Raw genomic sequence first — 115343 nt, 5'->3', positions numbered from 1 at the left:
CCTGACAGTATCTTAATCACCTTATTGGGAGATTAGAGGACGTCTAAATAAAACTGGATAATAAATTAACATCATACCTACAAATGAGCAAACTAAATAAAAAATTGCCTCGTATTTTATTAATAGAGAAGAGTTATTATTAAGCTTTTTTTCATCTTTTATATATAGTATTTTAAATAAAGCTCTATATAATAAATACCCAATAATTGCTCCCAAGGTGTTCATAGATAAATCATCAATATCTGTAATTCTATTATCTAGCAATTGACCTAACTCAATAGCCAATGAAAAACCGAATCCAGCATAGGCAGTATTTTTTATTGTTCTAAACTGCGGCCAAATAGTCGGCAATAAAAAACCTAATGGCATAAACAGTAAAATATTTAAGACATAAGTAGCCATACCTTCAGAAGCAAATGGAATCAAGTTAATTTGATTTGCGCGAATTAATGTTTCGTATCTCCCTATGTCCCATATAGTCCCTATCTGCGTCACCTTATACACTAGTGAAAGGTAGAATAGAAAAACATACACCCATAGAAAATGCTGAATAGATATTTTTTTTTTCGTTTTAAAATAAAATCCAATTTGAAACACTATACAAAAAATAATAGTAAAAAAATAAGTATATAAATAATTAATCAAAACTCCTGAATGCATATAGAAACTCCTAACTTTACATTTTAATCTATAAATGTGTCATTTTAGAATATAATTCAAGAACGGGTGGTCACAATCACCCCATCTATATTATTTCTAGATATTTCATAAAATTCATTTGCTGGTATTTCAACGTCAATTGTCTTGTTTTGAAAAAAGGGATATTATGAAATCGTATATTTTTCCCCATCAATACTTGCTGAAATGCTCTCTTCTTCTTTTAAATAATCCAGGTATTCTTCCTTCTTGCATAATCGCACTGTGAGGCAAACCGACATAGCGAATATGCCAAGGTTCATATTGAACTCCTGTAACATCCGTTTTATCCGAGGGATAGCGTAAGATAAAGCCGTATCTCCAAGCATTTTTTTCTATCCACTTTGCTCATCAAAGTCACGATATCCACTATTAATACAAAATTGACTAACCCCTTCCTTTAAAGCATCATTGACCATCTCTGAAAATTTTTGTGCTATTCCTTTTGACAGATAAATATCCGTATTAAGCACCCCGTATCCATTTATCAATTCAATATGGTTAGATAAATTTACAATATCCGATTTTACACTCTCTTGGCGAATAGGGTATGTACTGTTGATTAAGAGCAGATTGCCTTGATAGATCTGCTCTTTTGCAATCTCTTTCTTTTGGATATTTAAGGTGGTCCCTATATTATCTTTGTGATTTTGATCATATTTTTGAATCTCTATTTTATCCTGAAAAAAATAGTTCTTTATTAATGAAGGTAAAACCTAAGCACAATAAACCTAACAATAAGAAACCCCACTTCTTCATTTTCAGTTTCCTCCTTAAGTGAGCTGCTTGATGATAATCCCGCACTGGGTCAGCGCGGGAGATTTCGGGTATGTAGCTCTTAACGATTGCTTTCTGAAGGGCGATGCTAAACGTTGCTGCCCCACTCAGTGTGTGTGCAGGAACATTCAAAACAGCAGATTGCTCATTTGACACAAGTCGCAGCCCGACGCGGTAGTGAGTTTGCCATTTGTCACCGTAAGACCCATCTTCTTTTTAGGGAATATGCTTGTCCGCACGGTGTACAAGTCGCCAAAAGGAATATTTGTATCTCTCTTTTTCTAAACATGTGAGCTATTTTAATCCATGTATAACTTATCATATCCTTCTTTGACGAAACAAAAAAAGCTCGTTCTTACGCTTTAAGTCTACCGCATAAGAACGAGCCATTTTTTAATATTAAATTGTTAATTTCTTAAGAAAAAGTAGAGATGACCTTAAGATTTTCTTAAGAAACAAGGTTTATTTCTTAGGAACACCCTTTATCAACCAAGTCTGGGAAGACCGGAAGCTCTACCGTGAACATCGTGAAATTATCATTACTTTCCGCGTAAATCTGTCCGCCATGTTGAACAATGATTTCTTTTGCAATCGCCAATCCAAGTCCCGCGCCGCCCGTATTAGAAGAACGGGCATCATCCAACCTGTAAAATTTTTCAAATATGGTAGCGAGCTTATCTTTGGGGATGTTTCCGGCGTTCTTGAAAACGATGGATACCACATCCCTGGAAAGGCCCGCCGTAATTTCAATGACGCTGTTGTCCTTGCTGTATGCAGCGGCGTTTTTTAAAATGTTGTTAAAAACCCTCGCCAACTTATCAGGGTCACCGAATACGGTCAAATCCTCGGAAGCATGGATGACCACCTGTTTTCCATTCGCGGCAAGCAGTGGATAAAATTCATCAGTCATCTGCACCAGCATATAGTATAGGTCTATATGTTTTTTCATGAGCGTAATCGTTTGGAGGTTATATCGCGTAATCTCAAAAAACTCGTCGATTAATTGTTCGAGGCGATACGCTTTGTCTAACGTGATATGTACATACTTTGCTTTTTGCTCTCTCGGCATGTCTGGTGCCTCATCAAGCAGGATTAGATAACCGATAACGGATGTAAGGGGCGTTTTAATATCGTGCGCCAAGTACATAACAACTTCATTTTTTCTTTGTTCGGCCATCTTTGCATCATGCTCTCGTTTCTCAAGAGTCCGCTTTAATGTGTTGAGCTTCTGTTCCATGAACTCCATTTCCGCAGAAAGCTCAATTTGTTTATCTTCGTTCTGAATAAGTATATCGATACCGGTATTTATCTCGTCAAAGTATTTTGCAAATTTTAAAAGCATGACGCGACATAGAATAAGAATACTAATGGCAACTGCCACATAAATAAAGATTTCTATATTGTTCCGTATAGTATACTGATAAATTATCATCGCGTCCCAGCGCTCTAAGTGATAACTGTTTTCCAAAAAACTTACGATCCACTCCCCAAGTGTCCCCTGGATAAATAGACGCAAAAACAACACGAACACAACTGCTGCCATAACAATCCCAAAGATATACAGATAGAGTTTTCGTTTTAGTTTGGAATAATCGATTTTTATATTCTTATTTTTATGTTTCAATTTTATAGCCAATCCCCCATACCGTTTTTATATACTTTGGATTATCAATGGTGTCGTTCATTTTTTCACGCAGATGTCGGATATGCACGGTGATGGTGTTATTGCTCTTGCTGAAATATTCGTCACCCCATATCTCATGAAATAGCTGCTCAGAGCTAACCACATTCCCCTTGTTTTCACAGAGGATGCGTAGGATTGAAAACTCGGTGGGAGTGAGGGATAACGGCTTCTCGTTCAGAGAACACTCATGCGTGCTTATATTAATGACAAGGCCAGAGTGGACGATAACATTTTTGTTCTGTGTCGTTACTCCATTGTATTTTTTGTATCGGCGTAACTGCGCCTTGACTCGCGCAATTAACTCTAGTGGTCGAAAGGGCTTCGTAATATAATCGTCCGCGCCGATTGTTAGCCCTGTGATTTTATCTATCTCCGTATTTTTCGCCGTCAACATGATAATTGGATAGGTGTGCTTGTCCCTTATTTTTTGACAGATAGTGAGACCGCTTGCATCGGGGAGCATGATGTCCAATATAGCAATGTCAAGCTCAGTCTTATCTATACATTCCAACGCTTCTTTGGCGGTATAGTATTTGAAAACCGTATAATTCTCGTTTTTCAAGTATAGCTCAACCAAATCGGCGATTTCGCGTTCATCTTCTACGACAAGTATTTTATCGCTCATAAATATCAATCCTCCTTTATAAATTTGCTTTTCTCAATCGGAATCTTTTCCAAATAACGAGCCTATCATACCTACCACTTCAAGTAAAGTCCTATCTGAGTACATAGACACAGCCGGTTACACAGAATAGATTTTCGGATTTAACTTTAATCCAAGGATAATAGATCTATCGAACTCAAAATTTAAAGCCCTATCCCTATCAACATAACAAAACAAAGTGTCCTTCTAAAATGAAAAAACATGCTAATCTTTCTGTAGAATCATAGGAAAGGTTAACGTCTTTTTTGCTTTATGGATAGTGTAAAACCTTGGATTGATAGTGATGTGATGCTACCCCATTGCTATCAATCTAACAAAATAAAATGCCCCCTAAAATGAAAAAAACCACTAATCTTTCTGTAGAATCATAAGAAGGGATGGCGTTTTTATGTCTGTGTCTGACGAATTACAACTATTTGCTCAAGAGATTCAAAGTTTTTCACCTCCAAATACCTTACGGAATCTTGCTAGAGATATTGGGTTTATACGACGAACCAGTAAGTACCAAGCAAAAGATTTAACAGCTTTATGTGTATGAGTGAGCCAAAATGTAGCTATGACTTCTTTAACTCAGTTATCTAGCTATTTAGAAGCATCAACAGAAGTACCCATCTGCCCTGAGGGACTGAATCAATGGTTTAATAAAACGGCCGTCCAACTTTTACAACACCTACTAGCCGAACAACTAAGCAAAAAATGACCTCATCTATGCCGATTTCTTCTCCATACACTTCTGTTTTCAAGCGGATTCGTATTTTAGATTCAACTACATGCTCCTAATTAATTTAATGTATTGGATAATAATACCGATATCTACCTAATTGGCTAGATTATAATGGGACCGTACGCCTAATTATTATAAACAGGCTTTCTATATGCTAACCTTTTCTACCACTTTTATTTGACGATACTAAGGCTTCCACATTACTTCTTTTACTGCAATCTTGATATCGTTATCCCTTAAGTTTTCTCTAGCAATACCTTCTGCAACTGCTTCAGTAGCTGCTGCGAACATTCCATCTATCATAACGCTTGCACGTACAACAATTGTTCCAAGTCCTAGCTCTGGGAAAAAGAAAGCACCCACATTATCCTTCCATTTTATATGCTTTTCTAAACTTTATGGAAATAAAAAGAATAAACTAACTGTTAAATTGGATGCTGGATATAAGGGATATTCCAAGGGTACTCCATTTTAGTTTCCAAGGAAACCAAAATGGAGTATAATTATATACGTACAATAAATATCGTTTACAAATTTATTATTGTACACATTTTTGCATTAGCTCTTAATTACGAAAATAAATGGAGGGCATGAAATGGAAAATTATTATGATGTAGCGGTAATTGGTGGTGGTCCAGTTGGACTTATGACAGCATGTGAATTAGCTATTCAAGGCGTAAAAGTTGTCGTTTTAGAGAGAAGGTTAACTCGGATACGAAATTCTAGAGCACTCACACTTCACCCCCGCTCCTTAGAATTAATGGCTATGAGAGGTATTGAAAATCGATTTTTATCTAGAGGGAAGAAATCAGATACAAGCCATTTTGCTGCCCTAGATACAAGATTAAACTTTAAAAATTTAGATACTGATTTTCCATATACGCTTTTTATTCCCCAATCTATTACAGAAGAAATATTAGAAGAGCGTGCATTGGAATTAGGTGTAGACATTAAACGTGGTCATACTTTAAAAAATTTAAAACAGTATGATACATTCGTACAACTAGAAATAGAGCAAAGAGAAACAATATATAAAATAGAAGTTCCTTATGTAGTAGGCGCTGATGGCGCAAGAAGCGTAGTTCGTGAGTTATCACATATATCGTTTAATGGAACAGATACAACAACAACTGCTATATTGGGTGATGTCATTTTAGAAAATGTACCAGATAATCCATTTTTATCTACATCTAATATAAATGGGATAATAATGATGGTACCTATTGCACGTGATGTATTTCGTTTTGCAATTGTAGATCCTAAGAATCAGACAAAACCTGTTCATGTTGCTGTCACAGAAAAAGAGCTTATAGATAGTATTTATAACATTACAGGTGAACATATTCGAATTAAGAGCTCAATATGGCTTTCTCGTTTTGGAAATGCAACCAAACTAGCGAATACTTATCAATATAAGCGTGTATTCTTGGCAGGTGATGCGGCGCATATTCATTTCCCTGCAGGAGGACAAGGCTTAAATGTAGGTTTACAAGACGCTTTTAATTTAGGATGGAAATTGGGACTCGCTATAAAACAAAAAAAATATGAAAGCCTATTAGAAAGTTATCATATTGAACGACATGCTGTGGGAAGACAATTTTTCAAGGAAGTACAAGCGCAAGAACAATTAATGATAAACTTCTCAAATGCAGGTATAGAGTTAAGAGAGTTATTCTCGCATTTACTCACATACCCAGAGGTGAATCAAGATTTAGCTGAAAGAGTAAGTGGCTTAGGGGTTATATATTCCTCTATGCATACGAAAGAAAGGCACCCATTTACAGGGGAAAGATGTATAAATCTTACTATTTCTTCTCAAAATAAGAAAACTTATAAACTCTTTGAATTGATGCAAGATGGTAAATATATTTTATTAATACATCCGTCTTATAAAGAAGAAATAGATAAAATGAACATTAATTCGCACATAAAGGTGATTGTAGGAGAAACACAGGATTCTCAGTTAAAAAATATGGATGTCATTTTAATTCGCCCCGATGGTCACATAGCTTACATTGAGTATGACAAAAGAGATTACTGTAAAGATTTGAAAATAAAATTAGATAATTTTTAAAAAATCCTATTTATTAGTATAGATGGTTTTATACTAAACTATTTATAGCATGAATCAAGAAAATTTTTAGTATAAACATTAAAACATTAGGATTTTATATGGCCCCCACAACTATCAGCGGGGGTCATTTTATATGAAATAAAGTGCTCTAAATCACGTTCTAATAAAGCTCTCCTAATTAATTACCTATTTCAGATAATAATAAAGCTATTTATCACAAATACTATATTCATATTTTTTCAACTCTAAGGTCATTGCGGATACCAAACATTATTGGAATTCTTCACATATTCCAATAATGTTTGGTATTGTTGATCAAGGGCATACTCCCCTGTTCCAATTGGTGATTTAAAAAAGAGTGAAAGATGTTCCATTATTCCTACCTTTCCTTCTCTAAGTGCATGATCCATAAAACGGGACAGATCAATTATTAGAGGAGCAGCTAAAATCGAATCAATACCTAACCAATTAATTTTCATTGTCATTCGTTCTCCTAACCAACCTTCAAAGTCAATGGTATCCCAGGCCTCTTTCCTATCTCCTCGGACAGGAAAGTAATGAATTCTTACTTTATGATCAAAGTGACTGTAGCCCAATAAAACTTCAGAAGAAAAGTAAGCCCGCTCCTTACCTATTTTTGTATAAGGAGTAGACTTACTTTGGTTACTGATAATAATAAGGTAGGTTAATTTTACATGTATATGAGATTTATCAATATCATCATGAATTTTTATTGATGGTATTTATATATATATTTACTCATAAGAATAGAACTAGCTTAGTATTTAGTGGGGGATTAAGAATAAATAGGGATGAAACCTCATTACACCCTGATACGGGTGTTACGTCTGTAAAGTTTGTTGAACGATCATTAAATGAAATTCGTTTTTGGTCTAGAATCATGAAGGAGCATTCTAAAGAAAAACACTTATAAATAAAATTCAAATAATTGGTATATACTTCTTGAAACCCTTACTTATGGTTCCATTGTATCCATTTTTAGTGAAGAATTTATGTGCTTTTATTCTAGTTGCACTACTTAATAAGATAATTCTTGTGGATCCCCTTGCAATTGATATCTCTTCTACATGTTTCAATAACTTTTCCCCTATCCCATTACCTCGAAAATCTTCATTTACAATCACATACTCTAAAACAGTATACGGTCTAAATTGATATCCAGGATCAAGGCAAAACGTCATAAATATACTTCCTTTGACGTTACCACTTTCCTCATAGACAAATAAAAAATTATTAGAATCATTCCTTATCTGCTCAATTCTTTCTGGTAAAACCTTAATATTTTTGCTATGTGGTGCTAATTTTTTATATAGATTTTCAATTACATTGCTGTCCTTTGGTTGAGCTTCACGAATCATATAACTACCTACCTTTTGTATTTAATATATCCATGGTAAAGACTGAGATCGATTATTGCTATAATTCTATATAGGCCTTTTCCCCACCCGGAATCTTAAATTTTTTTACATCATATTCTTTAATTATATATACCTTTATCGCTTCAAAATCTTTATCCAAAGTAAGAATTAGATTTTTTAAGAAATATATTACTTCTTCCCCATCATAAATTCGAGCTTTTATTGTTTCTTTGTCGGAGTGAAACGATAAATTGACTCCTTTGTAAAAATATTCGTAGTATCCCTCTTCGTCCTGCTCACTCTTATCTTCAAAAGGAATACATTCAATATGATATATATTCCCATTTACATTTATCGATTTCATACAACATTACCCCACTTCCAATAATATCTATAAAAATTAGCATCAATATTTAGCAAAGTAATTTTTGAAATTATGACATTTTCCAATGTTCTATGAATTTTATTTGCTAATAAATTCATAGAACATTATTTATTCATTTTCAAATTTCTCTTATTAATTTCACGATAAAACGCTGAACGACTCACTTGGTAATATTGCAAATTTGATTTATTGTACGTTTATCTTCTTTATATAAATGGATAGCATGTTCCATCCCTTCATGTTTCTTCCCGCACTTACGAGGACGACCCAGCTGTCCCCCTTTTTTAACAATGCCTAATCCGACTCTTTGCTTTTCTTTCAATAACTCTCGTTCCTACTCAGCAACACCTTCAATAATATGAATGAGCATTTTTCCAGTTGCTATTCTTGTATCAAAATTATAATCCAGATTAACTATATGAACATTTCGCTTTGCCAAGTTTTCAACGAGTTCTAACATGTGTTTTAAATTTTTGGCTAATCGATTCATCCGAGCTTCAACAACTATATCTCCTTCTTTGGGTCCACCACATACCTATCAGGCTAAGAAAATATAATTACTCCCAGAACTAGATTTTGTCCTAATATGTAATAAAAATTTCTTTTTTCATCTGGTGATGTCAATTTTCTCGTTTTGGGGTATTTGCTTTTCTTAGGTTGATGGGCATGTGGCGGGACCCCTATAAGAAATCACAATGTGCGATCCAATCATTTGTTTTACTATTTTTAGCAAAATAAATTCCGCCGCCATGAATAATCTTTAAATGTGCTTTTGGATCGTCTGTTATTTGAAAAACAAATTCATAATCCTCGGGCCATTGGATGCCTGATTGGGCAAAACAAGCATAGCCACCTAATTTATGTATGTAATGATTTTCTTCAAAAATATCCTCGTAGTAGTCAATATCAATTGTGTTTTCAAGTTCTAAAATTCTATCTTGCATGTTGTTTGGAAAATCTTCCGTATCCCATTGTGGAAACTCATCAGTTACTAATCTAGGTATTAAGGGAAAAGGTTTTAGATTTGGAAACGTAAGTGACATCTCATTTGGTACTAGTTCCTCTAAAGAATCATATTCTCTAATACAAAAATTTCCTGATAAGTTGGACAAGTCTTTAGCAAAGTTTGGAGAAAGAAATACTGCGATGGCTTTCATATCTTTTACTGCTTCTGGAACAAAGGGTATTTGAGTTAAATTAATCATCATGGTTGCATACATTTTGTCTTGATAGCGGTCGATTGGGTAAGTTTCATCCGGTAATGAATAGGTAATCTTTCCAATCCAACTTTCATTTATAGATAAATCGGGTCTTTTTCCTCCTGTATGAAAGATAGTTGCTCTTTTTCTTAGGACATTCTTTATTTGATCTATTTCCAAAGTTTTTCTCCCCCTAAATTTATATTTTTTTTATTTCAATGAATAATTATATTGTATCAATAATGTGTGTGTTGTTATAACAATTCTTTTGAAGGGTGCTGTTAGCAGTAACTTCACGTATCTTTTTTTGTTTTACTGTCAATTTAAAACAATTTTGTACTATACAGTAATAAAACCGAATTCACTTTTATTTAATCAAGAGATTTCGGTTTATTAATGGGGTAGCACCACATATCTATCAACCTAAGATTTTAAAATATCCTCTAATTAAGGAATTTGTAAGTATCAAGTAAGAAAAACGAGAGCTTTGTTTCCTATAATCAAAATATAAAATGAAGGAAGAAAGATCATTTCTGAAGTTTATATGCATGTGGAAAAAGTAGAAATCTACGGTTTTTTAGAGTAATAATATCAGTATGTCAAAGTTTTGGAGATTACTTGCAAATATTTTGAAGTTTTTGCACCAGAATCCTAATTACCATACCTGTTTTTTACCATCACATATTGGAGGTTAAAACATGAATAAAAAAAAGAAAATACAAAAATCAGTACTTACCTTTACCCTACTCTTTTCTTTAGGTGTTTCATCTTTCCCGCTTACAACAGCTATTCACGCAGATACACGTGAGGAGCAATCTGCAGAAAAGAAACAAATCTCTTTAACGGAGCGTACATCATTATTTTTTGAATATCTCCAGCAAGGTAAGTATGCAGAGGCACTTCAGTTGACGTCTGCTGCTTTTCAATCCAAGTTTACAGCAAACACATTACAAAACTGGTGGACACAAAGTGGGATGAAAATCATGGGAACACCTGTAATAAAAGAACGAAACTTGGTCCATCAGACGGTGGAAATTCCAGGAGCTATTGAAGGAACTACCATACCGCTACTCATTAAATTCACACCTGGCGGGAAAGTAGATGAAGTTGGAGAAAGGCCGCCCCAGGAATCTTACATTCCGCATCCTAGATATGACCAACCTGCTTCCTATCAAGAACGTGAAATCGTCATTGGAAATTCTACTTATCCATTACCAGCCACATTAACAGTTCCGAAACATAAGCCTGGTGAAAAGGTACCCGTTGTTGTTCTTGTTCATGGTGCTGGCATCCATGATCGCGATGCTACCTATTTGGGAACAAAAATCTTACGAGACCTTGCGGTGGGCCTTTCATCCAACGGAATTGCAGTGTTACGCTATGAAAAACGTACCTTAGAACATGCATTAAAGATGAGTGCAGAACCTGTTACGTTGGACCGTGATACTACAGATGATGCCGTATATGCAGCAAAGTCAGCAGCGCAGCAGGAAGGCATTGATCCAAATAATATTTTCATTCTCGGACATAGCCAAGGAGCTGGCACAATGCCGCGAATACTGAGCAAAGCGCCTTCCTCACTTGTTCGAGGAAGTATCTTACTCGCACCACCTGCACGCCCTTTGACTGACACTGCCATTGATGTGAGTCAATACCTTGGGGCGCCAAAGGAAGTAATCGATGAACTAAAAAGACAGTTCGCTTTTATCCTGGATCCTACTTTCGATCCTGACCATCCGCCAGCTGGCTACAATTTTCCGTTTCCGTCTCCTCATTTTATGTATGATGTTACTAGGTGGCGTCCAGTTGAGGAGGCAAAATCACGAAAAGAGCCTTTGCTGATTCTGCAAGGGGCACGCGATTATCAAGTAACAGTAAAAGAAGATTATACAAAATGGCAGGAAGGACTTTCAAACCGCGGGAATGTTCAGTTCAAAGAATATCCGAAATTGAATCATTTCTTCACGGAGGGTGACGGGGAATTGAGTCTTCCAAGTGAGTACGAAATCCCTGCAAATGTTCCCGAGTACGTCATCCAGGACATTATTACATGGGTCAATGAGACAAAAAAATAAGAAAACATCAAAAGCCTTCATGGAATCATCATTGCGTGAAGGCTTTTTTGAAACTAGTGATTCAGACATATCTATTATTTTCAACATCATTTAATATAATATTTGCCCCAAAATGAAAAATTAGAGTCTTTTATAGCAATGAAGTTCATTTTTATCATTTTGGGGGCAACCTGTTCTGTTAGCTTGATGGGCATGTGGTGCTACCCCATTGCTATCAAGCTAAGCTTACGCAAAGTAAATTTTAGGAGATATTGTTTCTTTTTTCTAAAGGGCTAGTGTAGGCGATTGAAAGATTTGCATACGAAATATAAGTTAAGTAAATTTCGACATAAAAAAGCCGATTATTCCCATGTTAAAAAACTATCGGTTTTAATTTATTTAAAATTATAAGTTTCTGTATATTCAGGAGTAAGTAAATGGTTATCAATTATTAAGATTGATAGTAAGGTAATAAATACAGAAGTAAGATCCTTGCCACTAAACCAAAGCAAAAATCCCATATCCTCATCAAAGTTGTTCCCTGTTTATTCATGATTAAACTTTTTATTAACAATCCAATAATTCGTTACGAAGAGTGTCAATAAAATCCATACAATTGTTAGTAACACACTATCTATTACATTTGAATTTACTAATCCCGTAACTAACGTTTCCATTGCATGCTTACTCATACTGGCTGGATTAAGCTGATCCATTATTGGATTCAAACCGACGATTATTCTACAGGCTAAAAGGAAGACAATTGAAATTAACGCAATAATACCTTGACTGTGAAAAATAGCACTTATCATTGTTGTGAAAGATACGATAAAAAGAATCCATATTAGATAAAATAGTAATCCAGTAATCATATGTGAAAATGGAACAGCAGTAAAAAGATAATTTACATATAGATAAGAAGTAACGTATCCAATTGTTACACTACAAGCTACCATTAAATAATTCGACACTATTTTCCCACCTAAATATGAAGTAACAGTAACGGGCCTTGTTAAAATAAAGGCCAACATACCATTGGCTTTATCTGTTTGAATAGTACCCATCATAGAAATCACTAGAATCATAAGTCCAAGCTGATCAAACTGGGATCCCAAAGTACTCGCTAATACTGCGCCTCCTTTTTGTGTTGCCATACTCGGATCAATGGTAATTCCCTGTCCTCCACCTAATGCTTCCAGAATTGATGGTAAATAATGAGTTACTACTGGCTGTGTTGCGCCTAAAAATATAAAAACAATTGGTAGCCAAAGGATCTTAAAATCACGTAACATTTGAACACATTCTTTTTTTATCAATACAAGTAAGTTATTCATTTTTGCACCACCAACTTTAAGAAAATTTCTTCTAAAGTATCGTTGCTTATTTCAAACTTAACGATGTCCACTTTATGTTCAAGTGCATTTTGTAGCAATAAATTCTTGTTTATTTCGATACTTTCAACCTTCACTTTGATTTTAAGCCCAATCACTTCTACGTCTTTCACATAAGATAATTTTTGCACAACTTCAATCCACTTTTTATCTTTAGCTGTTATTTCAATAATTAATTTATTTTCATTATTACGGTGTAAAAGCTCAGTAATCGTTGTATCTTCTATTTTTGTTCCATCTTTTATAATGACAAATCGTTCACAGATTTCTTCTGCATCACTTAATATATGGGTTGATAATAAAATGGTTGTATCTTTTTTTATTTCTTCAATTAGATTCAATACCTCTCGTCGACCGATTGGATCTAATGCGGATACCGGTTCATCCATGACAATAAGCGAAGGTTTATGCAGTAATGCTTGTGCAATACCAAGTCGTTGTTTCATTCCACCAGAAAACGTACCAACCTTTGAGTTTTCTTCGCCCCTTAGTCCAACTTTCTCCAAAATTTTTGGAATTGACTTTGATAATTCTTCTTTTTTCAATCCCGAAAGTTGGCCCATAAACGTAAGCGTTTCTCTCGCTGTCATCCAATGGAAAAAATTAGGGTATTGTGGTAAATAACCAATTTCTCTTTTCATTTTTGATATTTTTATCCCATTCAATAAGACTTCACCAGCAACTGAATTAATAATATCTGAAATTACTTTTATTAATGTGGATTTCCCTGCTCCGTTTGGTCCAATTAATCCGACGCATTCCCCCGATTGCAGTTCCATCGAGAAATTATTGACAGCAATTTTTCCTTTAAATACTTTTGTCACATTTCTAATTTCTAATTTCATAATTTCTCACTGTCCTTTCTCCCTATAACAAAGTACAGAATAGGTCCCAATATATTAATGAAAAGAATAATTAGCGTCCATACAAGTACATTTTTTCTTATTTTTCTATGCCGATATAAATCAATGAATGCAATTAATACTAAAAGTGCCCCCACCGCAATAACCGGCAATATGATGGGTAGAATAGACATAAGATCAATGTTTTTAAGGTCATTTAATCCGTAATGTAATTGCATTATTATCAATCCTTTCTAAATTCATTATCATTATTGATAATAATAATGATAAAACAAGAACGGATGAATTGCAAATATTATTCTCATTATTTATAATGAGAATAAAAATAAATGATAAATAAGGTGAGTTAATGAGTAATAAAGTTGAAATTTTAATGCATCCTGTAAGAATGAAAATTTGCCAAGTGTTAATGAGAAATAAGGAAGATGGGCTAACACCATTAGAAATGGTAAAAATCATTAAAAATGTACCACAAGCAACTTTATATAGACAGCTACAAACTATGGTTGATTCTGGTATCGTCCATGTAATTAAAGAAAAAAAGGTAAAATCTGTTTCTGAAAAATATTACGCAATAAATGAAGAAGATGCAAAAATTGAAGGAAGTGAATGGAAAGGATTATCTGATGATGAAAAGTTAAACTATATTTCCTATTACCAGTTATCACTTATGACACAATATCAAAGTTACCTTAAGAAATTAGGTGAACACAACAGTCAAGAAGATAATGCTACTTTTTCTGTAGTGGAATTAAAGCTAGATGAGGAACACTTTATAAAATTTCAAAACGAACTTAACGAATTAATGACTAAATACTACCATACCCAAAGTAGGGGCAACGAAATAGAGGCTCCAGTTCGGACCATCGCTATTACAATTATTCCAGAAACTTAAATTAATCCGATATAAAAAATACTGGCTGATGATTCTTTAGCTTAGAAAAAAGAAAACAACCTCTACTATAATTGATGTTGTATGAGCTTAGCTTGATAGCAATGTGGTGCTACCCCATGCCCATCAAGCTAAAGTTTTATTACACCCCCAAAACGAAATTTTTAGGCTTTCTTGTAACGAAAAAGCTTATTTATCGTTTTTGGGGGAACCTGTTTTCTTAGGTTGATGGCAATGTGACGGTACCTCTATAATAAGTTTACTCGATGATTGTTATATTTTTTTATGGTTTTTAAGCAATTTCATACTTTCTTAACACTAAGTGTACAAGTAAAAGAAGACATCTTAATAGATGTCTTCTTTTCAAAAACACCATCCTTTCCTATACTCTATCGAAAGAATAGTGTTTTTTCGTGTTATGACTACAAAATTATAATTTTTATAAACTAAAATAAATGCCCATAAGAGAATATATAATTACGGTCGAAAACAAGATAGTCATATGAAGAAGCGAATAAACAAACATTGATTTTGCCCATTTCTCTGAATCCATTTTTTTATAGCCGAAGATACTTAAAACGAGCCATAAAATACTTAAAAGAAGTGCTACTAACATAAGGCCGAGGCTTAAAGATTTAAAAAGGAAACTCATTGCAATCAAAATGATTAAATAAATATTAGTTTGCATATATGTTCTTTTAACACCCTTGACTACTGGAAGCATAGGAACTTTAGCAGCCTTATACTCATCGTGCCTGCGAATAGCTATTGCATAGAAATGAGGCATTTGCCAAATGACTGTAATCAAAAAAAGACCAAGAATAGCCGGATGTGTAATGTCTGGATAAATAGCAGCCCATCCAATGAGAGGAGGCATTGCTCCAGAAATACTTCCAACCTCTGTATTATAAATTGTTCTTCTTTTACTCCACATTGTATATGGGACTACATAAAAAAATAAGCCTAAAAATCCTAAGAATGCTGCTAGAAGAGTTGTTAGTGCAAGAGAAAATAATCCCAAGATGGCCATTAAAGTTCCTAGCCATAATACAGTTTTCGGTTTTATTTCTCCTGTCACAGTGGGTCTATTTTTTGTTCTCTCCATAATAGAATCAATATCACGATCATACAAGTTATTAAAAGCTCCTGCTGCACCCATCACTAAAATAGAGCCAATCAAAGTAAATATAATTTCAGGAAGTTTCCCAAGCAAGCTAATCTGATATGTATATAATGCCAATGTCAATCCAGCAAACATTGGAATCAGGTTTGATTTAATAATCCCGGTTTTAACTGTTTGCGCTAAAATTTTTGCCGGAGTCTGTTTTGGTATTTTAGGGGTCTCTATTTTTTGCATTATTTCTCGTCTCTCCTTTTACTAGATTATCTACAATTCTCATACTCTAATCTAAAATGACATTATTACTGATTAATTAATACATAGATCCCTTCCGTAATTTAAATACCATATAGATTTTATATACTATATGGTATATTAGTTCTATAAAGTATAATTGTCAAGATACGGAGGAGGAGAAATGATCAGACGAAGATTAACTCAAGAGGAAAGAAAAAAGGAAACACGGCAATTACTTCTAGAATCAGCTGTTGAGGTTTTTGCTCAATTAGGCTTTCACGGAGCTTCTGTTGATAAAATTGCAGAGTATGCCGGGTTTAGTAAGGGAGCTGTTTATGCTCATTTTAATTCCAAAGAAGAACTCTTTCTAGCCATCTTGGAAAAACAAATGCATTTACACGTGCATAACATTCATCAAATAATAGACCAACAGCATTCATTATCACAATTCATCGGAATTTTGGATCAACATTCCCATTCAAGTAGACAAAAAAATCGAACATGGAGCATGCTTAACATGGAGTTTCTCCTTTATGCGATGCGTGAAGAATCGGTGCGCCATAAATGGTCGAATATGATAACAGAATCGGTAGAACAAATTTCCAAAGCGATTGAGAAATTAATGTCAAAAGAGAATGAGAATGAATCTGCTCTATCTGCTAACGAAATGGCATGGACTATTCTTTCATTAGAAAATGGTATGGCCCTATGTTATTATATTAGCGAAGAACATATGCCCTTAAATTTATTTGGAAAAGCATTACAAAATCTGCTCCTGTCTCCTCGTCAAGAAGATTAGAAAATTCTCTTGTCTAAACAGAGTTTAAATATACAAAGCTAAAAATAGAGTACAATTGTGGACATCAAATATCGAATAAGATAAATGGCTTTAGTATACAAGTGATGTGTAACCTTTTTAAAACTATTAAGTATAAGTTATCTAATAAAAGTAAAAAATCACCTTAATATATATAAACTATACAATTATTATTAGAGAGTATATTGATTATGCTTCTTATCATTAATCTATCAAGTTCTTTAATTTGATAAAAGGAGAGTACATATCGCTCGTGTCTAATATGTACTTTTCTATACTTCGTAAGGATATTTATACTTTAGATCTTGATAATACACAATATCAACGTTTTGTCAGTAGTACATATGCTATTCAAGTTAATATTTTAAAAATTCCTAAAACATCGCCTTATCTCTAAATAGCTATTTAAGAGCCTTCAGCTCATTTTTCTCGTTTTGGAGGTATTTTTTATTTCTTAGCTTGATAGCGATGTGGTGCTACCCCATATAGCAAAAATACGTTTTCCCTACCTATAATTCTACAGAAAGAATAATGTAATTTATTCATTTTGAGGACCACATAATGAGTATAGGATATCAGAAAAAACTTGTTAAGGTTAGTAATTCCATACTATTTCATTTCATACAAAGGGAATTTGCTCATTATTAACGAAAGTGTATGTTAACTTGATGAATTCATTCATATACCGTATTACAAAAAAACATGAGAACAATCTTATCCTACGATACATAATTATGATCCGTTTTAAAAATTATTAAAATTAAGGAGCAGCATTGTATGGGGAAAAAAGTACTGTTTTTTGGGGATTTCGGAATTGACGATACGATAGCTATCATATACGCGCATTTGACAGATAAAATTGATGTTATAGGAATTGTTGCAGACTATGGGAACGTACCTAAAGCTGAAGTTGTTAGAAATGTTCGCTTTTTACTTAAAAGTGTAGGAAAAGAATATGTAAAAGTTTTTGGTAGGGCGGAGCATTCCATGTCTTCAGAAGCTGAAACTTTTTATCCAGAAGTTCACGGTAAATTTGGGATAGGGCCCATTTATCCAGGACTAGAGATTCAGACATTTGAGAATTTTTTTGAGGTTCTCACACTTATTAAGCAGCATAAAAATGAACTTATTATCGTGAATACCGGACGGCTAACTTCACTTGCAACTTTATTTCTCCTTTATGGTGATGTGATGGAATATGTACATTCTTATTATATTATGGGAGGAGCTTTTCTATATCCAGGAAATGTTACTCCCATTGCTGAAGCTAACTTTTATGGCGATCCTGGATCAGCCAATATTGTAATGAGATACGCAAAGAATCTATCAATTTATCCTTTGAATGTTACACAATCGGCTATTGTAACACCGGAAATGGTCAATTATATCCACTCTAAAGGGAAAACTAAATTTTTAAAGCCTCTTTTAGACTATTACTATTATCAATTTTATCAAAAAAAAGTCCCTGGAATACAAGGTAGCCCGGTTCATGATGCACTTACTTTACTTGCGATTAATCGTGATGATATTTTTACGTACCATCAATCAGCAGTGACAGTTAATGTACTTGATACTGTAAGAGGACAAAGTATAGGAGATTTTAGATCTACCTTTGAACCAGAAACATTCGGTAATCGTCCAAAACATAGGATTGCAGTACAGATGAATTATGAACAGTTTTTTAAGGAGTTTATGACTGTAATGACTGGCGACCTATTTTAGTTAAAAACATTATATATATATGGAGATGTTTTGCTATCAAGATAAGATTTTAAAGTACCCTCTAAATGGAAATTTTATATTTTTATAGATCTGAAATTTATTTTAATCGTTTTTGGGGTGACTTATTTTCTTAGGTTGATGGTAACGGGGTATCGTCTATTATAAAAAAGCAAACTTAATTAAGTTTGCTTTTTTAAATACTCTTCTAAATCTAATTAGTTTTCATAAAATATCTTCTGCTTCCTGTGGAAGGGATATGTTTTTATTTCTTCTGTATCTAAATTTTCATGAAATAAATGAATAGCTATAATTTGTCTACAATCATAGGTATGGTAATAATATGTACCGGATTCCATACACATTGCACTTGTATAGATGGTATTGTCTAATGTACCTTCGTCCGTTATCACTCCACCTTTTGGAACCTCGCAAGTTGATAAGATATGAAATATGGCCGATACCCCCTCTTCTTCGTTATCTATACCTTGAATATTTTGTTTCCCAAATGCTGCCCGCACAAACCTTGATGGTGGGGTGAAATCCCCAGGTAGTCCCATCGAACCCGATCCTTGTCCAAAAGCACTTAACGGCAAATCACTCCAATGTGTTGGTGCATATGGATGCGATTTAAGACCAATAAATTGTCTTAAATTTTGTAAATGCCAGTTAAACTCAGGACTATTGGTCATTACCCCAAGAGGATTATCATATATTTTTAGTCCTTCAGTTGTCGGCTCTAGCACAATACAATCTCCCCATTTATCCGCTAAAATCCAATGTAGCGGTGGAGTAACTCCTAAAACAGGTAATGGTACATCCAAAAAGGAAATACTATCTACAGATTTCTTTAACTCTTCGACAGAATTGAATTGTGTGAGACTCCATGCCACAAAATCAAATGGAGCTAGATTCGTTTTATTATCATCTATACTGTTACTATAAGTAGCGAATCCTGGAAAATAGAGTGTTGCACATGTCATACCTGATTCATTTACTCCGTCCGCCAGTATTATCCTTCCTTGATGGTTAATCCCCATCCCGACAACAGCTTGTTTCGCCTCGATGGTTTCACCAGTTATATTGTTCCATTGATAACTTCGAGGAACTATTATTACTTCTTGATTGAAATCTAATGTAAAATCCATCGTTCTTGCAAAAAGATGCTGACCGCTTTTTGTCTGTAATGTCAAACTAGTACACATAAAGAACACCCCTTTATTTAGTTTATTTGAACAAAAACATATTTAATTTCCATCCTTAAGTTGGTAAGCATGTATCTTGACCTCTATTAAAAAATATGGTTTCAAATTTTATTTCAATCTTCCTTGCACCCAAGCAGCAATATCATTTATAACATACTCAGGGATTTTAGCAGGACTATACTATTCATCCGGTTTACTTAATTCCCCATCTCCTTCTGTAAAGAAGTGATTTAACTTTGGATATAGTCGATAATCAACGTGACCTCGTTCTTTTAATTGTTCTTTCCATAGAGGAATTTCGATTTTTGATTGAACTTGATAATCTCTTTCTCCCTTCAAAATTTGAATTTTTTAATACAATATGCCAAATACTATAAGGAAAATAAAAATTATCAAAGAGATCACTAATCTCCTTTACGATTCCCCCTAACAAATTAAAAAACTATTATAAACAAACTTCAATAAAAGATGCCTTCTCCCTCTTTTTTTTATGACTGGATTTTTTGAGTGGTTGGGTGTTATCTAAAACAGAATTATTTATTGTATATGCTTCTTGCTGATTAAACATAAACTGCTAGTGAATAGAAATTTATGTTTTCTGGGAATTTTCAGAAGGGTTGTATAAATATAAGAAGTCATAATTGTAATTACGAGTCTATCATTCAAACATGTTGTTACTGTACTGTTTTCGATTTCACTAGTCGAGTTGCAACAAATTTCACAAAAAACAAACCACTTAGACAAGTGTCCAAGTGGTTTGGTAGTACGAGTAAAAGTATATAAATATGTATTATTCCTCTTCTAAATCAGCAAGTTGTTTCATTCGTAACTTATAAACATACAATATTGGAATGAGTCCGCAAATAAATAAGATAATGCCTAACAGTAGCCCATCTCTTGTACTAGATTCTGGGCTGATCGATGTAAGGTAAGATGTGCCAAGTACAATCACTACCAATACGAGTAAACTTGTAAGGAGTGATTTTTTAGGATTCTTTTTCGTATGTTCTTGCTGCACATTGATGCTCATGGATAAATAACCTGACACGACCGAAGTGATAATAAATAGCATCCATAGCGGATTATCACGCATATGTTCAAAACCGTCATGTATCAAATCATATCCAAGAATGCAGAGTATACCCATAGTTTGTACAAAGAATAGAATACGGATATTTTGTAGATTCCTTAGTACAAGTCTTTCATCTGTAATTTTCTTCATTCATAATCCCCCTGTTCTATCCAAAAGATTTCGTCTAATGTTGCATCTGTCGCATAACAAATTTGTAAACATAACTTTAATGAAGGATTGTACTTCCCTTTTTCAATAAGGCTAACAGTTTGTCTGGTAATCCCAACTGCCTCAGCTAATTGCTGCTGGGTCATATCTGCTTTTACTCGAGCAAGCTTCACGTGATTTTCCATATGCAACCTCCTATATAAATGTAACTTATATATTACTTAATGTAAAGTATATATTCCTTTAATCTTGTGCCAATTTGTACTTTGTACATATATTTCTCTAGTAGAAAAGAAAAACAAGTGTCCACAACGAGACACTTGTTCCTTTTTAAGTAATGAAGAATCCGCTCCTTCTTCGTTTGTTTTTCGTGTAAACTTACTCGCTTGTATTTCTATTAAAAATACAGGCATTATGCAATGTAAATTTACATTTGGGAAGGCAAGAACTGCTACGTGTGAAATAACTTTATTTTTATCAGTTGAGATATACTCCTCATAGCCATGTCTCGTTACAGTCTCTTTTCCATCTATTCCTTTATCACGAAAATTTAGATAGACGTGTATATTAGATGAAAGATATTGATTGGAATTATGTATCACCAAACCCGCAAGCGAAAGGTTTATCAAATTTAGAACTAGCAAAAAAAGAGAGGAATCCTTTTTACAAGGATGATACACAAATTCAACTGCACCATACGACTCAGCGAGAACCAGGAAGCATGGTTGAATTACCGGCTAGTAAACATCGGAAATACTCAAAGCAGCTTCATGGTAAAATTGAGGATGGAGATAGTTTTAGAAATGATCCAGTTTTAACAGCTCAGTATGAGAGATTTCGTGAGTATTACTGGAAACAAAGAGCACAAGATTATCAAAAATAAAATAAAAGAAGGAGTAATATAAATGAAGGAATGGATTGCTAACATTTTTTCCGAACGGGAGGAAAAAGGAGATTTTTTTGGAGGAGTTGAAGATGAATTTATTAACCAACTTGAAAAAAGATTAGATTGTAAATTTCCAGATAACTATCGCTGGTTTTTAAAGCATTACGGTGGCGGAGGTATACTCGGAATAGATTTAACATGTGCAGGTTACATAGATAATTCACCAATACTTTCAGAAACTGGAGTGCATCGTAAAATGGGACTTCCTAACAGTTATGTTGTGATATGGGATGTAGGTGAATACGTATATTGCCTAGATACATCAAGTCTTGTAAATAGTGAATGCCCAGTGGTAACGTGGGATTTTGTAAGTAAGAAGACAGTACTCGAAGCTAAAGATTTCTATGAGTTCTTATCTAGGAAATTGAAAAGTGCAATTGAAGATTATGAGGATTAATAGGTCATAGCTATTAAAAAAATTATCGTAGCATTAAAGATATTGATTATCAAAGTATAAAGTACATTTTTAAAATGAAATAAAATACAAATTACCAAAAAGAGATTGGAGTAGAAAATTTTTTCTACTCCTTTTATATTTTAATAAGATTCAAGGCTTTTCTTCATTACCCAATTTACTTAGAGTGGATTCCCTTAAAGATTATTGACCAAATTAATATGAGCGGATTTAAATTATCTGGATATGTTTTCTACCTACAACACTGTATAATTCTTACCCATCTAGAAAATCGAATTTTTCTTTATGAAATTTTGCTTAGCGTACGAAATTCGTGTTTTTGGTACTACCCCATCGCTATCAATCTAAGAAAATACAACTCTCCCAGAACGCGATTTTGTCCTAACTTGTAATAAAAAAGCTCTTTTTTCGTTTTGGGGTGGATTTGTTTTCTTAAGTTGATGGGCATGTGTCGTACCCTATAAAGGGAAAAAGAATTAATTGTCAAATATTTAACTATAAAATACTAAATTTAGGAGGAGCTTATGAAAAGGAACTTATTGAAAAAAGCATTTTCCGCGTTATTATTGACCACAGTTTTAACATTCTCATTTTCTACTGCTGCATTTGGAGAATCCGGAACTACCCAATCACTTAAAATGAACAATGTTCTTGAAAGGGTTGTGTCGGTTGAAGCAAAGGGTGAATTTGATCGTAAAGAGACCCGAAATATGGTTGATCGTCTCTGGAGCATCCCAACTAATATATTGATCACCATGCATAAACAGGGAGTTCAAGTTAAACTGATTAATTTCCCTCTTACTGATTTGCCGGAGTATGAATATTTAAGGGGAACCGTTCCTAGGGGATGGGAACATACTCCATATACGTGGGATGATGTGCCAGGTGCAGGTGGGCAGACGGTTGTTGCTCGAATCGGTTACAGCTATAAAAAGATGCATAGTTCTGTAAGCCTTGAGCTGCATGAAACAGCCCATTCCATTGATTGTTATGTATTTGACAATATTAGTTATTCAAATAAGTTTACTGAAATTCACGCTTTGGAGCATGATGATTTTAATGACAATCCATATTTCGATTACAAGGAAGAATATTTCGCCGAAGCCTTTGCCTATTTTTATGCTGGTCCAGACACGAAGGCTGAGTTAGAAGAAAAAGCTCCATTAACTTATAAATTTATTAATGAGTTGCAGCGGAACATCCCACCGGAAAAGCATTCAAATAAGTAGGATTATAGAATTTTTCCATAATCATGGGATTCCCAAGTTATAGAAACGGAATTCAAAAAGGGGTACGGCAAGAATTCCTTCTTTTTTGAGCTACTTAAAGAAAAGCCTTTTTATCCATTTAACGCTTGCTAGGTGTCAATATTGGTACGAAAAAAGCTGTGATCACGGATTTTCACTTGATAAAATAATTTATTTATGCCATTATCTATTATAATTTTAAGGTATATAATAGGATTCTCCTGGCCAGGGGAATCCTATTTTTTGTTCTAAAAGGGGACACGCTCCATCGCTATCAAGCTAAGAAATACAAATACCCCCAAAATGTAAAAAATGGGCTCAATTCTTATGGACACCTATGAAAAGATGAAATTTTCACTTTGGGGGCACTTCAAAATGTTAGCTTGATGAGCATGTGGTGCTACCCCTAAAATGATAAATAATTAAAGTTAATTTCACCATTGATAATATTTTTGTTATGATCAATGTATAATAAAATTATAACTCATGTAATAGATTATGCGGTAAACTTAACCAACGACCGCTTAGGTAATGAGTTATACCCCTTGGAAAAGGTACCTTGCAGCAGGGGTACCTTTTCTTTTGTTTTTATTTATAAAATATTTTAAATAGAAGCTATGTAGTTAAAAAGTATACTAATTAAATTGTAATTGAAGTGAAGTAAATATCCCATATGGATATTTTTAAATACTAGAAAGAAAATCATTTGAGCGATAACTGGTATACCGATGATGGTTAAACATTGCATCCGGTTATAATTATATATAGAAAGGTGGAGTAGTCCAAATGAGCTTCCAGACAATATTAAAGAGGTTGTAATTGAAGTAATGGGACTTATTATGAAGGTTAGTGTAATCTTGTGCCAAAAGAATAATAGCGATACAAAATAAGATTAGTATTAGGAGCTGCAGATACGTTTTAGTTTGCAATAAGCTATCTCAATATGTATTGGCAGCTCCTATCACGTTTAACGACCGTTTACACTCTTTAAAAAATGCGTTCATAACACTCCTCCTTTTGTATAATAGTAAATACTTTTAATTAATACTCTAACATGCTATTCGTCCCTATTTTTATTACAGGTAAACTCATAGCTATCCGCTCTATAAAATTTCATGCACCGTAATTATTAATTATATATAAAATATAGTTAACACGCGGATTTCTATTCCAAAAGAAAAAAGCACCCATCAGGATGCTCCATTTCTAATGATTTAAACACAATTTGCTTAGGGTCGCGATATCAATCAAAGCTGGTAAAAATTCTATGTATCGATTTTTTCTTTGCCCTTGCAAATAAACCACCATATCAAAGCTACAAGTAGTATAAGGATAAGTAGTTTTAAGCATCAGGTAATACAAATTCCATTTGCTTACTCTGTGTTTTAAACCCAAGTTTTTCGTAGAATCGTATAGCTTTCTTGTTAAATTCTAAAACATTTAATTCTACGCTTGTTGCTTGTATTTCTTTAGCATACTCAAATGCTTTTTGTACTAATATTTTTCCGATTCCAGTTCCTTGACATATTTCGCTTACACCAATATTGCGGATAAAGAGTACTTTTCGCTCAACTAACTTTGGATTTTCGGATGGTTCTTTAATATCTAAGATTATGTAAGCAAGAATCTCTTTATTATTGTCCTCTACTACAAATATCTCTATGGTTGTATCAATAAGCCATTCTTCGTATGCATCGTGATCCAAAGAAGCTGAAGTATCAGAATAAATATCTGGTCTTCCCTCTATATGTAACTGTTGAACTTGCTTGTTTATATTTGATATATCCCAAAAATCTTCTGAAGTAGCTATTCTTACAGTAAAAGGCAAAATTTCATTAGACATAAGTACGTCCCTCCTAATGTTTTACTTAAAATATACTTTTTTCAGTGGGTTTAACATAACGCATCATTATCGATAGCAAGGATAAGGAAGTCCCCTACTCTCACAAGGGAACCTCCTTGCTCTCACCAAAACTTCCACCATGGCTTCTTCTCTTTCACAGCAGCAACCTCATCCCGAAATTCTTGCAAAGAAAAAAGCCCCATTTAGAGACTCTTTTTCTATATTAAGATTATTATTCACATCACAAATATTTCCTGTTATTTAATTAAATAAGAATTCGCTTATCCATTCAGGATCTTTTCTATCCTCTTTATTATAATCAAGAAGACACTCTTTCATTATTTTTGTATCTCTCGGTAACCTTTTATCTAACTTTGACCATCCGTCAAAAATCATTTTGTTTGGCAAAGGGAACACAAATCCTGTAATACAATCCCAAAAGGCATCCCAATTTTCCCCGTAAAAATCAGGAAACTAGAGCTTCTCTTGAAGAAGTAAATGCAATTCTTTTGCATTATAAATGTTGCTTACATCTATGACCATAATTGATTCATGTTCATTACTCAATTTATACACCCCATTAACATATTAGGCTTATATTTTATCATTATTTTACAAGATATCACTTATTCCTAGTCGTTTGTATACTTCACTAGCAGAATATACAATCTCGTCCGCCATAATGTCACGACACCTCCTAGTGACAGTATTCCATGATGTTTAGAAAATTCCTGCATATAAAAAAAGCCCGATCAGGGCTTTTTGCAAGACGACTGTCATGTAATTGTTAATTGAAGAAGGATGTAATTAGATTGATGCGTCTTTCTTGGATGTCTTTTTTGTGAAATCATACAAAGCGATTGCACCTAAAAGAACAAGTATACCTTGAGGAACATCTATTAAAATAGTTTTCCAAATTTCTGGCATTACCCATTTAATATCTGCTGCCGATTCAAGATAAGCTTGAAAATAACCGATTGTAAAACTAATTATACTTAAAAATACAAATAACGTTAGGCCCATTCGAATTAATTTCTTATTTGTAAACATATAACACCTCGCAAAATTCATTGAATATTCCTGCTCATTATATACAAAAATTCCTATATTTAATTTTAACATACAAAAATCCAAATAAAAACAATATCCATATTTGCATACTGTATTAACAGTATTCCATGATGGTTAAGGAATTCCTATAAAGAAAATAGCCCTGATATATATAGGGCTTGGTTTTTAGCACGTTATAATTAAGGCCATATAAGTATAATAAAAGCAATTAGTAATATCCCGCACCTCATCGTCGGTTGACCCATTTGAGATCCGTACTTATTAGAAGATTGAACCTGCAATTATAAGAAATACACCAGCTAATATAAGAAATAACATGGTGAAAATTATCAAATTCATCCCCCTTAACTTTTAATACACCCATTATAATTAATACAATAGCTGTTAATTAACAAAAACAACATCCATAATTAAGGTGCACAGTAAATTGACCTCAAAAAAATTCTTAAGTGACATATCTTTAAATCCATTTAAATATTAAGTATACTTTGTGCACTACTTTTTATAAATTGATATAGATATCCCTCTTAATTTCTCACTTTATTTTTAATTAAGAATCAAATTATTTATGAATGAAATTGTATTATATTGGCTTAAATATTATGGAATTAAAATTACGAATAATAACAAAACGGTTTTAAACAACCTTACACTAATCATATTGAATTTATTTTATACTGATACCTATGATATTAACGCATCCACAAAAGGTTGTTACAAAGTAATCTGAGGGTCTGTTTTTCAACTTAAAAATTTATTTTTTTAAGTTTTTGTAAATAAAAGGAAGAAGAATCCATTTGCACATGAATTCTTCTTATTTACTGCTTTAACTTAGTGTAATCTGTATTGACCTGTTAATTGTTCTTCAGCCATTCGAACTAAACGTTTTGTAATTTCTCCACCGACAGAGCCATTTGCACGTGATGATGTATCAGGTCCTAATGTGACTCCTAATTCACGAGCAATTTCATACTTCATTTGCTCAATAGCACTTGCAGCAGCTGAAACAAGAATTTCATTTGTATTACTTTCGTGTCTTTGAATATTCATAATTGCACCTCCATTATATTTGTATATAACTTGTGCCTAATTATGATATTTATGCATGAGTAACCTAGTTTCTTCTAGTATTTTTAGGGGAACCCTTTTTCTTTCTCTCTTTCCTATATTCCACTAATTGAATTTGAAACACATCTGAATCCTTAATTCCTAAAACATTCGCTTCTTCTATAAATGAACGCCAGGACTCTACTTTTCTTGACTTTTCTTGACTATTTCTTAATGTGTAGATCTTTGAGTACTCTATAATTAACCCTCCTCAAAAGTTAAATAATGTACATTGCATTTCAGTATAAAAATAAAACCGCCTGTAAGAACGGTTTCTCTTTTCGTTATTTTTTTATGGCTCTACGCTTTTTTATTTTTTCTTTAATATATTTTATGTTACTTATGCCTAGACGAATTGAATTGAAGCGAAGATAAGGTAAATCATTATAATGACGTAGACTACTAACCAACTCGTTTGAACTACCCCGACTTTCACTTCGTTTAAAAGTGAGGAATTCCTAAGTAAAGAGTTCTAACGAACTCTAATTTATTAGGCTAACCCGGCAGTCCTTGCGGTTAGAAGCCTTATCGCTTCATTCTTTAAATTGATACTTGCGTTAATATCCCTATCATGGTGTGTACGGCAAGAAGGGCAATCCCATTTACGTAGGTTCAGATTTTTAACGTCTTTGTTTTGATATCCACAACAAGAACATAATTGGCTTGAAGCAAATGTTTTCGATACGACAATGACTTGTTTACCGTACCATTTTGCCTTATATTCCAACATAGTTCGAAACTGTGACCATGATACCTCACTAATTGCTTTTGCTAACTTATGATTCTTTAACATATTCGATACTTGCAAATCCTCTATACCGATAACATCGTGGTTTTTGATGATTTCAGTTGAGATTTTGTCCAAGTAATCTTTTCTAGCATTTGCCATATATTCATGAATTCTAGCTACCTGTACTCGCTGTTTATTCCAGCGAGAAGATCCTTTCATTCTTTTAGAAAGAACACGCTGTGCTTTCGCCAACTTCTCTTCTAATGACCGAAAAAACTTCGGATTTTTATAGGTTGTTCCATCTGACAAAATGGCGAAATCTTTTAGTCCCACATCCATTCCAATGTAAGATTGTGTTTTCGGAAGTTCTTGCACTTCTGTTTCAGCTAACAATGACACAAAGTATCTGCCAGAAGGGTTCCTTCTAACCGTAGCATTTAAAATACGTCCCTTTACTTCGCGACTCTTGGCAAATCGAACAAGACCTAGTTTCGGCAACTTTATCTTTTTTCCTACAATAGAAATGTTTTCATTTGTTTGTTTTGTGGTGTAAGATTGTACGTTGTTTTTCTTAGATTTGAAACGTGGGGCACTAGTTTGTTTTTTGAAAAAACGTGTATACGCATCCGCAAGGTTGCGAACAGACGACTGAATCGCAATACTATCCACTTCTTTGAGCCAGACAAACTCTTTCTTCATGGCAGGAAGTTTGGCAGAGCATGTACCATATGTCAAACCTTTCCCCGTCTCTTTGTATGCGTTATCCCATAGAGATAGGAAATGATTGAATACAAAACGAGAACAGCCAATTGTTTTATTAATTAGGGTCGCTTGTGCTTGATTTGGATAGATACGAAATTTATATGCTTTATTAATCATCATTCCTTTCACCTCCATTTCGGCATGTATCTATCATACAACAAACATACATTCTATAGATAGCGAAGTAACAGTTTATGTATGTGGAACAATTAAGATGGCTTCCTGCCATCTCTTGTTCGAAGCCAATTCATCTCCCACCTACTCACTTCGCGTTCCTTGAGGAAGGAGTCTTCTTGGCTAAAATGATAAATATATGTACCCTGAAATCCATTTTCAGTAATCCAGTTAGTGATCCACATTCCACCAAAATAAACTGGGATTGTTAGCAAGCTTACGTCTTTAGGATCTGTTGCAAGATAAATCATTAGAAATAGAAAAGCAAGTGCCCCTATCGTACTAACATTTTCAAAAACCATTATCGGAAATCACCTACTTTATGATTAATAATATCACAAGTGTTAATTTCTTACCCCTTCCGTGGATAACTCGTTTCGCGGTTTTCATAACTACCATTCCTTGGGGTAAGTATATCAAATACCAAGGTAAATTTCCCTAATAAGTATGATGTCTACTTAACAGCCTCTTCTTCGGCCAGTAATAGAATACTAATTTTTATTGCAACATATCCGCAAATGAAGTACCTACATTATTCTTTCGCTTCATATGCTTCTCTAAATAGATTTTTGTTGTTTGAATATTTTCATGCCCAAGCGTTTGCATTAAATGATATAAATCCGCATTTCCTTGTTCAACTGCCATGATTGCAAAAGCATGACGGAATGTATGCGCCGTTACAGGATTTTCACGATAATGCAGAAACTCTAAATTGGTCTTTTTTATCATATCTGTTACCTGGTTCGATAACGTTTTTGAATTATAAAAGTTCCCTCTTTGATTTACAAATAAAGGACTTTCATCTCCTCGGTCCAATACAGTTTGGAACCCTCTTCTTCTTCTCATTTCACAAATACACTCATATAAATGTTCAGAAATGAAAAGTTCACGTACTTTACTTCCTTTACCTATAACTTTTAACCAGTGCTTTCCGTCATAATGTAAGTCTTTAACCCTTGTTGTACATAATTCTTGAATTCTTACACCGGTACTTGCCAGAGCTAGTAAAATTGTATAGTTTACTAAATGGCCTTTTTCTTTATAAAACCCTAAAATTTTCATAACTTCCTCATAGGATAGGTCCCGATTCGGCCGATCCTGTTCATTTACATTTGCGCGCTGCAGTTCTTCATGAAGAGGTCTTTCAATATAAGCAAATACATGAAGGTGTTTAAAAAAAGAACGAATCAATACAGATTTTTTTGCAAGTGTTGCGACCGCATACGTATCCCCATTCCTACCGTTCTCTACCTGCTTCAACCAAGCATTATATTTGCGAATATGCCAAGGTTGTAATGTTTTTAATAAAGAATCCTTTTTCTGTACCTCTTCCCCATCTAATTCAAATTCTTCTGCATGCTGCACCATGCACTGACAAAATGATAAGATTTCAGAAACATAACTCTTTTTCGTATCTTCTTTTCTATTTTTCTTCTCATCCATATCTTTTTGTAAATGTACGAAATGATAAATGACTTCTAGGTCACTTAAATACGTATATTTACTCTTCCCCTCTTTCTCTGCAACCTCCATCTTCTCTTCCACCTTATCTACATAAACATTGTTATGCAGAAATGGAACGATATCATTTATATTCTCTACATATGTATCTATATACTCGCTTCGATTGTTTATAATAGATAAATTATCTTTTGTATTGTTATTATCCATATTTCGAATTCACCTCTCCTATTGAAGATTATGAATATAGTTCTCTTCATTACTTATACTTAATATTTTATTTTACTTCTACCAATTATACAAATGATAATTCATTTTCTTTCTGTAAGAATCTTATATTCTTCTCTATTTACTTATACTTATATTTTTTTATAATTTATTAGTAAATAGATATTGTTTAATCATTTACTATTTAATATCAAAATTGAATTTATAATAAAATCAAATATAAAAAACTATTAAAATATATAACAAAATACAGATATTTTTAGATTATAATACTGTATAAGAACTTTAATAAATTCTATTTCTTATTTTAAATATAAATCATATTCTGATATGATATATACATATCTAAAATACTAGTAAACAATAGTTAAGGAGGTATCCTTTCATGACACAGGATTTATTATTTATTACAAAACCTACTGTAACGACAAAAGAGGCAGCAGACTTATTAGGAGTAACCGTACAGACAATATTAAAGAAAGAAAAAGATGGATTAATAGAATGTGTATATAAAAATAACTGGAAACAATTTGGCAGTAAGATTTTCTATTTGGAGGATATTGAACGCTTAAAAAATAAAGATGTAGTTAAAGGCCTTAGCACAAAAGAAGTGGCTGAAATTCTTAATGTAGCACCATCTACTATCTTTACATACATCAAATCTGGAAAATTACCTGCGACAATGGTAGAAAGACGAGGAAAACAAGTATATCTTATCGATGAAGAAGAGCTAGAGATTTTTATGCTTGATTATGAAAAAGCTAAAACAAAGGAGCGAAAAACATTCATCACTAAGATTCAAGATGAAGATATATATCTATATCAATTATTAAGACATCTACATACCGGAAAAACAGCTAGGGTAATAGAGATCAATGGAGCAGATGGAAAAATTCTTACAGAGGATGAAGAAATTTTCCCACTATCCACTTATAAGGAACATGATTATTCCTTTGAACCTCTTCAGAAACAAGCGGTAATTACAAAACGTGGGTATTTATCTTTTTCATTTAAAAAGCCTCAATTATATAATTCCATTACTTATAATCTAATTAACTTATTTTATAAAGAACTTGGTGTCACAAATATGCGATTGACTATTACATCAGATACTATCAAATTAGAAATTAAACCTTTCGTATTACAAGTAGAGCCATTACAATTTCAAGAAGAGATTAAATACTTACATTCTCATATGATATCCGGCACGATACTTCCACATGTAGAAGGGATTTACTTTAAAAGTAATGTAGAGCCATTAACTTTTCATGCTAATCATGAATTTAAACAAAAAATAGTTCAAATGGCCGCGGATGCTGGTATGGGACAGGAAGAATTCTTATTGCAAGCTGTAAAATCTTATATAAGAGATTTAGAACAACGATAAATATTTATTAAATAGAAAAAGCGTAGGAATTGAATCTTTCTATGCTTTTTAAAGTATTCAATTTAAATACTCATTTCCAATTAATGAGTACCTAAAAACTATATACGGAATTGGATACCGCTGGGCACATGAAGATAAAGATGTAAAATATCACCAAACAAACAACAAGGGTAGTAGGTTCTTATGAAGCGTATTTCAGTTAAATTTTGATTTTATTTTTTTATCTGCACCTTTCTAATTGAAAGCATATTATTTCTTTTATTGCATTACTGCTTAGTCGATACAAGAGTTCAAGAAGAATTGAAATCGCTCCTTGCCAGAGAAAATAGTCACCGTGATGTTTTATAATCCAACGATATCCCATGTAGCTCACATGGAATCTGAAGCTGAAACAAGAGTTGTAATCACTTCTAAAACTGGTGAAATACTTGCAAAATCAAGTGATGTAGATGCTTCCATGGAAAAACATCTATATACAAAAACGTCTGATGTTAATACAAACGGGAGTGTTGTAGAGGACCGTTGGAAAACATCTAATTCTATTTATACCATTAGTCCCATTCAAATCGGAAATGAAATTAAAGGCTATGTATATATGTTTTTAGGTACAGATTCCATTAAGCAAATGATTCAATACTTAACTTACCAATTTATATTTGTTGGATCTATTACTTTCATTCATTTTATCGTTATAAAACGTTATATATTTTTTAAAGAAAAGACACCCTAAGGTGCCTTTCTCCGACTTAAACCACTTAATAACTACCAAGTGTTAACTGATAACAAGATCGAATTAGTATGTACTTCAAAAAACTGCATGTAAATTGTTGATAATTCCTTACAATTTACATGCAGCTCATTAATTAATAAATCTTAAAGCTCATTCCCTAACCCGGACGATATAATGCTTCTTCTTGATAACATATTAAGGAAATAACGTTACATACATTATTACTTTCACTATTTTAAAACGGTTAATCAAAAGTTCTCTTAAGTAATTTACTAATATCATTAGCCACTTGCAGCAGCATCTTTTATTGCTATACTAGACCAATCTAGTTTCAAATACCTATAACCAAAAGCAACAAATAGTCCCGCAATATAAATATAAAACCCTACCCAAGGACCGTAAATCCCAAAATCTAATAAAAAGGTAAATATAAAAGATAATGGTATAAACACGAACCACCCTAAAATCAAAGCGACTTTCATTGTATAATAATTATCTCCAATTCCTCTTAGTCCCCCAGCCAAAATTAACTGAAGTCCGTCAAAAATTACAAACAATGAAGCAAACCGTAATATCTCAACAGTTAAGGACAGTACCATTTCTTCTGTAGTAAATAATTTTGCGATATATTCCGCACCTAAAAAATAAATAATTGTAAAAGGAACTATAAAATATGTCCCTATTTTTACAACATCAATACCGATTTTTTTTGCAATCAATGGACTTCCTTTTCCAATCTGTTGACCTATCAATATAGTTGCTGTTACTCCAAATCCTATTCCAGGTAAGTATGCAAGTGATATTACATTCAACACAATCTCCGTGGCAGCCAATTCAATATCACCAACTCTAGAAATGAACACAGTAAAGAGAAGCATCGCCCCACTCATTCCAAGTTCTTCTAGACCGATTTTTAAACCTTCGAAATTTACTAATTTGAATTTCGTCTCTTTAAAACTTATTAATTTCTTTGTAGCATACCAATTATTTTCTTTTAAATAACATACTAGTAAACAAGTAACCTGAACAATTTCTGAAACAATGAATGCCCAACCTGCCCCTAGCACACCTAATTTAGGGAAAAATAAATAGCCATTTACTAGTAACAATGCTATTAAAACATTTAAAGTATTACCCAGCATAGAAAAATACATTGGAGTTTTTGTATTTCCAATACCTCTAAAAAATCCATTTAATACTACACGAAACATATTTATAGAAAATGCGATTATTCTTAATCCTAAATATCCTATCCCTATCATTGCAATACTAGATGAAACTCCCATCACTTCAAAGATCCATTTAGGCGCAAAAAATGCAAATAGTATAAAGAATGGAAGCAGAGCAATAACAGAATAGATTCCAGTATAAGTATATATACTACATTTTTTAAATTCTCTAGCTCCATAAGATTGGGATACTAAGAAATTTACAGCAAAACCAATACCACTAAATAGAGCAAACAAATTTAATATAATTACATTTGTAATGCCTACTGCAGCAATAGCTTCATAGCCTAAATGACCAATAATTATAAGGTTTATTACCCCCATAAAGTTAGTTGAACTCATTTCGATTATGGTAGGAATTGTCATCTTTAAAATTTTCTTATTTTTACTCATTTTCAACTCCTATAAAAAAGACATGTCACTGCTGCACCATTTCCCAAATTTACTACATCGCTTTGTTCACATGGTAAACCTCTTAACATTGCTCCTGCAAATTCTCCATTGATAACATAAAGCCCCCAACATAAAATAGCTTTCTTTAATTCGATTGATTTATTTATCAAAAAAGGAATCTCCTCTTCAATTGGATATACTCTCTCTTGAACAATATATACGGCATCAGTTTTTAATAAATTCGAAATTTTGTTTTCCCAATCATTTTCATTAAACTTCCACCCTAATAGTACCTCATTTCCCCCATATCCAATTGTAGGTTTAATAACAAGGTTATCTTTGTTTTTTATGATATAATCAAATCCATTAGTATCCAAATTATTATCTGGAATTATAATGTCTTTTAAAAATCGCGTCCATGGGATACACCTTTCTATTAAATTCAACTCTTTTTTTGTAAATAAATGTTTATACTTTGGATCTGAAAGAAATGCAAAATTCCCTTTATTACTATAAAGCTCTGTATGAAATCCTGTTAATAGTTCCAAATTCCCTGCCTGATAAGCTTGAACGATTGGTTTTACTTCTTCAGGATTATGAAGAGCATCATCACACAAAAATACTCGATATACAATATCAACTGTATGATTTCCTACTACTAGCATATCATTATTACATTCTACATCTTTTTGAGAACATATCACTGCCTTATATCCAGCTTCTATTAACCTTAATTTAATATAATTTAAAGTCCCATAATAACTATCCAAATATTCATCCCAATCCATAACAGCAATTGTTATTTCACTATTTTCTTTTCCAATTTTTATAGCTAAATTCTGGATACTCTTTATTAGTTTATCCATCGGATCAATATAATTCCATCTTTCAGATCCTGTTAATGATTTGTAAAACCCATAAGATGTCATCATTTTATTTAAATGACCTATATCTATTCCCCCGACACTACTATCCACATTTAATTCTAAAAATTTATGTCCAATTTTAGTGAAATATAAATCACTACGGGCTATTAAATTATCATTCTGATATGTCGACATCATTAATTCATATTGTTTCTCTGAAAACCCTAAAGCTGTGCACATATTTAAAATATTCCCCTTAAATATACGTTCGGGTAAAGATACAATAATATCTAACAATGATTTAGTATCTTCACCAATAAGGTTTAATTGTAATTCATCTAAAATTCCCGGTTTTGGAATGATTTCTGTTTCCTTATCCAAATAATACTGGAGGATTCGGTCTTCAACCATTTTATTTTGTAACTTATTAAATGAATCAACTGCCAGTTGAGGCATATCTAACACCTTTAAGTTGAAATCATCAATAAGTGCCCTCATATACTCGCTACCTCTTCTTTTATAGCTTTTAATGCTATTACAGGCTGCTCGTATCCACCTTGTCCCAAATTTATAACAGCTTTATCTGAAATACGCGATACAATCCCAGCATATTTACCTCCAAACATAAATATATCAATGCCAAACTTTTTATTTTCTTTTATAATATTTTCGCCTTTACATTCCAATATCTGCACACTTGGAATTTCATTATACTCTTGGACTATCCAGTTTTCATTTTTATTATCATTTATAATTTTGGACCATGTCTCATGATTTGTATATTTACCTAAAAATACGTTTTCTCCACGTGTAGAATTGTCTACTTTTAAAACAAAAAGATCTTTATTTTCAATAATATATTGAATTAAATTTACTTCTTCTCCTTTGAAACTGGTAATAGTTTCTTCTAATTTCCTTGTCCATAAAATATGCTTATTAACCATTTCAATTTGTTCTTTAGATAGATATTTTTCTTGGAATTTTGAATCTGTAAGTAACGCTAAAGTCATTTTACTCTCTCCAATAAACATAGAAGAATACGAGTTAACGTTACAGACTAATCCTCGTTCACATGCTTCAATTACATCCTTCATATCTTCATTTCCCAACTCTAATTGGTCAACTTTATTATAAATAATATCAATTGGTTGTTGATTAAATATTAATTGTTTTCCTTGTGAGTCTAATTTTAAATCTCTCAAATCACAAATAATAATTTTGTAACCCATTTCACACCCATATTTTTGAATGTGCTCTAATTCATATGAGTATTTTTCAGCATAATTCACAAGCGCAATTTGAGGATTTTCCTCATTACCTCCCATTTCTCTATAAGCACTGACTAGTTCATTAAGGAATCCATTAGGTGTATCACACAGAAATTGCTTCTTTTCATAAGAATTAGTGATTTCTTTAATTATAGGTAAATCAAGCCATTTCTCTTTCAATTTTCCCAATACAACAACGCCTCCAGGACAACAAGCATTCGGTTCCACTACTTTAAATTCATATCCACCATTCCATATGCAGTCAAACCTTGAAATGCGTATCTTTCTCTCATAACCTGGATTGATATTAATTAGCTTTTCATATTTACTATAATATGAAAAGTATTCCCTAATCTCTGTATCTTTCTCGTAAGCATCTAATACTATTTCTAGAGAATCAGATAATATTTCAGAAGCCCTCTTAAAATAATCGTTTTCTTCATCTGTAATTGCTAAAGGTTGCACAGAAAAAGGGAGTGCCTTTCCTTTAAAAACCAAACCCTCATTCTGAATTATTTGATCTACTTTCCTTAATGTTTCTTTTAAACCCACTTCATTTTTTGTTGCTAAAGAATGAAATTCTGATTCAAGTTTTTTAAATAACATATAAAACTCCTCCTTTTATTTTCTTTTATCAATTACACGAACGACTTTTCCTGAACTTTCTGAAATTTTCATTTTTTCTCGTCCTACTAAGCTAACTTCCAATGGCTCAATAACTTGTAATTGAATCATTTGTTTTAATTTAGGTGTAAAGTTTAATATTCGATTTTTAATTATACTTATCAAATGTTCTTCAATTTTCTCATCCAGATTTTTCCCTGAAACTTCAAAGGACACTTGAATCTTATCTCTATTTTGATGTTTAGTTATTAACAATTGAAATTCCCCAGTTAACTCTTCTAAATGACTACATGCTTGGGCGAATATTTGTGGAAATATTTGTTCCCCACCTAATTTAATTATCTCTCCTTTTCTCCCCACTAATTTAATTTTAGGATTTGTTCTACCACATGGACATAAAGTATCTATTTTCATTGCTAAATCGTTAGTTTGGTATCTAATAATTGGCATTAATTTTCTTTTTAAATTCGTAATAACAAGTTCACCAATATTACCATCTTGTGTAGGTTGACCTTTTTCATTTAAAACTTCAGTATATTGTAGCTGATCATGTATATGATACATACCTGGCTCACAGTAATCACACTGAAAACCTATAGTACCAACATCCATGCTTTGAAATACAGATTTAAAACTTTTTACTCCTAATATGGACTCTAAATAATTCTTTGTAGAAGAATACATTTTTTCGCCACCATAAACAATCTGATTTATTGAAAGAGTTTTGTTTGACTTCTCTATATATTGCGCTAACGGTATTACATCAGATGGCATAACTAATAGCGTTGTAACATTAAACATTTTTATATAATTAAACAGTCTTTCGAGGTCTGAGCTAATACCAATGGGAACAATTTTACATCCTGTTCTTTCAAGTCCTAGGTAAACAGTAAATTCAGATGTTAAAAATCCAGGCACTCCAAATGTAGCAACTGCATCATTTTCATTAATCCCAGCCATTGCATAACCTTTTCCATGAAAGAAAATATTCTCTTTCAATTCATCTGAGGTCAAATAAATAATTTTAGGTTCTCCAGTTGTCCCTCCACTTGTAAATACATACGAATTCCGGGGTGAACCTGTCAGCATATGTATGGGAGGTGTCGTTTTAATAATATCCTTAGAACTTATCATAGGAATTTTTTGGAACTCCTCCAAACTATTAAGATTGACTTTCACTTCTTTATAAAATGTTTTATAAAATGATGAATATTCCTTAGCTAAAGATAAAACTTCATTAATTCTTTCTAGTTGCCATTTTTGTTTTTCTAAAATTGGGATAAAATCAGTCGTTTCCTCTAACTTTGAAAATATTAAAGTATTAATTAAAGATCCTCTCCTTTTTATTTAATTAAACTTTGCAATACATATAGTATTTTTTATCACATCCAACTCCATAATTACTAAATTATGTAATAAATGTTACAACCCAAAGTTTATACACAGGAATTATTTTTTGGAATGCAAAAAATACTACAAATTATTACATTTTTCGATAATTGTGTATTTTTTAGCATTTTTTTATTTATTTATTAGTAAATCCAAGCTATTTTTCATATTTCTTCAAATTCTATTTTGAAATAAATGTATATTTTATACATAACTGAAAAATCGGAATTTTATTGATAAATCCAACTCTAATTTAATATTATTTATAAATATATATAGATTTTAAGTTATTATATTTGTTATTTTAATCATTTTTATACACCAAGGAACAATCTACATTTCATAAAGCCCTCACCCTCTTTAACATGCAATCCAGTGAAATAACTCGTTTTAGATACGTAGAATTATGGTTTAACCAGTAATCAATGATCAGGTGTACTTACCCTAGGTATACCTGAGTCTATTTGTTCCCCAACTCGAAAGAGATAAATAGTTTTGTTCAATAGTACGATGAATGCTATTATTTCATAAATTGTCAACAAGCGTTATGTATGTACGAGAAAAAGGAAGGAGCCAAATAAGCACCTTCCTTTTTCAATCAATTAACTAAATTACTCTCCGGTAAAAATTTAAATAGTGATGCTGATTTATAGGCGTCTGATTACGCATTAAACATGCTAGCTGTGTAAACGAAAGATATTAGTAGACGGGTTTACCGTATGAAAAATATTGACTGGAATTTTGTTACTCCCCATCCGTTAATACAAGTAGAAAATCGAACCATCAACTAGCTTTCGAAGGTGACGTTCCTTTAATAAAGGATAATCATAAAATAGAGTTACATCATTTAACGCAAAAAAACTGGTTCAATGGTCGAAATACTAGCTAATAAAAATGATGAATTTAATAAAGCACTGCATTATTAAGTGAAATCAGGGAAAAGTTTTAGAAATAACAAAGATATATATATACAGTATAAAAATTTTAGGAATAACTATTGGAAAATGAAAGCGCAAGAACATTTAGAAGGAAAATAAAAAGATGAAAAAAGTGATGCACTCATAATGCATCACTTTTTTAGATAAATACGGGAAGTAGCTCTTACGATTCAAAGATTCATTTTCCTGCCTTCTACCCTTCCCACTTCAAACAATCTGTAAGGGCGTTAAGTGGTGAGTAGTTCAAACCTAAACTAATCATTATGAATGATAGATTCTTCTTCCTGATTACTGGTAATGCAGACGCGATAGATAAAACCAATGCAGTACCCAGTATAAGAAACAGTGCTCCAAAATAAAATACAAAGTATAAAATAACATCGATTAAAGGTTCCATAATAGCCCTGCCCTCCGAGGGATTCATTCTACAGAATACACTTATGTTATATAGAAAGTCAGGATACTGAACTTAGTTATCCACATCTTCAACCTCATTTATATCTCTTTAGGAGATTTTCAATCCCCTCTACTACTGATTTCATATTAGTGTAATGAACTTCATTATTTTATTTTTTTACATACTCTTTTTATACGAAATTACTTATGTTTCTTCGCTTTTTCAACGCTATCTCTTTCATCGGCTATTCGTAAAGAATCACCTGTGAAAGACTTTACTGTGAAGGGTAGATTCTTTTCATAATCGTTCTCTTCGTTTTTCTTACCGTTTTCAATAAACTCTTTTAATGATAAGGTAATTTGTTTTTTGTCTCCATCGTATGACCAATTTCCTGTTGCATAGTTTTTCTTTTGTTGTTCTTTGTCTTGACTTTCATACATGGTCATCGTTCCGTCTTTTTTGAAGTCTATACTAAAAGTTACCTTTTCAAATTTATAAAAGTCCCATACTCCTACTAACTCCTTGCCGCTTGAAGAAAGTTCAATTATTCCATCTTTAGGATCAGGCACAGAATCATCATCAATATAGGTTTTATTGACAGAATCCTTCATATCCTTCTTCATCTTATCAAGTGCTTTTTGCCTTGCATCAGGGTATTTCTCGTCTATCTCCTCAAACAGCCCTAACCACATATAAATCCCTTCTTCTATACTTTTCGTACCATTTTCTACGATTTCTTTCATTTTAGATGTACTGTACGTACCGTCTTCATACTTTTTAACCGCATCTTCTACTTTCTGTAAGTTTCCTTTAATATCCTTTGTCCCTCTTAGGATCGCATGCTCATAGTAGTCTTTAAAATGGGAAGGTGGAGTTAGGCTTGCAAATTTGTTTACATCATTCTTTGTTGTATCTATTTGGTCTAATACACGAGTTATATGAACTTTATCACCTGTAAATAATAAATTGTTTCTCTTCTCTAGTTCCTTCGCTTCATATTGAATGTTTACAAATTGTTCGTATAAACGATACGGATACTCTTTTTCTGAAACTTTTACCATCTTTATATCTGCATTATCTACTTCGTCTGAAGGAAACCCCTCTACATCGTTATCGTATCCTGACTTGTTTGTTTCTGGTTTACTTTCTCTACTATATGACTCAGTTTTCACTTCAGCCTTCTTTTCAGATTTATTCTTCTCATCTTTTTCAGTTTTAATTGTAGCTAATGCACCTCTTAATTGTCTTTCAATCTCTTCATCACTATAGTGCAAACGCTTCATGTCTTCTACCATTTTATCTGCTTTAAATTCTTTATCTACCAGTTTGTACTCTGACTGTGTAAGTCCATATGTTTCTGTTGTGCAACCCGCTAGCAAGAAACTTACACTGAGCCCTGTTAATGCGATACCTTTGAGTGATCTGTTCATATTCTTTTGCCCCTTATCTTTTCGTACTTCTTCTCTCCATCCATAGATAGTCCATTATTAATGTTTTCACGATATGTATTGTCTGCTATTACTGTTTTGCTTTCCTTACTACCTATTTCAGCCTGATTTATCTCATTTACCGTATCAGTATTAGGCATTAATTCGTAATATCATTACAAAAAAGGACATACCTATGCATATAACCGTTAACCAGATATATCTTTTTATTATTTTATAGTGAAATAAATAATGGGTCAAAGAAATTTTGCGAAAATTATACAAAAAAAGGAATAATTTGTTGCTTACCAGCAATAAATTATCTGGGTAAAGAAGAAATATTAGAGAATATCACATTGTTGTAGTCTGTAGTATTTTTGAATAGTATTTTAATGACTATGCAGTACGGAGTGATTCAAAAAGGACCTCTTACGGAAAGATAAGAGGTTATCAAGAAGATAAAAAGGTTATCAAAGGCTGCACGAAACTCTCAGCGGATGATAACCTTTTGAAATATTGTATCAATGATTTAGATAGCTACTTACAAATATATCATTGAGCCACTCCAAATACATTGATTTCAGCCGCACTTGTCCATGGATTATTGTTTACCTCGCTTAATGCTCGTAGTCTAATATAACGACCTGTCTTGTTTGCAAAGCTGACTTCTTTCAAATTAGTATTATTTGCAAAAGCACCTATGGACACAGCTGTTCCCCAATTCACTCCATCACCACTGACGTAAAACTCATAGTCCTTAATCGTCCCATTTATTTGGCCGTCTTGCCTTGGCAGGTAGCTAAATTTGGAGAGGTTATAGCTCGCACCCAAATCAATTTGAATCTCGTGTGGCATTGGAGCTACAGGGCTCCAGTTTGTATGCCAAAATGTGTCTTTGTTTCCATCAAAGGCATACGTACCTAAATTGTACCAATTATAGCTATCTACATATTTTAGTGACCAGTTTGTTTGCGGAATTAAACTAGCTTCTTTTGTTGTGACTGCTACATTCATAGCAGAATTACTTGTACTTGTAGTCGTAATCGTTACTCCTGATTTTTCTCCCGTGTAGGTATTACTATTCGGATTGGTGTCTGGACCAAAGGAAGCAGCATGATTTTGATTCGTGTAATAGAACGGGTCTTGGTATTCACTGATGGATTGCTCTATATCAATGAAAGGATGAGGATCACTGGAATTATTATTCATGGATTCATCAATATGCCAAACCGCAATACCACCAGAATTTGTTGGTAAGCTCGCATCATATCCAACCTTTGCGCGATTCTCAACTAAAAAATACGTATTATCCTTTAAAGGAATCTTTAACACATTATAGTTATTTGGGATCGCATTTAGAGTAAAATTGTTAGTAGTATTTACTACATTTGGTGTTACAAATCCTAATTTTACTTTTGACCAAGCATCCATATGACCGGGTGTAGCTCCATAATCTTCTCCTTGAAGACTATTCCAAGATCCGTTACCCATTATACTTAGACTACCCACATGATTATTATTACCATATAGATCTGGCAGGCCAAAGGAATGACCTAATTCATGAGCAGGTATACCAATCGTTGCCATATGACCATATTGTTTTTCACCCTGCGCCGTATACATTCCTGATACAGTAACACCATCGTGATTTGTATCGGGAGCATACGACTGATGTGCCCAAATATAAGGAAGTGGAGCACCAGGAGCAGCCTGTTCATTTCCAGCAAGAAAACTTACAATGTAGAAGCCATCTTTAGAGTCAATGACTTGATCATTATTAGTATCAAAACTAGCAAAATTCACTTGAGAATCAGCTTTAGCCAATGCATCTGTTATAACCGTACTCATGCTTTTTCCCGATGTACTCGGATGAGCATAGTCTAATTTTATTTTAACTACCCCATCATTTTGCGTACCATACGCTTCGGAAGCTGGAGTGATCTGTACTTTTCCATTACTTACTTCATTATAGTAATTCTTTACTGACTTTTGATTTGTAGAAAAGAATTTGTTACTCCAATCGTTATCGCTATATGCAATATCAACATCTGTAAACCCAATCAACAAAACAAGTAATTTTTTGGTCCCTATAACTGGAGTGACAGTTCCATCAATATTTTTTGGTGATTCTTTTTGTAATTTATTCATGTGCTCCTGTTTTTTCTTTGCTTGAGGGTTGTATTTCTTTATCCATTTGTTCAAATTGTCCTCATTTACCGCCATTGAAGGCTTCTTATCAATTTTATATTTTTTCCCCGTCGATTGTAGTTCATCTGATGTAAGCTCAGCGTAATTCCAATACCCCTTCTGATCTTGTAAAATCACTTCGCCATCCTTTGTACTTACCCAATGGAACCATTCATCTCCATGTAACGTGCCCTCAAAAGATTCGCCTGAAGGCTGCTTCATTTTGACAATTCCATCGTGTGCTGGTGCGGCAAAAGCATTCGTTTGAACATACAAAACACAAATTAAAGAAAAAACGGACATGAACAGGAATTTAAAAATTCTTTGCATAAACTTTCCCCCTTTTTCAATGGTATGTGCCATATTCTGTTGATAGCCAGACTAGATTCATACATGGAATAAATCGAGAGATACATCTGAATAAGACTAACAGAATACCTTTAATTATAATTACAATAAATTGAAAAAATGTTATTTTTTAATTTAATTAATACTTTCTCAATATTAGTCAATGAAAGTTACGTGTGGAGTTCCGGAAAAAATTATACTTTTTTAGAATGTATATAATGCCACATGTTGAATAAGCCAAATTACATAAAACAGCCCGCTCTTGTGTACCATGCTTATTTTTAGATTTTATAAATCCCGGCTCTTTTGCAAGTTGTAGAAGAATATGTAGAGATTCACCGAAGAAGTGAAATTCATCTCGAATCGATAAATACATAGAAAAACGCCATCCTTTCCTATAATTCTGTAGAAAGAATAGCGTATTTTTCATATAAAAGGTACTATATAAAGAGATTTCACCCTTTCAACTTACAATGTACTTCAACGACTACTAGCTACTTCCTAAACGTTGTTCCTCATTTACTAATCTGTTTATGCTTTTTTTAAATTTGCAAAAGGACCAACAATATCTTCATATTACTTATTAACCATTATTGGCTGGATTCTCTCCTGAATTCCCATCATTACTTGGTTGCATTGGCGTTCCATGGCCATCCCCATTGTTTGGCAGTGTTGTATTTCCTTGATCACTACCATTGTTTGGTGGCTTTGTATTTCCTTCGCCACTACCATTGTTTGGTGGCCTTGTATTTCCTTCGCTACTACCATTGTTTGGTGGCCTTGTATTTCCTTCGCTACTACCATTGTTTGGTGGCCTTGTATTTCCTTCGCTACTACCATTGTTTGGTGGCCTTGTATTTCCTTCGCTACTACCATTGTTTGGTGGCCTTGTATTTCCTTCGCTACTACCATTGTTTGGTGGCCTTGTATTTCCTTCGCTACTACCATTGTTTGGTGGCCTTGTATTTCCTTCGCTACTACCACTGTTTGGCTCACTTTGCTTTTGCTCTTCTTGTTTCTTTAATTCTTCTTGTTTCTTTTGCTTTTCTTTTTGCTTATTTTCATTCGGCTGTTCAGTCGTATTGGCTATTTTCGCATTTGGAGAAGAATCACGCTTCTCACCTTTAATACGTAATTCGCTACCTTCTTGAACTACACTGTTCGGCATTTTAAATTGCGACTTATCTGTAGCAAAATTAGTCATCATTTCTTTAAAAATCAACTGAGCAATCTTCGTATTTTTACTACTAATATAATTTTCTTTACTATCTTTTATATATCCAGTCCATACTGCCATCGTATATTGTGGTGTATAACCAGCAAACCAACTATCACGGGTTGCACTTTCTGGTAGATTATATTTTGCTATTTGTTCTAAAGAATAGTTTGTTGTACCTGTTTTACCTGCTATATCTAAAGAACCTATATTAGCTGTCGTACCCAATCCAGATGAAACAAAAGTACGAAGCATATCAGTAATCATATATGCTGTAAAATCCTTCATAACTCGTTTTGGCTTTTGCTCAAAGCTTTTTGATTTACCATCTGTATAAACGACTTTCTTAACAAAATGCGGTTTCGTATACTTACCATCATTACCAAATGCCGCATAAGCACCTGCAATTTCAGTTGGTGACGCTTCATTTGTACCAATCGCTGTTGATTCGGTCGGTGCTACATTAAATGTAATACCTAGCTTTTCAGAGAAAGCTTTTGATTTATTAATTCCTACTTCTTTTGCAGTTTTAATTGCCGGTATATTTCGGGACGTTTTCAATGCATCACGCATTGTAATTGGTCCTAAATGCTTTCTATCTGCATTTCTAACTTCTTGTCCTGTTGAATACTTAAATGGAGAATCATCAATTTGATGGTAAGTAGCCCATTTTAAATATTCAATTGCAGGAGCGTAATCAAAAATTGGTTTCATCGTTGAACCTGCTGAGCGATTTAATTCAATCGCCATATTATGCCCTTTAAATACAGTTTTATTTTCACCACGTCCGCCACCAATTGCACGAACTTCTCCAGTTTTCGTATCCATAAATGTGAACGCCCCTTGGAATCTCTCATTTGGATAATTAATAATATTTTCATTTAAAATCTTGTCCGCAAAATCCTGTGCCTTTGGATCTAATGTTGTATAAATTTCTAAACCGTCAGATCCAATATTAGCATCTGGCAACTCTTTTTCAACTTCTTTCACAACCGCATCCATAAAAGCAGGATATGGCATTTCTTTTTGTTCAGTTGCTTTCTTAAGTCCTTCTGTTACTGGAACTTTTGATGCTTCTTCCATTTCTTTTTTTGTAATATAACCATGTCGATTCATTAATTCAAGTACAACATTTCTTCTTTCTGTTGCTTTTTTGATATTTTGTTCTTTCGTTGGATCATAGCTATTAGGCGCTTTCATTAAACCAGCAAGCATCGCAACTTCTGGTAGTGTTAAATCTTTCAATTCCTTACCATAGTAATTTTGTACCGCTGTTGCGATTCCATATGAACGGTTGCCTAAGTAAACTTTATTTAAGTACATTTCTAAAATTTCATGTTTTGAATACTGTTGTTCTAACTTGTACGCTAAATATATTTCTTGCACCTTTCTCTTTGACGTTTTTTCCATTGATAAGAAGTAATTTTTAATAACTTGCTGTGTAATCGTACTTCCACCTTGAGAGCCGTAATCCCCTTTTAGGCTGACTAAAACTGCACGTGTAGTACCTTTAAAGTCTACACCTCTATGCTCATAAAAACGTGCATCTTCTGCTGCTAAAAACGCATTTTCTACTAATTTAGGAATTTGACCATACATAATATTTGTTCGTTTTTCTTTCCCATATTCATATATCAATTTCCCATCTTTATTATAAATTTTTGAGGATAACGGATTAACAAGTTTTGTTTTCTCAAGTTTTGGCGCATCCTTGATCATAACGAAAAAAGTAGCAACCCCTGCGACTAACCCTACAATACCAAGTAATAAACAACTAATTAAAAACTTACGAAAAAATGATGTTTTACCTTTTGGTTTTTGTTTTTTAGCAGCTGGTTGTTTTTTCTTTTTAACTTGTCGTCGCTCCTCTCGAGAACGATAATTTTCTGACATGCTACTTTCTCCTGCCTTTCAATTCTCCTGTTGATTTACTTAAAATTATTGAGGTTACCTTCAGAAATATACTTATATTTAAAAAGTGTGCTAAGCAGAAACAGTACATAGTTTTATAATCTATAGATTATAAAACGTAGATTAACTCTTGAACTAACTATTCCATCTCTATTCTGTATAATAATGCTGCCCCTTAAAGCAAGAAAATTGTGAGCTGTTCCTCATCTCTTTGCACTTTATCTAATATTTGTAATAGCGAGTTCTTACATTACTCGTCTAATATAATGGTTCTTGTTAGCATAATCGTAATGAAAAGAATGTAAAAAACGATTCTTTTGATGTAAAAAAGAATCGACTTCTAATTTTTCGAATAAAATGTTCCCCACTGTGTTATCACTATAATGAATATCCGTCTCCGCAATTTCCCCCAAGAGTCATACCGGTATCCACTTGATTCTCTGTAATTGGTGAATACTTGACTAAATCATATTTTGTATAAGTGAAAATATCACCTAATTTGTCAATTGGCTATTGTAGTAAAAATGCCCCTGCACCTTAAAGGTAGATGCGTAAACAAACCATTCGTAAGGTAATCGATAGGTAACTGCCCATTTTGTATCAGCGTCGATTGGATAGTAACCCAGTCAAGCGTCAAACTTTTCTCAAGTTGCGTGGGTGCTCAATGAGGCGTATGATTTTCATATTTAGTTTTCTCTACTTTTTCTTTAGCTTCCATCTAAAATGGTTCACCTGTAAAAGTTTTACACTTGCAAGACTTAAACTTAATACTCCAACACACATCCCTATTTTTAACATCCTTGTACTTTTCAAGATAATCAGTCCTTTCGTGTTTAGCAGTATTTAAAATAGATGTCAAACCAGACTCAATGTATCATGTTTGGGTACTAAGTTTTTAGGATTACATTTAATAGACAATTTAAGTAATAAATTTGTTCCACTTTAATATGAGGAAGAAATTTGAGTTTGTATAGTAACGGAACCGAAACGCTAATAGGGGGACAACAACGAGGAATAGAATTTCATAGAAAATCCAATCTTAGCTTGATAGACATGTAATACCATCAGCGTTTTGGAACATTATCACGCTAAGCAAAAAACCTCACTTTTCATCTTTTTTCAGATAAGAAGTGAGATTTTTCGTTTTGGTGTATTTATTTTTCTTAACTTGATGGTGACCAGTTTTTACCCATATAGACGTAATTTTTTACTTTTCTGTAATATTTACAAATTCAACGGCTCCCTTACCCTCAGTACCTAAAGCCGTATTCAATTTATTTATTTCCTTTGTTAATTCTGGTTCTTTCCCCTGATTGACTAAATTAAGATTCCCAAAAGATTTATTAAAAGATAGAAATTGTCTTGTTTTTTCTTTCCCATTTATTTCTTTAAATAAAGTATCATCTACAATTAAAAGGATTTCGTTGGATCCACCACGATATGGCGCTAGCCATACATCACCTTCATACTTAGTACTCATTTTTTTACCGTCATATGTTATTTCTTTTAAGTCCTTATATTCTTTATTTGCAAATATGATAGTTTCATATTTTCCTATTTTCGGTAACGAATCAAAAGGGACTGAAGATTGAAGCCCCTCGTTATTATCCCTTTCACGTATGAGCCCTTTTTTATTCATTTTTTCAGCGGTTGTTCTACTAATAAATTGTAAATTACTAGGCGTATCTGCCCCAGCATCCCCAAACTGTGTCGGGAGCTTTATGTTGAGCTTGTTATTATCTATAGTCCCTTCTTTTAATTGATATAAGTCTTGCGAGGTTGTTATATCTTTGTATGAGTCAATTATAGAGTTTCTTGTTTGTTCGTTTATCTTTCCTACTTCTATTGAAATTCCATTTGCTGGAGAGTCTTTTGTACCAAATAATGAATATGCTCCTAACGCGGTAATTGAAATACCAGCTACTATTAATAACCCAAGTCTTTTTTTCAATCTATATTCTCCTTCCTTTAATTATATTTGAATTAAAAAATCGTTTTATACATTTTTTTCAAGTATTGAGATCGAACAAAGTAAAAGTATATAATTTGTAAAACTAAGAAACAAACCAATACTATAACGGAACTACCCAAGACTGAAAAATTAGCTAACTTTTGCAAGGCCATAAAAGCTACGGCACTATGTGTAATTGCTATTACAATGGGCAAAAAGAATAGTAATGCAAGTTGACGTGTCACAATTTTCTTTAATTCAGGTTTACTTAAACCAACTTTTGCTATCATTTTATATTGCTGCTGATTTCGTTCTAAGTCTGTGTATAATCGGAAATATAAAAAGCTTGCAGCAAACGTAAAGAAAACAATGCCTATTAATACACTCATGATAGATGCAAGTCCAAAACCTTGTTTCATCACTATCCATGTAGATATTAAAGAAGAAAATTTATATTGTTTGTTGTATAATTCAGGCTCATGTATACCTTCATTATCTTTCTGAAGAGTAGTCACGATTTTTTCAGCAACCATTTTTGTTTGATCCCAATTTTTCACAATAAAACCATTGATAGTTGATTGTCCATATTGTTTCTCTGGGTCTACAATCATTTGATTATATAAAACGTCTGGTACAATAATTATCGTGACGGTTGTATCTTGTAGTTCTTTCGGAGCTAGTATTTTATCTACATGCATATCTTTTTTTATAGTTTCGTGCAACAATTGAAATTCATTTTGATTAGATTTTGTATTAGCGACTTTTTTTGAAGGAATGACAAAACTACTATTTTGATTTTTTAAGCTTTCTTTTTCAAAATCAAATGATTCTGCTAACCTATTGTAATCACTTATTTTTATAACGCTTAATAATACATTGCTGTTATAAAGGGTATCTGGAATTTGTTTTATGGAATAAGCTACTTGTTTGAATTTAAACCCACCATTATTGAGTTCGCTTTCTATTCTTTTTAGATGCTCTTTTTCTAAAGGATTATTATTATAAGACTGATAAGAAAATGCGAAGGGACTATTTGATTCAGCCATGGCTGTGTTACCTAATCCCATACAAGTTCCCACTGCAGTGAAGGCAACAGCAGATATAATAGTGACCATAAAAAACATTTTTGCATTATCTTTTAATTGATACACTAAATCTGAGATGGTGAGTATGTTTGTTTTCTTAAAGAAAATATTTTCCCTTTTCTTTAATACACGTAACACATACACACTGAGCTGTGTAAATAAGAAGTACGTTCCAAGTACAACAAAGCTCACCCCTATCGCCATCATGAATAATACATATTTCACATCCTTGTAATGAATTGCGTTAACACTATGGAAAACAGCTGTATATCCTAATCCAATACAAATTAGTGCGAACAAAGATAGCCACAGGGATGCTTTGGGTTCAGGCTTTGGCTTTTCTTCTGATTTTATCAATTCTACTAATTGCTCTACATTTACTAGTCGAGAAGTGAAAAGTGAAATAAATAAAAATAGTGATAAGAATGCTCCAAATGTTATCCCAATTGCTTTAAATGGCATGTAAAATGAGAGTCCTTTATCAATCATTAGCAGATTGTTGCTCATAATTAAGATAAACTTAGAAAACGCCATTCCAATTGTAATTCCTGTTAAAATAGAAGCGATTCCAATTATTATATTTTCAATAAATACTAATTTATTCAACTGTGAACGTGACATCCCATGTAGCATCAGAATTCCAAAATCTTTTTTTCTTGTTTTTAAAAATGCACTTACAGAATATAGGATAAAGAAGAATGAGAAGAAAAATATTAACCCCTGCGATATCTGTAATCCTGACTTTGCAAATGTATTGATTGTTACACTGGCAGCAAGATCGCCTTGTAAATTAGGATGAAATGCAAGTAATGCATAAGTAAAGAAAATCATAATAGCAAACGTACTACTTAAAAAATGAGCCAAATATGTTCTTTTACTACGAATAACGTTATTAAATGCGAACTGTCGAAAAGTCATTTGCATTTCCTCCTAATAATGCTAAAACCTCTAGAATTTTTTGATAGAATACTTTGCGTTTATCTCCACAATAAATCTCATTGTATAACTGTCCATCTTTGATAAACACAATTCGATCACAATAACTTGCAGCCATTGCATCATGTGTCACTAACATCATCGTTGTGCTGTTTTCTTTATTAAGCTTTGTCAATAATTCCATCACATCACTAGCAGATTTTGAATCCAGATTTCCTGTAGGTTCATCCGCAAGTAATAATTTCGGATTATGAATAGTAGCACGTGCGATTGCAGTTCTTTGTGCCTGCCCACCAGAAATTTCATACGTACGTTTATCTAATATTTCAGTTATCCCTAGTTTTTTAGCAATAGCTTCTACTTTCCCTTCCATTTCTCTAGGACTGACACCATCAAGCGTAAGTGGAAGAACAATATTTTCTTTCACTGTCAATGTATTAAGGAGATTAAATGATTGAAAAACAAACCCTAATTCACGTCTTCGAAATAAAGACAGCTGATTTGGAGATAACAGATATGGATTTTCTCCATGAATTAATACTTCTCCTGATGTTGGAGCATCTATAGTAGACACCATATTTAATAGCGTTGTTTTACCGCTCCCCGATGGTCCCATAATTCCTACAAATTCACCTTTGTTTATTTTTAAATCAATATGGGATAATGCTGTATAAGAGATTTTCCCAGGATAAACCTTCCCTAAATCTGAAACATGTAGTATCTCCACAAGTATTTCACCTTCCATTTCTCTTTTCGATACATGAAGTGTAACCTATATATAGTCTGTCTCATATCGATTTCCCTAACAGTTACCTAACAAGTTTGTAAGATTCAAAAGAAAAACCGATGAAAAGTATACCTTTCATCGGTTAACGAGATGCATACGGGAATATGATTCTGACTTTTGTTCCCTTACCTACCTCAGATTCTAGCTCAATCTTATGATTTAATTTTTCACATACTTCTTTAACAAGATATAATCCCATTCCTGTAGACTCTTTGAATTTTCTACCATTTTCTCCAGTGTAAAACAGATTAAAAACACGTGGTAAATCAACAGTAGGAATACCCACTCCATAATCTCTTACTTCCAAAATAATTGCTCGTCCTTTTGAATACGCCGATACTATTACTTTCCCTTTCTTACTTGATGAATATTTAATTGCATTTGACAGTACTTGATTGAGTATGAATCGAAACCATTTCTTATCTGTTTCTACAATAAGACTCGGGTCTACTTTTACTTCTGGATACACATAACTACGTATAAACAGACGTTTATTTTCATGAATAACAGAATCAAGCATTCCCAATAATTGCAATCGTTCTACATGAAAATCCTGTTCAAATGTTTCTAAACGAGCAACATATAAGACCATTTCTAATCCTTTTTTGATTCTTTCCGTTTCTTCATTAATACTGTCAAATTGAGAGTCATCTGCATCTTGTGTAATTAACTCAATAACAGAAAGAGGTGTTTTCATTTGATGAACCCATTGATTCATAAAAGTCATTTGTTCTTGTTGTTTTCGTTCCCATTTTTTTAATTGGTTTTGATAATATTGATATTGAGTTTGTAGTAATGTTTCTAAGGCCATTGATAACGGAGTCAAATCACTATCTTTTATTGATTCATTTAACGTTTCCATTGGTGTTGATAGACGCTTGTAGAATGAACGATGACTATAATAACGATATATTAAATAACCCATTAATAAAAAAACACCCAAAAATACAGAATATAATGCTGTCAAAATATGTGGATAACCATCAAACCAATATATAAAAAGAATGATAAGCAATTGGGCAAATGTATAACAAATGAGTGGAATATGTTCTTGTAAAAATAATTTCATTATTCCTTTCCTTCCCTCTCCCAAGTAGCATGCAAACGATATCCAGCACCACGAACTGTCTCCAGTGCGTTTTCAATACCTAAATCTTGCAATTTCCTTCTAATTCTCCCTATATTTACACTCAATGTATTCTCGTCTATATATGAACTATCCCATAGTTGCTCTAAAATCACTTCACGTTTTACAAGGAGTGGAGACTTTGTTATCAATATTTCCAATAAAGTTGTTTCTTTTCTAGTAAGTATAATTGTCTTATCTTCTAGTTGAAGTTCCATTCTTTCTGGGAACAGGAATAATCCTGATTGCTCAACTATTCGTTCTTTTACTTTAGGAGCATATTCACCGTATGCTCTCCTGAGTTGACTACGGATTTTAGACATTACAACTTCATAATAAAAAGGTTTCGTAATGTAGTCATCACCACCATTTTCTAAAGCCATAACTTGATCCATCTCTCCACTCCTTGCAGATAAAAATATAATTGGACAAGTAGAAATAGCTCGTATTTGGCGACACCAATAATAACCGTCAAAATTAGGTAAATTTACATCTAATAGCACTAAATCTGGTTTTATCTCTTGAAATATTTCTAAGATATTTTCAAAATCCTCTATAATAACACTTTGGTATCCATATTTTTTTATATGAGTTCCCAGTAATTCAGCGATTTTCATATCATCTTCTACAATCATGATTGTATTCATTTCGTAATCTCCTTTAATTTAGGTGTAATTTTTAAAGTTCGTTTAGTGTTTTATATTTTATTTATTTAAAAAAGATGATATCTTATATCCCCCCTTAAATGCAATAAGTATCCATTAAAGTGTATATTTATTGTTTCTAAATTAATAAACATAATAGAGATGGTATTCATCTTTTTTTCTTTACTTAAAATAGTATGTTGACACTTCAATTGGATGAGTAGGATATAATTGAAAAAGCACCCTGTTTACAGGGCGCTTCATTTTACCAATTTATTCCCCCATTTTTCTGTACATTAAAGGAAATATTGAGACCTGATTAAAATAAATGAAAAAAGGTGTTGAACAAAAGTTCTACACCTTTTTTTCTAAATAGAAATAAAACAACACACCATCAACTGTATTATATACCCCATACTCTGCTCCATGAAGTTCTAAGATGTTTTTTGAAATGGCAAGTCCAAGTCCTGTTCCACCTTGCGACCGTTGTCGTGCTGTATCAACCCGGTAAAAACGATCCCAAATTTTATCTAATTGATCTTTTTCGATATGGGCACCTTTATTTTCGATGCAGATTTTTATTCGACTTGGCTCATCTATTGTAGAAACAATAATGTCTTCTTTTTCTGGAGTGTAACGAATAGCATTCGTGATAAAGTTTGTGATTACTTGTTCCATAAGACGATGATTTGCAATGACTTCAATCGCAGAAAGATGTGTGTAAATATGTAATTGTTTTTTTGTTATCTCCAAAGATAACTGTTCACATATATGCTGAATGGCAATGTCAATATAAAAAACATCCATCTGCATTTTATACGTACCGGATTCAAATTTTGCTAACTCAAGCATATCTACAATCATCATATCCATCTTATCTACTTCTTTTTCCATAGCCTTAAAGTAATACTCTCTCTTATGATCTGCAACACCATCTTTTAAAATAGAAATACAACTTTTCATAATACTTAGAGGTGTCTTTAACTCATGCGATACCCCGGAAATAAATTCTTTTCTTGTATTTTCTAATTTTTTTTCTTTCTCTATATCTCGTTGTAACTGTTCAATATGTGAGTGTAATGTATTTGAAAGTAAATTAATATTTTGAGATAAATCACCAATTTCATCTCTCGATTCGACTGAAACCCTTTCTGAGAAATCTAGGTTTGCAATTCGTTTAGTTGTCTTGTTTATTTGTAATAAGGGTTTGGCTATCTTTTTTGAATAGTAAAAAGAAGATAGAAAAATAAGAACCAACACAAGCAAAACAATATAGACATAGTACTCTTTTATCATTTGTACAGCTTCATCAACCGGCTGCAAGGAAGCCATTGAAAAAATGTATGTTACTTCACCATTCTTGTCCTTTATCGGTTTTATTATTATCTTATATTTAATATCATTCTGTTCATAATCTATTTCTTGTAACGAATTGTAGTTAGCATTCTTTTTATTAAGCAATAAATTTGCCTGAAACTCCTGTATCCTTTCCATAAATAAATTATTTGTATAAGCAAAATTAGATTGTTCATTCCCACCCGAAAGTTGAACATTTGTAATATTCCCTTCTAGGTATGTTATAGGTAGTTGTTCTTCGGATGCTCTTTTATATTCTTTAGTATCTATTTTAGGGACTTCTATAGAATTATATTTATTTTTTTGCTGTATTAAAATATCAGTTATTCTTTTTTCTAATATCGGATTTATCAAATTTAGATTTTTTGTGTTAGAGAATAAAAGATATGGAATAAATGTAGAATTATTTTTTATCCCCTGCAACATAACTGTTTTTCCTAAAGGGAATATTTCATTTAACATATCTCTCGTATAATCGCCTTCAAACTTGAAATTATACAGTGGTATAGAAATTGTAGAGTCCGCGAATTGCTTTTCTTTATTTTTAGACGGATTTAATTTTACTTCTATATAAAAATCATTTACATTCTTTAAATACCCCTTACCATCTAATGTGGTAATCCATGTATTATGTTCTCGATAGAAATCTTGCTCTAGTTTTTGATTAACTTGTGAATTGCCTTCACTTTTCAAATAATCCTTTTCAAAAGAATTCACGTTTATTTTGACATCATTTACTTTTTTATTCGTATAAAATTGTTTAAAGAATATTGTTTGTCCAACAATAATGGTTGCCAAAATGAACATACACAACACTGTTGTTATCATAAATAATTTTAATACAATTCCTCTTTTCAATATTTGACCTCCAGTTAACAAGCTGCTCGACAATGATCATAACACTCTTAAATTTACCTTCCCATTCATTCCATGTTTCACCAACATTTCTATTCACTATACAATCACACCAATTAATAACAGCTAAGATACATGTTTTATAAAAAACTCCCTTGATCAACTTGTTTTTGCTTTATATATTTACAACTAACCATCTACATATTTTGTCATAGCTTTTAGTTACGATTATATGATACATGTTTTATGTAAAGATAAAATGCATTTTATCTTTACATCTGCAAAAAAAAAGGCCCTACCCACGTGTCAACATAAAATATATGTATAAAAAAAAGAGAGGTAAATTTTTCTATGTGATTATTGATATGGAAATCCGGAAGAAAAATAGATTTTATTGCAAGATATGTATAAGATTTGAAATTTATAATGCAAAGCTTCTTTACACATAGAACGCTTGGAATGAATATGGCTAAACACTATATATAGCCATTGTTATTTTTTGTGATTATTTGTACGAGCTCACTGTATTAAAAAAAGAAATTATATGTTTAGACATAATTCGAAATCATTTCAATCGATTTCCTGTACGTTAGAACACTCGTTTTAAAACTTAACAGATTATGTGGACCTAACTATCTATTGAATTAAGATATTATAAGGGCCTTTGGCGCAAATCTTCTCAATATTTTTATCAATCCCTATTTGAGTTGTAGAGGCACAAATTAATCCTACAATTTCTCCAGAAATGAGCAACACAATAAAAAAGTTGAGGATTCCCCCAACTTTTTTATACATTTATTGTCTTATTAATCCTGTAGATGTAACCTGATATGTTCTTTTCTTTCCTATATATTCCTGTTTTCCATACTCAAGGTTAGTTAAAGTCGCTCGTGTTTTTTCCTTTGCTGCTTCCCCTTCTATATGAGTTAATTCTATATAATCCCCTACTTTTATAGGTACTGTTTGGGTTTCAGCATTTTGTTGTCTATTTCCCACGATTTCCTTATCATAAAGAAAATCAGCTAAATACGTAGTTATTGATTTAGAGGTTGATTACTTTAAAATTTTATCAAATGTTTTTTCAATTTTATCAGCATCCTTTGATATTGCTAAAAGGATATAGTTATCTTTTGTTTTTAAGACATGTTTTTCTATTAAAAAATATTCGTCCGGAAGATAGTCTTTAAAGCTTTTGGATTTTTTTTCAATCCTACTTAAAATTTTCTCTTTAATGTTTTTTACATTTTTCATATCTTTTACTTTAATCGCAGCAATTTCATCAGCTTTAATATTTGTAGGAGCAGTATATAGCACAAAACTTTCGATCTCATCAGTATTTATGTTATATAGCTTTTGAAGCTTTTTACTATCTCCTTCCTTCATTTCTTCTAAGTTCGCAACCTGTTTAATCTTCTCCCCTATTTCTGTAGCTGAAAGGTTATTAACATTTTCTTTTTTTTCAAAGCAACCGCTTAAAGCTCCTAAAGTAATCATACAAACAATAATAGTAATAACGAATTTTATATTAAAAATTTTCAACAATTTTATCATTAGTTTAACTTCTCCTTTTCATTTAGTTGTTTCAAGCATTTAATTTAAACAAGGATTCTAACGATTCATATTTAATGAATATCGCCATAAACATAAATTAATTAAAGACGAGGATAACGCTCTTGATAGCTAGGACATATATTAAATACAATTGATTCTCTTATTCAGATAAATTACTTATAGATGAATCTTCAAAGAAGTTATTTACATTATAAAGCACTAATACATCATTAATTTTATTTTTCTGTACCAACATATTTAGACTATCTGTATAGTATCTAAGATCGACTATATGAATTTCACTAAAATGTGGTAGTAAAAAAGGCAGTAAAGAATTTGCATAAGAATCTTTGAAAACTAATAATTTTCCCCCACTCTTATTATCAGTTTTTATTTTTATTAATGGATGATTCCCATTGAAAAATACAGTATATTTATCTTTTTTCTTGATGTTCTCCATTTCATAAAGAGAAGTTGACGTTTTCCTTTCATCACCATACTCTAATTTATATTTATTAGCTTTCTTTTGTTCATATAATTCAATACTATCAGGATCTATATTTCTAAAGCCTGCTTTTGAATATAGGGATCCATAAAAGCTATTTGTAATCTCTTTAATGTTGAATGAATCACTTTTATTAGGAGTGAATTTCATGTTTTTTCCCAGCTCTTGATAGGCATAATATGCGCCTTTAGTGGTCCAATGATGATCGGTTTTGTAATATATATATTCATCTTTTTTAGAACTCAATACAGGATATACATCAATAAAGTTTATATCCTTATCTAAAGATTTTTTTACTTTATTAATATACGTAAGCTCATCACTATGAGAAACATAGTTTGGGAGCTTATTTTCTAAAATACTAATTGCTGTAGGTACTAACATGACTTGCATTTTCACGTTAGGATTAGCAATATGAAAATCATTTATTGCTTCTATTTTGTTTTTTACATCTTGTTCTTCAGGCTTACTAAACTTTTGAAGTAAAAATCCATCTTTACCTATATACACACCATTATTTTCTTTCTTTCCTATTGTTCGTTCCATATCAGATTTCACACTTATCCAAAAGTCCCTGAATGCAAACTGATCAGAAATATATTTTTCGTAATTAGAAGTGAATTTTTTTCCTATTAGATTTTGGAAAGAAAACTCTGGCAACTGTTCTAGTTTTCTATTTTCTGTATCTGAAAATATTTTATTAGGAGTTAGTAAATTTACGCTGAACATTCCTCCTATAAAGAGTGACAATAATCCTGCCATCGTACATTTGTATATTTTTTCATACCGATTCAAGTAACTCACCTCTTTCAAACAAGTACGATATCATTAAAACCTAAAATATAAGAATGGATTATATGTGTCATTTACTAAATACCCAGTTGAAAGAACTGCTAGTATGACATAAAAAACTGGAATACCAATAGCGCCCGGTAACTTTAGCTTTTCTCTAATATATACAAACGCTCTTTTTGGGAATGGTGTTGAACAAATTGCTAGGACAATAAATAGCATAAAATTGGTTGTTATATAGTATAGAGTTTTATTATCCAAGAAAACAGATTGATTAAAGCCAAACATTGTTCCTAAGAAATTCATTGCTACTGATAAGTTTTCAAATTCAAAAAACACCCATCCAATTAGAACAATGATAAGTGTATACACATGTGCGATAAAGCTCATCCTATTTTTAAGCCATTTTAAAAGAAATAGCTTTTCTAGTGTTACAAATAATCCAAAATACAATCCCCAAACAATAAAATTCCAGTTCGCTCCATGCCACAATCCTGTTAAGAACCAAACTATAAATAAATTTCTAAGTTGCTTAATTAATCCAGTCCGATTTCCGCCGAGAGGAATGTATACATACTCTCTAAACCACGAACCTAATGATATGTGCCATCTACGCCAAAATTCGGTTACACTTTTTGAGATATAGGGATAGTTGAAGTTTTCTGGAAAATCAAACCCAAACATTTTACCTAGTCCTTGAGCCATAGCTGAATATCCTCTAAAGTCAAAATAAATTTGGAAAGCAAAAGCAATAATCCCCATCCATGCTGTAATGATTGTAAGTTCTGATATAGAAGTTTCTTTTACACTTGTCCAAAGAAGTCCTATATTATTAGCTAAAAGTACTTTTAACGCCAGTCCTCTAACAAATAATTCCATACCTTCACCAAAACGATCTAATGTTACTTTTCTTTCTTGTAATTGTTTATCGATATCACTGTATTTTATAATAGGACCTGCAACAAGTTGAGGAAACATCGTAACATAAGTACCAAAAGAAATAATGTTTTTTTGCGCTTGTACTTTTCCTAGATAAACATCAATTACATAAGACATCGTTTGAAAAGTATAAAAAGAGATCCCTACTGGAAGAGGAAGAGTCTCGACCGGAAGATTTAAGTTAAAAATCGTATTGATGTTATCCACCACGAAACCATAATATTTGAAGAAACCAAGTATTCCTAAATTTATTATTATGGAATTAATAAATATCGCTTTTGTAATACCCTTTCTATCTCTATATTTATCTATAAGCACCCCATTAATATAGTCAAATATGGTAGAGAATATCATAATGACTATATACACTGGCTCACCCCATGCATAAAAAATGAGACTGACGATAAATAATATACAATTTCGAAGAACTTTAGGTGATACGTAATAAATAATAAGAGCTAATGGTAAGAACATGAAAAGAAAAATTAAACTACTGAACACCATTGTTCTTTCACCTCCTACAATTATTTTTTCTTGAAAATTTACAGTCCTTACATAAGAACTGTAAATTTCAAGTATAGGTACTACTTAACAGCACCTTTTAATTGTTCAAGTAGTTGCTTGTAATAATTAGCTTTAAAATGTACACCATCTTGATCATGTAAATCTTTGTTTTTTTCAAATATTGGAGATAAATCAATGTACTCTGCTTTCTCAGCTTTTGCTAATTCTTTAAGTTTCACGTTATATTCATCAATATGTTTATATTGTGGGTATTCTTGTAATACCTTATCTGCAACTGGTGTAACAGATAAAAGGTGTATGCTTACATTTGGAAGTTTTTCTTTTATTTTTTGTATTAATTTGGAATAGTTATCTATTGAAAACTTAACTGGATTTTCGATAGGTTTTCCTTCGAGATCCATAGGCATCAGTAAATCATTCGTTCCAAAACTCATAAAAATATGTTCAGGTTTTTTTTCTATTACTTTGTTAACATCTTCCTCTATAGCGATTGCTGTAACTTTCCCCTTGTCAGCAATAATATTTTTATCTTCTATTAATTCTTGATCAATCATTCCTTCAGTAATGGAATCTCCAAAGAATAAACTATTTTTAAAAATAGGTTTATACGCACTATCTTTTGATGTTTTTTCATGCGTAGCATTTTGAGTAACCTTATTTGATGGTTTTTCAGTCCCGTTATTTACACAAGCTGCGGAGGACAATACAACAGCCCCCGTAAGTAGACAAACGCATACTTTCTTTAACATTTCTATCTTCCTCTCAAATCATTATTTCGTAAGCGCTGGTGTATATAGCACTGCTATTTTGTTTTCAATATGGACCTTCCGTTTACAAAATATAGATTAAGCGTTATAGGTAAAGATTAGATGCAGATTATATAGATATAATTTAAAGAATCCACAGTTTGAAAATTAGTTATTAAATAACTTAACAGATGAATAATTTTATGCTTATATTTCTGAAATTGAATATGAAATTTGTTTGAAGAAAATGTGTTTAATAACCCATGAAATGGTTTGTTAATTGTCGATTTCAAGGTAGGGAATATGTGTTAGTTTAAACAAAAAAGGAAGTGAATTATTGTAGCTAGCAATAATTCACTTCCTTTTTATATTTGCTTTATATACATTAAACAAATTAAAAGAAATAAATAAAAACACGTTTTTGTTTATTTTAATTGATTTTTTAAATATTCTAACCAAATCGAGTAAAATTCAGGTTTAAAATGGATGCCATCATTAACATAGAGATCTGGATTATCTTTAAATATCGGGGACAAGTCGATAAAATTCACCTGTTCTTTCTTTGCTAACAATTTAAATCCTTCGTTAAAATCATTAATGTTATTATAACGCCCTTCTTTTTGTATACGCTCTGGTGTAACTGGTGTAATTGATAGGATATTTATTTTTGTATGAGGTAATTTTTCTTTTATTTTTTGAATCAGTTGGGAATATTGGGTTATTGCAGATTCTTTTGTTTCACTAAGATTACATAACCCAAGTAAAATAAATATATTTTTCGGTTTTTGATTAACTACTTGCTCAATATTTTTTTGAGCATCTCCAATTGATTTCCCTATACCACTTACAATGTTTTTTTCGTCTAATATATCAATATCATGAAGTCCATCTGTAATGGAATCCCCTAAAAATACACTTGATTTAAAAATAGATTTAAATGTCGAAGTATCTATATTAGACGAAGAGATGTGCTCTTTTTCAAAAGTGGTAGAAGAAGAGTCTGTTTTAGGGACTGGACTAGTAATAACTGTCTTACTATCTGGATTTCCGCAAGCTGATAAAGCGATGATACTTATCAATGGGATTGTAATTATTTTTTTAATCATATACAATTTCATTCCTTACAGTGCTTTTATTAGTAAAATTAGATAACATTTTTACTGATAAAAACCAAATTTTAAAGATAACCATTTATATACTATAGACGTTGATCTTTCTGGAAATTTAGTTGAAAATGATCCGATTCATTGTATACTCCAAATTCATATCCTTTTTCCTTATAAAATTTAATGATTTCTGGAAGTGCTTGTAATGTCTGTGGTTTTTCATGCATTAACACCACTTCTACATCCTCTGTTGTTGTACGTTTTACATCCTCTATAATTTGCTGGGGATTATCTTTTAATTTCCAATCATTTGAATCAATTGTCCAATCCCAAACTTTCATTCCAGCTTCTACAATTCGATTACGAATTTCCTCACCCTTTAATCCTGGTGCAGATCCATATGGTGGACGGACTAGTTTAGGAGTTGTACCCGTAATATTATGGATAAGATCTAACGTTTCTTTCATCTCTGGTACAAATTGTCCTTTTTTGTATAACTTATCACTATTATGTGTCATACTATGTGCACCAATATAATGCCCTTCTTTTACTGCTCGTTTTACATTTTCCTGAAAACCTGTATTTTGTAAATTGCTACCTTGCATAAAAAATGTCGAAGCAACATTTTGCTCTTTTAGTACATCTAAAAATTTCCCAGTTAATTCGCTAGGACCGTCATCAAATGTTAAATAAACAACTTTTCCTACTGGCTTTCCATCAGGTCTTTTTTGTTTTGCCGGTGATGTTTCCTTTTTCTTTTCTTGTTGTTGCGTATTAACATATTTCATACTTTCCTTAGCCACTCCCTTCGCTGGGGTAGAGTTCCATTCCCCAATTAAAAAGAATGTGAAAAAGGTCGTTGCTAATACAACTCCTAGAGATATTATTGCCTTAGTTAATACACTTTTTTTTTTCTTTTTTTGTGATTCTTTCATTATTTTTCAATCCTTTCCCTATTAATTTTCATATTCATTATTTATAAGGCTGAGCCTTTACTCGACTGAATCATTAGTTTCAACCAGTATTTACAATAAATAGATTAATAGAGACGGATAAAGATAAGATGCAGATAATGTCGATTTTGTTTAAAAATGATAAAAACGTGTAGAATTTTCGTTCTACACGTCTTTATTTAAATAGAAGAAAAATAACACTCCATCTTTTGTATTCAATACACCATATTCCACGCCATGCAGGTCTAGTATATTCTTTGAAATCGCAAGGCCTAATCCTGTTCCACCTTTAGAACGTTGACGAGACGTATCTCCTCGATAAAAACGATCCCATATTTTTTCTAAGTGTTCTGGCGCGATATGAGCCCCTTTATTTTCTATACATACTTTTACACGTTCGTTCTCTTCTATTGTAGAAATAATAATATTCTCATGTTCTGGTGTGTAACGAATCGCATTCGTAAAAAAGTTAGTTATAACCTGTTCTATTCGATGAGGATTTGCAACTACCCCAATTTTAGAAAGTTGTTTATGGACATGTAATTGCTTAGCTGTTATATCCGAGGTTAATTGCTCGCATATGTAATCAATCATCTCATCAATATGGAAAACATTCATTTTCATTTTATACGTACCAGACTCGAATTTTGCTAACTCCAGCATATCAATAATGAGCATATCCATTTTATCTACTTCTTTTGACATTGCTTTAAAGTAATAATCCTTTTTATTACTAGCAACACCATCCTCCAAAATTGAAATACAGCTCTTCATAATACTTAAAGGTGTTTTTAACTCATGTGAAACACCCGCGATAAATTCTTTACGTGTATTTTCTAATTGCTTTTCTTTCTCTATATCTTGCTGTAATTGATTAATATACGAATGCAAAGCTTTAGAAAGTGTATTAATATTTTGTGATAAATCACCTATTTCATCTTTTGTGGTAATAGGTATCGTCTCTGAGAAATCTAGACCAGCGATTTTTTTTGTAGTATCATTTATTTGTAACAGTGGTTTGGCAACTTTCTTTGAGTAATAGAACGATATCAAAACGATTAAAATCAATACAAAGATAATTAAATATATATAATAATCCTTTATCATTTGCACAGCTTCATCAACTGGTTGCAATGATGTCATAGCAAATATATAATTTTCCTTACCATCTACATCTATTGTCGGTTTGATTAATAGTTTATATTTAATATCATTTTCTTCATAATCCACTATTTCTGTAGAAGTAATATTACTTGGGTTTTGATTTAATATTAAATCAACCTGAAATTGTTTTATTCTATCTATAAATACACGATTTCGATAAATAGAGTTAGTTCCTACAGTCCCCTCCGGTAATTGTACTTTCTTAATGCTCCCTGCTAAATATAACTGTGCCCTTTCTTTTGAATATGCAGCTTTTGGGCCATATAACCTTTCTGACAATTGCTTGTTCTCCAGCCCAAAATTCTTCTCTTTTATTGTTAACATCGCAGGGACTACTGCATCCCCTTCCTGTACTCCATCGATAATAATATGACTATCCTGTTCTAAACTATATTTTACCCTTTGTATATCTTCTAAATCGATAAAACTATACAATGGAATCTGAATTAAACGTTGAGAAAAGGTCTTATTTTGATTAGGGTTTAACTGAATTTCTAAAGAAAAATCATTTGCATATTTTATATTCCCTACTTTGTCTAGCGTTGTAACCCATGTCGTATTTTCTTGATAAAAATTTTGTTCCAACTCTTGAATTGCATCTACGTCATCTCCAGCTTTTACATATGCTTTTTCAAACGATTGAATATTCTTCTTAATATCATTAACTTTTCGATTTGCGTAGTATTGCTTAAAAAATATGGTTTGCCCAATAAAAATAGTTACTAAAATAAGTGTGCATAATGCTGTAGTTAATATAAACAATTTTAGTACAATTCCTTTTTTCATACCTGCCTCCCAAATTTATAGCCAATTCTAACAACGGTTACAATACAAGTTGCTTTCCCCCTTAATTTCTGACGCAGATTACGGATATGACTATTGACAGTCCGATCATCCTCAACAAATTCATAACCCCAAATTTTAGTGATAAGTTGTTCTCTTGTAATCACAATCCCTTGATTTTGCATTAAATTCATTAGCTGCATCATGAACAGAAGAATCTCGGCTTTCAATTAATCGTTTTGCTCTTGCCAATAAAATAGGAGGACTATATGGTTTTGTAACATAATCATCCGCTCCCAGTTCAAATCCCAGTAAAGTATCATCCTCATCCACCCGAGCTGTTAGCATAATAATAGATACATTAGAGTTCTTACGAATTCGCCGACAGACCACCCAACCATCTAATTCCAGTAACATAATGTCTAAAATAATTAAATACACCTCATGTTCTTCAAATATAGATAATGCTTCTTTCCCATCAATCACCTCTAAGACGTTATCCCCTTGGTTTAGTAAATAATCCTTCATAATTTCACTTGAAATATCTTCATCTTCTACAATTAATATTGTTCTTTGCATCTTTTATCTTCTCCACGATTAATTTTATTTTTATGAAGAAATAGTTCATTTTATATTTTAACCAATTAAAAACCTTTCACTATTTCCATCACTACTACCTGTAACATAGCTATATCAAGATAATAGCCTACTGGTATAAAGATAAAATGCAGGGATAACCCTAAAATTGAAAATTTATTATAATTGTATATTTGTAGGTAATGGGATTACATAAAACAAAACATAATTTTGTACTAGAAACTTTTCGTTCCAAAATGACCATTTTTGGTTAAAAAGAATTCTTTTTTTTATTGACTATGAAGTAACCACATAGTTTATAGTATGAATATTATTCCTTATAGGAGGCAATATAATTAGATGGATAGCTATAAGTTAACTAAAAGTGAAGTAATTAAGATTTTTAATACAACGAAAGAAACACTTCGATTCTATGAAGAAAAAGGATTAGTTCAGCCAAAGGTGGGTAAAAATAACTATAGACTTTATGGAAATGAAGACCTACAGAGAATTAGCCAGATCTTCTTTTGTAAAGATATAGGCTTTTCAATTGAAGAAATTGATTTAGTAATAAATAAGAGAAATATAATAAACAATATAAATATCTTACAGAACAAAAAAAATGATATTGAAACTGAAATTTATCGATTTATTGAAATGCAAAAGAAAATTACTAGGCTCCTCGATCTCCTTCAAAATAGAAGTAGAAGCTTCAATAAGATTCAAAGTGTCTATTTTGAGGAAAGAAAATATTATCACATCAAAGGAGAAAACTTTAATAGTGTAAAATCCTTTTTTGAGAAATTCCGTTCTATTTTTAAGCAAGGTGAATTTTTTCAAGAACAATTTATAACAATGTGTTCTATTAAGAATTTATTCAATGATGATCTGGGACTTTCAGTTTATTATCCTGTTTTGAACGATACAGAGATAGAGCATGTTGAAATTCTTAGTATACCTGCAGGTAATTATCTTTGCGTTGATTACGTATGTACAGAAGAGCATATGGATGAAATACGACGTCAAATATATACAAATATTACAGACTATATAGAGAGAAATGGTTTACAGTTTAGATCATGTAATGTAATTGAAACAGATTTACATGAATTGAATCTGTTTTATCCAGAAGGACAGATAATTATGAATATGCAAATTCCTGTTGAAGAAAAATCGAAACACCAAAAGAAATAAGCATTTTATGCTGCCCCTTATCCCCTGGGCATTCACTATACAAACAAAGGCGAAGTCTTTAAACGGACTCCGCCTTTTGGATGTATCATGAATTACAGCAAGTACTCCTCCTCATAATATTTCCTCATACATTCATGTCTCTGTTTATTTCTTTACAAATTTTGCAAAAGAACCAAATTTACGCTATTTCCTTGCAGAAATAGGTTGAAACCAAATATCTTCGTCATTATCATTTAAATGTACTTCAAAAACATATATAGGTTGAGAAAAACCTTTTGTATCAGTGTAGTATTCTATATTATATTTTGTAATGAATAATGTATCACCTGCTTTGAAAGATCCTATAGGATCAAATTCTCCTTGTTTCAGTTTTTGAAATGCTTCCTTTGGAGAAAGAATTTCAACATCTCGAACATGTGATTTTTTTGTAACGTAATCTTTATAAACAGGCATTTTTTTCCCCTTCGTCTTTTAATTCTATCGATGTTTTTATAGTAACTTGAGACATATCAGTTTTTGTAATGGGATCAATAGGCATATTTCCAAATTACTGCAAATGCTTTAAAGTATGTAAATGATGGTGGAGAGATTTTTTTCCGTTTTGAGGAGGATCATAAAGAAAATCGATTGCTTATTCAAGATACAGGCATTGGGATAAAGCAAGAAGATATACATCGTGTATTCGAAAGAGGATTTACAGGTTCTACTGGAAGAACACATACAAAATCTACTGGAATGGGCCTGTATCTTGCGAAACAAATGGCTTTAAAATTAGGGCATGATATTTCTATTCAATCACCAGAAGGAAAATATACAAGGGTTACCATCCATTTCCCCAAAATAAGAAATTACCATCAATTCCTGTGAAGAGTAGATTAAGGATACCTTTAGAATATTTTTAAAAACATTAAAGTTCTTAATGCATATGTGTTCAAAATGATTTTTAAACCAGAACCTTATTAGACAGTGCTTTTTAATGAAATTTATATTTTGAAAATTTTATATGTGATAGCCTATTTTTTAAAACTTCATATGTATAGAGATTTCGCCTATATTTTGCATAACAGCTAAATCTCTTTTTGTGTACAGAAAATTGTATAGTTCTGTACACAATAATATTGAACAAAAGGAGATAAAAAAAGATTATAATAAATAGAGTTACATCATTTAACGCAAAAAGAACCTGGTTCAATGGTCGAAATATTAGCTAATAAAAATGAGGAATTTACTAAAGCACTGCATTGTTATGTGGAATCAGGGGAAAGTTTTAGAAATAACAAAGATATATATAAACAGTATAATAATTTTAGAAATAACTATTGTAAAATGAGGGCGCAAGAACCTTTAGAAAGAAAATAAAAAGATGAAAAAAGTGATGCAAGTAAGTTGCATCACTTTTTTACATAAATACGGGAAGTAGCTCTTAAGATTCAATGAGTCTTTTTTCCCGCCTTTGAACAGTTCGTTTAGGCTTCAATGCCTTTATTCAATGATATTTCAGCAGTACCTTTATTTTTCACATTTAATATTTTTGTTCCTTAGCCATGAATATACTTAGAAAACCTCTAAAAACTATTTGATAATCTTTTAGAATCTAACTTTCTTATAATACTCTTTGCTATTTCTTCAATATTTTCATTTAAAAAGAAATGATTACCTTCAAAAGAATGGAGAGTACACGTTTTACTTGTATATTGCTCCCATTTTATTACTTGATCATATGTAGTAAATTCATCATTTTCCCCATTAAATATAAGAAAATCAATATCACATGGTTGTATATTATTGTCATGAATATATGTCTCGACAATTTTAAAATCTGCTCTTAGAATTGGGAGAAAAATCTCCATTAATTCTTCTGATTGAAGTACCCCGGATGGTGTACCTCCCATTGCAATAACTTCTCTTTTAAATTGCTCATTAGAAAGATTATATCGGATATTTTTTATTTTACTATTTGGATGGTTTCTACCGGATAAAACAAGAAATTCAGGCGATACTTTTTTAGAGTCCTTTATTTTTCTGGCTACTTCATAGGCAATCAAACTTCCCATGCTATGCCCGAATAGAATGTAGGGCGAATCATCTATCTGCATAACTATATTATTGTAGACATCATTTACGGCCTCTTCCATACTTTGGTACAGGTTTTCTTCAATTCTATATCCTCTACCAGCTAACTCTATCGGGACTACCTCAATATATGGATTAAAGTGATTTTTCCATTTTTCGTAACTAAACGCAGATCCCCCAGCATGTGGAAAGCAAAAAAGTTTAGTCTTCTGCATTGATTTTCTCCTTACTTTCAAATTTGTATATATTTTGGCAAATTGAATAAATGTCTTTAATTATTATCTCTTGCGGAAATTCATCCCTTGTTGCACAAGCAGATATCTTATAATTTGGCTCAATGTTATATTGTCTAAAGTAAAAGTTTTGAGGTATATACTTATATGAAATTAAAGTTCGTGACTCTTTTTTTATAGAGAATGAATTTAACGGGATATAAAGCCCTTTTCCAATCGTTTTTATATAACTTTCTTTTAATGTCCATAAATCATAAAAATAATTAATTTGTTCATCAGAATTCATTTTAGATATATCATAAAATTCTTCCTCTGAAAAAAATTCATTTGCTAATTTAAGAGCCTCTATTTCTGAAACCTTTTCTATATCAATACCCACATTAAAATTAGCAGTAGTACAAACCACCCATTCTTCTGAATGTGACAGATTAAAATGAAAGTCAGAAAAATTTTCAACAAAAGGTTTTCCATACTCATTATATAAATCTAATTTCTTCATTATTAATTTTATATTTTTGGCAGATTAGAGATCGGATTAGTAAATCCCCTATCAGGGTCCTATTAATGTCGCATGAGTTTAATAAACGCTTCATTCGTTCTTTCTTCTCATTTGAAACCAAGTTACTAAGTTGCTTAAACAAATGACTTTCAATATTCTTTGGTATTTTCACAGCTTGAATGTGTATGATATATCACTTCCTTTTTTAAAGGATGGCTTCACATATGTGCGTTACATAAATTCAAATTAACCTTATTAAATTGCAAATACAATAGAAAAGGTGCATATTTACATATCAATGAAAATATACAACTTTCCTCAGTAATATCATCAAAGCATTAGCTTCTATTACAAAAAATGGAGAGCATTTACATCATTCTATGAGCAACTAATATAGGTTTCTATGTCTCTACCAAGTAATTTTTGCATTACCCTCTTAAAAAGTAATACTCTTGATATATTCATTATTGCCTACACTTTATTTGCAGTTATTGGGCTGCCCTTTTCTTTCATAGCGTTGCATCTTTTGCACTCTCTACTTTTCAGTTAATGAAAGGGATGTTTCTTTTATTCCTTCAAATTCATTTAATAGATACTTAGCTATCTTTTCAACTGCGGGGAAGTCTACTATTTCTTCATGTGATCCAGGGACAGAATACTTATTTACTCTTCCTTTTAATAAAGGTCCCCAATCTGTAAACAACTCTTTTCCTTCCTCAGCACTAAAGTAGATAACTTCTCCAAAGAATGGTATCAAATCATTCTCTGCCATTAAGTTCAGGCATTTCCTATGAGCATTGATAACTTGCTTCAAATTCATAAGATTTGCATCAGGCGGGAGTACTCCTTCCATAATAAATCGTTCCACAAGCATATCTTGCTTATGGACGAGGCCTTCTTCCTGCTCAGTAAGACCTCTAGGAATGAAATGTTCATATATATATGAGAGCATATCCTCCCTTGTTTTATGATCCTGCTCTGAAGGTACTTTAGTATCCATAAGTACCAACAATTCAACTTCCTCTCCTTGATTTCTTAGTACAGTTGCGATTTTATAAGCAATTGCACCGCCTAAAGACCATCCTCCAAGACGATATGGGCCTTCTGGCTGAACACTTTTTATTTCTTTAATGTAAAGTTGAATTAGTTCCGGCAAGGTCGAGTCGTCAATCTCTCTCTTTTCTATGAGAGGATTCTGTAAACCATAAAATGAACAGTGATTCTTAAGCAATCTTGCTAGTTGAATGTAACAAAATACATTCCCCATAAACGGATGAACGCAGAAGAAAGGTCTTTTCTCTGATTCTTGTAGTGGTACCAGCGCTGATACAGATTTTGTCATATCATGCTTATCACGAATAAGGCATGCGATTCCTTCCAATGTTGGATTCTTAATCAATGTAGACACCTTAATCTCTTTTCCAAACTTTTCCCTAATTTTTGAAACTAATTTGATTACAAGGAGAGAGTGTCCCCCTCTATTAAAGAAATCATCATTTACATAGACATCTTCTATCTGTAACACATCCTGCCAGATTTTAACCAACTGATATTCAATTTCATCCCTTGGAATGATTGGTGTAGAGAAGTTATTTTCTCTTTGAATAGTTAAACTGTACAATGCCTTTCGATCAACTTTCCCATTCATTGTAAGAGGAATCTCGTCTACCTCAATAAAGTGTGCGGGAACCATATAATTCGGTACTTGTGTCTTGAGATATTCACGCCATTCATGCATGCTTCCAGCTCCAACTACATAAGCAACCAATCTCTGCTCTCCTAATTTATCCTCTGTTACCAAAACTACTGCTTCTTTTACCAATGGATGACTCTCTAGATTCGCTTCGACCTCTTCAAGTTCAATACGGAAGCCCCGAATTTTCACTTGATTATCAATTCTTCTCAAGTAATCTAAATTACCATCAGGTAAATAACGAACCAAATCTCCTGTACGATATAAACACTCTTCTTCATTAAATGGATGACGAATGAATCGCTCTGCTGTTAATTCTGGACGATTCAAGTATCCTCTCGCTATACCTGCACCACCAATATATAGCTCACCTGTTACACCAACTGGAACAGGTAACAGATTTTTATCCAATACATAAGTTTGAACGTTCGGCAATGGACGTCCAATTGTAACTCGCTTACTATCTGTTTGGATATGATAACACGTTGTATCAACCGTACATTCTGTAGGACCGTATACGTTATAAAAATCAATTTTTTCAGTCTCTACTAGCTGTTCCCATAATGACGGCATAATTGCTTCACCACCGACCAATATCTTACTTGGTACATGAACATCAGCACTTGTTTCTAGCAATCCTCCATCTATAAGTAATTGAAGTAATGAAGGTGTCATATCAAACATTTCCAATTTATTCTCCCTAATATAGGAAACAAATTGTTCCGGATTAGTGCGAACCTCACCTGGGATAATATATAAACTTGAACCATGAAGCAGCATTTGTAATTGCTGAATAGATACATCAAAGGCAATTGACGCATTTAAACCGACGCGCATATTACTAGGTATCTCATGTGAGAAAATTTCTTTTTGTAAACCATATGATAGGTTTATTACAGAATGGTGCTGTACTAAAGCACCCTTTGGATTCCCTGTCGAACCGGAAGTGTAGATAACATACGCTAAGTTTTCCCCTGTTACCTCACATATCGGCGAAAGTTTGATTTCTCGAGAAATCATTGCTTGGTCCCTATCTAAGCAAACTGTCTTGATTTCTTTAGGTATCCAGCCTACTAATACCTCATTTGTAACCAATACTTGAATTCCTGTGTCTTCTAAAATATATCGCAGGCGGCTTTCCGGATTCGATGGATCCAATGGAACATAGGCTGCTCCAGCCTTCCAAATTCCCATGAGGCCAACAACCATCTCAACTGAACGCTCAAAGCAGAGGCCAATCAATGACTCTGTCCCAATTCCACATTTCTGTAGATAATGGGCCAATTGATTAGCTCTTTCATTCAGCTCTCGATATGTTAGTTGCTGTTTTTCATCTACCACTGCCACCGCGTCAGGCGTACGATTTACTTGCTCTTCGAATAGTTGATGAATCACATTCTCACGTGGATAGGATATAGCATTATCATTCCATTCTTTTAATAGTTGTCTTTGTTCAGCTTCCGTAATATATACCAGCTCTGATAGAGTTTGATCAATGTTTTTGAGCATTTGCATCAACACTTGGTGTAAATGACCCAACACTCGTTCAATAGTTATTCTATTAAACTTACTACAGTCATACATTAACTTTAACGATAACTGGGTTCCTGGAACTACAGCCAGCCCTAATGAGTAGTGGGTTTGCTCTACTCCTTCCAATTCACCAATTTCTAGATTTTCTGAAGACTCCTCTTTCACTGGATAATTTTCAAACACATATAAACTATTAAACAACGGTGTTCCTCTAGGAACTTCACTCCATCCCTGAATTTCTGTTAAAGAAGCATACTCATATTGTCTTCTTTCTATCTCTTCCTCTTGTATCTTCTGCAACCAATCCATTACTTTTATATCATCAATCAATTGAATTCGCGTCGGTGACGTTGTAATGAAAGGACCTACGATGTTTTCAACATCAATAATCTCCGTAGAACGCCCTGAGCTTGTTACACCAAAGACAATGTCATTTTCTCCACTATACCGGCTCATGAGATATGCCCATGCACCTTGAATTACTGTACTCAAAGTAAGTTTATTGCGTTTCGCCCATCCCTGTAACGCTTGGGTCTGCTCTTCTGATAAATACATAACCTTCTCTGTGTAACCTTTTTCTTCCTCTTTACTTTCTAAGCCCAGCAAAGTTGGTGCAGTGAAACCTTTAAGCTTTTCTCTCCAAAATTGTTCCGCCTGCTCCTTATCTTGTTCTCTGAGCCATTGGATATATTTCTTATACGGTGAGGGCTTAGGTAACTTCACGGCTTCTCCATTCATTTTCTTCTGATAGACTGTAAGTAATTCATTAAAGACCAATGGTAAACTCCATCCATCCAGTAAAATATGGTGATGTGTCCAAACAATTCGATATTCTTCCTCACCTTCTTGAATGACCGTTACTCGCATCAATGGCGCTTCATCAAATTGGAAGGCTTGTTTTCGATCTAATGCCAAAAAGACTTTTCTTTTTTCCTCTATCTCTTTAGTTGTCATTGTACGCCAGTCTTCTTTGTTCACTTTAAATGGGATATTTTCATACACCACTTGTAATGGTTCTTCAATTTCGTCCCAAACAAATGCTGTACGAAAAATTTCATGCCGCTGAATTACAGATTTCCACGCCTGCTCAAAAGTAGGAATATCCATTTTCCCTTTAATCATAAAACTTAATTGCACTATATACGGTGCAACATGTTCATTCCCTTGGTCATGCAATGTGTGGAAAATCATACCTTCTTGCAAAGGTGATAGTGGATATAAATCAGTAATCTGATTGTTCTTTCCACGATTCATTTTGTTTAGTACATTTGTCAAACCTACTTGGTTAAGATTAGCCATTGCAAAATCCGAAATGGTCAGTGCAGATTCTCTATCTGAAGGTTGAATCAATCTGCTCAGTTGATATAGCATATTCTGTGCAATATTTTGAATCGTTGATTTGGCGAATTGTCCAACATTGTATACCCAAGTGAACTGAAGTTTTCCATTCGTTACAACCCCAATTACATCAATTACATGCGATCGCTTGGAACCGGCAGCATGATCTAAACGCTTAAATTCGTTCTCCGGCATAAACATTGCATCTCTAGAAAACATTTGATCAAATTGTCCAAGATAGTTAAAACTAATAGACGGTGTATGTTGAGAGCTCAATTGCTCACACATTGTTGCGTTCATGTAACGCAACACTCCATAATCAACACCCTTATTAGGAATTTTGCGAACTTGTTCTTTAACTGCTTTTAATGCTGCAATTGGCGTATTAGCACTAGTAATATTTAAGTGAACAGGGTAAATACTTGTAAACCATCCCACGGTTCTCGATAAGTCAACATCTTCAATAATTTCTTCTCTACCATGCCCCTCTAAATCCACGCTCAATATCTTCTGCCCTGTACATGCTGCTGTAGCTTGTACCAATGCTGCTAATAATACTTCATTGATTTGGACACGGTGAGTGCTTAAAGTCTCTTGCAATAACATACGGGTCTCATTCTCATTTAACACCACAGTAATTTCCTCAGTTACTGCGCTTACTGAATTACTTATAGTACCATCTATCGGCAGTTTAACTACGTCTTGTTCAGACTGCTGCTCCCAGTAATGCAGCACTTCTTGTGATATTCCAGTTTCAGCGTAATGATGTAATTTTTCCGACCACTCTTTAAAGGATGTACTCTTCATAGGTAATTGAATTTTCTGCCCTTGAATCGCTTGAGTATACGCTGTTTGCAAATCTTCCAATAAAATTCGCCAAGAAACACCATCCACGGCTAAGTGATGAATTGTCCAAAATAATCGGCCAGTCTTCTCACCTTCATCAAAATACACCATTCTCATTAACGGACCATCATGTAAATTCAAACTTTCTTGTGCAATATTAATCTCTTTTTGAATAACTTCATGCCAATCGGCTTCCGGCACTTCGTCTAATGAAATGACAGTAAGTATCAATTGTTCTTCTATTCCTTCATTCCACTGTTTCCAAGCCCCATCAGTTAAACGTTCATATCTTAAACGCAGGGCATCATGATGAAGTAGAAGATTACGCACTGACTTCTCCAGTGATACTATATCCAGTTTCTCTTTCGTTCTAAAGAACATGGATTGATTCCAATGATGTGGATTAGGATGATTTTGTGCAAAAAAACCTTGCTGAATAGGTGTAAGTATCGTATCTCCAGTTATAATTCCTTGTTCGGCTTGTACACCTTGTTCTTCTTTGACTACCTGTGCCAACTCAGCAATCGTTTGGTGTTCAAATATTTGTTTTGGTGTCAATTGTAAACCAGTTTGCTTCGCACGAGAGACAATCTGAATGCTAAGAATTGAATCTCCACCAATTTCAAAAAAGTTATCATAAATACCAATACGTTTTGAACCCAGCACACGTTCCCAAATGATAGAAAGCTTGTGTTCACGTTCATTTCTTGGGGCTACGTAGCCTTCTTGTGTTCCTTGATAATCTGGTATAGGCAATGATTTCCGATCAATCTTTCCATTTATGGTTAGCGGTAACTCTTCCATTTCGACAAAGTAGGAAGGTATCATATGGATTGGCAGTTTTATTTTAAGATACTCGCGCCATTCTTCTAAACTGCCTTCGCCCACTATATAAGCTACCAACCTCTTATCTCCCGACTGATTTTCCCTAACTATTACAACTGCCTCTTTTATCAAGTCATGCTCCTGTAAAGTCGACTCAATCTCCCCAAGTTCGATTCGAAATCCTCTAATCTTCACTTGATTATCAATTCTTCCTAAATAGTCTATATTACCATCAGGAAGATATCTCACGAGATCGCCTGTTCTATATAATCTCTCGCCTTCTTTGAATGGATGAGAAATAAATCGTTCGGATGTTAACTCTGGACGATTTAAGTATCCCCTCGCTAGACCCGCTCCTCCGATATAAAGTTCACCCATCACACCAACTGGAACTGGCAACCCATTTCTATCCAATACATAAGTTTGAACGTTAGGCAACGGACGCCCAATCGTTACTCTCTCACTATCTTTTTTGATATGATAGCATGTTGCATCAACCGTACATTCTGTAGGACCATATACATTATAAAACTCAATTTTATCAGTCTCTACTAGCTGTTCCCATAATGACGGCATAATCGCTTCGCCGCCAACCAATACCTTACTTGGAACATGAACGCCATCGTACGTTTCTAACAATCCGGCATCTATAAGTAATTGAAGCAATGAAGGTGTTATATCAAAGATTGCTAACTTGTTCTCCCTAATATAAGCTACAAACTGTTCCGGATCACTTCGTACTTCATTCGGAATAATATACAAACTTGAACCATACAACAGCATTTGTAATTGTTGAATAGATGCATCAAAGGCAATTGACGCATTTAAACCGACATGCATGTTAGATGGTATCTCATGTTCGAAAACCTCTTTTTGTAAACCATGCGACAAGTTTATTACAGAATGATGCTGTATCAAGACACCCTTTGGATTCCCCGTCGATCCCGAAGTATAGATAACATACGCTAGGTTTTCTCCTGTTACTTCACATTTTGGTGAAAGAATGCTTTCTTTTGAAATCATTGCTTGATCCCTATCTAGACAAACTGCCTTGACTTCTTTGGGTATCCAATCTTCTAATGACTCATTCGTAACTAATACTTGAATTCCAGTGTCCTCCAAAATATATCGTAGACGACTTTCTGGATAGGATGGGTCCAATGGAACATATGCTGCTCCAGCCTTCCAGATCCCCATAATACCAACAATCATCTCAACTGAACGCTCAAAGCAAAGTCCAACTAATGATTCAGTCCCAATCCCACATTGCTGAAGATAGTGGGCCAATTGATTAGCTTTTTCATTAAGCTCTCGATATGTTAACTGCTGTTTTTCATCTACCACTGCCACCGCGTCAGGTGTACGATTTACCTGCTCTTCAAACAGCTGATGAATCGCACTTTCCCGTGGATATACTACAGCATTATTATTCCACTCTTCCAACTCTTTTTGCTGTAATCCTGATAATATAGGCAACTTAGCTAATGATTTATCAGGATTCTCCACGATTACATTCAACCAGTTTCCAAAATGTTCAGCCATGGATTCAATAGTTAAGCTGTCAAATAAATCCGTCCTATAAACAAAAGTAAGCAATAAACCCTCTTCCACTTCTGCAGCAGTTAAACTTAAATCAAACTTAGCGATTGGAGCATTACTTTCCATTACTTCTATATTTCTTCCATGTAGTTCTGGTAGCTCCTGTCCCGTATTTTGCAAAGTAAACATGGTTTGGAAAATCGGGGAATGGCTTGTATTTCGTTCAGGTTGGATAACCTCTACAATTTTCTCAAACGGAACATCTTGATACTCATACGCCTTCAATGCTTTTATCCGCACTTGAGACAACAACTCTTGAAATACCGGTGCATTACTTAAATCAGCCCGATAAACCAATGTGTTGACAAAGAAACCAATCAGCCCCTCAATTTCTCGATAATTTCGATTTGCAATTGGGCTGCCAACAATAATATCCGATTGTCCCGTATAACGGGCAAGGAAACTTTGATACGATGCCAATAAGGTCATGAAAAGCGTGGCCCCTTCTTGACGACTTATTTCGTTTAATTTATCCAGTAATGAACGTGACAACAGCACATTATGAGTTAATCCATGGTGGGTTTGCACTGGCGGACGCGGACGATCCATTGGCAACATTAAGACTGGTAACTCACCAGATAATTCTTCCTTCCAATATGCAAGTTGTTGATTTAGTACCTCATCTTTCAACCATCCTCTTTGCCACTGAGCAAAATCGGCATATTGAACTGGTAGTGGTTCCAGCTCTGCTTGTTTTTCACCAATCGCATTCTCATAAAATGTCATCCATTCTTGAAGCAAGATTTCCATCGACCATCCATCTGAGATAATGTGATGCATATTACACAGAAGAACCCATTCTTCTTCTGAAATTCTTATGATTTGTCCACGGAACAATGGTCCTTGTTCTAAATCAAATGGAGATTCAACTTCAGTTTGAATCCATTGCTGCAACTTTCTTTCTCTCTCCTCTAATGAAAGCTTAGTTAGGTCCATTTGCGGAAGAGGACGGAAAATATAAGGTTGAATCTGTTGCACAGGATGACCTTCCTCTTCATGAAATACCGTCCGCAAAGATTCATGACGCTCTATTAACTGATTCCATCCCAACTCCAATGCTTCAGGTAACCAATTCCCTGTAAGGCGGCATACCATTGGCATATTATAAAGTGCACTATTAGGTTCAAACTGATCAATAAACCATAAGCGCTGTTGGGCATATGACAGCGGAATATTATTTCCTCGTTCCATCGGCATCAATGGGGGAATTTCTCGTTTTTCACTCCCCTTACGCAACTGATCTATTCGTTTCGATAGTGCCTCGACCGTTGGATATTCGAACAGTTCACGTACCGGTAATTTGATTTGAAAGACTTCTTGTAAGCGCGAGACCACTTGTGTAGCAAGTAGAGAGTGACCACCAAGCTCAAAGAAAGAATCCTGAACACCAATTTCTTTTATTCCTAGCACTTGACTCCACACTGAAGCGATAAGTTCTTCCAGCGGAGTTCGTGGGTATACAGTATTTTCGGCGGATTGTTCACTAAGTATAGGCAATGCCTTCAAATCAAGTTTTCCATTCGGTGTAAGTGGTAAAAATTCCATCTCAATAAAGTTTGTTGGAACCATGTAATTTGGTAAATGTGTTTGTAGATGTTCTCGCCATTCATGTACACTTCCTTCACCAACTACATAAGCTACTAATCTCTTGTCATCTTGATTATCCTCTCGTACCAATACAACTGCTTCTTTCACAGAAGAATGCGCCTGCAAAACAGCTTCTATTTCTCCCAATTCAATCCGGAAACCACGAATTTTTACTTGGTCATCTATACGACCATGGAACTGGAGATTACCATCAGAAAGATAACTTGCTTTGTCTCCTGTGTAATAAAGACGTTCTCCTGACTTGAAAGGATGTGGAATAAATTTTTCCTTTGTGAGATGCGGGCGATTAGCATATCCACGTGCAAGACTCTTCCCTCCAATATAGAGATCTCCAATTATACCAATTGGTACTAGCTGAAGATGAGAATCTAATACATAAACTTCTGTATTCGCAATCGGCCGACCAATCGATGGCGTACCGGTTGTCACTCCTACAGGCACATAACAATCTGTAGTAACAACGGTATTTTCCGATGGACCATACTGATTAATTACCGCAAAAGGAATATCTTTAGATGGATACTGCGTTAATTGATCCCCACCTGTAAGGATAAAACGAAGATCTGTTTTATCTGGCCAAGATAATTTCAAGAGTCTTTCCAGAATAGGTGTAGGTGCAAAACTAGCTGTTATTCGTGAATCAATGAGCCAGTCCCTTAGTGCTTCTGGATTAATTCTCAGTTCCTCTGTTGACAAGTAGAGTGCTGCACCAGCAGTTAAATACGGCCAAATTTCCTGGACAGCCGAATCAAAAGCAATCCCTGCAATCTGGGTCGCACGATCCTCTGCTGTAATACGATAAACTTCTTGATGCCAAGAAACCATATTCATTAATGAGCGATATTCAACCATGACACCCTTTGGCTTTCCTGTAGAACCAGAGGTATAGACAATATAAGCTAAGTTCTCTGGATTTAACTGACGTGTAGGTGCGATTACGCTTTCCACTGTTAATTCTTCTAACCTCACCGTTTCGACGTGTGCGAAATGGCCTTCTTGTCCTTCCGCCGTCACTACAAATTGAATTCCTGCATCTTCAATCATGTATTCTAACCTTGATTTTGGATACAACGGATCTAAAACAACATAAGCTCCACCAGCTTTTAAAATGCCTAGTAAACTTGCCATGAGCTCAGCTGACCTCGGAAGATAAACTCCCACCACTGACTCTGGGGCGACTCCTTTTCGCTGTAAAACATTTGCCAACTGATTTGCTTGTGCATCCAGTTCACCATAAGTCCACTTTTTTGTTTGATCAACAACGGCAATCGCATCAGGGCGCCTTGCTACTTGTTCCTCAAATCTGTCACAAATAAGAGCCTGATGGGACATTTCCATTACAGTGTCATTCCATGTTTCTAATAACAAAGTACGCTCGGGTTCCGATAGCATGCTCAGGTCATGCAACGGATTTTGTGGGTGATGTGAAACTTCGTGTAGCCATTTCTCAAAGTGTCCTGCCATCCGTTCAATAGTAGATGCATTGAATAAATCCTTATTGTATTCAAAAGTAAAAAGCAATCCCTCTTCTGTCTCAGCTACCATTACACTTAAATCAAACTTTGCAATTGGACTATGGCTTTCTATCATTTCAATACTTCTACCAGATAACACCGGGAACTCTTGTTTCATATTTTGCAAGATGAACATGGTCTGGAAGATTGGCGAATGACTTGTACTCCGCTCTGGTTGCACAACTTCTACAATTTTTTCAAAAGGGATATCCTGATATTCATACGCCTTCAATGCCTTTTGACGAACCTGAGACAGAACATCTTGAAATGTCGGTCTACCACTCAGATTAGCTCGATAAACCAGCGTGTTGACGAAGAAACCAATTAGTCCTTCTATTTCTCTATAATTTCGATTCGCAATTGGACTTCCGACCAGAATATCTTCTTGTCCCGTATAACGGGATAGAAAACTTTGATATGCAGCCAACAGCGTCATGAAGAGTGTAGCCCCTTCTTTGCGACTAAGTTTGTTCAAGTTATCATGTAGCGTGCTTGGCAGAACCAGAGTGTATGTCGACCCGTGATGAGTTTGTATTGCAGGACGCGGACGATCCATAGGAAGTTGGAGTACAGGAAGCTCTCCAGACAATTCTTCCCTCCAATATTGGAGTTGTTGATCAAGCACCTCCTCCTTCAGCCAACCTTTTTGCCACTGAGCGAAGTCGGCATATTGAACCGGTAATGGTTCAAGTTCTGCTATCTTTCCATCCGTTTCTTTCTCATAGAATGCCATCCATTCTTCAAGTAGGACTCCCATCGACCATCCATCTGAAATGATATGATGTAAAGTACAAAGGAGAATCCATTCTTCCTCTCCCACTTGCAAAATACTTGTCCTGATTAGTGGGCCCTCTGCTAAATCAAATGGCACTTCTGTTTCTTGTTGAATCAAACGTTTAACTTCTTCTTCTCGGTCTTCTGGAGAAAGCATAGTTAAATCCGTTTTCGGAATTGATTGAAAAGCATACGGTTCAATTTGCTGTACGGGTTGACCGTTCACTTCATGAAAGACCGTCCGCAATGATTCATGACGTTCTATTAGTTGGTTCCATCCTGTTTCCAGTGCCTCAAGTAGCCAACTCCCTGTAAGGCGGCATACCATTGGCATATTATAAAGGGCACTATTAGGTGTAAATTGATCAATAAACCATAAGCGCTGTTGCGCATAAGATAGTGGAATAGTTTCTCCTCGTTCCATCGGCATTAGTGGCGGAATCTCTCGTTTTCTATCTCCTTTACGTAACTGATCTAATCGCTTTGCCAGTGACTCCACCGTTGCATACTCAAATAGTTCACGTACTGGTAATTCGATTTGAAAGATTTCCTGTAAACGTGACACTACTTGAGTAGCTAGTAGTGAGTGACCACCGATTTCAAAAAAGGAATCCTGAACACTAATATTTTTTACACCTAACACTTGGCTCCATACGGAAACGATGAGCTCCTCCACTGGTGTTCGTGATGAAGTAATATCTTCACTTATGAACTGTGCTTCCAATTCCAGTAAGGCTTTCCGATTCACCTTACCATTTGGAGTGAGTGGCATCCCTTCAATTTGGAAAAAGTATGCCGGAACCATATAATGTGGAAGTTGCTTCTTGAGATATTCACGCCACTCTCCAGTATCCCCTTCACCCACTACATAAGCTACTAACTGCTTATCTCCTGGACGATCTTCCTTCACCAACACAACAGCCTCTTTTACAGATGAGTGATCATGTAAAGCTGCTTCAATTTCTCCCAATTCAATTCTGAATCCTCTAATTTTGACTTGGTTATCTATCCTTCCAATATATTCCAGGTTACGATTATTCATATATCTCACCAGGTCACCCGTTCGATATAATCGTTCCCCTTCCTTAAAGGGATGTGGAATAAAACGTTCAGTAGTTAAATCTGGTCGATTGAAGTAGCCACGTGCCAATCCTACTCCTCCAAGGTAAAGTTCCCCCGACACACCAATTGGGACCACCTGTTGATATTGATCTAACACATACAACTCTGTATTATCAATTGGACGACCAATTGGAATAAGCATTGATTCTTTTTCTAAATCACAATCATAATAAGTCACATCCACAGTCGCTTCAGTAGGACCATACAAATTAATTAACTGTGTTTGCTGAACATTGTAAAAGATCCACTTAAACCGGCGAACCTGCTCAGAGTTTAATGCTTCTCCACTAGTAAAAACATGAATTAAAGACGATACATCCCTTTTCGAATTATATTGTTCCATATAATCCAAGAAAGTAGATAACATCGACGGAACAAAGTGCATGGTGGTCACACGATATCGTTTAACATACTCCTCAATCACTGCAGGATCTTTCTCTCCTCCTGGTGGAAGCAAACAAACACGTGCTCCTACAAATGACCACCAAAATAATTCCCAAACGGAAACATCAAACGAAAACGGTGTCTTTTGTAGGATTGTATCTTCCTCGGACAATGGATATTTTTTCTGCATCCACTGTAGGCGGTTGATAACCGAATGATGTTCAATCATTACCCCCTTTGGATTTCCCGTTGAACCCGAAGTGTATATGATATAGGCTAAGTTATTTGCTGTTACTCCACTCACCGGAGCTAAATTACTCTCTTTAGAAATCATTACCTGATCCCTGTCTAAACAAATTGCTTGAATATCTTTAGGTAACCAGTCCTGTAGTGCCTCTTTTGTTAACAGCACTTGAATTTGTGAATTCTCTAAAATGTATCTCAGACGGTTTTCGGGATAACTTGGGTCCAGTGGGACATAAGCCCCACCTGCTTTCAAAATCCCAAAGAGACCAATAATCATATCAGGAGAACGTTCAATACATATACCAACCAATGATTCAGGTCCAATACCTCGTTTTTGTAGAAAATGTGCCAATTGATTCGATTTTTCATTGAGTTCTTGATACGTTAGCTTTCCACCCTCATAAACTACCGCCACTGCATCAGGTGTACGTGCAACTTGCTGCTCAAATAGCTCATGAATCATACAATCATGACCATAAACTACTTCTGTATCATTCCATTCTTCTAGGAGTTGTTTCTGCTCAGTGTCCGATAACATTGACAGCTTTGTATATGATTCATCTGGATGATGCACGATTTCATTTAGCCAGTTCTCAAAATGGCCTGCCATACGTGCAATGGTACTACTATCAAATAAATCCGTGTTGTATTCAAATGAGACAAATAGACCTTCTTCCACTTCATAGGCAGTTAAGCTCAAATCAAATTTTGCAATAGACATATTACTTTCTACCATTTCAATACTTCTACCAGGCAAATCTAGTCGCTCTTGTTTTATATTCTGTAGCGTAAACATGGTCTGAAAGATAGGAGAATGGCTCATGCTTCGTTCAGGTTGCACAGCTTCTACCACTTTTTCAAATGGTATATCTTGATATTCGTAAGCTTTTAACGCCTTTTTCTTTGTTTGGTTCAAAATCTCCCGAAAAGTAGGGGTGCCACTCAAATCTGATCGGTAAACCAACGTATTAACAAAGAAACCAATTAATCCTTCTACTCCCTTATGATTCCGATTTGCAATCGGACTTCCGACTAGAATATCTTTTTGTCCTGTATAACGTGCAAGAAAGCTCTGATATGCAGCCATTAAAGTCATAAATAAGGTAGATCCTTCTTGTCGACTTAAATCTTTTAATTGGCTGAGTATTCTAGAAGGAAAAATAACGTGATGCGTATCCCCAGAATAAGTTTGCGTAACCGGTCGAGGTCGGTCCACTGGCAGTTGTAATATAGGGAGCTCACCAGACAATTCTTCCTGCCAATACGTAAGCTGACGATTTAGCACATCACCTTGCAACCACTCCTTTTGCCACTTCGCAAAGTCTGCATACTGAATGGATAATGAACTTAATTTAGCAGGATTTCCGCCCGTTTCCTCTTCATAGAAAGCAAGTAATTCATTCATGAATATACCAATGGACCAAGCATCAGAAACAATATGATGCATCGTACACAGTAATAACCATTCATCCTTTTCTAATTGAACAAGCTGATTACGAATTAAAGGACCATTCATTAAATCAAATGGTTCTTGCGCTTCTCTCGCAATTAAACTATCTACCTCTTTTTCTTTTACTTCTAGAGGAAGTTGAGAGTAATCTCTTACAGGTAATGCTCTAGGAAGGAATTCGACAATTTGTTGTACAGGTTGTTCTTCTACTTCTTTAAAAACAGTTCGTAATGATTCATGACGTTCAATAAGTCGATTGAATCCCTTTTCTAATGCTTCAGGTATCCAATTTCCTTTTAGATTCCATACCGTTGGAATATTATATAAAGAACTGTTTGGATTAAATCTGTCCATAAACCACAAACGTTGTTGTGCATAAGACAACGGAAGCGCTTCTTTATTCTCCTTTTTTTGCATTTGCTTCTGAAGCCAAGCTCTCTTCTCAGGAGAAAGTGAACTCAGCTTTGCAAGTAAATCACTTCTCATTTTTTTACCCCTTCCTCAACTAAATTACTCTCAAATATTCCTTGTGCTTCTTCCTCTGATAGCTCTTCTAATTGCTTAAGCAGTTCAAGTAATTCTTCATCATTACCCACTTCTGCTTCTTTTTGAATATAGTCTTGAAGACTTACATTCTCCTTACTATCATTCTGCATTTCTTGATTTTTGTTATGGAGCAATTGATCTATCTGTTCTGCCAATTGCTGCACTGTATGAAACATAAATAAATCATGCAATGGTATCTCAATTCCAAAAGCCTCTTTAAGACTGGAAACAGCTTGCGTAGCAAGTAATGAGTGACCACCTATTTCAAAAAACGAATCCTGAATTCCGATGTTTTCCATACCTAAAACTTCATTCCATATTGAAACGATTGTTTTTTCCGTAGGCTTACGAGGAGCAATATAACCACTTGCTATCTCCTGTTTCTCTGGTGCTGGTAAGGCCTTCCTATCAATTTTTCCATTTGGAGTGAGTGGAAATGCATTCAATCCGACAAAATAGGCTGGAATCATATAATTTGGTAGCTGGTCCTTGAGATAATCACGCCACTTTTGAGCATCCCCATCTCCTACAACATAGGCAATCAAACGTGGATCACCAGGATAATCTTCCCTCATCGTCACAATAGCTTCGTTAACTAATGTATGCTTTTGTAATGTCGCTTCAATTTCTCCTAGTTCAATCCGGAACCCACGAATTTTTACCTGATGATCGATTCGGCCAAGATACTCCAAATTTCCATCCGGCAAATACCTTACTAGATCTCCAGTCCGGTATACTCGCTCCCCTTCTTTAAATGGATGCGGTATAAAACGATCTTCCGTTAAGTCAGGACGGTTTAAGTATCCACGTGCTAATCCCGATCCACCAATGTACAGCTCACCAACTACACCAATTGGAACCATTTTTTGTTCAATACTTAGTACATATACTTCTGTATTGAAGATTGGTTTACCAATCGGTGGTACCCTATGGACGACACCCTTTTCTAATTCCATATATGTGGAATACGTAGTATCTTCGGACGGTCCATATAAGTTGTACACCTTCTCAACCGTACTTCTCTCGTATAAATCTTGAACAAGTGAATATGGCAATGGTTCTCCAGCCAAATTCATCACCTTTACCGAAGAAGGGAGTGTTTTTGCTCGAACCAGTTCCTTCGCTGCCGATGGCACAGTATTGACTAAAGTCACATCCTTGGTAGACAACTTGTCTAGATGTAGAGCATTTTCAGCGACAATCACCTTACCACCCATCGTTAGGGGAACAAACACTTCAAAAACAGATAGATCAAAGGATAGCGAAGTGGAGGCCAACACTCCCGCTAAATCCTTTCGGGAATATGTGTGATGCGCCCAACGAATCATTGTTACTGTATTCCTATGCTCAATCATTACTCCCTTTGGATTTCCAGTGGAACCTGAAGTATAGATAATATAGGCTAAGTTATCGCCCGTCACTTCACTCGTACACACCGTAGTTACTTCTTGTTCTATTTCTACTCGATCACGATCAATACAAATCACGTCAACGGATCTAGGTATAACCATTTTTTGTTGTAATTTTTCCTGTGTTACTAGTACCTTTATTTGAGCATCCTCTAAAATGTATTGCAGTCGACTTTCCGGATACGCTGGATCTATTGGGACATATGCTCCTCCTGCCTTCATAATTCCTAAGAGGCCTACAATCATCTCAGATGAACGTGTAACACAAATCCCAACCAATGATTCGCAACCTACACCATTTTTCTGTAAATAATGTGCCAGCTGATTCGAGCGTTCGTCCAACTTTCGATATGTTAGTTCTTCATCTTCGCATACTACTGCAATTGCTTCTGGTGTTTTTTCTACTTGTTCTTCAAACAATGTATGAATCGTGCATTCTTCTATATCTATAACAGCTGATTCATTCCATTCTTCTAGTAATTGCTTATATTCTACTTTCGATAACATATTCAATTCTGATAATAAACATTTTGGATGAGAGACAATTTGATTTAACCAATGCTCAAAATGACTTGCCATACGTTCAATGGTTGTATCATCAAACAAATCAGTATTGTATTCAAAGGTTAGTGATAATCCTTCTTCCGTCTCAGTAACAAATAAACTCAAATCAAATTTCGCTACAGAAGCATGGCTTTCCATGAGTTCCATTTGTCTGTCAGATAGCTGAGGAAATTCTTGCTTCGTATTCTGTAAAGTAAACATGGTTTGGAATATTGGTGAATGACTTGTATTCCGTTCCGGCTTTACGGATTCTACCACTTTCTCAAATGGAATGTCCTGATACTCGTATGCTTTTAGTGCTTTTTTTCTTACCTGCGACAAAAGTTCTTGGAACGTTGGATTTTCACTGAAATCAGCTCGATAAACCAACGTATTTGCAAAGAAACCTATTAATCCCTCAATCTCTTTAACATTTCGATTAGCGATTGGGCTTCCAACCAAGATGTCATCCTGTCCTGTATAACGAGAAAGGAAGCTTTGATACGCTGCCATCAATGTCATAAATAAAGTGCATCCTTCTTGCAGACTTAAATCTTTGAGCTTTTCCTGTAGGGAATTCGCCACCATTAAGGACTGACTTGCACCACGGTGGGTTTGAACCGCAGGTCTAGGACGATCCATCGGTAATTGTAAAACCGGTAACTCCCCAGCCAATTCTTCCTTCCAATATCGAAGGTGCTGATCCAAATCCTCTTCTTTTTGCCATTCCTTCTGCCACATAACAAAGTCTGCATATTGGATAGATAACTCCTTCAATTCCGCCGGTTTTCCGCTTAGTGCTCCTTCATAAAAAGCCATCCATTCTTCAAGTAAAATCCCCATTGACCATCCATCTGAAATAATATGATGCATCGTACAAATGAGAACCCATTCTTCTCTGTCCACTTTCAATATTCGTGTTCGAATCAGAGGACCTTGTCCAAAATGAAATGGTTCCTCCGCTTCGTTTTGAATGAGCCGTTTCATTTCTCTTTCCCTATCTTCCAAAGAGAGATCTGTTAGATTCGATTGAGGGATATGTCTGAATACATGAGATTGAACTTGTTGGAAAGGTTCACCCTCTTGTTCTAGAATTATCGTCCGTAATGATTCATGACGCTCCAACAACTGATTCCATCCGACCTCCAACGCTTCAATTGACCATTTACCTGTTAAGCGACACGCTGCATGAATATTGTACATAGCACTATTTGACATTAATTGATCAATAAACCATAGACGTTTCTGCGCATAGGAAAGCGGAATAGCTTCTTCTCGTTTCATAGGTACAAGGGGGGAGGCCTCTCGTTTTTTATCTTCTTTTCGTAACTGATCTACTCGTTTCGCCAATGCCTCCACTGTATCGTGCTTGAAAAGTTCACGTAATGGGATTTTGATTTGGAACAATTCTTGTAATCGAGAAACAATTTGAGTAGCGAGTAGTGAGTGCCCGCCCCGTTCAAAGAAGGAATCCTGAATACCGATATTTTCAGTTCCTAACACTTGACTCCAAACCGAGGCAATAAGCTCTTCCGATGGCGTCCGAGGTAGAACATTTAAACCTCCAATAGTTTGCTCATCAGGTGCTGGCAAGGCCTTTCGGTCAATTTTCCCATTCGGAGTAAGCGGGAAGTGTTCTAACTCTACAAGGTGCGCTGGAATCATATGATTCGGTAATTGGTTTTGTAAATACTCTCTCCACTCTTGGGTATTTCCATCGCTCATTACATATGCAACCAATCGTTGATCACCTGGACGATCTTCTCTAACTAATACGACAGCCTCTTTAATAAACGAACATTTTTCTAAAGTCGCTTCAATTTCTCCTAATTCAATCCTAAAACCACGCATTTTGACTTGATGGTCCATTCTACCTATAAATTCTAAATTTCCATCAGTTAGATATCTTACTGAATCTCCTGTTCGATATAGTCGTTCCCCGAATCGATATGGATGCGAAACGAATTTTTCAGCAGTAAGATTCGGACGATTTAAGTATCCACGTGCTAAACCAGCACCACCAATATATAACTCACCCTCAATTCCTATTGATTGCAAGCGTTGATTTTGGTCTAATACATATAATTGCGTGTTCTGTATCGGCTGCCCAATAGAAACAAATTCTTGATTTGGCTGAATATCAAATGCATTCACATAAATAGTGGCTTCAGTTGGTCCATAAAAGTTGGTTAATTTCACTTGTCCACTATGATTCCATTTCTGTTGAAATCGTCTAACCAACCCTGAACTTAGTTCTTCCCCACCAGAAAATACATGGCGTATGGACGAACAATTCATGTTCAATTCAATATGATTGAAGTGATCTAAGAAAACAGATAACATCGAAGGTACAAATTGAACTATAGTAACCTGATGTTTTTTAATCACTTCAGCTATAATAGAAGGATCTTTTTCTCCACCTGGAGGCAGGAAAGATACACTTGCACCAACGTGAATACCCCAAAACAACTCCCAAACAGAGACATCAAATGAGAATGGCGTTTTCTGCAAGACCACATCCTTTTCAGAAAGTGGATATTTATGTTGCATCCATTCTAGATAATTGATTACTGAATGATGCTCAATCATTACTCCCTTTGGATTCCCTGTAGATCCTGAAGTATACATAACATACGCTAAGCTTCTTCCTGTTACACCACTTATACATGGGGTTGTTTCTTCTTTTTCAATTGCAGTATAATCTTTATTCATACAAATCGTTTCAATATTTTCAGATACAAACAAATTTTTAGAATTCTCTTCCGTCACTAGTACTTCGATTCCAGCATCCTCTAATATATATCGAAGCCGACTCTCTGGATAAGTAGGATCAAGTGGAACATACGCTGCTCCTGATTTTAGAATACCTAATAACGCTATCATCATTTGTAATGAACGTTCTATATATACCCCAACCAGAGACTCTGAGCCTACACCACGCTTTTGTAAATAATGAGCTAGCTGATTCGCACGCTCCTCCAACTCTTTATAGGTAATTTGTTCATTTTCGTAAATAGCCGCGATTGCTTCCGGTGTTTTTTTAACTTGCTCCTCAAACATCGTATGAATCATGCCTTCAGCCGAATAATTTACTTGAGTATGATTCCATTCCTCTAATAACTGTATCTGTTCTTCCGCTGTTAAATGAGTAATTTCAAAGAGTTTTGAATCTAGGCTCTTCGTCATCTGGATTAATATTTGTAATAAGTGATTCTGAATCCGATTTATTGTTTCTTCATTAAAATAGCTTCGATCATACATCAACTTTAAAGTAATTTTCTTACCAGGCATTACAATGAGTGTTAAAGGATAATTTGTTTGTTCCGCGCTTTTAACATCTAGTAATCTTAAATCATCATTTCTCTCACCTTGAATTGGATAATTTTCAAACACATACAAGGTATGAAATAAGGAGCTATTTCGCGGAACCTCACTCCACCCTTGAATATCTATCAATGAATTATACTCATATTGTCTTCGTTCCATTTCTTTCATCTGTATTTTACGAAGCCAATCTACTACAGATGTATTATCCGTTAATCGAATTCTAGTAGGTAATGTGTTAATAAATAGGCCTACCATATTCTCTGCTCCTATCAAATCAGTAGGACGTCCAGAGCTAGTTACGCCAAATACGATGTCACTTTCACCGCTATACCTACCCATCAAATAGGCCCATGCTCCTTGTACTAATGTATTCAATGTTAATCGACTATTTCGTACCCACTCTTGTAAATTCTCAGTGAGTTCCTCAGATACCTGATAAACACACTCTCCATAGCCCTTCTCCTGCCCTTGATCCTTTCTTTCCATCGCTAATGGCGTAGGTGCATAGAACCCTTTTAATTCTTCTTTCCAAAATTCCTCTGCTTGACTTTGATCTTGTTTATTTATCCACTGGATATATTTTTTATAAGGAAGAGATTTAGGAAGATTCAACAATTCTCCCTTTATCATCTTGAGATAAACTTCCATCACTTCACTAAACACCAATGAAACACTCCAACCATCTAGCAAAATATGATGATGTGTCCAAATAATTCTCGTTTCCCCTTCTGCTTCTTTAATCGCAGTGACTCTCATCAATGGTGCTTCATCCAATAAAAATCCTTTCCTACGATCTGCAGTCAAAAACTGGTGTAATTTCTTCTCCTTCACCTCATGCGAATGGGTACTCCAATCCTCTTGATGAATAGTAAAAGGAAGACGTTCGTAAACTGCTTGTAGAGGTTTTTCTACTTCCTCCCAAACAAATACTGAGCGCAGAACCTCATGTCGTTGAATAACATATTCCCAAGCTTTTTCAAAAGTAGCAACATCCAATTGCCCCCCGAGCAAGAAACCTACTTGTACAATATAGGAAAAAGAATATTCATCATCTTGATCGTATAAAGTATGAAACAGTATTCCTTTTTGCAAAGGTGATAAACCATATATATCAATAATGTCTCCCATTTTTACACCCTCTTCTTTGTTAATTTAAGTAATACTTTGCTCAAGCTTTCTTCCGTAAGATCCTCTGCATCAGCAAAATCTGATACCGTAAAAGCTGACTCTGTTGTTGGTTTATTTATAAGTTGGCGAAGATGCCTCAACATACCATCTGCTATTACTTGAATTTTTAATTTGGAAAACTGTTCTCTACTATACATCCAAATAAAATGTAACTTTTCATCTTTCACCATTCCGATAACATCAATTAGATGAGATGGCTTGGAATCTGGAGCATGATCTAAAAATGTAAACCCTGCCTCTTGCATAAACAAAGATTCCTTTGAAAACACCTGATCAAATTGGCCCAAATAGTTAAAGCTTATTGAAGGCTTTTGCTGATAAAACGGAAGTATTTCTTTATTCAAGTAACGTAAAATACCATAGTCTACTCCGTGATTCGGAATTCGACGCAATTGTTCTTTGACAGCCTTTAAGCCTTCAATTGGTGTTTTAGTTCCTTGAAAATTTAGATGAACAGGATAAATACTCGTAAACCAGCCCACTGTCCGTGATAAATCAATACCTTCAATCATCTCTTCTCTCCCGTGTCCTTCTAGATGAATAGAAACCGTTTGCTGATTTGTACAATCGACGATAGCTTGTCCTAATGCCGCCAATAGTACCTCATTTATCCTTGTCTTATGAGTGACTGGAACTTCGTGTAACAATGCTTGTGTTTCTTCTACTCCTAAAGTCCTCGTCACTTGATCAATCGATTCTTCTGTTGTTTCTTGTATTGGATAGTCCATTGGAATTGTCATCGTTTCTTTTTCTACTTGTTCATTCCAATAATCCTGTACTTCTTTTGAAATACCCGAATCACTGTATGTCTGGAGTCGTTCAGACCATTCTTTAAAAGATGTACTTTTCGCAGGTAAGCGAATTCCTTGACCTTGTTTCATCTGGTTATATACCACCTGTAAATCTTCCAATAGAATTCTCCACGATACTCCATCTACTACTAAATGATGAATCACCCAGAATATTCGATCATTTCCAGTCAAGTTATCCTCAAAGTAAACTACTCTCATTAACGGACCAGTAACTAAATTGAAACTAGCTTGATTAATGTTCATCTCTTCTTGTATTATTTTATTCCACTCTTTTTCATTAACTTTGTTCCGCTTTACAACATGGAGTACTGACAGCTCATCAGTCCCTTCATTTCTCTGCCTCCATGTTCCGTTTGGTAACTGCTCGTACCGAAAACGTAAAGCATCATGATGTTTGATTAAATTTAATATTGCTCCCTCTAGTAACTTCACATCCAATCTCTCTTTTACTCTTAAAAGCATTGATTGATTCCAATGCTCTGGATGTGGATGTTCTCGCTCGAAGAACCAGTACTGAATTGGAGTAAGAGGCACATCTCCTGTTACAATCCCCTGCTCCGCTTGTACTCCCTGCGTTTCTATAGCCAATTGTGCAAGCTCGGCAATAGTTGGGCATTCAAACATTTGCTTTGGAGTAAGTTTTAACCCTACTTGACTTGCTTGAGATATGATTTGAATACTGAGAATCGAGTCGCCACCAATTTCAAAGAAATTATCATAGATTCCCACCTTTTTAATACCTAATACTTGCTTCCAAATAGTAGCCAGTATCTGTTCATTACTATTCCGAGGACCAACACATTCACTATTAATCTGCTTTTCCTCTGGCATAGGTAAGGCTTCACGATCAACTTTGCCGTTAGCTGTAAGTGGAATGCCTTCCATCGTCACATATCCCGAAGGTACCATATAGCTCGGTAGTTTCGCTTTAACATACTCTCTCCACGCACCTACATTTCCATCTCCTACAACATAAGCTACTAATCGTTTATCACCCGGTTGATCCTCTCTTACAATTACAACTGCCTCTTTTATAGATGCATATGCATTTAAAGTAGACTCAATCTCCCCAATCTCAATTCGGAAACCACGTATTTTAACCTGATGATCAATTCTTCCACGATAATCCAGATTCCCATCTGGCAAATACCTCGCTAAGTCTCCTGTCCGGTATAATCTTGCTTTCGGATCACTACTAAATGGATGAGATATAAAGCGCTCTGCTGTTAATTCAGGTCTATTTAAATACCCACGTGCAAGCCCTGCCCCGCCAATATAAAGCTCACCTTCTACACCTATAGGAACAGGTTGTTGATAAGCATCTAATATATACACTTCTAAATCTGGAATCCGTTTTCCGATATTACTTCTCGAAGCATGATGCACATCATCTAGAGTAATTGGATAATACGTAACATGAACTGTAGTTTCTGTAATTCCATACATGTTAATTAGCTGTGGTTCTTTATCCCCATATCTTTGAAACCACGGTAACAAGCTAATGGGTTCTAACGCTTCTCCGCCAAATATCACATAACGCAGCTGCAAGTTTTTATTCTTATCTTCGTGTTCACACACTCGTATTAATTGTCGAAATGCGGAAGGTGTCTGATTTAGAACTGTGACTTCTTCCTCCACCAATAATTGATAAAAATCTTTTGGCGATCGACTAATCCAGTACGGAACAACAACTAATTTTCCACCATATAATAAAGCTCCCCAAATTTCCCATACTGAGAAATCAAATGCATAAGAATGAAAAAGCGTCCAAGTATCTTTTTCATTAAATTGATACCAACAATCCGTCGATTTAAATAACCGAATGACATTGTGATGCTCTATCATAACGCCCTTTGGATTCCCTGTTGATCCCGAAGTATAGATTACGTAAGCAAGATTTTGGGAATTCACATTAGAAACCGGCAAGGTCTTACTTTCTTTCCCAATCTCTTCTTGATCACGATCCAGGCAAATCGATTCAACATTTTCTGGTAACCATTTCAATTCTTTTAAACTTTCTTGCGTTACGAATAACTGAATGCTTGCATCCTCTAAAATATATTGAAGTCGCTGCTCTGGATATGTTGGATCAAGTGGAACATAAGCCCCACCAGCCTTCAAAATCCCTAAAATACCTACAATCATTTCGAGAGAACGTTCAACACACAGTCCAACTAAAGTATCAGGTCCTATTCCCTTTTTCTGCAGATAATGAGCTAACTGATTTGCACGTTCATTAAGCTCCTTATAAGTAACTTTTTCTTTTTCATACGTAACTGCAATAGCGTTTGGATAAATCATTGCTTGTCGTTCGAACAATTCATGAAGAGTTTCCCGAGGTGGGAAATCCAGCTTAGGATTGTTGAACTCAACTAAACTTTTTCTTTTATCTTCATCAGAAATAATTTCGATTTCAGCTACCTTCTGCTTTGGGTTTTCAAAAGTGTTTTCCATTATCGCTAACATAACGTTAAAAAAGCGTTTTATCTCTTCCTTAGAAAATAGCTCCTCACGATAATCAATATGTACATGTAAAGAGTCTATATCAATTAGATTTTCAATATGCACTGCAAAATCTTGTACCTCTTCACGGTTTGCGATCCATAGTGAGTCACCACTTTCATCACGATCCCTATAATCAATCGTAGTTCCGAAAAGTCTCACATTGCTGTTATTCTCTTTATTAATCTGCTTTAATAATAAATCAAATGGATATTTCTGATGTCTTAATGATTTACTTTGTTTTCTGGACACCCTACCAATAAATGAAAGCACTTCTTCTTCTGGGTCAATATCCATTCTTAAAGGAACTGTACTCACCATCATTCCAATCAATTTTCGTTCCATTTTAGTCATACGGTTGCCGTAAGCCATTCCTAATGCAATATCAAGCGATGAAGTCCACCGATACATGGACAACGAGAAAGTAGCGACAAAAAGAGTATATAAACTAAATTTGTAATTTTCGGAAAACAATTCTATTTTTCTCTTCAAATGCTCCGATAATATAAACGTTTCGCGTGATGCTTTGGTACTAACTTGGTACGTATTATAGGGCTTCAATCCGGTCACAGATGGAAGTGTTTTAAATTCCTCTAACCAGAATTTTTGATCTTTTTGAAAGCGACTACTATTCAAGTATGTTTGTTCATTAGCCAGAAATTGAACATATGAATTTTTAATTTCGCCTTCCTCAGTCTCGTTATGCATTTCATAATAATGTTTTGCAATCTGCTCAGTAAATATTTGAATTGATAAACCATCCATGATAATATGATGAACATTTCCAAAGACTGCACATTCATTATCGTTTAATTTTATTAAGGCGAAATAGTATAAATTCGAATTAAATAATGTAAACGTTTCTTTTGTTTTCTGCTCAATCCATTCCTCAAGTAAATCTGAATTCTCCACATTACTGAAATCGAAAAACTCAAATTCTTGTTCTTCATGTTTAATAAAATATTGTTTAGGTTCCTGATGCCCATTTTCTTTTAATCTAATGCACAGACCGTCATTTTCACTGATAACACGATTCACAACTTGGTTTAATTTTGAATAATCCATTTTTCGATGAAGTTTAAATAAAAATCTTAAATTACATATCCCTTTATCAGAATGAATAACTTCTGTATACCATATTCTTCGCTGCGGGTGACTTAATGGAAAACATTCCTCATTGGTCATAAAAAATCTTCCCTTCAAAAATTATTTGCTCTTATAGGTTCGTGTTTATGTTTAGCCCATAAATATTTCTGCAGTGAAACTCCAATTACTCCAATGACAACAAGCCCAATCCCACCATAAACATAGAGTTGAGTTACTCCAAACAAATGCACTAATGGGCCACTCATAGCAGGAGAAATAATTAGAACTGCGTTTGTTAAACTGCTTTGAATACCAAATACTCTTCCTACTTGATCTTGATCAGATTTTATTTGTAAAATGACTTGATTAGATACAAGCATCAGCCCACTTCCAATACCAGCGATAAAACTAATCAGATAGGCCAAAACGAAGACCGTACCGGGCGTTATCAAACCAATCCCCCCAAAACCAATTCCCATTAAAACCATGCCTCCACATACTACCCAACCATATTGAAATTGTTTTAATTTCTGAGTTAGTAATGCACCAAGTATTCCGCCAAGACCAATAATAGAAATGATATATCCCATTTTACTTTTATCATGTGGGAATAAGCTCTTAAATAAAGTCGGGAATTGTGAGTCTACTAATTGTAATACTGCCATGGCTATTGTAACGAAAATCATAGTTGATAATATTATCCGATTAGATAACACATAGCCCCACCCTTGTACCCAAGCGGCCCAAGTGCTTTGCTTTTGCTTTTCAACAAGTTCTTTCGATATAGTTTCTTTGAATTTTATTGTGGGTATCAGAACTAACGTAGCTAATAAACAACTTATAGCTCTTATAATGAGGCAGAACTCTGGCTGAAACCAACTCAGCAACATGCCCCCTATAAGTGGGCCTACTATCTTGGTACCCTGCTCTACTATTCCGTTGATACTTACTGCTTTAGTAAGCAAATCTGGGGATACAATCTGTCTTGTTAGTGTTTGTTGTGCAGGATAATAGAAAACAATAAAAATGGAACGAATCATTAATGCCACTAAGAGCCAGTGGATATTTTGTACAAATAAAAGAGCAATTGTTATTAAACCAACCATCAAATTACAGAACATCATAATTGGAATTTTTCTAAAACGATCTGCAATAACACCTGCCCATGAGCCAAAAATAATTCCAGGAAGTGCATATGCAACAGGAATCAATCCAATCATAGTAGGATCTACTTCCCATTCAAACCCAACTATAGTCATAATCGCTAACATATCAATAAAAACACCAAGCATAAGCAATGAATAGGCAGAGAAAACTTGTAAATAAACCCTATTTCCTAATAGGCCTTTTGAATCGGTAGTTTTCATAAAATGTGCTCCTTAAATTTACTAAAACGGATGTTTTGGTGTACACAATACCTCTTTTTTGCACATAATTTATAACTCTACATATATCCATCCGAAATTTAATAGTATTCAAACTTCAATAACTATAAAATTCAATATCTTTGATATTATTTATGCATTCAAATATATTTATTTTTAGTTTTTATACGTTCACTTCTGACTCTAAATAATCTTTTTCACCTATAAACGTGGATAAATTAAATGATTTCTAGTTATATCGTCATTACAACCACAGTAAAAAACGATAATATTTCATTAATTTATCTGAACAACTTTCTTTGATTTTCATATTCTACAAGCTAAAACTCTACTCAATGAAAATAATCCATTAATAGCTATCTAACCCTAAAATTTATAATAGTTAAACCATCCAAATTACACCCTCTTTTCAGAATTGTCTTTTTTTTCTATTTAAAATACTATCACACAAATTTTCTAGCTACTATCTTCATAAAGTTGAAATAATCAAATTAGAAAATTCAGATAAAAAACGAGGTAAATTTGCAATTATCTTACTCAATATTATTTTCACAAACGCTATTGAATCCTAACAAATAGTAAATCCCTCTTTTACTCTTCTCTATATTTGTATCCTATACAATAAAAATTTCTTTTTTCTTATCCTTTTCTTACAATTTCCTTACGTTCAAATCACTTCTATAATTAGATAGGTTTTATTTTAAAATCTCCAAGATAATAAATGTTTATATAATCCCACGATTTCATAGAAGATAGATTAATAACCCTGCGCCAAATCATCATGCACATCTCTGATATTTCCTTGGATTCCCCCCTCAACCTTTACCACTGTTCCAACCGGCATCAACACTTCTTCACGTTCTTATAAATAGTAATAACTAATCAACTTTTTACCTGAAAATAAATTAATATAGAAAAGGAGAGATAAGGTTAAAATACCTTTATCTCTCCTTTTCTCTCACATATTATGCGAAGGATTTTTTTGTTTTGGGGTTAATCTGTTTTCTTAGCTTGATGGCGATGGGGTCCCACCACATCGTTATCAACTTAAGAAATTAAATGTACCTCGAATCTCCCTATACGTCGCTCAAAAAGGCAGATGTAGTGTAACTGGGGAGAAACTTCTACCCTGTGGGACATCCATTGTTGTCACAAGCAATTATGGAATGAAACAAAGGATGATAGCTACAAAAACCTTACAATTGTTAAATCGAGTATTTACAGACTAATTGGGGCAACCAAAGTTGAAATCATTAACCAACTATTCTTTGAGCTACAACTTAACGAGGAACAGTTAAACAAACTCAACAAATTGCGAAAACTAGTTAAAAACGAGGAAATCTGTATAAAATCACAAACTGAAGTGGAAACAAATAACGAAAAACTAGCGTTGTTTACTTAGAACTTATCATTATTGGGTGAGAAGAAAACTACAATATAGATGGAGCGCGGTATGCCATGAAAGTGGCACGTACTGTGCGGATCGGGGGAAAAGTTAGAAATAACCTCAAAGACTTACCTATCGACAATCATGCAGTTATGCAAGAGCAAAATTACTGGAAAGGTCAAAAACATAAGCTTCGAAAAAAAAATAAAAAGTTATTTATTTCATTAGAACCACATTTGTTTGAAGACTGGAAGAGTTCGCATTGTATAACGAAAATCTAAATCAAACCGCATCGGAGTTAGTAATAGAGGGCTTAGACTATATCTATAAAGAGGGTATATCTGTAATGTAATCTCATGCTTTTCAGCATTTTGTAAAAATTGAAATATCACCATTTCAATAAAAACTATTACAACAATTAGCGCTCAAACGAGGATGTTCAACAAGAAAAATGGCATATCCAGTATTAAAATTCATGTTACAGACAAAGTAAAAGAATCCAACGTTTAACGAAGGATTCTTTTACCTGGTGTTCGTTGACAAATAGCTTCACCAAAGGAATTGATTCTAGCCACTCAATTCCTTTTTTATGTTATAAAAAAGTGTTTAATTTGTAAAAAAGCATTTGCTATAGAATAACAAATGCTTTTTGTTGAACTTGAATTGATCACTTTCAGAAAGTATTTATATTGTTTGCCTTTTTCTCTTGAAAAATTGTACCCTCAATCACTAATCTTACTATAAAATATAAAAAATGTAGCGTTTTAATATAGAAAAACTTATTGGTTGTATATGGATTTTTTCTTTATAATAATGAAAGGTAGTTCCCGATTATAGATAGGCTCGCATGCTTTTCTTGTATGAGAGCCTATCTATATAAAAAGATTGGATATTTATGAGTTTTGCAACACCCTCAGTAGTAATATCGTAAAAAATTATTGTAAAATATTTTTAGAGTAGATTAATTTATGTAGCAACACTCAATAATCAATGGAGGTATTAAATGAGAGATTTTTTTGAGGAGAAATACTTAGATATAGAGCTACAAAGAGACCTGGTAAGTTTAATAAGTGAAATTAGTGAATACAAAGGAAAAATATCCGCTTATCAAGACAGAAACCCTGATATATTCAATAATTTGGAGAAAACTATCCCCCTTCATTACATAAAAAACTTTAATACTGTTTTTATGGATATAAACGTTCCGAATAAAAGGTTAAAAGAACTGATTTTGAACGAAATGTTACCCAAAACAATAGAAGAAGATGCCGTATATTGTTATTATCAAGCAATGTCTCTTGTGCAAAAAAAGTTCCATAATCTACCCGTTAACTCAGAGACAATACAAGAATTACATTTTCAATTAATCCATTATATTACTTCTGACTGTGCAATGTGGCGTAAAAAACAATTTATTGTCCCAGGTGTTCCTGAATATGGGATGCATTCCAGTAGCTATCGTCCAGTAGCTCGGGAACTTATTCCCCAATCTGTAAAACTATTATGTGAGCAATATAATACATTAGTGAAGAATAAGGAGTTTCATTCACTTATATTAATAGCTCAATTTATATTGAATTTTTATTGTATTCTCCCTTTTGACCAGGGAAATCGAAGACTCGCATTCATATTGATACAATTACTATTAATGAAGAGTGAACATACATTTATAAGGTATGTATGTTTAGATAAATATATAAAGAAACATGAATCAAAATACTATGATTCAATCTTTAAATCTTCAGTTAATTGGTACTGTCGTGGGCATAATATTAGTTTTTGGATAAAAATATTCTTAACAATTATATTAGAAGCATATCAGGATTTGCATCTAACAGTTCAGGATTCTATATGTAGGGATACTAAAATTGAGCGAATTAAAAATTATATAATTAGGCAAAAAAAACCTTTTACTAAAGAAAATATTCGTGACGTTTATCCAGATATTGCCGAAAGTACAATCAGTAAAGCATTAGCTTCCTTCCAGTCTCTTGGTCTTATAAAGCTAGCTTCACGAGGAAGAAATGCTCAATGGACACGGGTTTAATTCCTTTTTTTACGATTATCAAAAATTTATCGGCCAAAGAAAAATGTAATTCATTTATGACCATATAGTTCAAAGGAGGCTTAAATCCTGAGTAATAGATCACTTTCAGAAAAGAAAATGAGAAAAATCACAGATAGGATATTTGAAAGGTAATACAATTCAAGAAAGATAGTTTTGTGATAGCCGTTGGCTATTACTTTTGTTTTTTTAGTTATCGAGGTGTATCTGAGGTCCTCAAAGAATCTGAAGATTTCATATTCATCCAAAAACGATTATGCGTTGGGTCCATGAATATGGTAATTTGATCTATCAAATCTGGAAGAAGAAAAATAGAAAGATTCAATCATTCTAGAAATTAGATGCGATTTATATAAAAGTGAAAGGAAAATGTTGTTATTTATATCATAAAATCTTTAATAATGGATGTATATTGGATATTCAACTTCAAAAAACTAGAGATCATCAGACAGCCTATGCCTTTATGAAAAGATTGGTGAAGGCTTTTGGAGAGCCAACGGTTCTCAAAACAGACAAGGCCCCAGTACTACTTTGCGCATTTAACAAATTAAAAGTACAAGGTTTTTATAAACAACTCATTGCACAGTCAAACATTTGAACAATCTCGTCGAACAAGACTATAGACATGTAAAAAGACGTTGAAACAGTTCATGCTCTAGATACACGAAAACGAAGTTTGCAACAACCAAACTTCGTTTTTTTCGACGTATAATGAACTATATCAATTACTAACGATTGTTTGAACTACTCACCACTTAACGTCCTTACGGACTTTTTGAAGTGGGAGATTCCTGCTAAGATAACCGATGTATCCACCGGTTATCTTAGCAGGCTCTACCCGTAGTCCCTACGGTGAGAACACAAGTATCTTGTACATTGACGCACCACACTCCCTACTTTAGCTTGGTTTTCACAACTTCGGCAAGCATGGGGCGATAGAACGTTGAAGATTTTACGGTTGGAGCGTTTTTCTGCAACCAACCTCATATCTTCAGTTTTCGAAGAGCAATCTGTACAAGTAAATGATAGCAAACATGTTGGCATATGCCAACCGACGTTCTTCTTCCATACAAAAGCAGACAATTTACTGAATATTGACTATTCCCCCCCCCCCATCTTTCGTTTCCTGGATTGCTTCAATTACATTGTATGGTTCTGGTGCAAAAATTTTAATAGATGTGTAAGTAATCTCTAAAACTTCAACATACTGACCCTATTACTCAAAAAAAGATATTTGATTGGTCTGGAAAAGAAACGCGCATTCAAATATATGCATTACCAGCTGATAATATTTTGTTAACGATACAATCCCAATTCTCACAATTTGGTAAAGATGATGAAGAAACGTTTTTATCCATTTCTAATGCAACAATTCCATTAGAATTATATGCGCCTTATTCTCTTTTATTTTTGTTGTTTATTTACAAATTGATAAAAATTTCTGCATATTGTTTTTTTAGCTTCTTAAATTATTTTCATTCTCGATATCAATATTGGATAGTATCAAATTGGTATCATCTTTTGACAATTTTATTTTGCTTTTAGACCTCACCATACTATTTCGGGAAAATTGTACGTTAAGGATTACAAACCTTTATCATTACAGTGTTTTTTTAGATGAGTATATGTTCATAAAGATAAAATACTAAGTTTAATTGAACACTGATTTATATACACACTTTATGAACACGATTATAGCTAAAAAACGTTGATATTATTGAGTTTTATCGCCTGTCCATAAACATAGATTTTCTGGACAGATGTCTCTTAATGTACAGAAAACGCTTAAAATGTGTCCAAATTGTGTCCGAGTGTATAATTTTCCCAATATGGCACGGGGTACAAGCTTAGATACGTGTAAAAATTGGTCACAGGTTAAATTTTATTCCCCAACATAATTTAAGAGTATTTATTTTTACATTTTGGAAAGATAAGCACATTCAAAAATATTGTAGAATTTATGACAATTAACGTTGGATTTCTTAATTCATATATATCTTTTTATTATAAATATGACATTACCAAAAAAAATATATATATTTCAAATGGTATATATATAACAAAACATAAAAAAACTAGTCACTATTGTCTTATAGTGGGTAATTAATCATAAAATTGCGTATTTTCTGACGTTTATATATTCTAATAGGGGGTATCTTTTTCCATCCCCTGAAAAAGGAGAATAAGAAAGAATCTAGTTAATATCTATTGCTATTTCCTTTATAAAAATAGTAATTGTAACAGACTTAATCTAGAATCTCTCTTTAAAAAATAAGAAAAGGAGGAGTTCAAGTGAAAAAAACTTTAGTTACAGGATTAATGGTTACAGCAATATTAGCAAGTCCTTCCAACTATGTAAGTGCTTATGCGGAGAGGGTGCAGTCTAAATCAGAGCCCACATATGTACAAAATGTCAAAAATGCGAATACATTATCACATTCAATTAGAACGTTAGGTTCACAATCACCTTTAGCGCAAGCATATGGATTAATTATTTTACAGCAACCAACCATTAAAGGGACTGGTATGAGCAGTTTAACGAATCACCAAGAATTTGTAAAAAATCATGTTCGCGAATGGTTAGATGAATATAATCCTAAGTTAGTTGATTTAAATCAAGATATGCAGCGTTTTAGTACAAGATTCAATGGTTATTATGGTACATTATATGATTTAGCAGAAACGGTAAATACAGATGCGGAAACAAAAGTGAGTTTTGTAAATGCTTTTAATAGACTACAAAAGGACGTACAAACTATCCAAGATAGTATGAACCAAACCTTATTGCAGCTAAATCGTTTTAATGATTTATTGCTTCAAGATAACAAAGGGTTTTCTGAAAAAGCAAAAATAGCAATTCAATCCCTAGAGGGGTCAGATGGAACTGTTACACAGCTAAGAGCTGATATTAAAAGACTTCAAGAAGAGATACTGGTAGAGCTCGCAAAAATTTTAAATAGACCAAATGAAGTTCGTAACGGCGTTATAAATATTGGGAAGCAAGTCTTTACGATTGCGGGCGGAGCAGCTCAGACTCAAACTATAGATTTTATCTCTATTTCATCTCTTGGTGGTGGAATTTTAGATCTTTTCGACAGCCAAACAGCTGCTTCTGCTAGGATCATTGAGCAGAAACAAAAAGAATTACTACCACTAATTCAGCAGTTAGCAGAAACCCAAATTCAAGTGACTGAAATGACATTTATTGAGGATCAAATGAATGGTTTTACTGAGATGATTAAGAGGCAAATTACTACTTTTGAATATTTGATGAATGATTGGAAAGCGCTAAATGATACAATGATCCAAATCCAACTCAATCTGAGTGTAGGGGCACACATGGATAGTGTTGGATTACAAAATCAATTAATTCAGCTCAAAGAATTCAGTGATGAACTGTATTTGCAAACAAAAAAGTTTGAAAATTTCATTTCAAATGTAACAATCAATTAAGTTTAAGCAAAGAGTGAAATATGACTATACTGAAAGTTAAAGGAGAAGACAAAAATGACAAAAAAGCCTTATAAAGTAATGGCTTTATCCGCATTAATAACGGTAATGGCAGCAGGTAGTATCATGCCAACATATGCTTCTGCAGCGGAAAGCACGGCTAAATCAACTCCTATTCACGCTAAAACAGGTACAACGGACGATTACCCGGATTATTCATTAGGACCAGAGGGTCTTAAAGAGGCAATAACAAATACAGGGTCAAATGCTTTAGTAATGGACCTTTATGCTCTCACAATCATTAAACAAGCAAATGCTGATTTCAATGGGCTCAATTCAATTGATACATCTTTACGAACGAAAATAATTAATGATCAAAATATTGCCAGAATAAATGCAGGGCAATGGTTAGATAAACTTAAACCGCAAATGATTTCAACGAATCAAAACATTATTAATTATAATACTAAATTTCAAAATTACTATAATACGTTAATCGAAGCTGTAAACAATAAGGACAAGGAAACATTATCAAATGGACTTACAAGGCTAAATAATGATGTTGTAGCAAATAAGGCGGATGTGGACGAATTATTAGGAGAACTGCGAGAATTCCGAAAGAAAATGGCAACAGATACGCAAAACTTTAAACAAGATGCAACTCAAATAACGTCTATTTTAGCAAGTCAAGATGCTGGAATTCCGCTGTTGCAAAATCAACTCACAACGTATCATGCTACAATTGCTGAATATAATAAACTGCTTATTGCCTCAGCAGTTGCAACGGCTCTAGGCCCACTTGCTATTATAGGCGGAGCAGTTCTAATTGGTACTGGTTTAGGAGCTAAACTAGGAGTGGTGTTCATTGTAGGTGGTTTAGGAGCAACAGCAGGAGGTATAGCGGGAATTGTTATAGCAAAGCAAGAGATGGATAAGGCTCAGGAAGAGATTAAGAATATAACAGGACAAATAACCCAGGCTCAATTAGAAGTAGCTGGTTTAACCAATCTAAAAGAGCAAACTGAATCCTTAACAGAGACTATTGATATAGCAATTACTGCACTACAAAATCTTTCAACCAAATGGGATGTAGTTGGATCAAAATATAAATCTTTACTTAAAAATATTGCAGTTATGGACCCTAACGATCTATTTTTCATAAAAGAGGATCTCGATGTGGCTAAAGATAGTTGGAAAGAAGTTAGAGATACTGCTGCAAATCTTTATGAAACTGATATTAAATTAGTAGATACAAAATAATCAATTGATATTATGTGATAAGGGTTCCCTGTTCAAACTTGAGCAGGGAACTTCCTCAATGCTCACTAAAAGATACGAATTCTTAAAAAGCGTAGGTGGGATAATATGAATAAGAAATTGTACAAGAAATTCCTATTATCAATGATGATTGCTGGAATGGTAACAAGTAATATAGTACCACTTCATACTTTCGCGGCAGAACAAAAAGTCCATACAACTATATCGCAAGAAACCATTCATAATTATTCACTTGGTCCTGAGGGCTTTCAAGATGTACTAGCACCAGCAATGTCTAATGTACTTGTTATGGATTCATATGCCAAAACAATACGCAATCAACAAGAGACAGACCTTAGTGGTATAAGTTCTCTTAATAGTTATTTACGAGCAAACATGTTGAAGCACCAGGACGATGCAAAAAAAAACGCGACCTATTGGTTAGATAATCTTAAACCACGTATTATGAATACGAATCAAAACATTGTAAATTATAATGATACATTTCAAACACACTATAGTATTTTACTAGATGCAATAGATCAAAAAGATACTGAAAAATTGAAAACTGAGCTCGATAAATTGTATCAAAGTATATTGACTAATAAAAGTGAAGTTAACGAGCTATTGGAACAGCTGAAAACATTCCGAACTAAAATGACAGCAGATACGCAAAACTTTAAACAAGATACAAATCAATTAACGACTATTTTAGCTAGTACAACTGCAGGTATTCCGTATTTAGAACAGCGAATTAATGGGTATAATGAGTCTATCAAAAAAAGCAATGATCAAATTATTGCAGGTTCAGTACTTTGCGCGACGTTAATAACGTGTATCATTGGTGGACCGCTGATTGCAACAGCAAAAAGTAATATTGCATCTGCTGAGCGAGAAATAGAAATTTTAAAGGCACAAATTTCTGGGGCACAAGCAGAAATAGCTATTATAACTGATGCAAAAAATAAGACTACGAATATGGCGGAAACAATTGACACAGCTATTACTTCTATACAGAAAATGTCTAATAGTTGGGATACTGTAGCAGCAAAATATAATAATTTAGTAAAAAATATCTCATTCATTAGCCCAGAAGAATTTGCTTTTATAAAAGCAGATCTTAATACAGCAAAAGATAGCTGGCAAGATCTTAAGAATTATGCTGATAAATTATATGAATCGGTGAAAATTGCGGAGAAAGAAGAGCAGGATCTGATAGATCGACTTCGTCCGTCAAGTGTTCAATATTTCTATAAACCGATACACAATGCCTATACATTTGAAATAAGAACGGGAGCAAATGCACCAAATGCGTCCTATAAAGTTATGAATTTAACAAAACGGACTACTCATAATATGTGGAGCGGAGGACCAAATGCAAGCATGTGGATTGACCAGCTTCCATTAAACTTAAAAGACCAATATGCGGTAATAGCAACGGTCAATGGAATGGATTATGTCATATATAAAGAAGTAGGAGAAAACATTCCTGGAGCTAATTTGAATGGTACCTATCAACTATTTTCTGCGTTAAATAATAGTAGCGTTATAGATATGGATCGATCAACGAATAATGTTACCTTATGGAGCAATAACGGCGGTAATCATCAAAAATGGAAGTTAGTATATGATTCAAATAAAAAGGCCTATCAAATTAAAAGTGTAACAAATCAAAATTTAATATTAGCTTGGAATGACTATCAAGGTTCTAACAATGTTTTTGCTACACCTAACCAATACTATGAAGAGCATTATTGGATAGTTGAAGATGCAGGAAATGGATATTTTTATTTAAAAAATAAGAAAAACTCTAGGTATTTAGATGTAACTGGTTCTGGTACTAAGGATGGAACAAATGTTATAGTATATCCATTTACAGCTAGTAATAATCAAAAATTTAAATTACAGAGACTAAATTAAATTATAGGATTCTGGTAGAAAAAAATTTCATCTTGAATTTCAATTGTTGTAAAATAGGGCATCTCTCCTACTTCGGAAAGATGCCTCTTTTCTATTCTAACGAATGTTGGGATACAGCTGCATGCCCATCAACTTAAGAATTTTTAAAAAAGGCGTTATTCTTTCTTAATAATATAAATGAGAAAGGGTGCCGTTTTTTAGATTCTGTTGCAAAAATAGTGGAATATGAAAGAAGGGTAAAAGATTCCTAACGGTATTGAACGTTATGCTGTTAAACCAAAGAGTTCATTGATAAGATATATCTGCCTTTGGACAGGCTTCCCCCCTTGGAGAGTTTGTCCTTTTTTGACCATATTTGTGAAATTACCAATGTTTCAAGAGCTGCTTTATATAGAATACTACAAGACAAAACATAATAAAAAATACCCGCCCAAATTGGAAACTTTCAGGTGTGGCGGGTTATTCCTTGAATCGTTTCTGTACCCCAGTTTAACATTTTGTATGTTTTGTAAAACTATTTTTCTTTCGGAAGTACAATTCTTTTATACAATTGAACTGTAATCAAGTAGTAAATTAAGTAAATCACTACGAAAATGACAAGTGGCAACCAAATTCGGAAATACGGATCAATCAAAAGCGGACCGAACATGTTCATACCAACTAATATATGAGCAATACCCACAATTGCCGGTACTAAGAATATGAAGAATAACTCTTTATAAATCGATTGTGTTAATAACCCCTGGCGGACACCGATTTTACGAAGCATTTGATAACGTGTGCTGTCTTTCGATGCACCAGATAGAATTTTAAACATTAGGCAACTTGCCATCATTGCTAAGAACGCAATTCCAACGAAGAAGCCCATGAACATGAATCCACTGGCCATACTATGACTCAGATTATACATTTGATACGTACTACCTAATTCTTCCGCTTTCACATTTTTATATTTCGCTACCTGTAATTCATCAAGTTTTTTCCATTCTTTCAAATGTGCTCCAAAATCATCTGTTTTTCCAATAAAAACAGTATTTTCTTTATACTTCATACTATCGTATATGCTTTGGTCTATAATTTTTATTTCATGATCAGGATACATATAAGTTGGCTGGATTGTGAAGAAAGCTTCTTTCCATTGTTTTGTTTTCGTATCATCGTTATACAGTTTATACAGTTGTTTTGGCAATGTAAATGCATCCTTGGGAAATTCTTCTGAAACTTTCGTCATCTTCCTATTGTCACTATCTTGTGCTAAAGGACGATTTTTCTCTACATCTTCTTTTATATAATACACATACTGATTATCTACTTTGTAGCGATATTCAAACTTCTCCTGAAATAAGATGCCACTCAAAATTTTCTTTTCTTCCGCTGTTGGATTATGAACGACTGAATCGTAAACTTTTTCTTTATCAGTCGTCTTTAGAACGTTATTTTTAAATGCCATACCACACGCAATCCCACCAGCGCCAAGAGCCACTAGGATTGCTACCGTTGCAAGCACCCGTGTTAAGCTATTAATTCGGAAATTCAATTGTGCAAAAGTAAAAGCATTCAGCCCTTTTTCACGACGTTTTTTATTACTCTTTATCTTGTTGAGCATAACTGGGAGAAGTGATCCAAATAACATGTAAGTACCGACTGTTGCTGTGATTAATCCAATACCCATGAATTTAGGTACGGTTAATAGCTCTTTTTCCTGTAAATATGCTATATGGATCAGTGATGCATACCCAATACCTAGCAAAATCAGACCAAGAAATGCAACTACACCTGTCATTTTTCCTTTTACAGCGATACGCTCTGTTTTTGCATCTGCATGTACAAGTTGTAATACAGAAATGCGAGATAATTTCATACTATTCATAATTGCTGATACTATAAATAGTGCAAAGAAAAAGAGGCAAGTAACAGTCATAGATGGAATATAAAATGCTTTATAATCTTCACCAGAAAATTCCAACTGCTTCATTAATAACTGACCAATACCTTCTGCAAGCCCTACACCAACTGCGATTCCGATTGCAAGAGATGCGGCACCTATTACAATTGTTTCGATAAACATAAGTAAGGCAACTTTATGCTTTTTTGCCCCTAACATCATGTACATACCAAATTCTTTTTGTCGAAGAGATAATAAGAAAGAATTTGCATATAAAATATAGAAAAACATTACAATCGCTAATAAAAAGGAACCGATTTGGAATGCAATTGCAACCATATCAGCATGTGGATTGGATTCAAGGAACGCTTTATTTAGTGATAACGTTTGAAACATATAAAAAGTAGAAATAGATACGATAAGACCAACAAGTAAGACAATATAGTCTTGCAACTTACTTTTTAGACCAGACATGGAAAGCTTAAATAACATGATTGAACTTCCTTCCTTACGCTTTTTGTGTACCTAAGTTTGCAAGCACGTCTAAAATTTCTTTATAGAACTCTTCACGTGTACCAACGCGATAAATTTCTTTATATAGCTCACCATCTTGAATGAATAAAATACGCTGACAGTAACTTGCACTATATGGATCATGAGTAACCATCATAATAGATACGCCTTGCTCTTTATTTAAGTTTGTCATTGCATCCAGTAAACTCGTTGCATTTTTAGAATCAAGAGCTCCTGTTGGCTCGTCCCCTAAAATAATTGCTGGTTCATGGACTAAAGCGCGCGCTGCTGCTGAACGTTGTTTTTGTCCACCAGATACTTCAGATGGATACTTTTGAAGTATTGCTGAAATGCCTAACATATCAGCTACTTTTTCTACTTTTGGTCCAATATTTCGTGATGGGACACCTTGAAGTGAAAGCGGAAGTGCGATGTTTTCGTAAATAGATAAGTTCTCTAATAAATTAAAGTCTTGGAAAATGAATCCTAACTTTTGCGAACGGAAATCAGAAAGCTCACCTTGCTTCATTTTCGTAATATCCGTTCCGGCAATTTCAACAACGCCGCCTGTCGCCTTATCAAGCGTTGAAATTACATTTAACAATGTTGTTTTACCAGAACCAGAAGGTCCCATAATACCAACGAACTCACCTTCTTGAATTGAGAATGAAACACCTTTTAATGCGTGTGATTGGTTCTCACCTTTTTTACCATATACTTTTTGAACGTTTTTCACGTCCACAACTGGTTTCGTCATATATATCCTCCTACATTTGTTTTTCCATTACCTATTTTGCGTTTTTGGGAGATGAACTGCAATTGATTTATATAACAGTAACCTTACATTTTCGTAAGAATCCATTCATTCGGTAATGAGTTCTGTGGTATATAAGATAGAAAGAAAAAAACTTTATCTAAAGTTTTTTTAGAGGGTATTCCAATTTATTGAAACGCATAAATATATTTATTTTAAATGTTAAAGTCTGTGTTTGTTCACAGCATTTTTGTTGTAACAATGAAGAAAAAATACCTTGTAAAAACAAAAAAGCCTTTGTATTTAAGCGTTTGTTTAAGCCCTCAGGGCTGAGTACAGTACCAGTGCTGTATGGAGTTGGAGCGCTTGCTATTCGTTGCCTGATCCAAAATCCTATAAAAAATCGATAAAATAAATAACCCGTTCCTTAACGTACAGGGAACGGGTTAAATGTGTCAAAATTATGTCTAAACGTACGATTTTTCCGAAATGATATAGTGCCGCATGCCCATCAACTTAAGAATCCTCTCTACTTCGTCATAAAGTTTTTATGTCTAAAGATAAAATAAAAAAGCCTTACCACTCAAATGTTTTAAAGTTAATGATATCGGCTTAATTTATAAATTATAAACTACTATTGATGAACCGTCACAATTACTCCGTCCATATTGTTCCCTGAAATTTCATAATGCTGATTTATCGGGACACTAATGGTCGTATTGTTTGAAAATTTATAATAAGAAACTTTATACTCTTTCCCCTCAACATTAGTTGAAATCTCCTTTTTTTCCTTCAAGAAATCTAAGTATTCTTCTAAAGTAAATTTCTTTTCTTACATGATTGCGCTATGAGGCAAACCGACGTAACGTATATGCCATGGCTCATATTGAATGCCTGTAATGTTACTTTTATTTTTGGGGTAGCGTAACACAAAACCGTGCTTCCACACATTTTCTTCAATCCATTTTCCTTCAGGAGCTTTCTCCATTTTATCTTGAGTTGATCCAACGTCCAGTGATAACCCTAAATTATGTTCACTATATCCTGGTGAGAGTGCATAATCAGAGCCCATTTCTTCATATAGCTGTCTTTGCTCTTGAAAATCCCGATAGCCACTACTAATCAAAAAATAATTAACACCTTCTTTTCCTGCTGCATCTATAACGTTCAAAAACTTTTTCACAATATCCTTTGATAAGCGAATATTTCTATCCAATACACCATAGCCTCTTACTAATTCACTATTTTGAGCTACATTTATAATATCAGACCTAACACTATCTTTCTTAGCTGAATAATCTTTGTTAACTAATAATAAATCCCCTTTATAAATTTGTTCTTCTGTAACCTCTATCTTTTTAGTATTTGCAGCTTTTTCCTTATCATCTTTTTCTGCAATTTTAACATCGATCTCCTTTTGAAATAATGGTGATATATAAAAGCCTACGCAGACTATACATAATATAAAAAAAAAAATAAATACCCACTTTTTCATTTCTAGTTCCTCCTTAACGCAACTTACGTATAGAATACAAAAAACTATTAAAATAAAAAGTGGGGTAAAGTTTAAATTTTTATTAAATTGCTTTGCTCTCCTCTTTTGGCAATCTCACTTCAAATGTTGTTCTAATTACATTGCTTTCAGCAGAAATCGTACCATTATGCTGCTCGACAATATTTTTTGCAATAAATAACCCAAGACCTGTACCACCTTTCTGCTCCGTTCTAGCTTTATCACCTGTATAAAACACATCAAAAAGATACGGTAAATCCTCTTCTGGAATGCTACCTCCGTAATTTATAATTTGTACAACTACCTGATCACTCTCAATATATCCGTTCACATCAACAAACTTTCCATCATACCCATAGCGAATCGCATTCGTTAAAAGATTTTCAAATACTCGGGCTAATAAATTCCCGTCACCGTTAATAGGTAAATGAGGATCCATATTCAATCTCGCCTCTAATTTCTTTTTTTCTAATAACGGATACAATTCTTCATCTAACTGTATAATCAATTCACTTATATCAATCGGCCATTTTTCAAGCTGCAACATCCCATAATTCATTCTCGTAATTTCAAATAATTCATCAATCAAATTTTCCAGTCTTTCGGATTTCGTAAAAGCAATTGTGGAAAAATGTTTTGTTTGTTCCTTCGTCAAATTCTCATCTTTAAGAATTAAATCTAAATAACCTAAAACGGATGTTAACGGCGTTCTTAAATCGTGAGCTAAGTTAACAATAAGCTGATCCTTACTATTTTCCGCAAAATCTCCTCGTTCAACTGCTTCTTTTAATTTCTCACTCGCTACATTAATTTCGCGGGCGATATAACCAAACTCATCATTGGATGAAACACGAACTTGATTTGTAAAATCACCGTTTGCAAGATGATGAATCCCATTAGAAATCTCATCAAAATATTTTAAATACGGTCTAGTAAGGAAGAAGAAAAACATAATGGATAGAGGGATAAGTATAATTAAAAAGAAATTAATATCCCCAATTTTCCTTATCATTGAACGAACTTGAGCTAAGGGATCCTCATAACGAACTGCTAATTTATAATAGAGCCGTAATCCCTCATACATCATATACGTTACGCCAGCAGCTAATATCATGCTTAACGCAAATAGCATAACCATCTCTGAACGAAAACCTCTCATCTTTTTAGCCATTGAAAGTATACCCTACCCCCCAAACTGTTTTTATTAACTTATTCTTTCTTTTATCTTCCCCAAGCTTCTTCCGCAACGTACGAATGTGTACCATAACTGTATTCCCACCTTCATAATAATCATCTGCCCATACTTGCTGAAATATATTTTCCACACTGCACACTTTCTTCGGATGACTCGCTAATAAGTATAAAATATCAAATTCCTTTGGCGTTAACCCAATTTGTTCTCCGTACACATTTACTGATCTTTGCTCACGGTCAATAACAACTCCGCCTACTTCTAAAGCGGATTTATTCTCCACTACTTTCGGCTGATTTAACGTAAGAAATCGGCGTAGTTGTGCATTTACACGCGCAACTAATTCAATTGGGGTGAAAGGTTTCGTCATATAATCGTCCGCGCCTAGTACAAGACCTGTCACTTTGTCAAAATCAGACGTTTTCGCACTTAAGAAAATGATTGGCATATGATGTTTCGCACGAATCTGCCTTGTCACTTCATATCCATCCATTTTTGGCATCATAATATCTAACACAACTAAGTCGATTGACTGAGACTGAATAACTCGAATCGCCTCTTCCCCATCAGCCGCTTTCACAACATGATACCCTTCTTTTTCTAAATGTATCGCAATTAAATCAGCAATTTCCGCTTCGTCATCAGTTATTAAAATTGAAATTCGATTCATTTTACCCTGCTCCTATATCATTTCGTTTCTATTCTATTGGCGTTCTAAAAAATTTGCTCATTATATATTTTCATACACCTGATTTTATAATAGTCCACTCTGCTTGTATAATAGGGAGATTCAGTTGAGATACGTGTAAAACTAGATCATAGTACTAGGGAATCTAACTTCCAGTTAGTGATTTCATCATAAATGCCCTTTAGCTTAAGCTATTTTAATACCCAAAATCACTTGAAAATCTTTATTTTTTCTATACAAGCTAAATTAGAAAGGATGGCATTTTTTTATCTGTCTGTTTCTATATCTAACGAGATTTTGCTAAAAATATTAGTTTTGTGTAACGGACCAGTAAGTATCAAGTAAAAGATTTAGTCGCCTTATGTGTATGAGTGAACTGAAATGTCGCTACAACTTCTATAACCCCATTATTTAACTGTTTATGCAAAAAAGAATCCACATGTAGTATGTAAGGAGATTAACTTATGGGTTATTTACAAATAGTAGATGGGGAATATTTGACGCTTCCATAAATAAAAAAGAATCTAGTTTAAATTAGATTCTCAATGTATCTAGTACATTATCTTTTTCTTCTTTATTAATACCAATGTATCTTAGTGTAATTTGTGGTGTACTATGATTCAATATCTCTTGTAACATATCAATATCTTTTGTTTGCTTGCAAAACCAATATCCAAATGTTTTACGCATGGTATAAGTTCCTAAAGATTCAACTCTTTGCTTAATATATTTTAGTTAGATTACTACCGTAACCTAACTAAAATATATAAATAATAGAAAAAATAGGTATTGAGAAAATGTAATTTCTTAGGAATCTGAAATTTGTTTATTCGTGAATTATGGCATAAACTTGTATTTTAATTTTAGATGGTGTAATTGTTACAATAATACATTTTAAAAAAACACCGATTCATTAAATACTCTAAATTGGGTCACCATACATGTCCATCAATTTATTTTGTCTCCGTTCTTAAGTTTTGTGGAATGCCATCAGCCCCCTATTTCAGTGGATTCCATAATGCCAAAGCGAATATCCAATTTGGGTCACCATTTCCTTGATGATTTTGAATAGCTTCATACACTTTCCCTTGATGTTCTACTTTGTCTCCCTTTGTATACGCCTTCTTTGGATCCCATTTCTCATAAGATGTATTTTGATCTTTTGTTTTTACCGGAAGAATGTTACTTTGAATTGA

The 115343-nt window shown here is 33.8% G+C and carries 69 protein-coding genes and 21 pseudogenes; 23 read left to right on the top strand and 67 right to left on the bottom strand.

Annotated features, from left to right (window positions below):
• Window positions 1-21: 21 nt before the first annotated feature.
• The 5 genes and pseudogenes from DPQ31_RS02790 to vanR-A all read right to left on the bottom strand — a co-directional run bounded on the left by DPQ31_RS02790 (window position 22) and on the right by vanR-A (window position 3782).
• Complete coding sequence (locus DPQ31_RS02790; RefSeq protein ID WP_208731529.1) at window positions 22-660, bottom strand: VanZ family protein; 639 nt, start codon at window positions 658-660, stop codon at window positions 22-24.
• Between the two features lie 56 nt (window positions 661-716).
• A pseudogene (locus tag DPQ31_RS02785) lies at window positions 717-1455 on the bottom strand (D-alanyl-D-alanine carboxypeptidase family protein).
• Window positions 1456-1604: 149 nt separating this feature from the next.
• A pseudogene (locus tag DPQ31_RS29790) lies at window positions 1605-1737 on the bottom strand (vancomycin resistance protein); the annotation flags it as partial.
• Window positions 1738-1942: 205 nt separating this feature from the next.
• A complete protein-coding gene (vanS, locus tag DPQ31_RS02775) occupies window positions 1943-3109 on the bottom strand; it encodes a vancomycin resistance histidine kinase VanS (RefSeq protein WP_098711780.1) in 1167 nt (388 codons plus the stop codon).
• Complete coding sequence (vanR-A, locus tag DPQ31_RS02770) at window positions 3087-3782, bottom strand: vancomycin resistance response regulator transcription factor VanR-A (protein ID WP_097957873.1); 696 nt, start codon at window positions 3780-3782, stop codon at window positions 3087-3089. The genes vanS and vanR-A overlap by 23 nt, the downstream gene beginning before the upstream one ends.
• A 427-nt stretch (window positions 3783-4209) precedes the next feature.
• Between vanR-A and DPQ31_RS02765 the strand changes: the two are divergent.
• A pseudogene (locus DPQ31_RS02765) lies at window positions 4210-4589 on the top strand (IS4 family transposase); the annotation flags it as partial.
• Window positions 4590-4731: 142 nt separating this feature from the next.
• Here the strand turns inward: DPQ31_RS02765 and DPQ31_RS02760 are convergent.
• A pseudogene (locus DPQ31_RS02760) lies at window positions 4732-4902 on the bottom strand (malic enzyme-like NAD(P)-binding protein); the annotation flags it as partial.
• Window positions 4903-5140: 238 nt separating this feature from the next.
• Between DPQ31_RS02760 and DPQ31_RS02755 the strand changes: the two are divergent.
• Window positions 5141-6619: an FAD-dependent oxidoreductase gene (locus DPQ31_RS02755; protein WP_208731528.1), complete on the top strand. Its 1479-nt coding sequence runs from the start codon at window positions 5141-5143 to the stop codon at window positions 6617-6619.
• A gap of 251 nt (window positions 6620-6870) precedes the next feature.
• Here DPQ31_RS02755 and DPQ31_RS02750 read toward each other — a convergent pair whose 3' ends face one another.
• Complete coding sequence (locus tag DPQ31_RS02750; RefSeq protein WP_223268722.1) at window positions 6871-7215, bottom strand: inositol-3-phosphate synthase; 345 nt, start codon at window positions 7213-7215, stop codon at window positions 6871-6873.
• A 140-nt stretch (window positions 7216-7355) separates the two neighbouring features.
• On the opposite strand from DPQ31_RS02750, the pseudogene DPQ31_RS29210 reads away from it, so the two are divergent.
• Window positions 7356-7535 (top strand): annotated as a pseudogene (locus DPQ31_RS29210) (hypothetical protein); the annotation flags it as partial.
• A 25-nt stretch (window positions 7536-7560) separates the two neighbouring features.
• Here the strand turns inward: DPQ31_RS29210 and DPQ31_RS02745 are convergent.
• From DPQ31_RS02745 to DPQ31_RS02730, 4 genes are all read right to left on the bottom strand, one after another.
• The gene (locus DPQ31_RS02745; protein WP_098711778.1) at window positions 7561-7998 is read right to left on the bottom strand and encodes a GNAT family N-acetyltransferase; all 438 of its coding nucleotides are present in this window, start codon (window positions 7996-7998) and stop codon (window positions 7561-7563) included.
• 58 nt (window positions 7999-8056) lie between these two features.
• Complete coding sequence (locus tag DPQ31_RS02740) at window positions 8057-8362, bottom strand: hypothetical protein (protein ID WP_208731527.1); 306 nt, start codon at window positions 8360-8362, stop codon at window positions 8057-8059.
• 355 nt (window positions 8363-8717) lie between these two features.
• On the bottom strand, window positions 8718-8843 hold the full coding sequence (locus DPQ31_RS29205; protein WP_255294265.1) for a recombinase family protein: 126 nt from the start codon (window positions 8841-8843) through the stop codon (window positions 8718-8720).
• Window positions 8844-9063: 220 nt separating this feature from the next.
• Complete coding sequence (locus DPQ31_RS02730) at window positions 9064-9762, bottom strand: YwqG family protein (RefSeq protein WP_097957864.1); 699 nt, start codon at window positions 9760-9762, stop codon at window positions 9064-9066.
• A gap of 518 nt (window positions 9763-10280) precedes the next feature.
• Here DPQ31_RS02730 and DPQ31_RS02725 point away from each other — a divergent pair.
• A complete protein-coding gene (locus DPQ31_RS02725; protein ID WP_208731526.1) occupies window positions 10281-11657 on the top strand; it encodes an alpha/beta hydrolase family protein in 1377 nt (458 codons plus the stop codon).
• A gap of 524 nt (window positions 11658-12181) precedes the next feature.
• Here DPQ31_RS02725 and DPQ31_RS02720 read toward each other — a convergent pair.
• Genes DPQ31_RS02720 through DPQ31_RS02710 form a run of 3 tightly spaced genes read right to left on the bottom strand, consistent with a single transcriptional unit; the run spans window position 12182 to window position 14108 of the window.
• On the bottom strand, window positions 12182-12970 hold the full coding sequence (locus DPQ31_RS02720; protein ID WP_098711775.1) for an ABC transporter permease: 789 nt from the start codon (window positions 12968-12970) through the stop codon (window positions 12182-12184).
• Window positions 12967-13872, bottom strand: a complete 906-nt coding sequence (locus DPQ31_RS02715; protein ID WP_208731525.1) for an ABC transporter ATP-binding protein — start codon at window positions 13870-13872, stop codon at window positions 12967-12969. Before DPQ31_RS02715 ends, DPQ31_RS02720 begins: the two co-directional genes overlap by 4 nt.
• Window positions 13869-14108 carry a PLD nuclease N-terminal domain-containing protein gene (locus tag DPQ31_RS02710; protein ID WP_016130585.1) on the bottom strand — a complete coding sequence of 80 codons (240 nt, stop codon included), beginning with the start codon at window positions 14106-14108 and terminating at the stop codon, window positions 13869-13871. The genes DPQ31_RS02715 and DPQ31_RS02710 overlap by 4 nt, the downstream gene beginning before the upstream one ends.
• Window positions 14109-14239: 131 nt before the next feature.
• Between DPQ31_RS02710 and DPQ31_RS02705 the strand changes: the two genes are divergently transcribed.
• Window positions 14240-14785 carry a transcriptional regulator gene (locus DPQ31_RS02705; protein WP_097957859.1) on the top strand — a complete coding sequence of 182 codons (546 nt, stop codon included), beginning with the start codon at window positions 14240-14242 and terminating at the stop codon, window positions 14783-14785.
• Window positions 14786-15221: 436 nt separating this feature from the next.
• Here the strand turns inward: DPQ31_RS02705 and cyoE are convergent, their stop codons facing one another.
• Window positions 15222-16139 (bottom strand): heme o synthase, encoded by a 918-nt coding sequence (gene cyoE / locus DPQ31_RS02700; RefSeq protein ID WP_097957857.1) that lies wholly within the window; start codon window positions 16137-16139, stop codon window positions 15222-15224.
• A 181-nt stretch (window positions 16140-16320) separates the two neighbouring features.
• Between cyoE and DPQ31_RS02695 the strand changes: the two genes are divergently transcribed.
• Complete coding sequence (locus DPQ31_RS02695; RefSeq protein WP_097957856.1) at window positions 16321-16938, top strand: TetR/AcrR family transcriptional regulator; 618 nt, start codon at window positions 16321-16323, stop codon at window positions 16936-16938.
• A 795-nt stretch (window positions 16939-17733) separates the two neighbouring features.
• On the top strand, window positions 17734-18678 hold the full coding sequence (locus DPQ31_RS02690; protein WP_208731524.1) for a nucleoside hydrolase: 945 nt from the start codon (window positions 17734-17736) through the stop codon (window positions 18676-18678).
• Window positions 18679-18893: 215 nt separating this feature from the next.
• Here DPQ31_RS02690 and DPQ31_RS02685 read toward each other — a convergent pair whose 3' ends face one another.
• The 4 genes and pseudogenes from DPQ31_RS02685 to DPQ31_RS02670 all read right to left on the bottom strand — a co-directional run bounded on the left by DPQ31_RS02685 (window position 18894) and on the right by DPQ31_RS02670 (window position 21305).
• A complete protein-coding gene (locus DPQ31_RS02685; protein WP_098711770.1) occupies window positions 18894-19880 on the bottom strand; it encodes a choloylglycine hydrolase family protein in 987 nt (328 codons plus the stop codon).
• Window positions 19881-19988: 108 nt separating this feature from the next.
• Window positions 19989-20222, bottom strand: a pseudogene (locus DPQ31_RS02680) (hydrolase); the annotation flags it as partial.
• 448 nt (window positions 20223-20670) lie between these two features.
• Window positions 20671-21102, bottom strand: a complete 432-nt coding sequence (locus tag DPQ31_RS02675) for a hypothetical protein (protein WP_098711769.1) — start codon at window positions 21100-21102, stop codon at window positions 20671-20673.
• Entirely contained in the window at window positions 21099-21305 is a 207-nt protein-coding gene (locus DPQ31_RS02670; RefSeq protein WP_098711785.1) for a helix-turn-helix transcriptional regulator, read from the bottom strand. The genes DPQ31_RS02675 and DPQ31_RS02670 overlap by 4 nt, the downstream gene beginning before the upstream one ends.
• 386 nt (window positions 21306-21691) lie before the next feature.
• Here DPQ31_RS02670 and DPQ31_RS02665 point away from each other — a divergent pair, with 386 nt between their 5' ends.
• From DPQ31_RS02665 to DPQ31_RS02655, 3 genes are all read left to right on the top strand, one after another.
• On the top strand, window positions 21692-22003 hold the full coding sequence (locus tag DPQ31_RS02665) for an HNH/ENDO VII family nuclease (RefSeq protein WP_098711784.1): 312 nt from the start codon (window positions 21692-21694) through the stop codon (window positions 22001-22003).
• A 22-nt stretch (window positions 22004-22025) separates the two neighbouring features.
• Window positions 22026-22463 carry an SMI1/KNR4 family protein gene (locus DPQ31_RS02660; RefSeq protein ID WP_208731523.1) on the top strand — a complete coding sequence of 146 codons (438 nt, stop codon included), beginning with the start codon at window positions 22026-22028 and terminating at the stop codon, window positions 22461-22463.
• Between the two features lie 542 nt (window positions 22464-23005).
• Window positions 23006-23710 carry an anthrax toxin lethal factor-related metalloendopeptidase gene (locus tag DPQ31_RS02655; protein ID WP_208731522.1) on the top strand — a complete coding sequence of 235 codons (705 nt, stop codon included), beginning with the start codon at window positions 23006-23008 and terminating at the stop codon, window positions 23708-23710.
• 622 nt (window positions 23711-24332) lie between these two features.
• Here the strand turns inward: DPQ31_RS02655 and DPQ31_RS29785 are convergent.
• The 9 genes and pseudogenes from DPQ31_RS29785 to DPQ31_RS02620 form a co-directional block, all read right to left on the bottom strand.
• Window positions 24333-24614, bottom strand: a pseudogene (locus tag DPQ31_RS29785) (hypothetical protein); the annotation flags it as partial.
• A gap of 456 nt (window positions 24615-25070) precedes the next feature.
• Window positions 25071-25571, bottom strand: coding sequence for a GNAT family N-acetyltransferase (locus DPQ31_RS02650; RefSeq protein WP_098711766.1), 501 nt, complete (start codon window positions 25569-25571; stop codon window positions 25071-25073).
• Window positions 25572-25832: 261 nt separating this feature from the next.
• Window positions 25833-26138, bottom strand: a pseudogene (locus DPQ31_RS02645) (barstar family protein).
• Between the two features lie 240 nt (window positions 26139-26378).
• On the bottom strand, window positions 26379-26642 hold the full coding sequence (locus DPQ31_RS02640) for a DUF3937 family protein (protein WP_098711783.1): 264 nt from the start codon (window positions 26640-26642) through the stop codon (window positions 26379-26381).
• 831 nt (window positions 26643-27473) lie between these two features.
• Window positions 27474-27692: an alpha/beta-type small acid-soluble spore protein gene (locus DPQ31_RS02635; RefSeq protein WP_074651217.1), complete on the bottom strand. Its 219-nt coding sequence runs from the start codon at window positions 27690-27692 to the stop codon at window positions 27474-27476.
• 64 nt (window positions 27693-27756) lie between these two features.
• The gene (locus DPQ31_RS29200; protein WP_261797519.1) at window positions 27757-27951 is read right to left on the bottom strand and encodes a hypothetical protein; all 195 of its coding nucleotides are present in this window, start codon (window positions 27949-27951) and stop codon (window positions 27757-27759) included.
• 288 nt (window positions 27952-28239) lie between these two features.
• The gene (gene tnpB, locus DPQ31_RS02630; RefSeq protein WP_208732078.1) at window positions 28240-29361 is read right to left on the bottom strand and encodes an IS200/IS605 family element RNA-guided endonuclease TnpB; all 1122 of its coding nucleotides are present in this window, start codon (window positions 29359-29361) and stop codon (window positions 28240-28242) included.
• A gap of 89 nt (window positions 29362-29450) precedes the next feature.
• Entirely contained in the window at window positions 29451-29717 is a 267-nt protein-coding gene (locus tag DPQ31_RS02625) for a hypothetical protein (RefSeq protein ID WP_176549979.1), read from the bottom strand.
• Window positions 29718-29913: 196 nt separating this feature from the next.
• Entirely contained in the window at window positions 29914-31086 is a 1173-nt protein-coding gene (locus DPQ31_RS02620; RefSeq protein ID WP_098710992.1) for a tyrosine-type recombinase/integrase, read from the bottom strand.
• Between the two features lie 403 nt (window positions 31087-31489).
• Here DPQ31_RS02620 and DPQ31_RS02615 point away from each other — a divergent pair, with 403 nt between their 5' ends.
• The gene (locus tag DPQ31_RS02615; protein WP_098710991.1) at window positions 31490-32491 is read left to right on the top strand and encodes a helix-turn-helix domain-containing protein; all 1002 of its coding nucleotides are present in this window, start codon (window positions 31490-31492) and stop codon (window positions 32489-32491) included.
• A 334-nt stretch (window positions 32492-32825) separates the two neighbouring features.
• Window positions 32826-33221, top strand: a complete 396-nt coding sequence (locus DPQ31_RS02610; protein WP_261797499.1) for a hypothetical protein — start codon at window positions 32826-32828, stop codon at window positions 33219-33221.
• Window positions 33222-33502: 281 nt separating this feature from the next.
• On the opposite strand, the gene DPQ31_RS02605 is transcribed toward DPQ31_RS02610, so the two are convergent.
• From DPQ31_RS02605 to DPQ31_RS02495, 23 genes and pseudogenes are all read right to left on the bottom strand, one after another.
• Complete coding sequence (locus DPQ31_RS02605) at window positions 33503-34843, bottom strand: MATE family efflux transporter (protein ID WP_098710990.1); 1341 nt, start codon at window positions 34841-34843, stop codon at window positions 33503-33505.
• Between the two features lie 2 nt (window positions 34844-34845).
• A complete protein-coding gene (locus DPQ31_RS02600) occupies window positions 34846-36207 on the bottom strand; it encodes a hypothetical protein (protein WP_208731521.1) in 1362 nt (453 codons plus the stop codon).
• A complete protein-coding gene (locus DPQ31_RS02595; protein WP_098710988.1) occupies window positions 36204-37583 on the bottom strand; it encodes an ATP-grasp domain-containing protein in 1380 nt (459 codons plus the stop codon). The genes DPQ31_RS02600 and DPQ31_RS02595 overlap by 4 nt, the downstream gene beginning before the upstream one ends.
• Window positions 37584-37598: 15 nt before the next feature.
• Entirely contained in the window at window positions 37599-38735 is a 1137-nt protein-coding gene (locus tag DPQ31_RS02590; protein ID WP_098710987.1) for a phenylacetate--CoA ligase family protein, read from the bottom strand.
• 1386 nt (window positions 38736-40121) lie between these two features.
• Entirely contained in the window at window positions 40122-40325 is a 204-nt protein-coding gene (locus DPQ31_RS02585; RefSeq protein WP_098710986.1) for a hypothetical protein, read from the bottom strand.
• 200 nt (window positions 40326-40525) lie between these two features.
• Window positions 40526-41755 carry a DUF3994 domain-containing protein gene (locus DPQ31_RS02580; RefSeq protein ID WP_098710985.1) on the bottom strand — a complete coding sequence of 410 codons (1230 nt, stop codon included), beginning with the start codon at window positions 41753-41755 and terminating at the stop codon, window positions 40526-40528.
• A 549-nt stretch (window positions 41756-42304) separates the two neighbouring features.
• Window positions 42305-44269, bottom strand: a complete 1965-nt coding sequence (locus tag DPQ31_RS02575; RefSeq protein WP_208731520.1) for a M6 family metalloprotease domain-containing protein — start codon at window positions 44267-44269, stop codon at window positions 42305-42307.
• A gap of 601 nt (window positions 44270-44870) precedes the next feature.
• The gene (locus DPQ31_RS02570) at window positions 44871-47396 is read right to left on the bottom strand and encodes a PBP1A family penicillin-binding protein (RefSeq protein ID WP_208731519.1); all 2526 of its coding nucleotides are present in this window, start codon (window positions 47394-47396) and stop codon (window positions 44871-44873) included.
• Window positions 47397-48621: 1225 nt separating this feature from the next.
• Entirely contained in the window at window positions 48622-49365 is a 744-nt protein-coding gene (locus tag DPQ31_RS02565) for a lipoprotein BA_5634 family protein (RefSeq protein ID WP_208731518.1), read from the bottom strand.
• Between the two features lie 32 nt (window positions 49366-49397).
• Window positions 49398-51368, bottom strand: a complete 1971-nt coding sequence (locus DPQ31_RS02560) for an FtsX-like permease family protein (RefSeq protein WP_208731517.1) — start codon at window positions 51366-51368, stop codon at window positions 49398-49400.
• The gene (locus DPQ31_RS02555) at window positions 51343-52113 is read right to left on the bottom strand and encodes an ABC transporter ATP-binding protein (protein WP_315969878.1); all 771 of its coding nucleotides are present in this window, start codon (window positions 52111-52113) and stop codon (window positions 51343-51345) included. The genes DPQ31_RS02560 and DPQ31_RS02555 overlap by 26 nt, the downstream gene beginning before the upstream one ends.
• Window positions 52114-52255: 142 nt before the next feature.
• Window positions 52256-53242 carry a sensor histidine kinase gene (locus DPQ31_RS02550; protein ID WP_208731515.1) on the bottom strand — a complete coding sequence of 329 codons (987 nt, stop codon included), beginning with the start codon at window positions 53240-53242 and terminating at the stop codon, window positions 52256-52258.
• Window positions 53242-53946 carry a response regulator transcription factor gene (locus DPQ31_RS02545; protein ID WP_098710997.1) on the bottom strand — a complete coding sequence of 235 codons (705 nt, stop codon included), beginning with the start codon at window positions 53944-53946 and terminating at the stop codon, window positions 53242-53244. Before DPQ31_RS02545 ends, DPQ31_RS02550 begins: the two co-directional genes overlap by 1 nt.
• A 351-nt stretch (window positions 53947-54297) precedes the next feature.
• The gene (locus DPQ31_RS02540) at window positions 54298-56157 is read right to left on the bottom strand and encodes a sensor histidine kinase (RefSeq protein ID WP_208731514.1); all 1860 of its coding nucleotides are present in this window, start codon (window positions 56155-56157) and stop codon (window positions 54298-54300) included.
• A gap of 792 nt (window positions 56158-56949) precedes the next feature.
• Window positions 56950-57168 (bottom strand): annotated as a pseudogene (locus tag DPQ31_RS02535) (putative mucin/carbohydrate-binding domain-containing protein); the annotation flags it as partial.
• A 39-nt stretch (window positions 57169-57207) separates the two neighbouring features.
• A complete protein-coding gene (locus tag DPQ31_RS02530; RefSeq protein ID WP_098711000.1) occupies window positions 57208-57705 on the bottom strand; it encodes a DUF4358 domain-containing protein in 498 nt (165 codons plus the stop codon).
• A gap of 160 nt (window positions 57706-57865) precedes the next feature.
• Window positions 57866-59005 (bottom strand): DHHW family protein, encoded by a 1140-nt coding sequence (locus DPQ31_RS02525; protein WP_208731513.1) that lies wholly within the window; start codon window positions 59003-59005, stop codon window positions 57866-57868.
• A 33-nt stretch (window positions 59006-59038) separates the two neighbouring features.
• On the bottom strand, window positions 59039-60445 hold the full coding sequence (locus DPQ31_RS02520) for an MBOAT family O-acyltransferase (RefSeq protein WP_208731512.1): 1407 nt from the start codon (window positions 60443-60445) through the stop codon (window positions 59039-59041).
• An 80-nt stretch (window positions 60446-60525) separates the two neighbouring features.
• Window positions 60526-61215 carry a GDSL-type esterase/lipase family protein gene (locus tag DPQ31_RS02515; RefSeq protein ID WP_098912083.1) on the bottom strand — a complete coding sequence of 230 codons (690 nt, stop codon included), beginning with the start codon at window positions 61213-61215 and terminating at the stop codon, window positions 60526-60528.
• Between the two features lie 422 nt (window positions 61216-61637).
• Window positions 61638-62318 (bottom strand): GDSL-type esterase/lipase family protein, encoded by a 681-nt coding sequence (locus tag DPQ31_RS02510; RefSeq protein ID WP_098912084.1) that lies wholly within the window; start codon window positions 62316-62318, stop codon window positions 61638-61640.
• A gap of 92 nt (window positions 62319-62410) precedes the next feature.
• Window positions 62411-63253: a polysaccharide deacetylase family protein gene (locus tag DPQ31_RS02505; RefSeq protein ID WP_208731511.1), complete on the bottom strand. Its 843-nt coding sequence runs from the start codon at window positions 63251-63253 to the stop codon at window positions 62411-62413.
• A gap of 183 nt (window positions 63254-63436) precedes the next feature.
• Window positions 63437-65221, bottom strand: a complete 1785-nt coding sequence (locus tag DPQ31_RS02500) for a sensor histidine kinase (RefSeq protein ID WP_208731510.1) — start codon at window positions 65219-65221, stop codon at window positions 63437-63439.
• Window positions 65218-65797: pseudogene (locus DPQ31_RS02495) on the bottom strand (response regulator transcription factor). The gene DPQ31_RS02500 and the pseudogene DPQ31_RS02495 overlap by 4 nt, the downstream one beginning before the upstream one ends.
• 357 nt (window positions 65798-66154) lie before the next feature.
• Here DPQ31_RS02495 and DPQ31_RS02490 point away from each other — a divergent pair.
• On the top strand, window positions 66155-66988 hold the full coding sequence (locus tag DPQ31_RS02490; RefSeq protein WP_199634399.1) for a MerR family transcriptional regulator: 834 nt from the start codon (window positions 66155-66157) through the stop codon (window positions 66986-66988).
• A 183-nt stretch (window positions 66989-67171) separates the two neighbouring features.
• Here the strand turns inward: DPQ31_RS02490 and DPQ31_RS02485 are convergent.
• A pseudogene (locus DPQ31_RS02485) lies at window positions 67172-67535 on the bottom strand (VanZ family protein); the annotation flags it as partial.
• Between DPQ31_RS02485 and DPQ31_RS02480 the strand changes: the two are divergent.
• Both DPQ31_RS02480 and DPQ31_RS02475 read left to right on the top strand, forming a co-directional pair.
• Window positions 67532-67855, top strand: a pseudogene (locus DPQ31_RS02480) (ATP-binding protein); the annotation flags it as partial. The pseudogenes DPQ31_RS02485 and DPQ31_RS02480 overlap by 4 nt on opposite strands.
• A 285-nt stretch (window positions 67856-68140) precedes the next feature.
• A complete protein-coding gene (locus DPQ31_RS02475) occupies window positions 68141-68347 on the top strand; it encodes an HNH/ENDO VII family nuclease (protein WP_257207546.1) in 207 nt (68 codons plus the stop codon).
• A 206-nt stretch (window positions 68348-68553) separates the two neighbouring features.
• On the opposite strand, the gene DPQ31_RS02470 is transcribed toward DPQ31_RS02475, so the two are convergent.
• The 6 genes and pseudogenes from DPQ31_RS02470 to DPQ31_RS02445 all read right to left on the bottom strand — a co-directional run bounded on the left by DPQ31_RS02470 (window position 68554) and on the right by DPQ31_RS02445 (window position 97505).
• Window positions 68554-69276 (bottom strand): thioesterase II family protein, encoded by a 723-nt coding sequence (locus DPQ31_RS02470; protein WP_208731508.1) that lies wholly within the window; start codon window positions 69274-69276, stop codon window positions 68554-68556.
• Window positions 69263-69965: pseudogene (locus DPQ31_RS02465) on the bottom strand (4'-phosphopantetheinyl transferase family protein). The gene DPQ31_RS02470 and the pseudogene DPQ31_RS02465 overlap by 14 nt, the downstream one beginning before the upstream one ends.
• Window positions 69966-70328: 363 nt before the next feature.
• Window positions 70329-85211 (bottom strand): non-ribosomal peptide synthetase, encoded by a 14883-nt coding sequence (locus tag DPQ31_RS02460; RefSeq protein WP_208731507.1) that lies wholly within the window; start codon window positions 85209-85211, stop codon window positions 70329-70331.
• Window positions 85208-91678: a non-ribosomal peptide synthetase gene (locus DPQ31_RS02455; protein ID WP_208731506.1), complete on the bottom strand. Its 6471-nt coding sequence runs from the start codon at window positions 91676-91678 to the stop codon at window positions 85208-85210. Before DPQ31_RS02455 ends, DPQ31_RS02460 begins: the two co-directional genes overlap by 4 nt.
• A 2-nt stretch (window positions 91679-91680) precedes the next feature.
• On the bottom strand, window positions 91681-96237 hold the full coding sequence (locus DPQ31_RS02450) for a non-ribosomal peptide synthetase (protein ID WP_208731505.1): 4557 nt from the start codon (window positions 96235-96237) through the stop codon (window positions 91681-91683).
• A 14-nt stretch (window positions 96238-96251) separates the two neighbouring features.
• The gene (locus tag DPQ31_RS02445; RefSeq protein ID WP_208731504.1) at window positions 96252-97505 is read right to left on the bottom strand and encodes an MFS transporter; all 1254 of its coding nucleotides are present in this window, start codon (window positions 97503-97505) and stop codon (window positions 96252-96254) included.
• Window positions 97506-98581: 1076 nt separating this feature from the next.
• Between DPQ31_RS02445 and DPQ31_RS29190 the strand changes: the two are divergent.
• From DPQ31_RS29190 to DPQ31_RS29645, 8 genes and pseudogenes are all read left to right on the top strand, one after another.
• Window positions 98582-98925: pseudogene (locus tag DPQ31_RS29190) on the top strand (group II intron reverse transcriptase/maturase); the annotation flags it as partial.
• A 137-nt stretch (window positions 98926-99062) separates the two neighbouring features.
• Window positions 99063-99403 (top strand): annotated as a pseudogene (locus tag DPQ31_RS02440) (hypothetical protein).
• A gap of 510 nt (window positions 99404-99913) precedes the next feature.
• Window positions 99914-100957: a Fic family protein gene (locus DPQ31_RS02435; RefSeq protein ID WP_097958898.1), complete on the top strand. Its 1044-nt coding sequence runs from the start codon at window positions 99914-99916 to the stop codon at window positions 100955-100957.
• 133 nt (window positions 100958-101090) lie between these two features.
• A pseudogene (locus DPQ31_RS02430) lies at window positions 101091-101718 on the top strand (IS6 family transposase).
• Window positions 101719-103267: 1549 nt separating this feature from the next.
• Window positions 103268-104428 (top strand): non-hemolytic enterotoxin subunit A, encoded by a 1161-nt coding sequence (locus DPQ31_RS02425; protein WP_199634405.1) that lies wholly within the window; start codon window positions 103268-103270, stop codon window positions 104426-104428.
• Between the two features lie 54 nt (window positions 104429-104482).
• Complete coding sequence (locus tag DPQ31_RS02420; RefSeq protein WP_199634406.1) at window positions 104483-105685, top strand: non-hemolytic enterotoxin subunit B; 1203 nt, start codon at window positions 104483-104485, stop codon at window positions 105683-105685.
• 105 nt (window positions 105686-105790) lie between these two features.
• A pseudogene (locus tag DPQ31_RS29185) lies at window positions 105791-106867 on the top strand (HBL/NHE enterotoxin family protein); the annotation flags it as partial.
• A gap of 141 nt (window positions 106868-107008) precedes the next feature.
• Window positions 107009-107602, top strand: a complete 594-nt coding sequence (locus DPQ31_RS29645) for an RICIN domain-containing protein (protein ID WP_307838330.1) — start codon at window positions 107009-107011, stop codon at window positions 107600-107602.
• Between the two features lie 263 nt (window positions 107603-107865).
• Here DPQ31_RS29645 and DPQ31_RS29175 read toward each other — a convergent pair.
• The 9 genes and pseudogenes from DPQ31_RS29175 to DPQ31_RS02380 form a co-directional block, all read right to left on the bottom strand.
• Window positions 107866-107955, bottom strand: a pseudogene (locus DPQ31_RS29175) (IS6 family transposase); the annotation flags it as partial.
• Window positions 107956-108116: 161 nt separating this feature from the next.
• A complete protein-coding gene (locus DPQ31_RS02410; RefSeq protein WP_208731503.1) occupies window positions 108117-109979 on the bottom strand; it encodes an FtsX-like permease family protein in 1863 nt (620 codons plus the stop codon).
• Between the two features lie 16 nt (window positions 109980-109995).
• Entirely contained in the window at window positions 109996-110757 is a 762-nt protein-coding gene (locus DPQ31_RS02405) for an ABC transporter ATP-binding protein (protein WP_097958906.1), read from the bottom strand.
• 229 nt (window positions 110758-110986) lie between these two features.
• Window positions 110987-111151: pseudogene (locus DPQ31_RS29780) on the bottom strand (IS4 family transposase); the annotation flags it as partial.
• A 237-nt stretch (window positions 111152-111388) separates the two neighbouring features.
• Window positions 111389-112249, bottom strand: a pseudogene (locus DPQ31_RS02400) (D-alanyl-D-alanine carboxypeptidase family protein).
• A gap of 82 nt (window positions 112250-112331) precedes the next feature.
• Window positions 112332-113438 carry a sensor histidine kinase gene (locus tag DPQ31_RS02395; RefSeq protein WP_199634410.1) on the bottom strand — a complete coding sequence of 369 codons (1107 nt, stop codon included), beginning with the start codon at window positions 113436-113438 and terminating at the stop codon, window positions 112332-112334.
• Window positions 113431-114129 (bottom strand): response regulator transcription factor, encoded by a 699-nt coding sequence (locus DPQ31_RS02390; protein ID WP_097958911.1) that lies wholly within the window; start codon window positions 114127-114129, stop codon window positions 113431-113433. Before DPQ31_RS02390 ends, DPQ31_RS02395 begins: the two co-directional genes overlap by 8 nt.
• Window positions 114130-114681: 552 nt before the next feature.
• Window positions 114682-114861 (bottom strand): annotated as a pseudogene (locus DPQ31_RS02385) (integrase); the annotation flags it as partial.
• A 284-nt stretch (window positions 114862-115145) separates the two neighbouring features.
• Window positions 115146-115343, bottom strand: a 198-nt coding sequence (locus DPQ31_RS02380) for a carbohydrate-binding protein (RefSeq protein ID WP_395933533.1), incomplete at its 5' end; no start/stop codon positions are given.

It is taken from the genome of Bacillus sp. COPE52 (genome assembly GCF_003355115.1).
GTDB lineage: Bacteria > Bacillota > Bacilli > Bacillales > Bacillaceae_G > Bacillus_A > Bacillus_A toyonensis.
Note: the sequence above shows the minus strand (reverse complement) of the source record. Positions and strands in the feature narration are given on the sequence as shown.

Excerpts from the sequence above, each read along its gene's own strand:
- DPQ31_RS02420 (WP_199634406.1), top strand. The coding sequence starts at position 104,483 with ATGACAAAAAAGCCTTATAAAGTAATGGCTTTATCCGCATTAATAACG.
- tnpB (WP_208732078.1), bottom strand. The coding sequence starts at position 29,361 with ATGATGATTAATAAAGCATATAAATTTCGTATCTATCCAAATCAAGCA.
- cyoE (WP_097957857.1), bottom strand. The coding sequence starts at position 16,139 with ATGCAAAAAATAGAGACCCCTAAAATACCAAAACAGACTCCGGCAAAA.
- DPQ31_RS02490 (WP_199634399.1), top strand. The coding sequence starts at position 66,155 with ATGGATAGCTATAAGTTAACTAAAAGTGAAGTAATTAAGATTTTTAAT.
- DPQ31_RS02560 (WP_208731517.1), bottom strand. The coding sequence starts at position 51,368 with ATGACTTTTCGACAGTTCGCATTTAATAACGTTATTCGTAGTAAAAGA.
- DPQ31_RS02725 (WP_208731526.1), top strand. The coding sequence starts at position 10,281 with ATGAATAAAAAAAAGAAAATACAAAAATCAGTACTTACCTTTACCCTA.
- DPQ31_RS02500 (WP_208731510.1), bottom strand. The coding sequence starts at position 65,221 with ATGAAAAAAGGAATTGTACTAAAATTGTTTATATTAACTACAGCATTA.
- DPQ31_RS02655 (WP_208731522.1), top strand. The coding sequence starts at position 23,006 with ATGAAAAGGAACTTATTGAAAAAAGCATTTTCCGCGTTATTATTGACC.
- DPQ31_RS02640 (WP_098711783.1), bottom strand. The coding sequence starts at position 26,642 with ATGAATTTTGCGAGGTGTTATATGTTTACAAATAAGAAATTAATTCGA.
- DPQ31_RS02550 (WP_208731515.1), bottom strand. The coding sequence starts at position 53,242 with ATGAAATTATTTTTACAAGAACATATTCCACTCATTTGTTATACATTT.
- DPQ31_RS02460 (WP_208731507.1), bottom strand. The coding sequence starts at position 85,211 with ATGAGAAGTGATTTACTTGCAAAGCTGAGTTCACTTTCTCCTGAGAAG.
- DPQ31_RS02505 (WP_208731511.1), bottom strand. The coding sequence starts at position 63,253 with ATGAAAGAATCACAAAAAAAGAAAAAAAAAAGTGTATTAACTAAGGCA.
- DPQ31_RS02695 (WP_097957856.1), top strand. The coding sequence starts at position 16,321 with ATGATCAGACGAAGATTAACTCAAGAGGAAAGAAAAAAGGAAACACGG.
- DPQ31_RS02405 (WP_097958906.1), bottom strand. The coding sequence starts at position 110,757 with ATGACGAAACCAGTTGTGGACGTGAAAAACGTTCAAAAAGTATATGGT.
- DPQ31_RS02520 (WP_208731512.1), bottom strand. The coding sequence starts at position 60,445 with ATGGTGTTCAGTAGTTTAATTTTTCTTTTCATGTTCTTACCATTAGCT.
- DPQ31_RS02675 (WP_098711769.1), bottom strand. The coding sequence starts at position 21,102 with ATGAAGAAAATTACAGATGAAAGACTTGTACTAAGGAATCTACAAAAT.
- DPQ31_RS02455 (WP_208731506.1), bottom strand. The coding sequence starts at position 91,678 with ATGGGAGACATTATTGATATATATGGTTTATCACCTTTGCAAAAAGGA.
- DPQ31_RS02575 (WP_208731520.1), bottom strand. The coding sequence starts at position 44,269 with ATGCAAAGAATTTTTAAATTCCTGTTCATGTCCGTTTTTTCTTTAATT.
- DPQ31_RS02410 (WP_208731503.1), bottom strand. The coding sequence starts at position 109,979 with ATGTTATTTAAGCTTTCCATGTCTGGTCTAAAAAGTAAGTTGCAAGAC.
- DPQ31_RS02450 (WP_208731505.1), bottom strand. The coding sequence starts at position 96,237 with ATGACCAATGAGGAATGTTTTCCATTAAGTCACCCGCAGCGAAGAATA.
- DPQ31_RS02515 (WP_098912083.1), bottom strand. The coding sequence starts at position 61,215 with ATGTTAAAGAAAGTATGCGTTTGTCTACTTACGGGGGCTGTTGTATTG.
- DPQ31_RS02545 (WP_098710997.1), bottom strand. The coding sequence starts at position 53,946 with ATGAATACAATCATGATTGTAGAAGATGATATGAAAATCGCTGAATTA.
- DPQ31_RS02585 (WP_098710986.1), bottom strand. The coding sequence starts at position 40,325 with ATGGAACCTTTAATCGATGTTATTTTATACTTTGTATTTTATTTTGGA.
- DPQ31_RS02580 (WP_098710985.1), bottom strand. The coding sequence starts at position 41,755 with ATGAACAGATCACTCAAAGGTATCGCATTAACAGGGCTCAGTGTAAGT.
- DPQ31_RS02670 (WP_098711785.1), bottom strand. The coding sequence starts at position 21,305 with ATGGAAAATCACGTGAAGCTTGCTCGAGTAAAAGCAGATATGACCCAG.
- DPQ31_RS02595 (WP_098710988.1), bottom strand. The coding sequence starts at position 37,583 with ATGTTATTTAAAAAACTTGAATCAGAATTTCATTCTTTAGCAACAAAA.
- DPQ31_RS02790 (WP_208731529.1), bottom strand. The coding sequence starts at position 660 with ATGCATTCAGGAGTTTTGATTAATTATTTATATACTTATTTTTTTACT.
- DPQ31_RS02600 (WP_208731521.1), bottom strand. The coding sequence starts at position 36,207 with ATGAGGGCACTTATTGATGATTTCAACTTAAAGGTGTTAGATATGCCT.
- DPQ31_RS02705 (WP_097957859.1), top strand. The coding sequence starts at position 14,240 with ATGAGTAATAAAGTTGAAATTTTAATGCATCCTGTAAGAATGAAAATT.
- DPQ31_RS02720 (WP_098711775.1), bottom strand. The coding sequence starts at position 12,970 with ATGAATAACTTACTTGTATTGATAAAAAAAGAATGTGTTCAAATGTTA.
- DPQ31_RS02715 (WP_208731525.1), bottom strand. The coding sequence starts at position 13,872 with ATGAAATTAGAAATTAGAAATGTGACAAAAGTATTTAAAGGAAAAATT.
- DPQ31_RS02685 (WP_098711770.1), bottom strand. The coding sequence starts at position 19,880 with ATGTGTACTAGTTTGACATTACAGACAAAAAGCGGTCAGCATCTTTTT.
- DPQ31_RS02470 (WP_208731508.1), bottom strand. The coding sequence starts at position 69,276 with ATGCAGAAGACTAAACTTTTTTGCTTTCCACATGCTGGGGGATCTGCG.
- DPQ31_RS02710 (WP_016130585.1), bottom strand. The coding sequence starts at position 14,108 with ATGCAATTACATTACGGATTAAATGACCTTAAAAACATTGATCTTATG.
- DPQ31_RS02665 (WP_098711784.1), top strand. The coding sequence starts at position 21,692 with ATGAAAGATATTGATTGGAATTATGTATCACCAAACCCGCAAGCGAAA.
- DPQ31_RS02740 (WP_208731527.1), bottom strand. The coding sequence starts at position 8,362 with ATGAAATCGATAAATGTAAATGGGAATATATATCATATTGAATGTATT.
- DPQ31_RS02690 (WP_208731524.1), top strand. The coding sequence starts at position 17,734 with ATGGGGAAAAAAGTACTGTTTTTTGGGGATTTCGGAATTGACGATACG.
- DPQ31_RS02635 (WP_074651217.1), bottom strand. The coding sequence starts at position 27,692 with ATGAATATTCAAAGACACGAAAGTAATACAAATGAAATTCTTGTTTCA.
- DPQ31_RS02445 (WP_208731504.1), bottom strand. The coding sequence starts at position 97,505 with ATGAAAACTACCGATTCAAAAGGCCTATTAGGAAATAGGGTTTATTTA.
- DPQ31_RS02625 (WP_176549979.1), bottom strand. The coding sequence starts at position 29,717 with ATGGTTTTTGAAAATGTTAGTACGATAGGGGCACTTGCTTTTCTATTT.
- DPQ31_RS02570 (WP_208731519.1), bottom strand. The coding sequence starts at position 47,396 with ATGTCAGAAAATTATCGTTCTCGAGAGGAGCGACGACAAGTTAAAAAG.
- DPQ31_RS02605 (WP_098710990.1), bottom strand. The coding sequence starts at position 34,843 with ATGAGTAAAAATAAGAAAATTTTAAAGATGACAATTCCTACCATAATC.
- DPQ31_RS02660 (WP_208731523.1), top strand. The coding sequence starts at position 22,026 with ATGAAGGAATGGATTGCTAACATTTTTTCCGAACGGGAGGAAAAAGGA.
- DPQ31_RS02510 (WP_098912084.1), bottom strand. The coding sequence starts at position 62,318 with ATGATTAAAAAAATAATTACAATCCCATTGATAAGTATCATCGCTTTA.
- DPQ31_RS02615 (WP_098710991.1), top strand. The coding sequence starts at position 31,490 with ATGACACAGGATTTATTATTTATTACAAAACCTACTGTAACGACAAAA.
- DPQ31_RS02620 (WP_098710992.1), bottom strand. The coding sequence starts at position 31,086 with ATGGATAATAACAATACAAAAGATAATTTATCTATTATAAACAATCGA.
- DPQ31_RS02390 (WP_097958911.1), bottom strand. The coding sequence starts at position 114,129 with ATGAATCGAATTTCAATTTTAATAACTGATGACGAAGCGGAAATTGCT.
- DPQ31_RS02745 (WP_098711778.1), bottom strand. The coding sequence starts at position 7,998 with ATGATTCGTGAAGCTCAACCAAAGGACAGCAATGTAATTGAAAATCTA.
- DPQ31_RS02755 (WP_208731528.1), top strand. The coding sequence starts at position 5,141 with ATGGAAAATTATTATGATGTAGCGGTAATTGGTGGTGGTCCAGTTGGA.
- DPQ31_RS02650 (WP_098711766.1), bottom strand. The coding sequence starts at position 25,571 with ATGTCTAATGAAATTTTGCCTTTTACTGTAAGAATAGCTACTTCAGAA.
- DPQ31_RS02435 (WP_097958898.1), top strand. The coding sequence starts at position 99,914 with ATGAGAGATTTTTTTGAGGAGAAATACTTAGATATAGAGCTACAAAGA.
- DPQ31_RS29205 (WP_255294265.1), bottom strand. The coding sequence starts at position 8,843 with ATGTTAGAACTCGTTGAAAACTTGGCAAAGCGAAATGTTCATATAGTT.
- DPQ31_RS02590 (WP_098710987.1), bottom strand. The coding sequence starts at position 38,735 with ATGATAAGTTCTAAGGATATTATTAAAACGACACCTCCCATACATATG.
- DPQ31_RS02395 (WP_199634410.1), bottom strand. The coding sequence starts at position 113,438 with ATGGCTAAAAAGATGAGAGGTTTTCGTTCAGAGATGGTTATGCTATTT.
- vanR-A (WP_097957873.1), bottom strand. The coding sequence starts at position 3,782 with ATGAGCGATAAAATACTTGTCGTAGAAGATGAACGCGAAATCGCCGAT.
- DPQ31_RS29645 (WP_307838330.1), top strand. The coding sequence starts at position 107,009 with ATGAATTTAACAAAACGGACTACTCATAATATGTGGAGCGGAGGACCA.
- DPQ31_RS02530 (WP_098711000.1), bottom strand. The coding sequence starts at position 57,705 with ATGATAAAATTGTTGAAAATTTTTAATATAAAATTCGTTATTACTATT.